The organism is Pedobacter humicola (assembly GCF_056490705.1).
This window is the reverse complement of the sequence record NZ_JBWJIG010000005.1, coordinates 1-115,343: the sequence shown is the minus strand read 5'-3', so window position 1 is coordinate 115,343 and position 115,343 is coordinate 1. Positions and strand designations below refer to the sequence as shown.

92 protein-coding genes and 3 tRNA genes (1 of these 95 running past the window's edge) are annotated in these 115,343 nt (G+C 39.7%); 51 read left to right on the top strand and 44 right to left on the bottom strand.

The window, feature by feature from the left end; translation table 11 throughout:
• The 5 genes from AC04Q1_RS10210 to ppsA all read right to left on the bottom strand — a co-directional run.
• A protein-coding gene (locus AC04Q1_RS10210) for a RagB/SusD family nutrient uptake outer membrane protein (RefSeq protein ID WP_478364255.1) crosses the window boundary here: on the bottom strand, positions 1 to 366 show its 5' portion. Its footprint begins 1,140 nt before the window's first position; 366 of the gene's 1,506 nt are visible here — the first part of the coding sequence; it begins with the start codon at positions 364 to 366; its stop codon lies beyond the left edge, outside the window.
• An 18-nt stretch (positions 367 to 384) separates the two neighbouring features.
• Positions 385 to 3,411: a SusC/RagA family TonB-linked outer membrane protein gene (locus AC04Q1_RS10205; protein ID WP_478364253.1), complete on the bottom strand. Its 3,027-nt coding sequence runs from the start codon at positions 3,409 to 3,411 to the stop codon at positions 385 to 387.
• A 119-nt stretch (positions 3,412 to 3,530) separates the two neighbouring features.
• Positions 3,531 to 3,824, bottom strand: coding sequence for a hypothetical protein (locus AC04Q1_RS10200; RefSeq protein ID WP_478364251.1), 294 nt, complete (start codon positions 3,822 to 3,824; stop codon positions 3,531 to 3,533).
• Positions 3,825 to 4,567: 743 nt separating this feature from the next.
• Entirely contained in the window at positions 4,568 to 6,706 is a 2,139-nt protein-coding gene (locus AC04Q1_RS10195) for a S9 family peptidase (protein ID WP_478364249.1), read from the bottom strand.
• 835 nt (positions 6,707 to 7,541) lie between these two features.
• Positions 7,542 to 10,196 (bottom strand): phosphoenolpyruvate synthase, encoded by a 2,655-nt coding sequence (ppsA, locus tag AC04Q1_RS10190; protein ID WP_478364247.1) that lies wholly within the window; start codon positions 10,194 to 10,196, stop codon positions 7,542 to 7,544.
• Between the two features lie 492 nt (positions 10,197 to 10,688).
• Between ppsA and AC04Q1_RS10185 the strand changes: the two genes are divergently transcribed.
• The 3 genes from AC04Q1_RS10185 (at position 10,689) to AC04Q1_RS10175 (ending at position 13,710) form a co-directional block, all read left to right on the top strand.
• The gene (locus tag AC04Q1_RS10185) at positions 10,689 to 12,068 is read left to right on the top strand and encodes a phosphatase PAP2 family protein (protein ID WP_478364245.1); all 1,380 of its coding nucleotides are present in this window, start codon (positions 10,689 to 10,691) and stop codon (positions 12,066 to 12,068) included.
• Between the two features lie 239 nt (positions 12,069 to 12,307).
• On the top strand, positions 12,308 to 13,156 hold the full coding sequence (locus AC04Q1_RS10180; RefSeq protein WP_478364243.1) for a hypothetical protein: 849 nt from the start codon (positions 12,308 to 12,310) through the stop codon (positions 13,154 to 13,156).
• Between the two features lie 8 nt (positions 13,157 to 13,164).
• Entirely contained in the window at positions 13,165 to 13,710 is a 546-nt protein-coding gene (locus AC04Q1_RS10175) for a hypothetical protein (protein ID WP_478364241.1), read from the top strand.
• Between the two features lie 19 nt (positions 13,711 to 13,729).
• Here AC04Q1_RS10175 and AC04Q1_RS10170 read toward each other — a convergent pair whose 3' ends face one another.
• Positions 13,730 to 14,482, bottom strand: a complete 753-nt coding sequence (locus AC04Q1_RS10170; protein ID WP_478364239.1) for a porin family protein — start codon at positions 14,480 to 14,482, stop codon at positions 13,730 to 13,732.
• Between the two features lie 8 nt (positions 14,483 to 14,490).
• Positions 14,491 to 15,546, bottom strand: coding sequence for a PCMD domain-containing protein (locus tag AC04Q1_RS10165; protein ID WP_478364237.1), 1,056 nt, complete (start codon positions 15,544 to 15,546; stop codon positions 14,491 to 14,493).
• Between the two features lie 252 nt (positions 15,547 to 15,798).
• On the opposite strand from AC04Q1_RS10165, the gene AC04Q1_RS10160 reads away from it, so the two are divergent.
• The 3 genes from AC04Q1_RS10160 (at position 15,799) to AC04Q1_RS10150 (ending at position 20,186) form a co-directional block, all read left to right on the top strand.
• A complete protein-coding gene (locus AC04Q1_RS10160) occupies positions 15,799 to 18,282 on the top strand; it encodes a mechanosensitive ion channel family protein (RefSeq protein ID WP_478364235.1) in 2,484 nt (827 codons plus the stop codon).
• Between the two features lie 131 nt (positions 18,283 to 18,413).
• Entirely contained in the window at positions 18,414 to 19,217 is an 804-nt protein-coding gene (locus AC04Q1_RS10155) for an SDR family oxidoreductase (RefSeq protein ID WP_478364233.1), read from the top strand.
• A gap of 60 nt (positions 19,218 to 19,277) precedes the next feature.
• Positions 19,278 to 20,186 carry a helix-turn-helix domain-containing protein gene (locus AC04Q1_RS10150; protein ID WP_478364231.1) on the top strand — a complete coding sequence of 303 codons (909 nt, stop codon included), beginning with the start codon at positions 19,278 to 19,280 and terminating at the stop codon, positions 20,184 to 20,186.
• A gap of 161 nt (positions 20,187 to 20,347) precedes the next feature.
• Here the strand turns inward: AC04Q1_RS10150 and AC04Q1_RS10145 are convergent, their stop codons facing one another.
• From AC04Q1_RS10145 to AC04Q1_RS10130, 4 genes are all read right to left on the bottom strand, one after another.
• Positions 20,348 to 21,247, bottom strand: a complete 900-nt coding sequence (locus tag AC04Q1_RS10145) for a PDDEXK nuclease domain-containing protein (RefSeq protein WP_478364651.1) — start codon at positions 21,245 to 21,247, stop codon at positions 20,348 to 20,350.
• Positions 21,248 to 21,522: 275 nt separating this feature from the next.
• A tRNA-Ser gene (locus AC04Q1_RS10140) sits at positions 21,523 to 21,610 on the bottom strand.
• An 88-nt stretch (positions 21,611 to 21,698) separates the two neighbouring features.
• Positions 21,699 to 23,129: a pyruvate kinase gene (pyk, locus tag AC04Q1_RS10135; protein ID WP_478364229.1), complete on the bottom strand. Its 1,431-nt coding sequence runs from the start codon at positions 23,127 to 23,129 to the stop codon at positions 21,699 to 21,701.
• A 148-nt stretch (positions 23,130 to 23,277) separates the two neighbouring features.
• The gene (locus AC04Q1_RS10130) at positions 23,278 to 23,697 is read right to left on the bottom strand and encodes an IPExxxVDY family protein (protein WP_478364227.1); all 420 of its coding nucleotides are present in this window, start codon (positions 23,695 to 23,697) and stop codon (positions 23,278 to 23,280) included.
• A gap of 158 nt (positions 23,698 to 23,855) precedes the next feature.
• Between AC04Q1_RS10130 and AC04Q1_RS10125 the strand changes: the two genes are divergently transcribed.
• The 5 genes from AC04Q1_RS10125 (at position 23,856) to AC04Q1_RS10105 (ending at position 28,287) form a co-directional block, all read left to right on the top strand.
• Positions 23,856 to 24,092, top strand: a complete 237-nt coding sequence (locus AC04Q1_RS10125; RefSeq protein ID WP_008508386.1) for an acyl carrier protein — start codon at positions 23,856 to 23,858, stop codon at positions 24,090 to 24,092.
• Positions 24,093 to 24,113: 21 nt separating this feature from the next.
• Positions 24,114 to 25,367: a beta-ketoacyl-ACP synthase II gene (gene fabF / locus AC04Q1_RS10120; RefSeq protein WP_131529614.1), complete on the top strand. Its 1,254-nt coding sequence runs from the start codon at positions 24,114 to 24,116 to the stop codon at positions 25,365 to 25,367.
• 93 nt (positions 25,368 to 25,460) lie between these two features.
• Positions 25,461 to 26,189 carry a ribonuclease III gene (gene rnc, locus AC04Q1_RS10115; RefSeq protein WP_478364225.1) on the top strand — a complete coding sequence of 243 codons (729 nt, stop codon included), beginning with the start codon at positions 25,461 to 25,463 and terminating at the stop codon, positions 26,187 to 26,189.
• Positions 26,190 to 26,238: 49 nt separating this feature from the next.
• The gene (locus AC04Q1_RS10110; protein WP_478364223.1) at positions 26,239 to 27,096 is read left to right on the top strand and encodes an AraC family transcriptional regulator; all 858 of its coding nucleotides are present in this window, start codon (positions 26,239 to 26,241) and stop codon (positions 27,094 to 27,096) included.
• A 75-nt stretch (positions 27,097 to 27,171) separates the two neighbouring features.
• Entirely contained in the window at positions 27,172 to 28,287 is a 1,116-nt protein-coding gene (locus tag AC04Q1_RS10105) for an FAD-dependent monooxygenase (RefSeq protein ID WP_478364221.1), read from the top strand.
• Positions 28,288 to 28,323: 36 nt separating this feature from the next.
• On the opposite strand, the gene AC04Q1_RS10100 is transcribed toward AC04Q1_RS10105, so the two are convergent.
• The 3 genes from AC04Q1_RS10100 to AC04Q1_RS10090 are packed head-to-tail and all read right to left on the bottom strand — an operon-like array spanning position 28,324 to position 30,463.
• Positions 28,324 to 29,034 carry a hypothetical protein gene (locus AC04Q1_RS10100; protein WP_478364219.1) on the bottom strand — a complete coding sequence of 237 codons (711 nt, stop codon included), beginning with the start codon at positions 29,032 to 29,034 and terminating at the stop codon, positions 28,324 to 28,326.
• Positions 29,031 to 29,756 (bottom strand): hypothetical protein, encoded by a 726-nt coding sequence (locus tag AC04Q1_RS10095; RefSeq protein ID WP_478364217.1) that lies wholly within the window; start codon positions 29,754 to 29,756, stop codon positions 29,031 to 29,033. Before AC04Q1_RS10095 ends, AC04Q1_RS10100 begins: the two co-directional genes overlap by 4 nt.
• Positions 29,753 to 30,463: a hypothetical protein gene (locus tag AC04Q1_RS10090; protein WP_478364215.1), complete on the bottom strand. Its 711-nt coding sequence runs from the start codon at positions 30,461 to 30,463 to the stop codon at positions 29,753 to 29,755. The genes AC04Q1_RS10095 and AC04Q1_RS10090 overlap by 4 nt, the downstream gene beginning before the upstream one ends.
• Before the next feature lie 70 nt (positions 30,464 to 30,533).
• On the opposite strand from AC04Q1_RS10090, the gene AC04Q1_RS10085 reads away from it, so the two are divergent.
• The 6 genes from AC04Q1_RS10085 (at position 30,534) to AC04Q1_RS10060 (ending at position 36,041) form a co-directional block, all read left to right on the top strand.
• Positions 30,534 to 31,262, top strand: a complete 729-nt coding sequence (locus AC04Q1_RS10085; RefSeq protein WP_478364213.1) for a lysophospholipid acyltransferase family protein — start codon at positions 30,534 to 30,536, stop codon at positions 31,260 to 31,262.
• A 365-nt stretch (positions 31,263 to 31,627) separates the two neighbouring features.
• A complete protein-coding gene (locus AC04Q1_RS10080; RefSeq protein WP_478364649.1) occupies positions 31,628 to 32,491 on the top strand; it encodes a YicC/YloC family endoribonuclease in 864 nt (287 codons plus the stop codon).
• A gap of 58 nt (positions 32,492 to 32,549) precedes the next feature.
• Entirely contained in the window at positions 32,550 to 33,116 is a 567-nt protein-coding gene (gene gmk / locus AC04Q1_RS10075; RefSeq protein WP_029275003.1) for a guanylate kinase, read from the top strand.
• A gap of 130 nt (positions 33,117 to 33,246) precedes the next feature.
• On the top strand, positions 33,247 to 33,819 hold the full coding sequence (gene nadD, locus AC04Q1_RS10070) for a nicotinate (nicotinamide) nucleotide adenylyltransferase (protein ID WP_478364211.1): 573 nt from the start codon (positions 33,247 to 33,249) through the stop codon (positions 33,817 to 33,819).
• Positions 33,820 to 33,918: 99 nt separating this feature from the next.
• Positions 33,919 to 35,619 (top strand): glycoside hydrolase family 3 protein, encoded by a 1,701-nt coding sequence (locus AC04Q1_RS10065; RefSeq protein ID WP_478364209.1) that lies wholly within the window; start codon positions 33,919 to 33,921, stop codon positions 35,617 to 35,619.
• A 212-nt stretch (positions 35,620 to 35,831) separates the two neighbouring features.
• Entirely contained in the window at positions 35,832 to 36,041 is a 210-nt protein-coding gene (locus AC04Q1_RS10060; RefSeq protein WP_187591990.1) for a hypothetical protein, read from the top strand.
• 88 nt (positions 36,042 to 36,129) lie between these two features.
• On the opposite strand, the gene AC04Q1_RS10055 is transcribed toward AC04Q1_RS10060, so the two are convergent.
• Positions 36,130 to 36,663, bottom strand: a complete 534-nt coding sequence (locus AC04Q1_RS10055; protein WP_478364207.1) for a thioredoxin family protein — start codon at positions 36,661 to 36,663, stop codon at positions 36,130 to 36,132.
• Positions 36,664 to 36,881: 218 nt separating this feature from the next.
• On the opposite strand from AC04Q1_RS10055, the gene AC04Q1_RS10050 reads away from it, so the two are divergent.
• The 4 genes from AC04Q1_RS10050 to AC04Q1_RS10035 all read left to right on the top strand — a co-directional run bounded on the left by AC04Q1_RS10050 (position 36,882) and on the right by AC04Q1_RS10035 (position 44,635).
• On the top strand, positions 36,882 to 37,541 hold the full coding sequence (locus tag AC04Q1_RS10050; RefSeq protein WP_478364205.1) for a TatD family hydrolase: 660 nt from the start codon (positions 36,882 to 36,884) through the stop codon (positions 37,539 to 37,541).
• 139 nt (positions 37,542 to 37,680) lie between these two features.
• A complete protein-coding gene (locus AC04Q1_RS10045) occupies positions 37,681 to 38,475 on the top strand; it encodes a tRNA threonylcarbamoyladenosine dehydratase (protein WP_478364203.1) in 795 nt (264 codons plus the stop codon).
• Between the two features lie 77 nt (positions 38,476 to 38,552).
• Complete coding sequence (locus tag AC04Q1_RS10040) at positions 38,553 to 41,771, top strand: UvrD-helicase domain-containing protein (RefSeq protein WP_478364201.1); 3,219 nt, start codon at positions 38,553 to 38,555, stop codon at positions 41,769 to 41,771.
• A gap of 2 nt (positions 41,772 to 41,773) precedes the next feature.
• Entirely contained in the window at positions 41,774 to 44,635 is a 2,862-nt protein-coding gene (locus tag AC04Q1_RS10035; protein ID WP_478364199.1) for a PD-(D/E)XK nuclease family protein, read from the top strand.
• 107 nt (positions 44,636 to 44,742) lie between these two features.
• Here the strand turns inward: AC04Q1_RS10035 and AC04Q1_RS10030 are convergent, their stop codons facing one another.
• The gene (locus AC04Q1_RS10030) at positions 44,743 to 45,864 is read right to left on the bottom strand and encodes an ATP-binding protein (protein WP_478364197.1); all 1,122 of its coding nucleotides are present in this window, start codon (positions 45,862 to 45,864) and stop codon (positions 44,743 to 44,745) included.
• 219 nt (positions 45,865 to 46,083) lie between these two features.
• Between AC04Q1_RS10030 and AC04Q1_RS10025 the strand changes: the two genes are divergently transcribed.
• From AC04Q1_RS10025 to AC04Q1_RS10000, 6 genes are all read left to right on the top strand, one after another.
• Positions 46,084 to 46,641: a GNAT family N-acetyltransferase gene (locus tag AC04Q1_RS10025; protein WP_478364195.1), complete on the top strand. Its 558-nt coding sequence runs from the start codon at positions 46,084 to 46,086 to the stop codon at positions 46,639 to 46,641.
• 268 nt (positions 46,642 to 46,909) lie between these two features.
• Positions 46,910 to 47,896, top strand: a complete 987-nt coding sequence (locus AC04Q1_RS10020; RefSeq protein ID WP_478364193.1) for a pyruvate dehydrogenase complex E1 component subunit beta — start codon at positions 46,910 to 46,912, stop codon at positions 47,894 to 47,896.
• Positions 47,897 to 48,109: 213 nt separating this feature from the next.
• Positions 48,110 to 48,685: a pentapeptide repeat-containing protein gene (locus AC04Q1_RS10015; protein ID WP_478364191.1), complete on the top strand. Its 576-nt coding sequence runs from the start codon at positions 48,110 to 48,112 to the stop codon at positions 48,683 to 48,685.
• 43 nt (positions 48,686 to 48,728) lie between these two features.
• Positions 48,729 to 49,103, top strand: a complete 375-nt coding sequence (locus AC04Q1_RS10010; protein WP_478364189.1) for an iron chaperone — start codon at positions 48,729 to 48,731, stop codon at positions 49,101 to 49,103.
• A gap of 76 nt (positions 49,104 to 49,179) precedes the next feature.
• Positions 49,180 to 49,365: a hypothetical protein gene (locus AC04Q1_RS10005; RefSeq protein ID WP_478364187.1), complete on the top strand. Its 186-nt coding sequence runs from the start codon at positions 49,180 to 49,182 to the stop codon at positions 49,363 to 49,365.
• Between the two features lie 877 nt (positions 49,366 to 50,242).
• Positions 50,243 to 52,534 carry a Tex family protein gene (locus AC04Q1_RS10000; protein WP_478364185.1) on the top strand — a complete coding sequence of 764 codons (2,292 nt, stop codon included), beginning with the start codon at positions 50,243 to 50,245 and terminating at the stop codon, positions 52,532 to 52,534.
• Between the two features lie 79 nt (positions 52,535 to 52,613).
• On the opposite strand, the gene AC04Q1_RS09995 is transcribed toward AC04Q1_RS10000, so the two are convergent.
• Together AC04Q1_RS09995 and AC04Q1_RS09990 are read right to left on the bottom strand one after the other, a co-directional pair.
• Entirely contained in the window at positions 52,614 to 53,087 is a 474-nt protein-coding gene (locus tag AC04Q1_RS09995) for a hypothetical protein (RefSeq protein ID WP_478364183.1), read from the bottom strand.
• A gap of 269 nt (positions 53,088 to 53,356) precedes the next feature.
• Complete coding sequence (locus AC04Q1_RS09990) at positions 53,357 to 54,436, bottom strand: mechanosensitive ion channel family protein (RefSeq protein ID WP_478364181.1); 1,080 nt, start codon at positions 54,434 to 54,436, stop codon at positions 53,357 to 53,359.
• 149 nt (positions 54,437 to 54,585) lie between these two features.
• On the opposite strand from AC04Q1_RS09990, the gene pnuC reads away from it, so the two are divergent.
• The 7 genes from pnuC (at position 54,586) to tsf (ending at position 59,894) form a co-directional block, all read left to right on the top strand.
• A complete protein-coding gene (gene pnuC, locus AC04Q1_RS09985; RefSeq protein WP_478364179.1) occupies positions 54,586 to 55,248 on the top strand; it encodes a nicotinamide riboside transporter PnuC in 663 nt (220 codons plus the stop codon).
• Positions 55,245 to 56,210: an AAA family ATPase gene (locus tag AC04Q1_RS09980; RefSeq protein ID WP_478364177.1), complete on the top strand. Its 966-nt coding sequence runs from the start codon at positions 55,245 to 55,247 to the stop codon at positions 56,208 to 56,210. Before pnuC ends, AC04Q1_RS09980 begins: the two co-directional genes overlap by 4 nt.
• A gap of 40 nt (positions 56,211 to 56,250) precedes the next feature.
• Positions 56,251 to 56,790, top strand: coding sequence for an ORF6N domain-containing protein (locus AC04Q1_RS09975; protein WP_478364175.1), 540 nt, complete (start codon positions 56,251 to 56,253; stop codon positions 56,788 to 56,790).
• A gap of 416 nt (positions 56,791 to 57,206) precedes the next feature.
• On the top strand, positions 57,207 to 57,650 hold the full coding sequence (gene rplM / locus AC04Q1_RS09970; RefSeq protein WP_010602007.1) for a 50S ribosomal protein L13: 444 nt from the start codon (positions 57,207 to 57,209) through the stop codon (positions 57,648 to 57,650).
• A 3-nt stretch (positions 57,651 to 57,653) separates the two neighbouring features.
• The gene (gene rpsI / locus AC04Q1_RS09965; RefSeq protein ID WP_029279076.1) at positions 57,654 to 58,040 is read left to right on the top strand and encodes a 30S ribosomal protein S9; all 387 of its coding nucleotides are present in this window, start codon (positions 57,654 to 57,656) and stop codon (positions 58,038 to 58,040) included.
• Positions 58,041 to 58,058: 18 nt separating this feature from the next.
• Positions 58,059 to 58,919: a 30S ribosomal protein S2 gene (gene rpsB / locus AC04Q1_RS09960; RefSeq protein WP_316846049.1), complete on the top strand. Its 861-nt coding sequence runs from the start codon at positions 58,059 to 58,061 to the stop codon at positions 58,917 to 58,919.
• A 129-nt stretch (positions 58,920 to 59,048) separates the two neighbouring features.
• Positions 59,049 to 59,894: a translation elongation factor Ts gene (gene tsf, locus AC04Q1_RS09955; RefSeq protein ID WP_478364172.1), complete on the top strand. Its 846-nt coding sequence runs from the start codon at positions 59,049 to 59,051 to the stop codon at positions 59,892 to 59,894.
• Between the two features lie 100 nt (positions 59,895 to 59,994).
• Here tsf and AC04Q1_RS09950 read toward each other — a convergent pair whose 3' ends face one another.
• Positions 59,995 to 61,200, bottom strand: coding sequence for a metallophosphoesterase (locus AC04Q1_RS09950; RefSeq protein WP_478364170.1), 1,206 nt, complete (start codon positions 61,198 to 61,200; stop codon positions 59,995 to 59,997).
• An 86-nt stretch (positions 61,201 to 61,286) separates the two neighbouring features.
• Here AC04Q1_RS09950 and nagA point away from each other — a divergent pair, with 86 nt between their 5' ends.
• The 5 genes from nagA (at position 61,287) to frr (ending at position 68,231) form a co-directional block, all read left to right on the top strand.
• Positions 61,287 to 62,378, top strand: a complete 1,092-nt coding sequence (gene nagA / locus AC04Q1_RS09945; RefSeq protein WP_478364168.1) for an N-acetylglucosamine-6-phosphate deacetylase — start codon at positions 61,287 to 61,289, stop codon at positions 62,376 to 62,378.
• A gap of 11 nt (positions 62,379 to 62,389) precedes the next feature.
• Positions 62,390 to 63,352 carry an MBL fold metallo-hydrolase gene (locus AC04Q1_RS09940; protein ID WP_478364166.1) on the top strand — a complete coding sequence of 321 codons (963 nt, stop codon included), beginning with the start codon at positions 62,390 to 62,392 and terminating at the stop codon, positions 63,350 to 63,352.
• Between the two features lie 131 nt (positions 63,353 to 63,483).
• Positions 63,484 to 66,753: a TonB-dependent receptor gene (locus AC04Q1_RS09935; protein ID WP_478364164.1), complete on the top strand. Its 3,270-nt coding sequence runs from the start codon at positions 63,484 to 63,486 to the stop codon at positions 66,751 to 66,753.
• A 170-nt stretch (positions 66,754 to 66,923) separates the two neighbouring features.
• Positions 66,924 to 67,628 (top strand): UMP kinase, encoded by a 705-nt coding sequence (gene pyrH, locus AC04Q1_RS09930; protein WP_478364162.1) that lies wholly within the window; start codon positions 66,924 to 66,926, stop codon positions 67,626 to 67,628.
• A gap of 39 nt (positions 67,629 to 67,667) precedes the next feature.
• Positions 67,668 to 68,231 carry a ribosome recycling factor gene (gene frr / locus AC04Q1_RS09925; RefSeq protein WP_478364160.1) on the top strand — a complete coding sequence of 188 codons (564 nt, stop codon included), beginning with the start codon at positions 67,668 to 67,670 and terminating at the stop codon, positions 68,229 to 68,231.
• 60 nt (positions 68,232 to 68,291) lie between these two features.
• Here the strand turns inward: frr and AC04Q1_RS09920 are convergent, their stop codons facing one another.
• Together AC04Q1_RS09920 and AC04Q1_RS09915 are read right to left on the bottom strand one after the other, a co-directional pair.
• On the bottom strand, positions 68,292 to 69,308 hold the full coding sequence (locus AC04Q1_RS09920; protein WP_478364158.1) for a LacI family DNA-binding transcriptional regulator: 1,017 nt from the start codon (positions 69,306 to 69,308) through the stop codon (positions 68,292 to 68,294).
• Between the two features lie 153 nt (positions 69,309 to 69,461).
• Positions 69,462 to 69,606, bottom strand: a tRNA-Asp gene (locus AC04Q1_RS09915).
• Between the two features lie 343 nt (positions 69,607 to 69,949).
• Between AC04Q1_RS09915 and AC04Q1_RS09910 the strand changes: the two genes are divergently transcribed.
• A complete protein-coding gene (locus AC04Q1_RS09910) occupies positions 69,950 to 70,426 on the top strand; it encodes an Lrp/AsnC ligand binding domain-containing protein (RefSeq protein ID WP_056848148.1) in 477 nt (158 codons plus the stop codon).
• Positions 70,427 to 70,944: 518 nt separating this feature from the next.
• Here AC04Q1_RS09910 and feoB read toward each other — a convergent pair.
• The 6 genes from feoB to gcvH form a co-directional block, all read right to left on the bottom strand.
• Entirely contained in the window at positions 70,945 to 73,059 is a 2,115-nt protein-coding gene (feoB, locus tag AC04Q1_RS09905; RefSeq protein WP_478364647.1) for a ferrous iron transport protein B, read from the bottom strand.
• Between the two features lie 5 nt (positions 73,060 to 73,064).
• Positions 73,065 to 73,280, bottom strand: coding sequence for a FeoA family protein (locus AC04Q1_RS09900; RefSeq protein ID WP_439461297.1), 216 nt, complete (start codon positions 73,278 to 73,280; stop codon positions 73,065 to 73,067).
• 96 nt (positions 73,281 to 73,376) lie between these two features.
• Complete coding sequence (locus tag AC04Q1_RS09895; protein WP_478364154.1) at positions 73,377 to 76,148, bottom strand: outer membrane beta-barrel protein; 2,772 nt, start codon at positions 76,146 to 76,148, stop codon at positions 73,377 to 73,379.
• Between the two features lie 237 nt (positions 76,149 to 76,385).
• A complete protein-coding gene (locus AC04Q1_RS09890) occupies positions 76,386 to 79,211 on the bottom strand; it encodes an outer membrane beta-barrel family protein (RefSeq protein ID WP_478364152.1) in 2,826 nt (941 codons plus the stop codon).
• Between the two features lie 259 nt (positions 79,212 to 79,470).
• A complete protein-coding gene (locus AC04Q1_RS09885; protein WP_478364150.1) occupies positions 79,471 to 79,872 on the bottom strand; it encodes a VanZ family protein in 402 nt (133 codons plus the stop codon).
• Positions 79,873 to 79,882: 10 nt separating this feature from the next.
• On the bottom strand, positions 79,883 to 80,263 hold the full coding sequence (gcvH, locus tag AC04Q1_RS09880; protein WP_478364148.1) for a glycine cleavage system protein GcvH: 381 nt from the start codon (positions 80,261 to 80,263) through the stop codon (positions 79,883 to 79,885).
• 1,260 nt (positions 80,264 to 81,523) lie between these two features.
• Between gcvH and AC04Q1_RS09875 the strand changes: the two genes are divergently transcribed.
• Positions 81,524 to 81,949: a hypothetical protein gene (locus AC04Q1_RS09875; protein ID WP_478364146.1), complete on the top strand. Its 426-nt coding sequence runs from the start codon at positions 81,524 to 81,526 to the stop codon at positions 81,947 to 81,949.
• A 100-nt stretch (positions 81,950 to 82,049) separates the two neighbouring features.
• On the opposite strand, the gene sov is transcribed toward AC04Q1_RS09875, so the two are convergent.
• The 16 genes from sov to AC04Q1_RS09795 form a co-directional block, all read right to left on the bottom strand.
• Positions 82,050 to 89,252, bottom strand: coding sequence for a T9SS outer membrane translocon Sov/SprA (gene sov, locus AC04Q1_RS09870; RefSeq protein WP_478364144.1), 7,203 nt, complete (start codon positions 89,250 to 89,252; stop codon positions 82,050 to 82,052).
• An 11-nt stretch (positions 89,253 to 89,263) separates the two neighbouring features.
• Complete coding sequence (gene ruvA / locus AC04Q1_RS09865; protein ID WP_478364142.1) at positions 89,264 to 89,848, bottom strand: Holliday junction branch migration protein RuvA; 585 nt, start codon at positions 89,846 to 89,848, stop codon at positions 89,264 to 89,266.
• A gap of 6 nt (positions 89,849 to 89,854) precedes the next feature.
• Positions 89,855 to 92,176 (bottom strand): NADP-dependent malic enzyme, encoded by a 2,322-nt coding sequence (locus AC04Q1_RS09860; RefSeq protein WP_478364140.1) that lies wholly within the window; start codon positions 92,174 to 92,176, stop codon positions 89,855 to 89,857.
• A 594-nt stretch (positions 92,177 to 92,770) separates the two neighbouring features.
• On the bottom strand, positions 92,771 to 94,174 hold the full coding sequence (locus AC04Q1_RS09855; protein ID WP_478364138.1) for a lytic transglycosylase domain-containing protein: 1,404 nt from the start codon (positions 94,172 to 94,174) through the stop codon (positions 92,771 to 92,773).
• Between the two features lie 121 nt (positions 94,175 to 94,295).
• Positions 94,296 to 95,714 (bottom strand): Asp-tRNA(Asn)/Glu-tRNA(Gln) amidotransferase subunit GatA, encoded by a 1,419-nt coding sequence (gene gatA, locus AC04Q1_RS09850; RefSeq protein ID WP_478364136.1) that lies wholly within the window; start codon positions 95,712 to 95,714, stop codon positions 94,296 to 94,298.
• An 18-nt stretch (positions 95,715 to 95,732) separates the two neighbouring features.
• Positions 95,733 to 95,933: a Sec-independent protein translocase subunit TatA/TatB gene (locus AC04Q1_RS09845; RefSeq protein ID WP_029287719.1), complete on the bottom strand. Its 201-nt coding sequence runs from the start codon at positions 95,931 to 95,933 to the stop codon at positions 95,733 to 95,735.
• A gap of 11 nt (positions 95,934 to 95,944) precedes the next feature.
• Positions 95,945 to 96,307, bottom strand: coding sequence for a Sec-independent protein translocase subunit TatA/TatB (locus tag AC04Q1_RS09840; protein ID WP_478364134.1), 363 nt, complete (start codon positions 96,305 to 96,307; stop codon positions 95,945 to 95,947).
• Positions 96,308 to 96,353: 46 nt separating this feature from the next.
• Positions 96,354 to 97,649, bottom strand: a complete 1,296-nt coding sequence (locus AC04Q1_RS09835) for a murein hydrolase activator EnvC family protein (protein WP_478364132.1) — start codon at positions 97,647 to 97,649, stop codon at positions 96,354 to 96,356.
• A gap of 179 nt (positions 97,650 to 97,828) precedes the next feature.
• On the bottom strand, positions 97,829 to 98,620 hold the full coding sequence (lolB1, locus tag AC04Q1_RS09830) for a lipoprotein insertase outer membrane protein LolB1 (RefSeq protein WP_478364130.1): 792 nt from the start codon (positions 98,618 to 98,620) through the stop codon (positions 97,829 to 97,831).
• Positions 98,598 to 100,295: a tetratricopeptide repeat protein gene (locus AC04Q1_RS09825; RefSeq protein WP_478364128.1), complete on the bottom strand. Its 1,698-nt coding sequence runs from the start codon at positions 100,293 to 100,295 to the stop codon at positions 98,598 to 98,600. Before AC04Q1_RS09825 ends, lolB1 begins: the two co-directional genes overlap by 23 nt.
• Positions 100,296 to 100,355: 60 nt before the next feature.
• Entirely contained in the window at positions 100,356 to 100,787 is a 432-nt protein-coding gene (dut, locus tag AC04Q1_RS09820) for a dUTP diphosphatase (protein ID WP_478364126.1), read from the bottom strand.
• Positions 100,788 to 100,848: 61 nt separating this feature from the next.
• A complete protein-coding gene (locus AC04Q1_RS09815; RefSeq protein ID WP_478364124.1) occupies positions 100,849 to 102,336 on the bottom strand; it encodes an oligosaccharide flippase family protein in 1,488 nt (495 codons plus the stop codon).
• Between the two features lie 67 nt (positions 102,337 to 102,403).
• The gene (locus tag AC04Q1_RS09810) at positions 102,404 to 102,718 is read right to left on the bottom strand and encodes an acylphosphatase (RefSeq protein WP_478364122.1); all 315 of its coding nucleotides are present in this window, start codon (positions 102,716 to 102,718) and stop codon (positions 102,404 to 102,406) included.
• A 51-nt stretch (positions 102,719 to 102,769) separates the two neighbouring features.
• Positions 102,770 to 103,726: an NAD(P)H-dependent flavin oxidoreductase gene (locus tag AC04Q1_RS09805; protein WP_478364120.1), complete on the bottom strand. Its 957-nt coding sequence runs from the start codon at positions 103,724 to 103,726 to the stop codon at positions 102,770 to 102,772.
• 208 nt (positions 103,727 to 103,934) lie between these two features.
• Positions 103,935 to 105,101 carry an amidohydrolase family protein gene (locus tag AC04Q1_RS09800; protein ID WP_478364118.1) on the bottom strand — a complete coding sequence of 389 codons (1,167 nt, stop codon included), beginning with the start codon at positions 105,099 to 105,101 and terminating at the stop codon, positions 103,935 to 103,937.
• Between the two features lie 109 nt (positions 105,102 to 105,210).
• Positions 105,211 to 105,283 (bottom strand) — tRNA-Thr (locus tag AC04Q1_RS09795).
• A 376-nt stretch (positions 105,284 to 105,659) separates the two neighbouring features.
• On the opposite strand from AC04Q1_RS09795, the gene AC04Q1_RS09790 reads away from it, so the two are divergent.
• From AC04Q1_RS09790 to AC04Q1_RS09775, 4 genes are all read left to right on the top strand, one after another.
• Positions 105,660 to 105,974, top strand: coding sequence for a hypothetical protein (locus AC04Q1_RS09790; protein WP_478364116.1), 315 nt, complete (start codon positions 105,660 to 105,662; stop codon positions 105,972 to 105,974).
• Positions 105,975 to 106,051: 77 nt separating this feature from the next.
• Entirely contained in the window at positions 106,052 to 106,363 is a 312-nt protein-coding gene (locus tag AC04Q1_RS09785) for a hypothetical protein (RefSeq protein WP_478364114.1), read from the top strand.
• Between the two features lie 79 nt (positions 106,364 to 106,442).
• A complete protein-coding gene (locus AC04Q1_RS09780; protein WP_057931901.1) occupies positions 106,443 to 106,757 on the top strand; it encodes a hypothetical protein in 315 nt (104 codons plus the stop codon).
• A 69-nt stretch (positions 106,758 to 106,826) separates the two neighbouring features.
• Positions 106,827 to 108,158 carry a sigma-54-dependent transcriptional regulator gene (locus AC04Q1_RS09775; RefSeq protein ID WP_478364112.1) on the top strand — a complete coding sequence of 444 codons (1,332 nt, stop codon included), beginning with the start codon at positions 106,827 to 106,829 and terminating at the stop codon, positions 108,156 to 108,158.
• A 73-nt stretch (positions 108,159 to 108,231) separates the two neighbouring features.
• On the opposite strand, the gene AC04Q1_RS09770 is transcribed toward AC04Q1_RS09775, so the two are convergent.
• A complete protein-coding gene (locus AC04Q1_RS09770; RefSeq protein WP_478364110.1) occupies positions 108,232 to 110,709 on the bottom strand; it encodes a hybrid sensor histidine kinase/response regulator in 2,478 nt (825 codons plus the stop codon).
• A gap of 138 nt (positions 110,710 to 110,847) precedes the next feature.
• On the opposite strand from AC04Q1_RS09770, the gene AC04Q1_RS09765 reads away from it, so the two are divergent.
• The 6 genes from AC04Q1_RS09765 to AC04Q1_RS09740 all read left to right on the top strand — a co-directional run bounded on the left by AC04Q1_RS09765 (position 110,848) and on the right by AC04Q1_RS09740 (position 115,241).
• Positions 110,848 to 111,537 carry a helix-turn-helix transcriptional regulator gene (locus AC04Q1_RS09765; RefSeq protein ID WP_478364108.1) on the top strand — a complete coding sequence of 230 codons (690 nt, stop codon included), beginning with the start codon at positions 110,848 to 110,850 and terminating at the stop codon, positions 111,535 to 111,537.
• Positions 111,538 to 111,610: 73 nt separating this feature from the next.
• Complete coding sequence (locus AC04Q1_RS09760; protein ID WP_478364106.1) at positions 111,611 to 112,171, top strand: DinB family protein; 561 nt, start codon at positions 111,611 to 111,613, stop codon at positions 112,169 to 112,171.
• A 121-nt stretch (positions 112,172 to 112,292) separates the two neighbouring features.
• Positions 112,293 to 112,814 carry an NADPH-dependent FMN reductase gene (locus tag AC04Q1_RS09755; RefSeq protein ID WP_478364104.1) on the top strand — a complete coding sequence of 174 codons (522 nt, stop codon included), beginning with the start codon at positions 112,293 to 112,295 and terminating at the stop codon, positions 112,812 to 112,814.
• 27 nt (positions 112,815 to 112,841) lie between these two features.
• Positions 112,842 to 113,816: a 23S rRNA pseudouridine(2604) synthase RluF gene (gene rluF / locus AC04Q1_RS09750; protein ID WP_478364102.1), complete on the top strand. Its 975-nt coding sequence runs from the start codon at positions 112,842 to 112,844 to the stop codon at positions 113,814 to 113,816.
• A 93-nt stretch (positions 113,817 to 113,909) separates the two neighbouring features.
• Positions 113,910 to 114,968, top strand: a complete 1,059-nt coding sequence (gene rlmN / locus AC04Q1_RS09745) for a dual-specificity RNA methyltransferase RlmN (RefSeq protein WP_478364100.1) — start codon at positions 113,910 to 113,912, stop codon at positions 114,966 to 114,968.
• Between the two features lie 144 nt (positions 114,969 to 115,112).
• Positions 115,113 to 115,241, top strand: a complete 129-nt coding sequence (locus AC04Q1_RS09740; RefSeq protein WP_478364098.1) for a hypothetical protein — start codon at positions 115,113 to 115,115, stop codon at positions 115,239 to 115,241.
• The last annotated feature ends 102 nt before the right edge of the window (positions 115,242 to 115,343 follow it).

The following is a 115,343-nucleotide window of genomic DNA, read 5'->3' as shown; positions in this document are numbered from 1 at the left end:
AGCATTTAAAACACTTGTAGCCACATAAGAGATGCTATTTAAGTCCCTGAAAACATCCGATATCCGGCTATGGTCCGGAGCCCATTTATGCAAATGCAGCGAACGCCAGGCACCATTATCGTCCCAATCGCCGGCACGTGTAGGCACGATAATTTCATCTGAGGTGACTTCCTGTAAGGCCGACCAGTTCCACGGGGCCTGGTAAGGGCCAATCATTGCAGCATAAGTAGCACCCAGTACCCCTGCAACATTACCTGATGTTACGGCACCACTGCCAACCTGGCCATTCAGGCCCTCATCTAACTTGGTACAGCCAGAAAAACTCATGGCAACCATCGCAAAAGCGAGAATATATTTATTTTTCATGTTGTTATAATTAAAAGCTTAAAGAGAAAAGTTAACACCAAAGTTGAAAGTTCTCGCCGTTGGATAGGCCGTATAATCTATACCTGCCGACGGAACCCCACTTATACCTTTGTTCACATTCACTTCCGGATCAAAACCTGTGTATTTGGTAATCACGAATAGATTTTGTCCGTTAACATACACATTTAGCGATTTTATTGATTTACCGATATCGCCAATGTTGTAACTAAGGGTTGCATTGGCCAGTTTTAGGTAATCGCCTTTTTCAATGTATCTTGATGATGCCGCAATTGGATTGGCAAGCGATTCGGTGATCGACTGGTTAACCAAAGCAGCAGAAATATTTCTTTGCGCACCTAAATTAGATATTGCCAATACCGAGTTGGCGGTATTGTTGTAAATATCCTGACCAAATGAACCGTTAAAGTTTGCGGTTAGCGAGAACTTTTTATATCTGAGATTAGTACTCAAGCCCAGTATCACTTTCGGATTTGGATTACCAACATAATAAGTGGTAAAACCATCATCAGTATAAATCGAAAATCCGTTTGCATCCAAGCCGTTATATTGGCGGGTAACCATAGCAAACAAGGGTAAACCATTCTGGATCACCTCGGTGGTTACACCACTTAAACCCTGCCCGTTTAACGAACCTGTTTTAATTATGCTGGTAATATTCTGCACTTTGTTGCTGATAAAAGTAGCATTACCTCCTAAACTCCATGTAAAGTTATCTTTATCGATCAGTATACCGTTTAAGGTTAGCTCTAATCCCTTATTGATAATCTGGCCTGGTAAATTTACCCAGGTAGGTACATTACCTCCAACTGCCGGAGAAAATGATATCTGTGGAAACAGCAAATCGTTGGTTGTTTTATTGAAGTAATCTATAGATCCTGTTAACCTGCTTTTAAAGATCCCAAAATCAATCCCAACATTGGTCTGTTTATCCGATTGCCATTTTAAATCGGGGTTTTCATTGTTGATTGGAGTTAAGATCGGTAAGCCGTTTGCGTTTCCAAAATCGTAACGGAGCTGCGCAGAACCCGATGGGAAATCCTGATTACCCGTCTTACCGTACCCTACACGTAATTTCAACTGATCCAGCCAGTTGGCATTGGCCATAAAACTTTCTTTCTTGATGTCCCATGCTGCGGCAAAAGAAGGGAAGTAACCATAGCGGTTCGATTTACCAAATTTGGTTGAACCATCGGCCCTGAAGGTAGCCGTTAAAATATACCGGTTGTCGTAATTAAAAATTGCCCTTGCAAAATAAGACTGTAGTTCTGTTGTAGGGTTGTTGAAGGTAGAAAAGGTACGGTTAGCGGGTGAGGTGGTTTGAAAAGCATCTGTATAATCGGCTGCTATCTCACCAAAGCCTGTTGCGGTATTGGTTGCACCCTTGTTGATAAAATTTGAATATTCATAACCCAGGATTGCGTTCAGGTTTAATTTGCTTACAATCTCTTTGTTGAAATTTAAAGTATTGGTAAATTGCTGGGTAATCAACTCATTGTTTGAGTAGCTGGCATATCCGCCCAGAAAAGTTCCCGATGGCTGAATCCCTTGCAGGTTTAAAGTACTTCTGGTAGAAGCTCTTCTGATACCGGTACTGTAATTTACACTGGCCAACATGCGGTACTCCAACCATGGCGTAATTTTATAATAGGGCGAAACACTTCCTAAAATGGTCGACACTTTCGATTTATCGCTGTTTGCGGCTAAGGCTGCCAAAGGATTGATCGTGGTAGAACCGTAATCGATAAATAAACTTCCATCCGGATTATAAAAAGACTGCGTAGGATTCCAAGATAGGGTTTGAGAAATCAAACTTCCCGTAAAACCGGCATCTGTGGTAATCGGCGCTACGCTTTCCAGATACTGATTGCTGATCATATTCACATCCAGTCCCAGCTTTTTACTTTCCAAAAATTTAAAATTACCATTAAACGCTGCACTGTATTTTTTAAAATCGGTTGTTCTAATAATACCCTGCTGGTTCTGGTAACCAAGTGAGGCACGGAAGGTATTGCCATTGGTACCGCCACTTACCCCAACGGAATAATTCTGGTTATATGCGGTGCGGGTAATGGCATCCAATGCATCCACACTGTTGCCGAAATCGCCAGTTGTGAGGTTGTATTTTTTCAATGCCGCGCGGTATTCATCGCCTGATAAAACATCTACTTTCTTGGCAATGTTGCTTACCCCTGCAGAAGCACTCAAATCTATTTTGGTTTCGCCCAATTTCCCCCTTTTGGTGGTTATCAAAACCACACCATAAGCGGCACGCGAACCATAAATTGCCGTAGCTGATGCATCCTTCAATATTTCCATCGATTCGATATCGGCCGGATTAATAAAGTTTAAAGGATTACCATCCGGAGCGGTACCGATACCTGCACTGGCCGACGGCCTGGCCGATCTTCCATCGAGGGCCACTCCATCCACTACATAGAGGGGCTGTCCGGTTCCGGTAATTGCAGAATTACCCCTGATCCGTACTGTAGAGGCACCTCCAGGCTGACCACTGTTGTTGATCATCTGCACACCGGCAACCTTACCTTGAATCAATTGATCGGGCGCATTTAGCGGTCCCTTGTTAAAATCTTTGGCCGATACCGTTGTTGCCGCACCCGTTAAATCATTTTTCCTTACGGATGCATAACCGATCACCACAACGGCATCAAGGTTATTGAGCGAACTTAAGGTAATGTTGAGCAGGGTTTGATTGTTGATACTCACCGTTTGTGCTTCGTAGCCCACAAAGCTTACCGTTAAACGGCTTGTTCCTGAGGGGGCTGTGATTTGGTATTTACCCTCTGCATCGCTCTGTGTTCGGGTATTGGTTCCGGTTACCTGAACGGTTGCACCTGCCAGAGGTGTCTTATCGCTATCGTATATCACACCTTTTACGGTGGTTTGGGCCAAGGCAGCTGTGCTGAATAAAAGCATCAGGAGGCTTAAACCGATCAGTTTTTTGATTGAATACAATTTCTGCTTTACGTGTAAAACAGAACAATTGTCTGGTAAAGTAATGTTCATAGTTGATTTATATTTAGGTTAGTAATGATTTTTCCGGGGGACGCAGGCGCTGATCTTATGGTGGTATGTATTTCATATTTCTTCTTTTATGTTTTAAATGATGATTGGTGCCTTACTATTTATTCCCCAAAACCTGCATTAAGCAAAACATCATGCCTTAACCCGAAATAATGATCTATTCCAGTCGGATTAAAAGCAATCCCACAGCAAACCGGAGATTGATTTACCAATTGATGAGAAAGACTAGGACTATAATATTGCTGTTGGGTTGTACTTTTCAAATGCGCTGGCCGAAAGCCATGGATAATATGAATTGCCGCAATTAATACCAAATGAATTGCTATTGCTGAGCCAAAATTTAATTTGACTATGGATAAAATGCCCTTGTTTTTTTCTTTTTGTGTAACTGTCATCTTTGGTTTGTCAAGTTTGTACAAATGGACCTGCCAGGGCTTCAGGCTTAATTATTCTCTGCTTTGTTCTCTATTTTTTCATCATTATAAATTGCTGGTTTCCCAGTTGGGATATTTTATTTTTATAAACCTATCAGATTTTTCACCAAGCTGGGATAAGCTGGCAAACAACGCTTTTCTTAAACATACAAAAATGCATGTTTACGTATACGCATAAAATTCAAAAAAGAGCGTTCTACACCTTTAAAAGCAATAAGCAACGCGCACAAAAAAATAAAATGGATGATTTACTTTATACCTTTTTACATCATAAAACAACACAATTAACTGGTAGTGAGTCTTATTGATATCTACTTAATATTTGGTCCTGTAACCATGAAATGTCTATTCGGAATGTTTAAATTCACACATATCATCATGTTTATCATACTAATATAAAATTATAAATCTTGAAAAAAAAATAAAAGTGTAAAAAGTACACGCAAACGTTTGCGAAAATTCCCGCATCCGGGCAGTTATTCGTTTAATTATTTAAATCGGTTAACCTGTGTTAAACACCAAACCATTTGCTTTTTTACCATCAGGGATATAGGCAGGAAGAACGTTAAACAGGCTATCAATCGAATGGAAACAATGCATTAATGTTGCTGATCAGGGATATTGATATCAATAATAAACCCCAAAAGTTTTTCCAACTTTTGGGGTTTATTTATTTTTTATTTAAAAATACAGCTTTTATCAAATTATCTTGCTGTAGCGCCTTTCATCGCGTAATCCTTAGGTGGTTCAGCACCTAAAAGATGTTGTACAAAGTAATCCCAGCGGCGGCGCATCATGTATGGCGAATAAGCTCCGTAACCATGTGCACTGTTTGGAAAAATAACCAGATCGAATGATTTATTTGCTTTTTCCAATGCTTCTACCACGAGCAGGGTGTTGTAAGGCGGTACATTATCATCCATCATGCCATGCACCAGCATCAGCTTACCCTTCAGGTTTTTAGCATAATTCTGGTTGGCCTGTGCTTCATAATCGGCATTTTCAACCAAACCATTGTAACGTTCGCCCCAATCGTCCTCGTAGTTTCTATTGTCGTGGTTTCCCGATTCCGAAATCCCTACTTTAAAGAAATCAGGGTAACGGAACATCGCCGCAGCAGTAGCAAATCCACCACCTGAGTGGCCCCAGATGCCTACCTTGTTGGTATCGATAGGATATTTTGCCGAAAGCTGCCTGATGGCCGCAATCTGATCGGGCAAAGTATTTTCGGCCATATTGCCATAACTCATATCGTGGAAGCTTTTAGAACGGTCGGGATTACTGGTGCCTTCTATTACCACCACAATAAAGCCCAGTTCGGCCAGCGCCTGGTTATCGCCACGCGAAGCGGAGAAAGCCCAGCTACCCACGCTGCCACCTTGAGGTCCTGGATAAATATAATCGATAACCGGATATTTCTGACTGGCATCCATTTTAGTTGGGGTAAACACCAGGCCGTAAATATCGGTTTTACCATCTTTCGCTTTAACCGAAACCGGAGCAGGTGCTTTCCAACCGGTAGCAGCCAAACGGGAAACGTCTGTTTTCTCTAAATTTGTAATCAGTTTGCCATCCAAACTTCTTAATACCGTAACCTGGGGAACGTCAGGCTGCGAATAGCTATCAATAAAGTATTTCTCTGAAGGGGATAAGGATACCACATGGTTTCCTTCTTCAGGGCTAAGGTTGCTAAGGTTTTTTCCGTCAAAACCAACCTTATAGAAGTGACCGAAATAAGGATTTCCTTTTTCGCGACCGTTCGCCATAAAATAGAGCGTCCGTGTTTTTTCATCAACCTTAAGTAAACGGGTCACCACCCAATCGCCCCTGGTGATCTGGTTTTTCACTTTTCCAGTAGTTGCATCGTACAGGTAGAGATGGCCCCAGTTATCCCTTTCCGAATACCAGATAATTTCTTTGGATGCCGGGAGGTAACGCCAGTTAATGGCACCCTGACCAGATTCGAACTGTGTTTTTACCGTTTCTTCGAAAACTTCCCTTACCACACCCGTTGTGGCATTGGCAATGCGGAATTTTTCATTTTTATGATCACGAGAAGTCGATAAAAAAGCCACTTCAGAACCATCGGCTTTCCAGTCAATATCATCAAAAGTACCACTGCTCGAAATATCATCGCTCAGGGTGGCACGGTGCTGATCGGCCGGGATGTTAAAGGAAATTACTTTAGGGTTTTCTACATCAATTACTACCCTCCTGATGGTGGCAATCTGTTTATCGCCAGGCAATGGATATTTCCAGGCTTTTAACGCAGGTGCCCCCACATTGGTGGTCACCAGGTACATGTCCTGCGAATTCCGCTGATCTTGTTGAAAAGTGGCTATTTTTTTCGAATCTGGCGACCAGCGCAAAATTGGGGCATCGCTATGTTTCCAACCTGCGTTATCGGTGGCATAACCGTAATCTTTAATTCCATCGGTAGTGAGTTGTGTTAACTTTCCGCTGGCGATATCCTTAACAAAAAGGTTATAATCTTTAATTAAAATGGATTTTTTCCCATCGGGAGATAAAACCTCGTTGCGGCCTCCACCACCGCGCCGTGATGGCATTGCACCGCCTTTGTAATCGGTAGTTAGTGTTTTGGTTTTCTTAACCGGGTCTACCAAATAAGTTTGTTCGTTACCATCGGTTTTGGTACTGTACCAAAATTTATCGCCCTCTAGCCAGTTCGGTTGTACACTGGCATGGTCGACGTACTTTGCAGTGTTGTAGCCCATGAAACTTTCTGCCCGCTCATAATCTTTCGCCGTTAGGGTTTTCTGCTGGGCATTTGCTGTAATGGCCAAAGTACAAGCCGTTACGGTAAGCCAATATTTATTCATCATGTTAGTTAATCTTGCGATAAAAATAATACTGTTTTAGGAAATAGACGGTATTAATCGTGATACAAATTTTAGGATGGATGGTTGGTGCAAGCATAACGGTATGGCGGAGCGCATAGCGCGAAGCGTACAGCATTGGATTTTCTGCTTGCACAAAAAACCCGGACCGCGACTTCTTACCCCATCTATCTTACATTTGCCAACTTCCATTTTAACCATCACGGGCACAAACAGAAGGCACAGCGTGTGCGGAGAGGAACTGGAAGTCATTTCATCTGCGTTATTTCCTATATCTGCGGGAGCACAGCACTAGCCTAGCGCCTCCTGCTGATTACACAGATTTACGCTGAGCCAATTCCATCATCCACTTAACCGCAAAGCACACAAATTGATGGCGCGGAGGACATCCCGCTGGGAGCCTGGTTTATACCGCTCGATTATGGACTTTCTGCTCCGGATTTGGTCAATCGCTTAAAAACGCCACGCTAAATCCTAAACTCAAAACTGGTTAGTCCACTCCACACCTTCAAATCAACGTTTCAAATTCCCGAAAAGTCAACTAAATCCTTCTCCTTTCTAGGTACCAAGTTAACCCCAGGTTAACCCTTTGCTTACCTATTCTCTACCTTTTCTTTACCTATTCCCTACCTTTTGCTTACCTATTCTTTACCTATTGCTTACCTAAAAGGTGAGCAATAGGTATATATACCATACAGAAAAAGTAAGGCTATGGTGATGTAAGCGTGTAGTTGGTTACCAGCGGAATAGCTGGTTAATCGGTTAACTGTTTAAACGGATTAATTAAAGCCACCTGATACGGGTGATCGATTGCTGACTTTTACAAAATCTCTATATAACCATCTGTTCCATTTACCCTGATCCGCTGCCCATCTTTGATCAACCTCGTTGCATTTTCCAGCCCAACTACTGCCGGCAGGCCATATTCGCGGGCGATAACAGCCCCATGGGTCATTAGGCCGCCAACTTCGGTTACCAGGCCTTTTATCGATACAAACAAAGGTGTCCAGCTGGGATCGGTAAATGTAGTGACCAGTATATCTCCTTCTCCGAGATCGGCATCCTGCATGTTCAGGATTACCCGTGCACGCCCCTCGATCACGCCCGAAGAAACGGCTAAACCTGCAATGGCACCAGCCGGAAGATCTTTGTGTTTGTATTTTCCGGTAATTATCTCTCCATCAGAAGTGATTACACGCGGTGGATTTAGTTTTTCATATAAGCAATGTTCTTCTTTCCGTTTACGGATAAGCGTTACATCAAGCTTTTTGGTGAGTACCACTTCCCTTAATTCATCAAAAGTAAGGTAATAAACATCATCCCTTTCTTCAATAACCCTAGCCCGCAGGAGCTTTTCTACTTCCTTTAACAAGGCTTGTTTATACACAAAAAAGCGGTTAACAATTCCGTACTTCGGGTATTCGCGATAACCCGCAAAATTGCGGAGCAGACCGATCATTTGTTTAGTCTCGATCGCTTTTTGCGCACCATCTGGTAAAAGCGCCAAAGCATCCAATAATTCACTCTCTTTTTTCGAGACTTCATTTAGCCCCTGTTCGAATTTCCGTTTGCCTGCATTGGCTTCAAAATTTTTGATATTACTGAGGATGATGGGAATCAAAATTGATGGTTTTTCACTCCATCGCGTATTTGTCAGATCAATTTCTCCGGCACAACGCATTCCATATTGATTCAGAAACGCTTCAATGGCCTTCCGGGTTTCCTTTCCCCCCTCCAGCTGAAGCAGTTCATCTAAAAAATTATCTGCTTTGATCTCTTGCAGATATTTAATCACTTCCGGGTAATGACGGATCACATCTGCAACGTCCAAAAGTGCCAAACCCATTTCTGAAGTGATATTGTTTGATACCGATTGGGAAAGTATATCGGCTACGTTTTTTTCACCCAACCACCCGCTTATATGATCATTGAGCCACGATGAGGCATTCATGGCGGCGATGATCACCCCCATGTGTTGTGAATCAAAAATCATTTTCTTGGATTGCCGGATGTCGTCCAGGATAAAATCAAATAGATCTGTACCTGATTTTGTTTGGATATTCCGTTTTAGCTCCGCTACAGATACCTCACTATCTTTTATCAGATTAGCAACAATTGCCGGATCGTCTCCAATTTGTGCCAGAATATCTGCAGCCGACAAACCTTTAGTGCTTTTAACCAGCACTGGCGTTTTTCCATCATCGGGCAGTAATTTGATGAAATCGCCCCGTTCTGTAATGGTTACCAGTGCGTCTTTGATCAGTGGGTCATGTTGTTCCATGGCTTCAAATAAATTCACCCTGCCACTAGTGGTAACCAAACTATCGGTCACATCAACAAATAACCTTCCGCCAGCCTCAAACATCGGCCTGGCAGCCCGTAATTGCCATAGAGATAAGCCCAATGGTTTCATGGGGTCAGTCATCATTTGCTGATGACCGACAGATATATAGACATGATTTCCCTGATCACTCCCTTCGGCCGTGCCCGGGCGTGTCGGGATTGGGTATAAGGTTGTGATTGGTCTGCTCTGAACGATATAAAATGCATATCCGTTTGCCGGGATGCTGTCTTCAACCAAACACCATTCGATATCCTGGGGGCTACCAAAATGCGCCTCAATTTTCCGCCCCAATTTTTCCAGCTGTAAAATCTGCCCGTCTGTAAGTGCTTGCCTGTTTTGCTCTGCAGTTGAAAGCCCTGCCGCTCTGGTACCGCCATCTTTTAAGGCATAAATGGCCAGTTTCTTCGCTGATATTTTCTGACCGGTAATCTTGCCATTACACACCTGATAATTATCGGCATTTACCAACCCCGAAACCATGGCTTCACCTAATCCAAAACTTGCATCGATAGATAAGATCTTCCGGTTTCCTGAAACCGGATCGGCTGTAAATAAAATCCCGGCAACCTGTGGAAATACCATTTGCTGCACCACTACAGCGAGCTGAACCTTTCGGTGATCAAAGCCATTTTGAATCCGGTAAGTTACAGCCCTATCAGTGAATAACGAGGCCCAGCATTTGCTGATGTGTTTTAAGATGGACGGTTTTCCAATCACGTTCAAAAAAGTATCCTGTTGACCTGCAAAAGAAGCCGTGGGCAGATCTTCAGCTGTAGCACTCGACCGTATAGCGAAGGCCTCCCGTTCAGCAAATCTGCGAAGATAACCGTCAATTTCCCCGGCAATATCTTCAGGAAAAGTAATGTTTTCTATGATCGTCAGTATTTCCTCACTAATCTTATTGATGCTTAGGCGATCTTCAACCTTAAGCGATATCAATTCGTCTAAAAGGCAGTTAAGCTCCTGATTATTTTCAGTCACCCTTTTATATGCTTCTGTAGTGATACAAAAGCCATCGGGCACTTGTATGCCATCAATCCTGGATAGTTCACCAAGATTAGCGCCTTTACCCCCTACAATTAAAATAGCCGACTTGTCGGTTTCCTCAAAACCAATTACCTGTGTACTCATATTATTTCTCTTTTTTATCTGGCAGATGTTCGATCGCTATCCATTACACTAAAGGTGTTTTTAAACTTTGTTTATCAGCACTTTTATCTTAATCTCCGCTGAAACGAAAGGCCAAAAATATAGGCTGTAAAACACGAAAACAACGTTTTTAAACTATATTTTTCTAAGCGCAATAATGTAGAAAGTATGAGCGTTATCCTTACAACAAACAGTTAATCACCAACATACAATTTCGCCCATATCAGAATAGCCCCGAAATGGGTTATCAATTGAGGCTCAATAAATCTATCAGACTTAAACATTCCCTACTCCCCCGAATTGTTAATGCCAAATTAATTCAGGCCACTCACAATCATCAGATCAGCATTTTTGATGATACAAAATAAGTTTGTATTTTAGGATTGAAATCCTATGTCATCAGTTGTTTCCTATAAGATCAATGTGTTGAGGGAAAGAAATGACAGATTCATTAACTATTCAAAAGCTATTAACATGAATCTCGATCTAAAATTATTCGTTCCCTCGTTATTGCTGTTTTTATTTTTTATTAAGGGTACCAGCGCACAAAACATTCTGCCTGTAGATAGCTTGGTATTAAAACGTAATTTCTGGAATTCAAAACCGGTTAGGGTTTCGGTAGTTCCGGCTATTCTTCTGGCTGGAAGCGCGGCAACCTGGGCGGCGAGAAAGGAAGTAAGAAGTTTCAGAAACCGTTACCTGCCAACCTTCCGTTATCATTACGACGATTATTTACAGTATGCGCCTGTGGTTGCCGTATTGGGGCTTAATGCAGCCGGTGTTAAAGGTAAAAACAAAATGGGCAGGGCTTTGGTTTCTTATGCCTTTTCGGCTGCAATCATGGGTACGGTGGTTAACACCATAAAATATACAGCAAAGGTTGAGCGCCCAGATGGAAGTTCTAGAAATTCTTTTCCTTCAGGACATACAGCAAACTCTTTTATGAATGCAACTTTCCTGCATAAAGAATATGGACAGTTCCGTTCACCATTGTACAGCATTGGTGCCTATACAGCGGCAACAGCTACTGCGGTAGGCCGGGAAATGAACAACCGCCATTGGATATCTGATGTGCTGGCGGGAGCAGGTATTGGTATCCTATCCACAGAAGTGGGATATATCATCGCGGATAAAATTTTTAAGGAACATGGCTTGCACATTAAGGTTGATCACAACCCTGTGCCGATACAATTAAAACCCAGTTTTATAGAGATGAGATTAGGTTATGCCCAGGCACTGGGAAAAGATCTAACCGATCAATCCCAGGATATTTTTGCCAGGAGAGGCTTTAACCTGGGTTTAGAGGGCGCTTACTTTTTCACCAAAAATGTAGGCATTGGCGGAGAGTTCGCTTTTTCAAGTTTTCCCATCAACGATGACAACCTGAACTTTAATGATCCCGATATCCCAACCGTTACGGACGGGCATTATACCCAGCCCATGGGCATTCGGTACCTTCATTTGGGCCCATACTTTAGTTTACCATTGGCCAGAAACTGGTTCATTACCGGAAAACTGGGCGCAGGCTCGTCTGTAGGCGCCCAAGGTGATATCATTCTGAGGATAAAGGAAGAGTACCAGGAAGACTTCGGTATAAAAGAACTCCCCTTCTTTAAATATAAGCCCAAAAATGCCTTCAGCTGGTCGGCCGGAGTAGGGATTCAAAAACAGATTAAGAGGAATATTGGAATAAAGGCATATGTAAGTTATTTTGATTCTGATAATAATTTCGAGTTTGATATTATAGATAAAATTGAGGACAACGGAACTTATGTGTATCGAAATTATAGCGCCGAAAAGGTGCGGTTCGATAATATTTCTTTTGGGCTCGCACTGACCGCTTTTTTATGGTAGCGAACGCCAGAAATGATTGAATTAAGTTTTATCATAAAAATATAGCCGCTACAGATCATTATTTTCATCAGGAGTTTAGTGTTTAAATTAAATTTTGTTTATTTTAGTTAAACATTACTGATCTAAACACTTGTACTAAATTTTACCTTTTGAAACACCTGCATTATACAGGTTTTGAACTTAAAATTTGCTATACATTTTTGGTTCAGTACCTGATTCGTCTACCTTAAAAAAACAATATGAAAAACATCTTCATTTTTATCTTTATTGCCCTTCTATCTGTAAGCGCAAAAAGTCAAACAAAAAGTCCGGTAGCCCTGGATATCCTACAAAAAACCAACGGAGAAACGCTTAAAGGGAAAATCATTAAAATTACCGATCAGGATGTTTCGTTTGTTTATTCGGGTGAGACTGCAGAATATGTAATCAAAAAATCAGACATTGCACAGATTACCCATTCAAGTGGCAGGGTAGAAACCTTTTCGCAGCAGACAGCACCTTCCGAAACCAGACAAAAAGATCAGGTATCGATGGTGGCCACACCAGCAGATCACCACAACAAGATTGCCATTCTTCCTTTTACCTTCGTGATGGACAATCAGCCAGGTGCCGATGCCATTGGATTAAAGGCACAACAGGATACCTATGGCATACTTTCGCAACACTCGGCAGGTTATACCATCGTCGACCCGCGTACCACCAATGCAGCTTTGATACAGGCAGGTGCAACACGCGATAAACTTATGGGATTTACCATGAAGAATTTATGTGATATCCTTGGTGTGGAGTATATTGTTGATGGAACGGTTACACAGGCCAAGGGTTATCAAACAAGCTCAACAAGTACTTATGGTAGCGCAGACGTTAAACGCACTGACGGGGACAAGGTAAGTAAGGTTTCGGGTTACGGTGGTGCCAACAGCATGGCTGTACAGCGCTATGATGTTAGTGTAAGTTTGCAAATTTATATGGATAACAACGCCAGCATTTACAACGAAAACCATAAAGCTTTTCTGAGCAATACTGACGGCTCTTACAGTGGCCCACTGGAATACCTGTTGAAAAGATGTCCGTTATACCGTAAATAAGCACTACCATGATATCAAAGTCCTTAAAATACAATGGCCTAATGCTGCTTTTTTTGTTTATCAGTTATCAATCCTGGTCTCAAAAAGGCGTAAATTTAATTCAGCCTTCCGTTCAGGTAAATATTCCTACGGGCAACCTTGCGGATAATGTAAACGTTGGTTATGGTGCGGCCCTGAAAGGCATGTTGGGCGTAGGCAAAGTGCCTCAACATTTAACCCTGGAAGCGGGCTACAATCGCTTTGGGGTAAAGAATTTGCCATCAGGCGTAGATGCCAGTTATTCATCCATCCCTGCATACTTTGGTTATCGGGCCAGATTAGGCGGATTAACCATCGAATCACAGGCAGGTGTGGCCTTTAATCACATAGAAGGTTCGGGGCCCTTAGGCACGGTGAGCAGCAATCAAACTTCATTTGGCTGGGCCCTAAGTGCCGGATATATTTATCGAAATGTAGAATTGGCTGTACGATACCAAAACTCCGAATCTGAAAATGATACCTATGTGATTAGATTTGTTGGGATCCGGCTGGCCTATAATTTTAGTCTAAAGTAGCCTATGATTTTAACTCCGGTTAAATCTTATAAAAAACACCAAAGCTGCCATATATATTATACATTTTGAAGGAAATCCCGGTAAAGGATGCCGGGAAAGCAGGGATCAGTCCCCACTGCAGATCGAATGAAGCGCCAAAATTTTGATAGATCAGTTTTTCGGTTCCTGCTGAAATGCCAAAATCAAACTTCCGTTGTTTATCATCGAAGTTGAAGGTAGCATAGTTGATCATAACCTTTTCGCCCAGGGAATTCCCTTTTCTTAAATAACCATCAGATACTGATCCGGAGAAACTTGGCCGTATTAAATAAGCAAAATATGCTCCTAATTTAAACTTCCAGTTGTGATTTGTGGTGTACGAAACATGGACCGGGAGTGAGAGGTAAACATTCCGAACATCGGTGGTATTGGTACCGGTAAAATCGCCTTCAATCGTTGAAGTATCCATCGATACAAGGGTATGGAAATATTGAACACTATCCGAAACTTTCATCGCCTTCCAATCCAATCTCACACCGGTACCTACTGCCCAGTGATCGGATAATGAATAGGATATTTGATAGGATACGTTTGGAGAAAAACCCGGTGAAAAACTTTTGATCTTGCGGATATTATCCGGGAAGGATACGGGGGCAAGACCACCGATGTTATAGCCGATGCCGAAAGTATGTGACAAGGTATTATGGTTAGGAGCTGCAGATTTGAGTTCCTGCCCGAAAGCATAGTCTGATGCACAAAAAAGGAAAAAGAAGAAAATAATTGGTTTTAGCATCACATCTGTTATTTAGGGATTACCGAAAGATTGTCGACCACCAGGCGACTGCCTAGGGCGCCCCTGTAATGATCGCCCTCTTTACTCGAAGAGGCAACAATAGCCATCATGAGGTTTTTTCCTGAAGCCTTCCACCCGGCCTTATACACGAATGGAATGTCAAATTTGGTAAAACCCGCCTTTGCTGTGCCATCCGAGAGTCTGGCAACTGCCACTACCCGGTCGGACGTATTGATGTTTGTGCCGTTCAAACGCTCGTTGCCTTCAAAAAGTACCGCATAAATGGAACATTCATCAACCCTACCCGGAATTATTTTTTCATTTTCGTCCTGAAAACTTGCCCCGGGTGTATACTTGTAATAGCCAACAAATTTATCAGGCAAACCAATATAGGGCTCGCCAAATTCTGTAGCCGCCAGGGGTTCGGCAAGTACATTTTCGCTATTGAAATCTCCAAGAAAAAGGGAGCCCGCGTACAAATATATGCCTACAATGGCCGAAAGTGTGGTGCCTTTAATTGTAACCATTTCGGCAGCCTTGGTCCCCTGATAACCATCGGTTGTGGAACGGGTGGGATAAGACGAAACCAATGGTGGTACGCCAGATAAGGCCACGCCCGGATTGCCCGACGACCAGATCGCAGTTCCATTACTTTCAACCGGGAACTCATATTTATCATTCGCGTTTTGTGCCCAGTTTTCGAATTCGAAACTCCAATCGCCAACATTGATCACTTCAACAGTGTATTTTTTGATATCATCACCCCTTTCGGAGGTTACTGTATATTCGACAGCACCTTTATTGAAGTGTATAGAATCACCTGAAGCGGGTATTACCTTTGCATTTTTCGAAATCACCAGGCTTGGGGCAATCCCTTTTTCAAAAGCTTCTTTGGTTAAAAACACCTGTATTTTTCTGTTGGCCTGATCAATATTGGTTTGCCCTGTTAACTGGCCCTGTGGTACCGTAAACGTTTCAATATCGGCCTCCGGGTTTAGGGGAGCATCTTTAATACAGGAAACCAGGCAGGCAGCCACGATCAGTAGCCCCAAATATCTTTTCATAGGCATTTATATTGATAGACATCCAATTATCAGCACATTACACTGCAAAATAGTTAAAAAATTGATAATAAAAATAGGTTACAGCCATCATTGACTTAATATTCCAGACAGTTGTACTGATGAATTCTGGTGAACCATGGAGGGATGACTCAATATCATCCTGCTACTGCAGTAAGGGGGATACCAATTTCCGTAATTATTGATAATCATATATTTTAACAATATATTTAAGCATAATTGTACGCTACCAGTATGAAAGGAAATATCATTGCCGTCTATTTTGTTATTTTAATTGGATTCTTTTGCAGTTCTGCCTTTGCACAATCAGCCGGCGACACCATAAAGAATAAAAATTCCGATAGTGTTAATATCGGCTACGTTGCGCGCATGCAGGCCTTCGCCAGGAAATCGGCAAAAGAAAGTGCCGACGACCTTAATGCAGATAAAGCGCTCATGGCGCAGAACAAAACTTTTGAAGACATTAAGCTCACTATACAAAAAGCAGGCATGTATATGCAAAATGGCCCGGATACGGCTATCTCTGCAAAACAGCTTAGCGAGATCGAGCGTAATTTTGTGGTGGCAGGAGATGGTGTGCTGATCAATCAGGGCAGTGCACAAACTTTCAGAAACTTAACGGCAACATCCAAAATTATTAACGAACTATTAAATAAAGCCAATGCAATTAAAACACGTCTGGATCTTTACCACAATAGCTTGATCAATTATAGATACGAATTAGATTCGTTGATCAGCAAACCTGAACTGTTTAAATTTTCAAACGACTCTACTACCTTATCCAAATATTTAAAGCACCTTTTGGTGCTCGCATATCAGGTTCAACCTACCGACAGTGCCTTAAAAAAGATGTCGGATAATGTGCAAAGCCAGCTAAACAATGCTAACCTTTTAATACTGAAACTGCAGACCAGCCTTCAGCAGATCAATCAGTTTAAGGTCAAAATGGCGAACAACGCATTTCAAAGAGACTTTGGCAATATTTGGGTTAAAAGAGAATATTCGAGGCCCCTTGAACAAATATTGGCACAGGCAAAAGCCAAGGGCTGGCTAAATGTGCTGTTTTACTTTCAAAACAACACATTTATTTTTCTTTTTCTCGTCGTTTTAGTCTGCGTGGCTTTCATCTATCTTCGGTCATTAAAGAGCATTTATATAGATGGCAATTTGCTTAATGAAAAATACAATGATCAACTGGTGCTCAGAAGTCCGGCTTTGTCGGCCCTTGTAATTGTGATCAACCTGTTCCAGTTTATTTTCCTCTCCCCGCCATTTGCCATTACTGCCATTTTTGCCTTCTTATCGGCCTGCTGCCTTTCGATCCTGTTCAGGGGGTTTATTACCAGGTATTGGATGAAGGTGTGGCTGGTATCGGTAGTACTTTTTGTTTTGGCTGCGGCCGATAATTTAATCCTGCAGGCATCAAGGGAAGAACGCTGGTTTATGCTGGTACTGTCGGCCATTGGCCTCTTGTTTGGAATAGCTGTTACGACAACAAACCGTAAGGCAGAATTAAGGGAAAAGTGGATCGTATATGCCATCGGTTTCATGGCTATTTTGGAAGGAATATCAATGATCGCGAATATATTTGGCAGGTATAACCTCGCCAAGACCCTGTTGATTAGCGGATATTTAAACGTTGTGGTTGCGATACTCTTTTTATGGACAGTTAGGCTGGTTAACGAAGGACTGTTTTTGGCATTTAATGTATATGTTCAGCAAGACAGGAAACTTTTTTATTTAAACCTGGATAAAGTAGGTAAAAGAGCCCCAACCTCTTTTTACGTCTTGCTTATCCTCGGCTGGATGATATTATTCGGCAGGAATTTTGCCTGGTTCGACTATATCGCCATTCCCATAAGTAATTTTTTCGCCGCCGATCGTACCATAGGTGATTATACCTTTACGATTAACCGGTTGTTATTGTTTATCGCGATTCTGGCCGTCTCGGTCATGATTTCAAAGATTGTATCATTTTTTGCATCTGACAATCACCTGGCGGCGACGAACGACGATAAGGGCGGGAAAAAAGGTGTGGGAAGCTGGTTGCTGATCATCAGGATTGTTATCTTAAGCCTGGGCTTTTTTCTGGCCATTGCGGCAGGCGGGATCCCTGTAGACCGTATCACTATTGTAATCGGCGCGCTAGGTGTGGGTATCGGTTTTGGACTTCAAACCCTGGTGAACAACCTGGTAAGCGGTTTAATTATTGCATTTGAAAAACCGGTTAATGTAGGAGATATTGTAGAAGTTGGCGGACAGAGTGGAACGATGAAATCCATCGGCTTTCGCAGTAGTGTGATTACGACATTAGATGGGGCTGATCTGGTGATGCCAAATGGCGACCTGCTCAACTCGCATCTCACCAACTGGACGTTGGGCGGGAACAGAAGACGCAGCTCGATAGTGGTAGGCATTTCATACAGCTCAGACCTAACGAAAGCCCGGGACCTCATTACAGAAATTATCCATAATGACGACCGGATCAGTAAGTCAAACGCTCCGCTTGTTCATTTTGAGCAATTCAACAATAGCGCAATTGATGTTAAAGTATATTTTTGGGCCAGGAAAATGAAGGATTCTGCAGCCATACGCAGCGATCTGATTTTAAAAATTACGACTGTGTTTGCCAATAACGGAATTGAAATACCTTTTCCTCAACAGGATATTTATCTGCATCAGGTAATCCCTAAATCTGGTGAAAACACCACAAATTAAGAGCGGTAGAACAGATTATTTATTCTAAACCAGGCATCCGTCCGTCATTTATACTACAAACAAACTCAATTCGGCTACGCAGGCATTTCTTATATACCCCAACTTTGTTTTATCAATTTAAAACAATCGAAATGCAAAAGACAATTTTTATTACAGGAGCTTCTACAGGTTTAGGGAAAGCTGCTGCTAAATTATTTCAAAATAGGGGCTGGAAAGTGATTGCAACCATGCGTAATCCGGAAAAGGAAACAGAATTAACCGCTTTAAGCGATGTTACGGTATTGCCCTTGGATGTGACCAACTTAGCCCAAATCCAATCTACTTCAAAAGCAGCCATTGAGCAGGGCGTAGATGTGGTATTCAATAATGCGGGGTATGGCTTAATCGGCCCTTTAGAAGCGCTTAGCGATGAGCAGATAGTAAAACAGATCAATACCAATCTACTGGGCATAATCCGTGTTACACAGGCTTTTATTCCTTATTTCAGAACAAAGAAAGAGGGCCTATTCATCAGTACCACTTCTATAGGCGGTTTAGTTGCTTTCCCTTTGGGTTCAACTTATCATGCGACCAAGTGGGCATTAGAAGGATGGAGTGAAAGTATGGCCTTTGAACTGAATACTTTTGGAGTAAACATTAAAACCGTATCACCCGGCGGAATCGCAACAGATTTCTCTGGCCGTTCCTTAGAACTGGCAAGCAACGCCGATTATGATCCGCTGGTACAATCGATGATGGCGGGTTTTGGTGATATGATGGAAACCGCTTCTTCTGCCGAACAGATTGCAGAAGTAGTGTACGAAGCTGCTACAGACGGCAAAAACAAACTGCGTTACGTGGCAGGCGAAGATGCCAAAGCGTTATATGCACAGCGCTTAGCAAAGGGCGATGAGGCATTCAGGGCCGAGTTTGCAAAAGTATTTTTAGGTAAATAATAATTTAGGGCAATCCAGATCAAATGTTTTGTGTTGCCCTAATATTTGTATTTTTATATAATGGAAAAGAAAACCCCGCTCCGAATTTCGACGATTTCCGAAATACATGCCCTGTTGCAGGTACCCAAACCAGTGCATCCGCTGATCAGCCTGGTAGACAATGCACTGATCGCCACCAATACCGATATGCTGGACCGCCCTTTTTTTCTCAACTTTTATAAAATATCCTATAAATATTCTACAACCGGCCGGATGGGTTACGGACAGGGTTACTACGATTTTAACGAGGGCGGCATGATGTTTACTTCACCCAATCAGTTGATTTCTGTAGATGACGAAGCTAAATATTACGGAGCTACACTACTTTTTCATCCCGACCTTATCCGAAACTACCCACTGGCAACAACCATCAGGAAATATGGTTTCTTTTCGTACGAAACCAATGAGGCTTTATTTCTTTCGGACAAGGAGAAGAAAATTATCCTAGGGCTTTTCGATAACATTAACGACGAGCTGAATACGTCTATTGATGATATCAGTCAGGATGTACTCGTATCTTACATTGAAGTACTGCTCAATTATAGCAACCGCTTTTACAAAAGGCAGTTTATTACGCGGAAGGTGGTTAACCATGATGTATTGACCAAAATAGAACACCTGTTGGAGGATTATTTTGCTGATGAAAAATCGTTGGTTAGCGGATTGCCCACCGTCGAATATCTTGCTGCCGGAGCGAACCTTTCTCCACGTTATTTAAGCGATATGCTCAGGGCTTTAACGGGGCAAAATACCCAACAGCTCATTCATGAGAAATTAGTTGAAAAGGCAAAGGAAAAATTATCGGCCACAGATTTATCGGTCAGTGAAATTGCATATCAGCTGGGTTTTGAGCATCCGCAGTCCTTTAGTAAATTCTTTAAAACCAAAACACATGTATCGCCTGGAGAGTTTAGGCATTCTTTTAATTAGAAAAGGATACAAGTAATTACATCAAAAGATTATCAAAATTTGGTAGCGGTTCTTTAAGATTGGGCATCAGGAAACTAAAATGGAATTTTAGAGTTTGTAAGAGCATTATCTAATCGAAGGATGTATAATTTTCCCACAGGCTTAACACGGCAAGATTAAGGTTATTTCAAGAATCTGTATCTTTCTATTCTTTTCTTAGCTTCGATTAAAATACTGTGTATCTTTTGTTCTAACTGTTTTTTTGGCGGCAGCTCTGTCCAGTATTCAGCTACAATAATACCATCTTTGTGCATTTCTAGCAATTCAATCTGTTCCCGACTACTTTCAGCACACAGTATAAGTCCTACAGGAGGCAATTCTCCTTCTTTCTTTTCATATCTATTCAACCACTTTAAATATAGTTCCATTTTGCCTTTATACTTAGCTTCAAATTTACCTAATTTCAATTCAATAGCGACTAGTCGTTTTAAGCTCCGATGATAAAATAAGAGGTCTAAATGAAAATCCTCCCCGTCTATTATCATCCGTTTCTGACGTTCCACAAAAGCAAATCCTTTACCTAACTCTAAAATAAAGAACTCCAATTCCTGAAGGATTGCCTGTTCCAGATCTTTTTCTAAGTAAGTGTTTCGTAAGCCTAAAAAGTCAAGAAAATATGGATCTTTGAAATTGTTATGGATACCTGGATGATCGCTTGTATTTTGAATATTAGCTATAGCAGTCCTTTCAAATCCTTTGTTAGTTATTTTCTTTCGCAATTCTCGGACACCTAAACTTTGTTCTGCCGCATAATTTGCATAAAAAAGCTTTGCCTCAGTGTCTTTAATCGGCAATAAAACTAGAATATGAGACCAACTTAATTGTCGTGACAGCGTAACGACAATTTCTTTATTACTAAATTGTTCAGCAAATTGTAACATTCTTCGAAGATTCTTTTCCTCAAAGTTCCTACCGTACTTCTCTATTAATTGTCGTGATAGCGTAGCGACAATTTGTTGTCCATAGTCTGCACGTCTGTTATTTAATATGCTATCATTAATCCTAGCACCGATTTGCCAAATTCGTCGTAAGTAACCGTTATCTAGCTTGCATTAGAATTTTCTTGTTCTATTTTATTGCATGGTTGTTATGCATCTCGCAATAATATGCTTTTAGAACCAATTGATTATCAAAAAGCATTCTCCATCCATTGTAGCGAACTGGGTTATTTCACAATCCCAATAAGGGAGTGACAGCAATTGAAACCCTCCATATGCTTATTTTTTCTATTGTCTATCTATTCATAAGCAAGGTTATAAACAAAAAAAAGCCCGACTAAAGTCGGGCTCCGGTTTACTGGCGGAGAGGGCGGGATTCGAACCCGCGGTACCTTGCAGTACACACGCTTTCCAAGCGTGCTCGATCGACCACTCTGACACCTCTCCTAAGTGAATTGCAAAAGTATATTTTTTCCTGATAAAAAAAATGCTCCCAGTTAAAATTGGGAGCATTTATTATTTATGAGGTTAGAAATTAATCTATAACCGTAATTTTTAGCATGTTGGTTTTGCCTTTTGCTTCCATCGGAATAGCAGCCGTGTTGATCACAATATCACCCTGTTTAACCAATTTCTTGCTTTTCAAGAATTCGTTTACTTCGATGATGGTGTTATCGGTACTTTCCCATTTATCGTAGTAGAAACCTCTTACGCCCCAAAGTAAGCTTACCGCATTTAATAATGCCCTGTTACTGGTAAAAATAAAGGTTAAAGCTTCCGGGCGGTGGCTCGAGATTTCAAAAGCAGTATAACCACTTAAAGTCATCGATACGATACCCACAGCGTTGGTTTGTTTCGCTAAGAAACAAGCCGAATCACAGATTGCATCACTTAAGAAAGATGGAGATTTTGGTTTTAAAAACTTATCAGGATTGAATGGATAATTGTTCTGCTCAATGTTCTGGATAATTTTTTGCATTGTTTCGATTACGATCAATGGAAATTCTCCAACTGAAGTTTCACCACTTAACATTACCGCATCAGCGCCATCCAAAACAGAGTTGGCCACATCATTCACCTCAGCACGTGTTGGGCGGGGGGTAGTGATCATACTCTCCAACATTTGTGTAGCTACAATTACAGGTTTAGAAGCGGCCCTACATTTAGCCACGATCATTTTTTGCAACAATGGAACTTCTTCCATCGGACATTCAACACCTAAATCGCCACGGGCAACCATGATACCATCCGTTACCGCAATAATCTCGTCGATATTCGCGATAGCCTCAGGTTTTTCAATTTTAGCAATTACGCGTGCAGTTTTGCCGCGCTCTGCAATAATTTTTTTAAGTTCGATAATATCTTCAGCTTTACGCACGAAAGATAAACCGATCCATTCTACGTCATTTTCTAAAACAAACTCTAAATTTTCGCGGTCTTCAGGAGTTAATGAAGGAATAGAAACTTTAGTGTTTGGCAGGTTTACACCTTTTCTTGAGGTTAAAATACCACCGTGAACGATCTCGCAAACTACCTCATCTTTTAAATTGGTAGAAATGACTTTCATTTGCAGTTTTCCATCATCCAAAAGGATAATTTCACCTGCCTGAACATCCTGGGGAAAGTTCTGGTAAGTAATATAAATGCGCTCTTCGTTGCCGATGCATTCGTTGGTGGTAATTACAGTGGTTTTACCATTGATCAGGTTGATTCCACCTTCTTTTACTAAACCAATACGGATTTTAGGACCTTGTAAATCGGCAAGGATACCTACATTATAATCGTATTTTTTGTTTAAATCGCGGATGGTATCCAATACCGCCTGGTGGTCTGCCTGCGATCCGTGCGAAAAGTTTAGCCGGCAAACATCTAAACCTGCATTAAACATACTATATAATACATCTGGTTTTGCTGACGCAGGCCCAAGCGTGGCAACAATTTTAGTTCTCGAATGAAAAGGTTTCATTTATTAATTGATTTTAGCAATGCAGTTTAAGAAAGCATAATTATTATCTAAAATAATCAAACTGCATTAAATTTTATATATTTTGTTCTTTTGTTCTTTGTTTGTAACCGTCAAATATAGTGTATTTAATACACCAAGTATATAATTTTTATATTACCAAATTCTCCTTACTCTTTAACTTGGTTGGATCTATTTTTGCAGCCACCTGTATATCAGGCAGTTTATTTAATCCGGTGATCAGATAATCCAGATCTTCCTTATCAATAAATTCTTTAATAATAATAAAAAAATCTACTTTGTTCATCTCCGGAATCAGGAAGCCATCGCTGCTTTTATTGCATATTAAGTAGTATTCCACCTCACCTTGCTCTACAAAAAAGTAATATTTAGAGAAACACCAGGCCGGTTCGTCGATATTAAAAAATATTTCGTGGTCATCTATTTTTTCAAATTGTGTGTTTAAGCGGGTATTAATTTTGTGGCAAAGCACATAGTCTTTTAAGGGTGCTGTGATCGCAATTAGTATAAAATCAAGGTCTAAGGTAAGTTTTAGGTAAGTTCTATTCAAAGCGAAATAAATTATTTACAGAACGAAATTAAAAAACTAATTCTATATTCGCTGTGTTATTGAGATACCAAAATTACGTATCGAAATAAAAACATTTGAAAATTGTAAGAATTTATTTTTCTTTGCACAGAATTATTTAACCATTAAATTATAAAATTATGTCTGATATTGCTTCAAGAGTTAAGGCTATTATCGTAGAAAAACTAGGTGTTGACGAAAGCGAAGTTACGCCAGAGGCTTCATTCACCAACGATTTAGGTGCAGATTCTTTAGATACCGTAGAGTTGATTATGGAATTTGAAAAAGAATTCAATGTAGCTATTCCTGATGATCAGGCTGAAACCATCGGTACAGTTGGCCAAGCGATTGCTTATTTGGAAAAAAACGTTAAATAGAATTACGCTTTTTCAGTATAAATGGAATTAAAAAGAGTAGTAGTAACAGGGTTGGGTGCGCTCACTCCTATAGGCAATAATGTTCCCGATTTTTGGGAAGGATTGACTAACGGGGTGAGTGGCGCTGCTCCTATTAAGGGTTTTGATACTGAAAAGTTTAAAACCAAATTCGCTTGTGAGGTAAAAAACTTTAATCCGGAAGATTTTTTGGAGAAAAAGGAAGCCCGCAAGCTAGATCCGTTTGTACAATATGCTCTTGTAGCAACAGATGAAGCTGTAAAGGATGGTGGTTTTGATTTTGAAAAATTAGATACCAACCGGATCGGAGTTATCTGGGGCGCGGGCATAGGTGGATTGAAAACTTTCCTGGACGAAATTTCGAATTTCGCCAAGGGAGATGGTACGCCAAGATACAATCCATTTTTTATCCCTAAAATGATTATTGATATTGCTCCAGGGCATATCTCGATCAAATACGGCTTACGTGGGCCAAATTTCGCAACAGTTTCAGCATGCGCTTCTTCTACCAACGCAATGATTGATGCATTTAACTATATCCGTTTGGGTATGGCCGATGTGATTATCAGCGGCGGTTCTGAAGCGATCATTAACGAAGCGGGTATGGGTGGTTTTAACGCCATGCATGCATTATCCACACGTAACGATGATCCGGCAACAGCATCACGCCCTTTTGATAAAGACCGTGATGGATTTGTGGCTGGTGAAGGTGCAGGAACCATTATTTTAGAAGAACTTGAACATGCGAAGGCAAGAGGTGCAAAAATTTATGCAGAACTTGTTGGCGGTGGAATGAGTGCCGATGCCAATCACATCACAGCACCACATCCAGAAGGTTTAGGTGCCAGAATGGTAATGACCAATGCACTAAAAGATGCTGGTTTAACAACTGCGGATATAGATTATATCAATGTTCATGGAACTTCTACACCACTGGGTGATATTAGTGAAACCAAAGCCATTGGTACATTATTTGGTGAAGATGCTTACCGTTTAAACATCAGTTCAACCAAATCGATGACCGGCCACCTTTTGGGTGCAGCCGGAGCTATTGAGGCTATTGCAGCAATTCTTTCTGTTAAAAATGATATTGTTCCTCCAACAATCAATCACTTTACAGATGATCCTGCATTTGACCCTAAATTGAATTTTACTTTTAATAAAGCACAAAAACGTACCGTAAGAGCAGCTTTAAGTAATACATTCGGTTTTGGCGGTCATAACGCTTCCGTTATTTTTAAGAAATACGAAGATTAATTAAACAGCCCTGCTATATAATTTTGTATGCTAATTAAAAATAGATAACTTAGTTCAATATGCTCATTAGCCGTTAATTGTGTTATTTATTTAATGCCGATATTAAAATTATATAAACTTTATCTCTCTCCCCAAAAGGAGTTTGTTAAAAAGCTGAGAAATATTTTAGGCTTTGTTCCAGGCAATGTTACGCTTTATCAAATGGCGTTCAGACATCGTTCTGTAGCAAAGGTTTTAAAAAATGGCAGCAGGAGCAGTAACGAACGCTTAGAATTTTTAGGCGACGCTGTTTTAGGTTCGGTAATAGCTGAATTACTTTTTAAACATTACCCTTACAAAGAAGAAGGTTTTTTGACTGAAATGCGCTCGAAGATTGTAAACCGGGCTAATTTAAACCAGTTGGCAAAGAAAATTGGTTTCGATAAACTCATTCAGTTCGATCAGCGCTCGGTGAGTATACAAACCAAACACAATTCGATGCTGGGTGATGCATTTGAAGCCATTGTGGGTGCCATTTATATGGATAAGGGCTACAACTTTACCAAAGAGTTTTTGTTGCGCCGAATTGTAAAACCACACATTGATATCCACACCCTGGAGCTTACTGAAACCAATTTCAAAAGTAAACTCATCGAATGGTGCCAGCGCCATGGTAAAGACGTGATGTTCGAACTTGCAGAGAACGGCGAAGGCGAAAGTGCCAAACTATTTACCATTAGTGCAGTAGTAGAAGGTGAAAAAGTAGGTACCGGAAGAGACTACAACAAGAAAAATGCCGAGAAACTAGCAGCAGAGAAGGCTTGCGAGGTGTTGAGTATATAAATTAGTTTTTATTGCCTATTGGTTCATTGGTTGAATTGATCATTAGATCATGCAAAAGAAACACCAATCTATTCCTGTCAATCATTTCGGAGGCGAATACCACAGCGGTATTTCCATCGAAAAAATATCTTTTGAAGATTTTCCCGATTTCGAAGGAGAAGAGCAATCTGAAAGACACGACCGACACTCCTTTCATTTACTTGAAAAGGGTAAAGTTACCATGGAAATCGATTTTCAAAAGTATGAAATCCAGTCGCCGGCAGTAGTTTACATGCACCCTGATCAGGTACATCGCATTCTAAAATTCGAAAATGTAAGTGTAAGCAGTTGGGCAATCAATAAAGTAAATCTAAATCCTGAATATCTACCCTTATTGGAAGACATTACACCGGCCAAACCCCTATTGCTGAGTGAAGAAACATTTTCCATCATTTCAGAAGCGGTATCACTTTCCATAAAATATGCTGGAAGGAAAACCGACAAACTCTATCATTCATTGTTAAAAGACAGCTGCAATGCAATGGTTGCATTAGTTGTATCGCTATATTCAGCACAATCTAAATCAACAGATAAACTTTTGCGCTTTGAGATAATTACAAAAAATTTCAAAGCAATATTGGAACGGAGTTATCGGACAGTAAAAAGTCCGGCAGATTATGCGCAACAATTAAATATCACCACAGCTTATTTAAATGAATGTGTAAAAAATACTACTGGATTTTCTGTTTCATACCATATACAGCAGCGTATAGTTTTGGAAGCAAAACGTTTGCTTTATCATTCAGACAAATCGGTAAAAGAGATTGCTTCATTTTTGGGCTATGACGATCATACCTATTTTTCCCGCCTTTTCTCTAAAGTTACCGGAACAACCGCACAGGCATTTCGCAACCAAAACCACGAATAGTCCAACACTTACCCTTTTGCATCATTGTGCAGCTTGAATAAGCGATGCAACTTTGCGCTATAAAATCAAATCGAAATGGAGCAAAATAAAAAAGTACTGATTTCAGGCGCAAGCTTTGCCGGACTCTCAACCGCTTATTGGATGAACAGGATGGGCTATAAAGTAACAGTGGTAGAAATTGGAAATTATCTTAAAATGGGTGGTTCGCCAGTTAATATAGAAGGTAATACCGTTGATATTGTTAAACGCATGGGCATTTTTGAACAGATAAAAGCCAATCGATTAAACATGGAGATGTGGGAATTTAAAAATGAAGACGATGTTACCGAAAGTGTCCGGATCTTAAAACAGCCAGAAGAAGAACCTTCAGATGATGAATTTGAAATCGAAAGGGACCTGCTGCTCCATATCTTATTTGATACCGTAAAAAATGACGTTGAATTTGTTTTCGGTGATAGCATCACAGCGTTAAATGAAACCTCAGACGGCGCATGGGTTAGCTTTAAAAATGGCCAGCAGCAGATGTTCGACATGGTGTTTGGTTGCGATGGCATACATTCAGTCGTGAGAAAACTCTGGTTTGGTCACGAAACGGAATATTTACATTTCCTTGGCGCCTATTTTTCAATCACTATTGTAAACAAATTGCTGATCAAACAAAAAACCATGCAAATGTACAATGTACCAGATAAACTGATGATGCTCAATGCATACAACAATAAAACCGACATTGTTCTTTCTTTCCGTTCGGAAACAGAAATCCCCTACCATTATCGTGATGAGAAACAACAAAGAAAGATTATTTCAGAGCAGTTTGCAGGCCAGGGCTGGAGAACAAAAGAACTATTAGAAGAAGTGCAGGCTTCGGAAACTTTTTACTTTGATAAATTTTGTCAGGTTAAAATGCCTTCATGGACAAAAGGCAAAGTAGCACTAGTTGGAGATGCAGGCTATTGTGCCTCACCTGCGGCAGGAAAAGGCGGATCGTTGGCAATAGATGGGGCAGCTGCATTAGCCGATGCCTTGCAACATCATAAAGGAGCGTTTGAATTGGCGTTCCGGGATTATAATAAGGATTTCCGGCCTTTTATCACGCAAGTTCAGGCAGATGCAAAAAGAATGCTCGAATCTCTTATCCTACGCACTAAAGAAGCCATTGGCAAAAGAAATACTGAGGGTTTTAGCTTTTAACACTTTCGCCTCAGGAGTGAAGACTCCCGACTAAGGCTATTTCCCCTTCCCTAGTGTATCTGTAAATTTCTTAGAAGATTCTTTAATGTATTTGATATAATCGTAGCTGTTCCAGTACTGCGCCTTGTCGAATTCAGGGCGACAGTTTAACATGTATTTTTCCAGGGTATCGCCCCTTAATTCGGTATTATTTTTAATGATACTCTGGTTAAAATACACGTCAATCTGTGATTGTTTGATTTCATTATCGGCATACCGGCCAAATCTTCGCGCATTTTTAGGGTCGGTACCGAACAAATTGTACAGTGCATTCAAGGGACTAAATATGGCTGACAGAACCGTTGTTTTACCACCATTATATACCCCCTTATTTTTAAATTCCTTTTTAATTTCGTCCAGATCCTGTTGTTTTGTGTTCCCTCTGATGGTTACATCGGCCAATGTGGTACTTCCCCGAACCAGATAAATCACCAGGTCTTTTTCGCTATTTACTACTACCCGTTGATCGATCAGATCTCTTTTGATCACCAGTAGCGTATCGCCAATTTTGGCTTTTAACTGGAACATACCAATATCATTACTGCCCACACCGATTCCGGTGCGCAGGTTGGTAATTTCCGACAGGGCAATCCTGATATTTGAACCTTTTTCGATCACCACACCTTTTACAATAAAATCCTGTGCCTTTGTAATGAAGCCGATGGAGGTAAGAACGAAGAGTATAACGGCAAATTTTAAATTTTTCATTGTGTATTATTAGTGTTTCTCAAAGTATCGGTATATTTCTTTGCCGATTCCTTGATGTATTTAACAGCATCGTAATTGCTCCAATTAAGGGTCATGCTGCGTGTTGGGTAATAATCGAGCAAAAATTGATCGAGGGCTTTCCCTGTTAAAGTTGTATTATTCGAAACAAGGGTTTTATTAAAAAATTTGTCGACTTCAGTTAAACTTAACTCCTTTTTGTAATAACGGTTAAAGTTACGGGCTCTCTTTGGTGTTTTGCCAAAAAGCTCGTAAAAAAATGTTAAGGGGCTACCACCAAAAGGACTAAGCAATACCAACGGGGGTTTACCTTCAAAAAACGAACCATTCCGTCTAAAATCTCTTTTTATCCCTTCCATTTCCTGCTTTTTCGTTTGACCTTTAACCGTAACCTCCTCGAGCATTGTGCTTCCTCTAACCAAATAGATCACCAGATCATCATCTGTTTTAACCACAACTTTTTGATCGGTCAGATTTCTTTTTTGGATCAGCAGGGTATCGCCCAGGCGGGCATTTAACTGAAACATTCCGATATCGTTACTTGTTGCCCCCATTTTACTGCGGATATTGGTAATACCAGCTAAGGCGATCCGTACATTCGACCCTTTTTCAATCACCACACCTTTCAGCAAAAAATCCTGAGCCTTGCTTTTTAAGCCTTGACTTAAAATAACGAGTAATAGAAAGAGTTTCAAATGATTCATGGCGTACTTAAAGTGTCTAAATATTGTTTAGCGGATTTTTTAATGTATCCAGCAGCATCGTAAATAGTCCAATCTTTAATCTGTTTATATTTCGGCCTGTAATCCAACATAAACTTATTCATTTGCGAAGCCGTTAATGTTGTATTATTTTTTACAATTCTAACGTTAAAAAACCGGTCTATCTCTAATTCTTCTGTTTCTTTAGCATAATAACGATCAAACCGCCGGGCATTTTTCCGCTCTGCACTAAACAGCTCCATTATGGCCGCCAGCGGGTAACGAACATAATAAAGCGGGTTTCTTTTATGACCATAAAAATAAGTCTTCTTATGGTGTTCCAACCTAACAGCAGATAAGTTTTGTTGTTTGTTTTCTGCTTTAATTGTTACATCTTCCAACAACATATCGGTTCTGAGTAGTTTGATCAGCAAATCCTGATCATTAATGAGCACCACTGTTATATGATCAAAGTGCCTTTTACTGATCACCAGGGTATCGCCAATTTTGGCCTTGATCTGAAAGAAACCCATATCATTACTGCCTACCGATTGTTTGTTACTGATATTGGTTACTACAGCCAATGCAATGCGGATCTGTGTTCCTTTTTCTAAAATAACACCTTTGACCGAAATCATTTGAGCAAGCGTTTTTTTTGGCAAAAAGAACAATAGCAATGAAAGTGATAGCGTGAATAAAAATGCTTTCATATCTATAAGATATTTTTTGTAAAATTAACATTTGTTACCCTTGCAAACTGTTAAAGAAACGTTAATCACCATGAGAAAGCTATTGGGCGGATTTTATCTATTGTATTCGGCAATTGTATTTTTCTTGCTTATGATTATCGTTTGCCCCTTTATTATCATTAGCACGGGTGCATTTAAGGAGAAAACGGGAAGAAAAATCGCCTTCTATTTTCTAAAATTCTGGGCATGGGGATTTAGCCTGTTTACTTTTTTGTGGTTTTCTGCAAAAGGCAAAAAAATTGACACTTCACGTGCTTACATCTACGTGGGCAATCACAGTTCATTTTTAGATGCTGTAGCCATTGTAATCTGTATCCCACAGGCTTTTAGTCCGCTAGGTAAGATAGAAATGCTTAAGATCCCAGTATTTAGCTGGATTTACAAACGTTTGGTCGTACTCATTGACCGCAGCAGCAGAGAAAGCCGCGACCGTTCTGTAGCCGAACTGAGAAAGGACCTGGCCGATGGTCAGTCTATTTTGATTTTTCCAGAAGGCACGATGAATACATCTGATCAGCCCTTAAATCCATTTTATGATGGCGCCTTTCGACTGGCCATAGAAACCCAAACGCCGATTTTACCCTTTGCCATACTGAACAGCAGAATGCATTTGCCAAGGACAGATCCACTTTTACTAAATCCAGGAATGATTAGAACCGTATTTGGGGAAGCCATTGAGGTTGAAGGATTGGTTGCAGAGGATTTGGAAGAACTGAAAGCAAAAACTTTTAAGGCTGTTTTGGGGATGTTGGAAAAGTAGCCTTCTTTATTCTCAGGAAATGAATGCCCCGGAGCTTTTGGATAAATCAGTCCTGCTGTCCGTTTTATTCCGATGAAGGATCGGAATGTTTACTTTCATCAGTTTAGAAATAGAGGTTCTTCACCATGTAGGCAACAGTCCCGCCAAAAGCAGCTTACTTTATTCCTAAACCCGATTGGAATGAAAAGCCCGCAGCGCAGCGAGGACTTGTAATCAAAAAGCGGGGCTGCAATTTCCAATGAAATAGGGAACGCTGGTTTTCTAAATGTAAAAGTATTTTAACCGACAGGCTACAAGTCTGACTCCCCGACCATTATTATTTCTCCTTTCGGCTTAAAACCCTATCTTTGCGCATGATAAAATCCATGACAGGATACGGCTTAGCAACAGCCGATTATGCAAATGCAAAGTATAGTGTCGAAATCAAATCGCTCAACAGTAAATTCCTGGAGCTGAATTTAAAATACCCTAAAGCTTTTTCTGATAAAGAGTTGATTCTGCGTAACATCTGCAGTAAAGATATCGAGCGCGGAAAGGTAAGTTTAAGCATCAATGTTGAACGCACCAATGGTGAAGTTACAGGTGCTACGATCAATACGGCATTATTAAGCCATTATTACAAACAACTGCTTGCTGTTAACGACGAATTAGGTGCCGGAAGCAGCAATTTATTGCAAACAGCGTTAACTTTCCCTGATGTGATCAGTTATAAGGAAGAAAGTGTTAGCGAAGATGAGTGGAACCATTTATTCCAGATTTTCACATCGGCTTTGGCCAATTTCAATAAGTTCAGGGAAGATGAAGGTTCGGTTTTAAAGGCTGATTTAGAGTTGAGGATTAAAAACATCCTTTCTTATTTTAAATCTGTTGAGGAGCTGGAACCTAAAAGAATTAATGCCATCCGCGATAAATTTACCCAGTTTCTGGATGATGCAGTAGGCAAGGTAAATATTGATCAGAACCGTTTCGAACAGGAATTGATCTACTATATCGATAAAATTGATATTACCGAGGAAAAAACACGTTTAAAAAGCCATTGTGATTATTTCTTGCAAACTTTAGCAAGCAAAGAAGCCAACGGAAAGAAAATGGGTTTCATTTCGCAGGAAATAGGCAGAGAAATTAATACCATGGGCGCTAAGGCAAACGATGCCCAAATGCAACAGTTTGTTGTAGGTATGAAAGAAGAATTAGAAAAGATAAAAGAACAGTTACTGAATGTGTTGTAGCGCTGGGCGGAAAGCGGTAAACGCTTAACGCCAGACACCAATCGCAAAATTTTTAAAAATGCAAGGCAAATTAATCATATTTTCAGCACCATCAGGAGCAGGTAAAACCACTATAGTACACCATTTATTAACAAAATTTCCTGAGCTGAGCTTTTCTATTTCCGCCACAACCCGCGAATTGAGAGGCGCTGAAACACATGAAAACGATTACTATTTTATTAGTAAAGAAGAGTTTTTACACAAAGTTGCCCGCCAGGAATTTGTGGAGTTTGAAGAAGTATATAACGGAACTTTTTATGGCACCTTACGCTCCGAAATCGAACGGATCTGGAACGATGGCAAACATGTAATTTTCGATATTGATGTAGAAGGCGGCATCCGTTTGAAAAGAAAATATGAAGAAGATGCTTTGGCTATTTTTGTTCAGCCACCATCGTTAGACGTTTTAAAGGAACGTTTAAGCGGCCGCGGAACAGATAGTCCGGAAAAATTACAGGAACGATTTATCAAGGCAGAAAAAGAACTGCTTTATGCCGATAAATTTGATGTCATCTTAAAAAATTACGATCTGGCAACGGCCTGTGCGGAAGCAGAGCAATTGGTGGGAGATTTTTTAAAGAAATAAATCCGTCATTGCGAACTGAAGTGATGGGAAAGAGCAAAAGTGTGAAGCAATCTTTTTTGACGGATTAGATTGCTTCGGCTCGATCAACCCAGCCTCGCAATGACGACAAATAGATAATGAAAACGACAACATGAAAACTGGTCTTTTCTTCGGTTCGTATAACCCCATCCATACCGGACATTTAATTATTGCCAACTATATGGCCAACCATACCGGGCTTAATGAAGTTTGGCTGGTAGTTTCGCCCCATAATCCGCTAAAGGATAAAAGTGGTTTAACAAATATGTACGATCGTTTGGAAATGGCTAAACTGGCTACCGAAAATGCGGAACATATCCGTGTGAGTGATATTGAATTTGCATTACCGCAACCATCCTATACCATTGATACTTTAACCCATCTCCACGAGAAATATCCTGAAAAAGAATTTGTGCTGATTATGGGCGCCGATAACCTGGTATCGTTTAAAAAATGGAAAAACTATGAGGTGCTTTTAAAAAACTACCAGATTTATGTTTACCCACGGCCGGGTTCGGATGTAAGCGGGTGGGAAAACCACCCTTCCATTACTTTCACCAAGACGCCATTGATGGAAATTTCTTCAACCTTTATCCGTAAAGCCATAAAGGAGAAAAAGAATGTTCAGTTTTTCCTGCCCGACAAGGTGATCGATTTTATCGACGGCAAAGGAATGTACAAATAACAGGCTTACAACATATGGTATTAAATCGATTAATGGATTGATTTTTGCTTAATTCGCCTTTTGATTATTAATTTAGCGGCAGCAGATACAACAAAACACGTGAGAAGAAACTTATTTATACTGATTGCCCTTTGCGGCACTGCATTTTCTGTAAGTGCACAACAAAAAACCTATCTAGAATTACTGGCCAATCAACCCAAATGGGTGGATTCGGTTTTTAATAAACTTAACCGTAGAGAACGTATTGCACAGATGTTCTTTGTGCGGGCACATACCAATCTGGGCAAAAAATATACCGATTCGGTTGGTCAGGTAATCAAAAAAGAACAACTCGGCGGCGTCATCTTTTTTCAGGGAGGTCCGGGCCGGCAGGTTTTGGCCACCAATGCCTATCAGAAATTAAGCCGGGTACCCTTAATTGTGGCCAACGACGGAGAGTGGGGTTTAGGCATGCGTTTAGACAGTACCATTGCCTATCCTTATCAAATGGCCTTAGGTGCAATCCAAAACAAAGAGCTATTGTATAAAATGGGGCTTGAAGTTGCCAAAGATTATAAACGTATGGGGATGCAGATGAATTTGGCACCAGATGCCGATATCAACAATAACCCCAAAAATCCGGTAATCAATTACCGCTCTTTTGGCGAAAACAAATACAATGTGGCTACAAAAGTTGCCGCTTATATGAAAGGTATGCAGGACGGCGGTTTATTAACCACATTGAAACACTTTCCCGGCCATGGTGATACCGATGTAGATTCGCACTACGACCTACCTCAGCTTACCTTCTCAGCTACCCGACTGGATACCCTGGAGATGTATCCCTTTAAAGAACTGATTAAACAAGGTGCATCAGGTGTAATGATTGCACACATGAATATTCCGGCATTAGATGCGACACCAAACTTACCCTCTACCCTTTCCAAGCCTATTGTTACCGGCATTCTAAAACAAAAATTAGGCTTTAAAGGGTTGATTATCTCAGATGCCATGGATATGAAAGGGGTGGTAAAATATTTTAAAGATGGTGAAGCCGATTTAATGGGCATTATTGCAGGGAACGATATTATTGAGCTTTCTGAAAACAGCGATAGGGCCATTAAATTGGTACGTAAAGCTGTGAGACAAGACCGTGTAAGCATGGCCGAAATTGATCAGAGTGTACGTAAAATATTAACAGCCAAATACTGGGCCGGTTTAGCCAAACGCGATACCATTGTAACCCAGGGCGTTGTTGCCGGTGTTAACCGCAATGCGAGTAATGCTTTGGTGCAGGAGCTGGCCAATGCATCGGTAACACTGTTAAAAGGCAAGGATTACATTAAACGGTTGATCCCGATCAGAAGAACAGCGATTATTAGTATTGGTGTACCTACGGTAACCACATTCCAAAAAGAGGTCTCGAAAGGTTATTATAATTCTGTTTATTATGTATTGGATAAAGATGCAACTGCAACACAGATTTCGAATATTGCCCGCGAAATCGGCGCATTCGATCAGGTGATTGTAGGTATACATGATAGCCGTGCAAGGCCGGCAAACAATATTCCCTTAAATGCAGGGGTAAAGAACTTTATTAAAGAATTATCAACTAAAAATGCGGTTTTTGCCTTGTTTGCAAATCCTTATAATCTCGCGGGATTATCGGGATTAGAAAACAGCAAAGGTTTGGTTGTTGCCTACCAAAAAGAAGATTATATGCAGATTTCTGCTGCTGCTGTAATTAATAATAGATTGGTGCCAACAGGAAAGTTACCAGTTGGTGTGGCGCCGTTTTATAAGTTTGGCGACGGACAATAGTTTTTAACCACCAGGGCGCAAAGCATTAATGTCGGATGATTAAATCATTCGACATTTTTTTTTACAACTTTTTTGCCACCAAAGCACGAAACAGATAGAATAACCCATTTCATTAAATATACAGATCGGTAATCGATTTTGCTTTAACTTTTACCTTTTTCTTAAAACAATTCCCTGCTCAAAACGATTATCTAATGATAAATTCTAATGTTATGATAGATCCAGAAGACGACAATTATTCAAACGATCCTAACGATGCTTTACGCCGGGAGGATGATGTAGAAAATATCAATGAAATTAGTGGCGATGATACCAGTATCGAACATGATAAAGATCTGCTGGAACAAGCCGACGAAGCATCCAGGGCTTCATATGAATTAAACCTCGATGATGAGGTAGATGAAGACGAGCTGGATGATTAACAAAAAAGCCGCCCCGATTTTTAGATCCGGACGGCTTTTGTTTTTTTAGGTTACTTGATTTTCACCTTAAACCTTTTGCCTTCAATTTCTATTTAGCTTTCGCTTTATACGTTTCTGGATTAACAGCTGTGGTAGTCCAACCTTTTAAAAAGGCGGTGATTTTCTTTACATCATGTCCGACCTTCTTTTTACCATTGGCAGCAACTTCTTCAGTCTCTAAGTAAGAAGAGTTTTCGATATGCAATACTTTCCCTTTACCATCTAAAATTAAAAATACAGGGAAACCAAAACGTTGAGGATAGCCTAAACCGGCCAAAACACTTTCATTTTTATTTTCAGGACTATAATTCACCAAAACGGTTTCAAAATTATCGTTAATGTATTTTTTCAAGGTTGCGGTGCTATCAACCAAATTGTGGAAAGCAATACACCAGCTGCACCAGTTTCCACCAACCTGTAGTAAAACATGCTTATTTTCTTTGGCTGCTTTTGCAACTGCCGAGGCAATTTCTGATTTAGCATCGGCCTGTGGGTTATAAATATGTACGCCTTCTTTTTTTGCCTGACTAAAAGCCGCGGTCGACATCAATACAGCCGTTAATAAAATGACTAATTTTTTCATGATTTTTTATGAATAATAATGATGCAAATGTAATAAAGTCTAGTAATAACATAGATTATTCGCAAATTCTTTACAGAGGGGAAACAGTCCATTCAATGGAAAACGTGATAGGTAAGATGAGTGATGGTCTATAGCATATTATTTTTTCATTCGCCGTCTCTTCACATCTTCAATTTCCCATATTACATCAGCCATCAAAGTATTATCTTTGCTTTGAAATGGATTTTTTAGACATACATACCCATAAAGTTGCGACTCAGCCTGGGGTGATCAGCATTCAAAGCCTATCGTTAACCAATGATGTCTTTTTAGCAATGCCTAAAACAAAGCCAATTTCGGTGGGTCTGCATCCATGGTTTGCTACAGTTGAACACCTGGAACTGCAAATGAAGTATTTAACAGTTGTGGCCAATCAGTCCAATGTTAAACAGATTGGTGAGTGTGGCTTGGATCGGCTGAGGGGAGAAGAGCTGGAAAATCAGATCCTAATACTGGAGAAACAGATCGAACTGGCAGAAAAACTCAATAAACCGTTGATTTTACATTGTGTTAAATGTTTTTCGGAGCTTATCGTCATTAAAGACCGTTTAAAAGTTAAAGTTCCGATGATCATTCATGGTTTTAATAAAAATGAGGCGCTCGGTCAACAATTACTGGATAAGGGATTTCTCCTATCTTTTGGTCTAGCCACTTTGAAGGAAAACTCTGGTGCCTCTAAGCTCATTCAAAGTACCAACAACTTTCTTCTGGAAACCGACGATGCTGATGTTTCGATAGAAGAAATTTACCAGGCGGCCGCCATTTTAAAAAAATGTACAGTTGATGAACTTAAAGCTCGTATTTTTACCGACTGGGAAAAATTAAATTTAAAGAGTTAGCCACGGAGGAACAGATACCACGGAATAATTTGACTCAGCGTCGGTCCGATTTTTCGGGCTAAAATAAAATTAGAAAATAGACTACAGACTAAAACATCGGTATTCATCCGTTTTATCTGTGGTAAAACAACAAATAATTATGTCTGATGTAACCTGGCTTTCGCGCTCTGCCCTACTTGTTGGAAACGAAGGAATAGAAAAACTCCAATCAAAACACGTTCTGGTGATTGGTTTAGGTGGCGTTGGCTCTTTTGCGGCCGAATTTATCTGCCGCTCTGGAATTGGCGAAATGACCATTGTTGATGGTGATGTAGTGGATCCGACCAACCGGAACAGGCAGCTACCTGCCTTAGCAACCAATCACGGCATGAGTAAAGCGGCAATCATGCAGGAGCGATTATTGGCGATCAATCCTGAATTAAAACTTCATGTGGTGAATACTTTTCTCACACCAGAGAAATGCAGGGAAATTTTAGATTCGAAATTCGATTATATCATGGATTGCATTGACAGTGTGATGCCAAAAATTACCTTACTCAGCACAGCTTTAGAAAAGAATATCCCGATTGTGAGTTCAATGGGTGCGGGGGGTAAAATGGATCCGACCAGATTAAGGATTACATTGCTTCCTGATACTTACCAGTGCGTATTTGCCAGTTATGTACGAAAAAGGCTGAATAAACTCGCCAACGCCAGCAAAATAAAAGCTGTTTTCTCAACAGAAGAAATGGATAAAAATTCCATGATCATGACTGACGGAAGTAATTTTAAACGGTCGGCCTATGGTACAGTTTCTTATTTACCCGCAGCATTTGGCGGCGCATGTGCATCGGTTGTGATCCGTGATTTGCTCGGACTCCCAATCGAAATGGCCGAACGCCCGGCAAGGATCAGTCATAAAACCCTGGCAAAAAAGAAGATCAAAAAGTCTTAGCTTAAAGCGGATTGTTGATATCATGATTTCGGGAAAATTTTAAATTGTTGTAAGTTTAAAATTCGAGAGATCATATTATGCCCCAACCCCTCAAAATTCTTCAGGCCTCCGCAGGTTCCGGTAAAACGTTCAGTCTTACTGCACATTACCTCACGCTGCTTTTTAGTGGCGAGAACAAATACCGTGAAATTTTAGCAGTAACCTTTACCAATAAGGCCACCGAAGAAATGAAGACCAGGATCCTGGAAGTGTTGCTTGGGCTGGCAAAGGGTAATCCATCTAAAAAAATTGAAGACTATAGGAAACTAATTTTACAGGCCTATCCGATATTAAGCGCTCAGGAATTACAGTTTAAAGCAGATAAAATATACCGTAAAATCCTGCACGATTACAGCCGCTTCTCAGTAAGCACCATTGACGGTTTTGTACAAAAAGTAATCCGTGGATTTGCTTTCGAACTGGGCCTCAATGCTGATTATAATTTAGAAATGAATTATGATAAGGTGAAAGACGATCTGGTAAATAAACTAGACGAAGCTTTAGACCACAACAAACAGCTATTACAATGGATTATTGATCTGGCCATCGAGCGCATCAGCGATAACAAAAGCTGGAATTATAAATTCGAACTTTATAATCTCATCGGCGAGATATTTTCTGAGCGCTTTCAGATTTTCGAAGATGCAGTAAGCGCACTTGGATTAGAAAACATAGATGAGTTGTTTAAAAAATACATCAGCCTTACCAAAGCAGAAATTAAAAATTTTGAAGAAGAGCTGGTGGCATTGGCAACCGAAGCAAATGAGGCCTTAAATGTAATCGGTGTAGAAACGGAGCATTTGAAAGGGAAATCCCGGAGTGCACTGGCTAAAATTATCTTGGTTGCAAGAGGCGATTTTTCTAAGATAGAACCACTTTTCAATTTAATTGATCAACCTGATGAATGGTTTCAAAAGAATATAAATTTTCATGAAGCTTATGATGTAGTAAATCCGCTCCTTCAGAAATTAAAAACACATTATTTAACACATTTACCCAATTACAGTCTGGCTATTGCCTTTAACAAAAACCTGTATTATTTAAGGTTGATGCAAGAAATTGCCATCTTATTAAAAGAATACCGGGCTGAAAATGATAATCTGCTTATCAGCGATGCACAAAAACTGATTTCCGGGATTACTGAAGATGCAGGCGATAATCCTTCTTTTATCTGGGAAAAAGTGGGTAACCGCTACCGCAATTTCCTATTCGATGAATTTCAGGATACTTCTACCAGCCAGTGGGGAAGTTTTAAATCATTACTCACAAATGCAATGGCTACGCCTGGCCAGGACCTGATCGATCACCTGATTGTTGGTGATACCAAACAATCGATTTACCGCTGGCGGAATGGCGACTGGAACATTTTACATAAACATGCTAAATTAGATGTAGGTGCAGAAAATGTGCTGGAAGAAAGTTTAGCAGAAAATTACCGGAGTGCCGAAAACATTATCACTTTCAATAATTTTCTTTACAAAGCGATTCCACTTACCCTTCAGAATGAGCTGAATGAAAACCTGGCCACCAAACCCGAAAGTATTTCTTCATGGTGGCAAGAACAGCACTATCAACAAATTATAACTGACATTTATAGCGGATCTACCCAGAACTTTGCCACCAACACCTTAAAAGGTGGTACCATAAAAATTAAAAAATTTGGTAAAGATCATGCGCCGAATGAAGCGCGTTTTACAGAAACTGTTTTCAGGGATATTGCCCTTGATGACATTGTTAATGAAATAATTCACCTGAAAAATGAACGAGGTTATGCATTAAAAGACATTGCTATCTTAGTCCGTTCTAACAGCGAGGCTTTATTAACTGTTAGAAAACTAATGGGGCATAACCTACCGGTTTTATCGGGTGAAGCATTATTGATTTCGAACAACTCTGCCATACAACTGATTATTAATACCTTAAAAGTGCTGATCGGTTTAGAAACACAAACAGCATTATACAAAGCCAACTGTATTGCGCTTTATCATTCTTTACAAGAGAAAGATATTGATGCCAATCACTATATAAACCTCAATTATAAACCTTTAAGTACGCTTACGGAGGTTTTACCCGTAGCTTTATGTGAGAACTGGCAAAGCTGGTTACAGCTCCCCCTGCCTGAGCTGGTAGAGATATTAATAGAAAGTTATGGGTTAAAAAACCTGACAGCCAACTTACCTTATTTACTGGCTTTTAGAGACCTGACTGCAGCTGCCGGAAAACTTGGTGAAAAAGGCATTATTTCATTTTTAACCTGGTGGGAAGAAGATGGTATAAAAAAATCACTGCCCTCGCCAGAAGGTGCGGATGCCATACAAATCATCACTATCCATAAATCAAAAGGCTTGGCTTTCAGGGCTGTTTTTGTTCCATTTTGCAACTGGGAGATTAAGGGCAAGCCCAATGGCACTTTCTGGGTATCTTCAGAAGAAACCGTGTATAAAGAACTTAAAGGCATTCCATTGAAATACAACGAGGCTCTGGCCGATTCGGCAATTGCCAAAGCATATTACGAAGAGCTGCTCTACAATAACATGGATGCCTTGAATATGCTTTATGTAGCCACTACACGCTCAAAAGATTATCTGTATATCGCTACAATGGCCAAAAAGGAATTGAAATTATCCAATATGGGCGATGTAATCAACTTCACTTTCGATGAGCAGTTTGATGAAAATGGCAGATATGAAATTGTAGAATATGTAAATGTTGAAGGTAAAACTGAAGAATCAAATCTCATCAATTTAACAAGTTATCCAACCACTACCCGGTTATCGGAGCTTTATATCCCTTCTGAAGACAAACATCTAAAACATTTGGTCAATATTGAAAAATCCGGAAGAAAAGGCTCCTTATTGCACGATATTTTGGCAAGCGCCGGTACTGAAAAAGAAGTTAATGACTATAGCACCAATTTGGTTCTCCAGGGCATTATCAAAGAAGAAGAAAAGCAGAAATTAATCGATTCGTCACTTGAAGTATTGAACAATCCCGAGCTTCAGAATATTTTAGGTAAAGCGGGCGAAAGTATTGTAGAGAAAAACATCATCGATGCCAATGGAAAACTGCACCGCCCGGATCGGGTGCTGATCAATGCCGGTGAGGTGATTATTCTGGATTACAAATTTACATTAGAAGAAAGCGACAAACATATCGAGCAGGTAAATAATTATAAAATATTGCTATCAGAAATGGGCTATCAAAATATCAAAACCTATCTTTTTTATGCGGTTAAAGGCAAATTGAAATTAGTATAAATATGCAGATTAAACCATTTTTACAGGAAGTTGCCGAAGATTTAGTGGCTAGATTTGGAAATCAGCTGGAAAATTGTGCCATTGTTTTTAACAACAAACGCCCGGCTGCTTATTTACAGAAGCATTTTGCCGATATTTTTGCTAAACCATTTTTCAGCCCTTCATTTTTTACCATACAAGAATTTTTTGCAAGCTCTACCAGTTATAAAATTGCCGATTTTTATCTGCAGTTTTTTACTTTACACCGCATTTATAACCAACTACTTGCAGAAGAGAAACTAGAAAATATTTCAAGCCATAAGTTTTTTCCATTGGCAAAGATCATTTTAAGCGATTTTAATCAAATTGATGCCGATCTGGTTGATGCAGAGAAATTATACCGGGATCTGGAAGACATTTCAGTGATCAACAAAGAATTCGATTATTTAAGTCCTGAGCAATATGAATTTCTTTCTCAGTTCTGGACATCTTATTCTGAAGGAAAACATAAAAAACAGCAGGAATTATTCATCAAGATGTGGCGCAGGATGCCCAAGCTTTACCATAAATTCCATTCGACACTTAAAGAACAAGGCTATTTAACCAATGGCTCGGTTTACCGATACCTGGCGGAGGATATTACCAATCACCAGGAATTTATTTCAAATTTTGATACGGGCAAAATCATTTTTGTCGGTTTTAATGCTTTAAGCAGTGCCGAGGCCAAAATATTTACCCTATTGCAGGAAGCCGATAGAGCATTGTTTTATTTTGATGCCGATACTTATTATTTAGATGATGCATCGCAGGAAGCAGGATTATTTTTACGGAAAAACATCAACTTACTTGGACTGAAAAATGAGTTTGCAGAACAGGAAAGTTTAATGAAATCAGCGGCACACCAGGTAAACGTTTTCAAAGTTCAGGGCCAATCCGCACAGGCCAAAATCCTGAACAATATTCTGGAAGAAGATTATACCCACTCAGAAACCGTTGGCAAAACCGTAGTCGTTTTAGCAGATGAAAGTTTGCTGATCCCAACTTTACAGACCATTCCAACTACATTTAACGGAAAAGAAATCGACCTTAACGTAACAATGGGTTTTGCTTTATCCACCTCTAGCATTTTTGGTCTGGTTGATCTTTGGCTGGGCAGTCAGCTGGAAATTTTACAACGCGATAAAGTAACCTATAAAAATGTGGAGGCTTTTTTAACGCACCCGTTAACAGGCTTAACCCAAAAAATGCGCGACAAGATTTTAACCGCGTTACTGGAAGAAAACGAAGTGGAGATCGATCATAAACGTTTACTGCGCCAAAGTGGATTGTTTGAAACCTTCTATAAAAAAATCGACGATCCGCAACACGTGGTAAGCAATTTACTCGATGTGCTCGATTTTGTTTTAACGCGATTGTCGAATGCGAAAACACTAAAGAAAATCGATGCGGAACTATTTGTAAAAACGATACAGGAATTAAACAGATTACACGATACTTTTAGCAACCACATTGGTAAAGAAGAAATCCCCTTTGTAATTTATCTGGTTCAGAAATCGCTGCAGGCCATTGCTGTTCCGCTTTCAGGCGATCCTTTAAACGGCATACAGATAATGGGACTGCTCGAAACCCGGAACTTAAACTTTGATAAGGTTGTAATTTTAGGCTTCAACGAAGGCATTATTCCAAAATCAACTATCGGTAACAGTTTTATCCCCGATTCAATACGCCGTGTTTATGGACTACCGGTACTCGAAAATCTCGATGCCATTTCTTCTTATATGGTATACCGTCTATTACAGCGGGCAAAGAATATCAATTTTGTCTATAATAGTTTAACTGATGAATCTACATCAGGAGAGGCCAGCAGGATCTTAAAGCAGCTGGAATATGAAAGTGGTTTCGATTTTAGCTATAATGAACTTGATCTCGAGGTAAAAACTGAAGCTTTTAAAGAAGTAAAGATCGAGAAAACCAATAATGCTTTTATTCAGGAAACACTTCAAAAATATCTGGATAAAAAAAAGGTACTTTCTCCATCCGCACTAACGCAATATATCTCCAACCCGATAGATTTCTTCTTCAATTACATCGCAGGTATAAAAGAGCCTAAAGAAGTAAGTGCCGTTGTTGAAGCGAATGAGATCGGTTCGATTTTGCACAAAGTGATGGAATATTTCTACGAGGATCTGAAATCGGCCGAAATTACGGCTGATCGGATTAAGGAAAAAAGGAAAGAGGTCCCAGCGATGATACTGAAGGCATTTAATGCTATAATGTTCAAAAACCCAGACAAGGTGATGGAATACAAAGGCATGCAAAAGGTAATTTTATCGATTGTAGATGCCTACGTGAACATCATTTTAAACCAGGATGAAGCACAAACACCTTTTACCATCATCAGTCTCGAACAAAAAGTAGAAGCCGAAATCAGTTTCCCCTTAAAAGGTAAAGAGGCCAGTGTTAAAATTTTTGGCTATATCGATCGCGTTGATGTAAAGGATGGCGTGACCAAAATCATCGATTACAAAACCGGAAGCGATAAGCTGACCTTTAAAGATATCCCTGAACTATTTAATTCTGATGGAAAACACATTAACAAAGCCCTCGTACAAACGCTATTGTACACTTACGCTTATGAGCAATTTTCGGGCAGAACTTTTGTTGAGCCAAATCTTTATGTCGTAAAAACGATGAGTGTAGACGGTGTTTGGTTTAAATCTGGCCGACAAAACCTGTCTGGCGCATATTTAGAAGAAATTAAACCGGAGTTTCTTGCTGAATTAAGAAAAAAATTAACCGAACTTTTCGAAGCCCCTTATTTTGTAGCCAGTGCAGTTGAGGATAACTATAAATACTCTATCTATAAAACCTTATTTGGGAAATAGGTAAAAGGCTAAAACCCCAAACAGAATCGCTTTTGTAATCGCCAGATTACTACAATGGGGCAGAAAAGTAGTTCAATAAAAAGGAGTTAGAAACTACAAAGACCCGTTTACAAGAACTCCCAGTAATTATCCCTGTTTATAACATGGGCGGTCTCAGGAATATATTTTTCCATGAAAGCATTAGGGAACTTTACTTTTATTTTAGGATTCCATTTCAGCTCAAAAGCTGTTATTTTGTTGTCCTGTTCCTCAATGTAATCTATTTCTGTTTTACTTACGGTTCTCCAAAAATAAGTATTGCCATAAAAACCACTATAGGCCAGGTTTTTTCTCCGTTCACTAATAATAAAATTCTCCCACAATGCACCGATATCATTGCGTTGAGCAATCGGCGCAAAATTATTGATAATGCTGTTTCTGATCCCGTTATCGTAAAAGTAGATTTTTCGGGAAGAGCTAATCTCATTTCTTAAATTTCTAGCCAAAGGATTTAAACGAAAAACCACAAATGATTTTTCTAGAAGATCTATGTAGTTGTTAACCGTTGCCTTATCAATGCCTACAATCTGAGCAAGTTCATTATAGGAAACCTCGTTTCCCACCTGCCAGGCGAGTGCCTGCAAAAGTTTTAGGAGTGCATCTGGTCGACGGATACCGCCTGCTTCTAAAATATCTTTATACAGATAACTTCCGGCAAGATTATTTAATATTTCTATTGCGTTTTCTGGATGATTAATTACGTCAGGATACATCCCTGTTATTAAAAATTCCTCTAAACGTGGGTGAATTTTGGCAAAGGAATATTGATCTGTCAGCTCCCGCCAAGATAAAGCATATAATCTGTACTCCCATTTACGACCTGTAAGAGGCTCATTAATCTGGCTTGCAATTTCCAGCGCTGAAGAACCAGATATAAAGAGCTGGATATCTTTTTTAGCGTCAATGATCATCTTGGCAGTCAAACCTATATTTTCAAGCCGCTGCGCCTCATCAACTACAACGATCTTAGCCTCACCGATAAAAGTATTGATAAAGGCTTGCGTTGGATTGTTCCATAACAACCTTACGCCAGGATCATCCCCATTTACGTAGAGATAGTCATTATTCAAGGAGCCAGCGATTTTATTAATCAAGGTAGTTTTACCTACCTGTCTTGGACCAAGTACAACTATTGCTTTTTTGAAATCAACTTTACTTTCTAAAGTTTGTTGCAGTGCTCTTTTAATCATAAGTTGCATCTATTCCCCAAATATAGCTATTTTTGGAGAATATAATCCCCAAATAAAGTTATATTCAGGGATTTGAAATCAAGAGTGATATAATTCAGACTAAAATTTGAATTCTAAATCATATATATTCTTCATTAAAAACAGAGAAGTCTTTAAATTTTCAGCGACAAAAATTATTTTTTTCATTTTGGTTTTTTGCCATTAAGCTTATCTTTAAAAATGCTAACCTTAAATTTCACAAAATTCCCTGTTCTGGAAACCGAACGTTTAATCCTACGTGAACATGATCTCGCTGACGCCGAAACGCTTTATGCCATGCGTACCAATGAAACGGTGATGAAATACATCGACAGGGAAAGGCCCAAAGATATTTTCGAAATCAAAGATTTTATCTCCCGTTTTAGAAACGGCTACGAAAATGGGGATAACCTGGCCTGGGTAATTGCCCTAAAAGAAAATCCTAACCAAATGATCGGTTCTGTAGGTTATTGGCGGACAGATTTTGCCAACCACAGAGCTGAAATCGGTTATATGCTCCATCCCGATTATTGGAGAAAGGGAATTATTTCTGAGGCTTTAAAAAGATCAATTGCTTTTGGTTTCGAAGAAGTGAATTTACACACTATCAGCGCCAATATCAATGTAGAAAATGATGCTTCAAGGCAGATGCTGATCAAACATGGTTTTGTAAAGGAAGCGCACTTTAAGCAAGACTATTACTTTAGAGGTCAGTTTCTCGATAGCGAAATTTATGGATTATTAAATCCGAATCATTAATTTTTAATCAATCGTTTCTAGTATAGGTAAAAGGGTATTCACTTTGGCGAAGATATTTCGGAAAAAGCATAAGCTTTGATACAATTAGCCTATCAAAAACACAATTACCCAATATTATTTCTTCTTTTAGGAAATAAACGAAAAACAACATCTAAAAATGGCTAAATAATTAGTCAGATTACCTATAATTATTACAAAACATAGGCATTATAGCCTTTGGTTTCAAAGCGATTAATAATTATATTTGCCACCGTTATTAAAATTTACAATGAGAGAAATCCAATTTAGAGAAGCACTACGCGAAGCCATGAGCGAAGAAATGCGTAAAGATGACCGCGTTTTTTTATTAGGTGAAGAAGTAGCAGAATATAACGGTGCGTACAAAGTAAGTCAGGGTATGCTTGATGAATTTGGTGCGAAACGCATTATCGATACCCCGATTGCCGAATTAGGTTTCGCAGGTATTGCAACTGGTGCTGCAACAGCAGGCCTTATTCCAATTGTGGAATTCATGACCTTTAACTTCTCATTAGTAGCAATCGATCAGATTATCAACGGTGCTGCTAAAATTTTATCCATGAGCGGTGGTCAGTTCTCATGCCCTATGGTTTTCCGTGGCCCTACAGGTAACGCAGGCCAATTAGGCGCACAGCACTCTCAAAACTTCGAAAACTGGTTTGCAAACACTCCAGGATTAAAAGTAGTAGTTCCTTCTACTCCTTATGATGCAAAAGGATTATTAAAACAATCAATTATAGATCAGGATCCGGTTATTTTCATGGAATCTGAAGTAATGTACGGTGATAAAGGCGATGTTCCTGCTGAAGAGTATTATATCGAGTTAGGAAAGGCAAACGTAACCAAAGAAGGTACTGATGTAACCATTGTAACTTTCGGTAAGATGCTAACTCGCGTTGTAAACCCTGCAGTTGAAGAATTAACTAAAGAAGGAATCAACGTTGAAGTGATCGATTTACGTACCGTACGTCCTATCGACTATGACACCATCATCGCCTCTGTTAAAAAAACAAACCGTTTGGTTGTGGTGGAAGAAGCCTGGCCTTTGGCATCCCTTTCCGGAGAAATTGCCTTTATGGTGCAAAAACATGCATTCGATTATTTAGATGCACCAGTTTTACGTATCACTTGTGCTGATGTTCCACTTCCATATTCACCAACTTTAATCGCAGCCAGCTTACCAAATGCGGAACGTGTAGTTAAAGCGGTAAAAGAAGTAATGTACGTTAAAAAATAAATTATTAGTCTGAGCATAGTCGAAGACCAAAACATATAAATCCTCCAAAGCAATTTGGGGGATTTTTTTATTCTCTCTACCAGAGGGGTGCCCAACGGGTCGGGTGTGCCTTATATTAACCTTGGCTTGTACAAGAAAGAAAACTCAGCCGCCTGCTCCAACCAAAAACCTCCCGATTATTTTTATATTCGTGTCATAAAGAATCCATATTGCATGTCTGATAATTACCTAGCCGACCAAACCTTCGAAAAAGCCGATTTCACCTTACGTGCACTCCCAAAAGCAGAATATGAAAATTGTAAATTCATCAATTGTAATTTTTCCAGTTCAGATTTAAGCGGCGTTAAGTTTTTAGATTGCGAATTTGTGACCTGCAATTTGAGTTTGGCAAGCCTGACCAAAACATCATTTATTGATGTAAACTTCCATGACTGTAAAATGCTGGGATTAAGATTCGATAATTGTAACGATTTCGGTTTGGCATTCAGTTTTAATAACTGCAAGCTGGATCATTCTTCTTTTTATAAATTAAAGCTAAAGAAAACGACTTTTAAAACTTCACAATTACATGAGGTCGATTTTTCAGAAAGCGACCTGGCCAATTCAATTTTCGATAACTGCGATTTACTAAATGCTACTTTCGACAGGACTATTATTGAAAAAGCAGATCTTAGAACCGCTTACAATTATTCCATAGATCCGGATAACAACAGGATGAAAAATGCAAGATTTTCAAAATCAGGTATCGCAGGTCTCTTACAGAAATACGATATTCAGATCAGCGAATAGGTATTTAAGATTTTTGTAAATTCAGCTTACAAAACCATTAGCTATGGAGCAGCCTAAACCCGAAAATATCGATCAATATATTGCCAATTTCCCTGTAGCAACACAAAAACTATTGCAGCAAATTCGCGGAACGATCCACAAGGCCGTACCAGATGCTAAAGAAGTAATCAGTTACGGCATGCCCGCTTTCAAACAGAACACTGTACTGGTTTACTTTGCCGGGTACGCCAAGCACATTGGCTTTTATCCAACCGGTTCAGGAATTGAAGCTTTTAAAGATGAATTTGCCAAGTGTAAATGGAGCAAGGGCGCTGTTCAGTTTCCTTTAGATGAACCCTTGCCCCTGGATCTTATTACAAGGATAACTAAGTTTAAAGCAGAACGCGATCTGGAAAAAACAAAGAAAAAGAAGGGATAAGTTTTTTTAAACGATTTATGGAAACAGGCTCATCAGGCATCTATTCTATAAACTATTTCTAAAAACCTCTTAATGGATGAAAAAGATACTTTTACTCCTCCTCACTTTTATCTCTACTAAATCATTTTGCCAGTGCGCAACAATTGTAGAAATTGGAACATTCTCTAAACCGTCAAAACTGATTGAAGTTGTTCCCAGTAACGAAATACTAAAAGTACATAGGGCAGATATTGAAAAAAATGTAGAGAATTTTACCCGATAGTTTGACTTTATACGGCGAACATCCATTTTTAGCCGGCATATTAAACTCCTACATCGGGCATAGGCCTTTCGTGATCTCCCCTGATATTTTCTGGTTGCTGATCAATCAGGGTTTGCCAACAACAAAATGATCAGCCATAAACGATTATGTGTGCAGCTACAGGAAAACCATACGCACTGCAAACGTGCTCCCGACTCCTTAATTAATAGTTAGGTTTCTCTTATCTCACAACTGGTACCGAAACAGCAGCTCTTATTCCAATTGATGATCAACGATAATTACCTATTGTGAGCTATATACTATCAGATTGAAATGATTATGATCATGGCAAGATTTACAGATCAACAATAGCAGTTCTATTGCAAAAATACAGTAGGATTTAAGGACAGCAATGTCTATTTTCTTCTGATCTTTTTAGGCTCGTTTTTATCAACCTGCCCAGTCTTCAGATAATTAGCATTGCTATTTTTGGCCTTTACCCACGCGTATCTACTGGCCACGCAATGTGGGCAAAAATATTTTCTAATAGGCAGGAAAAAAAGCAAATTTTTAATCACCCAAGGTCTTGGAATCTGGTAATGGTACTGCGTATTGCATTTCCAACATCGGAGAGTCGAATTTGACATTAATTTATATTTAGTTAGCTGGTCAGTCGAATAAAAAGGCAAATAGTATGCCAAAATAATAAAACCCCATAAACGGCTTATGATGAACACTTTTTTTAGCAGTCAATAAATCAATTGACCCAAAAGCCAAACAGAATTATTGTCCTAAATAATTTTCCGGAAAATTTACCCACAGGGTCTGGTGGAAAACTTCATCTTAAAAATCCTTAAATCCTGATTAGATTTGTTACTTTAATTTTACCCTTTAGAATATGTTAACCCACCATAAAATAATTGCAGCCGAATTAAAAGTTGCAGAAAAACAAGTCACCGCTACCATAAATCTATTAGATGAAGGCGCAACAGTACCCTTTATCTCACGTTACCGTAAAGAGGCAACAGGAAGTTTAGATGAGGTGGAGGTCGCCGCAATCCGGGACAGGGTTTTACAGTTACGCGATCTGGACAAACGCCGTGAAGCGATTTTAAAATCGATGACCGAACTTGGCAAATTAACACCAGAGCTGGAAAAAAAGATCAACGGGGCGGAAACCATTTCACTTTTAGAAGATATTTACCTGCCTTATAAACCGAAACGTAAAACACGTGCCTCGGTAGCAAAAGAGAAAGGACTAGAGCCCTTGGCATTGCAGATATTTGAGCAGAATGCTTTTGATCTGGATGCAATGGCTGAGAAGTTTATCGATGCTGAAAAAGGTGTAAATTCACTTGAAGAGGCTTTGGCAGGTGCAAGAGATATCATTGCCGAGATGATATCTGAAAATGTGGAAGCCCGTACCAAAATGCGCATCTACTTTCAGGAAAAGTCTGCCTTTAAATCCGAAGTAATTAAAGGGAAAGAAGAAGAAGGAATTAAATATAAAGATTACTTCGAATGGAACGAGCCTGTTAAAACAGCGGCATCACACCGTGTTTTAGCGATGCGCCGTGGCGAAAAGGAACTGATTTTAAGACTAGATGCCTTACCACCGGCTGAAGATGCTATTGCCATTTTAGAAAACCAGTTTGTTACAGGCATTAATGCCGCAGCTAAACAAGTGCAACAAGCATTAGAAGACGGTTACAAACGATTATTAGAGCCAGCAATGGAAACTGAGCTCAGGGTTTTAACCAAACAGAAAGCAGACGAAGAAGCAATTCGCGTTTTTGCCGAAAATGCCCGTCAGTTGCTGTTGGCAGCTCCAATGGGACAAAAAAATGTACTGGCCATCGATCCGGGTTTCCGTACGGGCTGCAAAGTGGTTTGTTTAGATAAACAAGGTCAGTTATTAGAAAATACAGCAATTTACCCGCATACCGGACAGGGAAATGTGAAAAATGCTGAATTTACCATTCAACAGCTTTGCGAGAAACATCATGTTGAAGCTATCGCGATCGGTAACGGTACAGCGGGAAGAGAAACGGAAGCTTTTGTGCGTGCCCTGAATTTACCTCATATTACCATTGTAATGGTAAATGAAAGTGGTGCTTCGATTTATTCGGCATCAGAAGTGGCAAGAGAGGAGTTTCCAACACAAGACATTACCGTACGTGGGGCAGTTTCAATCGGTCGCCGTTTAATGGATCCATTGGCAGAACTGGTAAAAATTGATCCAAAATCCATCGGTGTAGGACAATATCAGCACGATGTTGATCAGAATAAATTACAAGCAAGTTTGGATGACACCGTAATCAGTGCAGTAAATGCCGTTGGCGTAGAGTTAAATACCGCCTCTAAACAGATTCTGGCTTATGTTTCTGGTTTAGGCCCAACTCTGGCTCAAAATATTGTTGATTACAGAAATACACATGGCGCCTTTAAAAACCGCGAAAGCCTTAAGAAAGTACCGCGCCTGGGTGATAAGGCATATGAACAGGCTGCTGGTTTCCTGCGCATCCGCAATGCAGAAAATGTTTTGGACACTAGTGGCGTTCACCCTGAACGTTATGCCGTAGTAGATAAAATGGCAAAAGATCTGGGTACTACAGTTTCCGCATTAATGAGAGATACGCAACTGCAAAAACAGATCAAACCACAACAATATGTAACTGATGAAATCGGTTTACCGACCTTAACCGATATTTTAAAAGAATTGGCTAAACCTGGCCGCGATCCGCGTGAGCAGTTTGAAGCCTTTAGCTTTACCGACGGTGTAAACGAGATTTCTGATTTAAGAATTGGCATGAAACTTCCTGGAATTGTAACCAACATTACCAATTTCGGTGCCTTTGTTGATATAGGCGTACACCAGGATGGCTTGGTTCACACGAGTCAATTGGCAAACCGCTTTGTGGCCAACCCCAATGACGTGGTAAAAGTGCACCAGAAGGTTGAAGTTACGGTGATGGAAGTCGACGCAGCACGCAAAAGGATTTCGTTATCGATGAAAACTGAGGCTAGTCCGAAGTTGGAAGTCCGCAATCGGGAGCCCAAAGAACATAAACCCAAGCAAGAATACAAATCCAATAACAGCAAGCCGAATTTCAAACCCCGCAATGAGCCAAAAGATGCGGATGGCGACTTGCAGGAGAAACTGGCTAAGTTAAAAGGAATGTTTAAATAAAAAAGAAGCCCTTATCGCTCAGATGAGCGATAAGGGCTTTATAAAATGGCAAAGCAGCCAAGATTATTGAATAAATAGATTAGTAATCGTATTTGTGGGTATAATCAGTTGTAGAGGTAACGTTAAAATTTTGGTCATTTGTAACAACCTCTCCATTTACCTCGGCTTTAAAGCTAACTTTATAGGATGGATTCGTTGCGCCAGGATTTAAACACTGTTGACTTGTAGTCACTAACCTTAATGGAGTGGTACTTTCAATAATATAGGTTTTAGTATCACCTAAAAAATCATTTTTACCTAAAGAGATTGCCGTTTCATTGCTTTTGGTTACCCCGTTAACTTTCCAGATGGTTTTGGCATTATCCAATGTTGCGCCAACAAACACAAATGAAACATAATCCTGATCCTCTACACCATTTACAGTAATGGTAAACTTGAAGTTTTTACCATCAGTATCGGTAGGTGTTAAAGCATCATCTTTTTTACAAGAAAACAATAAGGTTAAGGCTAAGAAGGGAAGAATAGTGAAAATTACTTTTTTAAAATTTTTCATAAAATGAGATTAGATAAATGATTTTTTTTCGCTAAAAATCAATAACTATGCCATTTACAGATTGGGAAAAGCCATTTTAATGTACTAAAGTCAAATCAAAAAATACAATTTTCTGATTACCAGTTTTATAAAAATGAAATTTAATATTAAAAAATAACGGTGCAGATGTTTTCGAAGTTTCTACCATTATTTTGAAAATGCACAGATATTTAGACAGAAATAAAATTTAGAACCGGTTGATTCCGCTCATGTTATCGGTTGATATAAATTTAAATATCCTCAACCTTATTCTTAAACGCCACTCTTTTCTTCGGTAAGCTGTCCGGATAATTTATCTGGATAAACGAAATCATGGCTTCCCTTACATGGCAACGTAAATCGAAAGCACGGGAAGAGTTTGAAGCACTCATCAGAAAACGTATTTCAATCGTGCCATCTTTTGTACTATCGGTAACCTGTACTACATTTACGCGTTTATCCCAAAGCGGATCTGAATTAAGTAACCGGGTCAGTTCCTGCCGCATCGGTTCAATGGGGATGGTATAATCAAGGTATAAAAAAACTGTCCCGAGTAGGTCGGCAGAAACACGTGTCCAGTTTTGAAAGGGCTTTTCGATGAAATAAGTAATCGGCAGGATGAGCCGCCGCTGATCCCAGATATTCACCACCACATAGGTTAATGTGATCTCCTCAACCTTACCCCATTCACCTTCCACAATTAAAACATCATCGATCCTTATTGGCTGCGTAAAAGCAATCTGAAAACCAGCCAATAAATTCCCCAGTGATTTTTGCGCAGCAAACCCGATGATAATCCCGCCTATACCCACACCGGTAAGAAGACCTGCACCGATTTTACGCATACTCTCAAAACTCAGCAAAATAATAGCAGCAGTAATTAAAATAATGAGCGATACAATGAATTTGCGCACGAACTGCAGTTGCGTCCTGATTTTACGCTCTTTCAGATTGTTTTCTTTATTCAAGTCGTATTTCAGATAGAAATAATCCTCCAAAACATTGATTAAGCGAACTAATATTAAGGCGAAAGTGATGGTCAGGGCTATTTCTAATATTTTGGTTAAGGGCAGCCGGAATGCTGGCGACATTTCCATTAATGTTATAGAGAAATTAAGCAGCAACAATGGTATAAAAACAGCAACAGGTCTTCTTAAATGTTTAATGGTCGATTTTATAATGATAAAATCCCACCAACGTGAAAGTAGTATAAAGATTTTATGGATAATAAATTTGATTAGCAAACCAAACAATACGGCTACTAAACCGATTATCAGGTTCTTCAAAAACAAAGGAATGGGATAACCGGAAATCTGGTCGATATATTGCATAAAAGAAATTTGCTGGTTAAATAAATATGGCGATTAGCCATTAGGTATTCTTATAACAGCTATGTTTTTGGATTGTTTGACAACAGAAAACCAATAGCCGCAAATAAATTATTTACATTAGCATTTTGTAGATCTTCTAAAAGAAAGAGATGGATTTTTTCGATGCCCACAGTATATTTTTTACGGTTCTTGAATATAAAATGAGCTATCTGGAATTCTTCGCGGTAATTACAGGAATTATTTCAGTTGTGCTCTCCGCAAAAGCAAGTATCTGGAGCTGGCCAGCCGGTATTGTAAATGTATTCTTATCTGCTTTTTTATATTATCAGAACCAACTTTACCCCGATATGTTTTTGATGGTTTTCTTTTTTGTAACCAACATTATGGGCTGGTGGCGATGGGCTAATCCCAAACCTGGAGAAGAAGATAAAAACAAGGAACTCAAAATCAGTTTTATGCCGATAAAACAGTTTCTAATTTTATTGGCTGCAGGTATTGTTGGCACGTTAGTGTTGGGTATGTTAGCTAGCCAGCTCCATAATTGGCTCCCATTACTGTTCAACCTACCAAGCGCTTATCCTTTTGTTGATTCATTTATTTTTGTGATGAGTGTAATCACCACTTTTCTAATGATCCAGAAAAGGATAGAATGCTGGATTATCTGGTTAATCATCGATGTTGTGGCTACTTACCTATACTTTTTAAAGGGCATTAAATTTATGGGCGTAGAATATTTTGTTTTTACCATTATTGCCGCATTTGCTTTATGGCATTGGATAAAAGAATATAGAAGCTATTCTAAAACCGCATGAAAATAGGTTTGGTAATCGGTAAGTTCATGCCCATCCATAATGGACATGTTGCATTGATCAATTTTGCAGCTGCGCATTGCGATGAACTGATCGTATCGATGAGTTTCACTCCAGATGATAAGATTGATCCGGTTTTGCGTTTCGAATGGATAAAAGAGATTTTTAAAGATCAGCCGAATGTTAAACCCGCTATTATTGCTGATAATTTTGACGATGAAACTCTTCCTTTAAACGAACGAACCAATATCTGGGCGATCAGGATGCGCGAGGTTTATCCAAAAATCGACATTCTTTTTAGTTCTGAGTATTATGGAACTCCCTTCGCCTGTAACTTGCAGGCAGAACATATCCTGTTCGATGAACCAAGAATATTTGTTCCGGTTTCTGCTACACTGATTAGAAATAATCCGTTTCTATATTGGGAATTTATACCAGAAGTGGTCCGCCCTTATTTTGTAAAGAAGATATGTTTCTACGGCCCTGAAAGTACAGGAAAATCAACCATGGCAAAAAACATGGCTATGCATTATGGAACTGCTTTTGTACCTGAGGTTGCTCGAGAATTAATCACTTCCAATGATATCACTGTTGATGATATTATTAAAATCGGAACGGCACAAACACAAAGGGTAAAAGAAAAAACCAAAATCGCCCATAAAATTCTTTTTTGTGATACCGATTTAATTACCACCAAAATTTATTCACAATATTATTTAAACGAGGTTCCAAACATCCTTAACGATCTTGAAAATGAAATCAAGTACGATTTATATTTTCTACTGGATATTGATGTAGATTGGGTAGCAGATCACCTGCGCGATTTCGGAAATCGGCGCCTGGAAATGTTCGAACTTTTTAAGGCTGAACTTGAGAAACGTAACATTAGTCATATCATCATCAGTGGGAATTATACAGAAAGGGAAGAAAAAATCAAGAAAATTATAGATTCAATTTTGGTGTAAAAATCTATTTTTTGTATCTTCAATTTAAATCCAAAATGATATGACAGCTAAAGAAGCGCTTCCTATCATCCCTGACAATACTTTAATTAATAAAATTTACGAGCTAAGAGGCCTTAAGGTGATGCTCGATAGCGATCTGGCCGAGCTTTATGGCGTAGAAACCAAACGGCTCAATGAGCAAGTGGGCAGAAACTCTGATAGGTTTCCCGAAGATTTCATGTTCCAACTCACTAGCGAAGAATGGGAATCTTTGAGGTCGCAATTTGCGACCTCAAAAAAAGGAAGAGGCGGAAGGACCTATTTACCAAATGTTTTTACCGAACACGGCGTGCTTATGCTTTCTAGTGTATTACACAGCAAACAAGCCATTCAGGTAAATATTCAGATTGTTAGGGTTTTCTCCCGTATCCGTCAATTTATTATTGATAGCGGCGAACTCAAGCTCGAAATCGAAACCATCAAACAAAAAGTAAATAACCAGGATAAAAACATCGAACTGGTTTTTGCTTACCTGGATAGATTAATCGAGAAGCAAAATACGCCAAGAAAGAGAATGGGCTATAAGCCAGATGATCTGTGAACCTGCATTTAAGTATTTGTGCTCTTTACCTCTAACTGTTAATAATTTTACTCGTCCGATTTTAAAAAAGGGGATTGTAGCGATATCCTTTTAATAAATTGGCTCCGTTCACAATGCCAGGCTGAGGCTCGAAGAATCTGCAACCGATGAACAGATGCTTTGTACAGCAGCATTTAAAAGATTAAGTATTAAGCCAGATTGAAGCCAACCGAAGAAATACAGCTTCTGTTTTACAGACAGTTTAAAATCAACACCAAAAGTTTAGAGGTGAAATAAATTCAGCACGAGGATCACAAAAAAACAATATCATGAAAAATTTTCGCTCCAACTATTTGATAATAAAAGTATTCTATCTATCTTTGCAGTCCCAAATTTAATGGGAATAATAAATTGTTTAATAAATTAAATACAAGCAAGTGAATACGTTAAGTTACAAAACTGTCTCGGCCAATGCGAAAACTGTTAACAAACAGTGGATTGTTGTTGATGCGCAAGGCGAGATTTTGGGGCGCTTGTCATCGAAGATCGCTATGATCATCCGTGGTAAAAACAAGCCTGAGTACACCCCACACGTAGATTGCGGCGATAACGTAATTGTTATCAATGCAGACAAGGTTAAATTGACAGGAAACAAATTCAGCGAAAAGCAATATGTTTCTTATACTGGTTATCCAGGTGGTCAACGTTTTATTTCTCCTAAGGAGTTAATGGCGAAACACCCTCAACGTGTAATCGAGAAAGCGGTACGTGGTATGTTACCGAAAACTAAATTGGGTAAAAAACTTTACACCAATCTTTTTGTGTATGCAGGTGAAACTCACCCTCATGCAGCTCAATCTCCAAAAACCATTAAACTTTAAGAAATGTCAGTTACTAACACTTCAGGAAGAAGAAAAACAGCTGTTGCACGTATCTACTTAAAAGATGGTGCTGGCGCAATTACCGTTAACGGTAAAGATCACAAAGTATATTTCCCTACTTTACCTTTACAATATATCGTAAACCAAAGTTTAGAGGTTTCTGAACTGGTTGGCCGTTATGATATCACTGTAAATGTTCAAGGCGGTGGAGTAAAAGGACAAGCAGAAGCTGTTCGTTTAGCTATTGCTAAAGCGATTGTTGAACTAGATGCGGAGAAAAAACCTGCATTACGTGCTAAAGGCCTAATGACGCGTGATATGCGTATGGTTGAGCGTAAGAAACCAGGACGTGCTAAAGCTCGTAAGAAATTCCAATTCAGTAAACGTTAATCACAGGAGGCAAAGACAATGGCAAGAACAACTTATCAAGACTTATTGGATGCAGGTGTACACTTTGGTCACCTTACCCGTAAATGGAATCCAAAAATGGCTCCTTACATTTTCATGGAGCGTAATGGAATTCACATTATAGATTTAAATAAAACTTTAACCAAAACTGAAGAAGCTGCGGCTGCGATTAAACAAATCGTAAAATCAGGACGTAAAGTATTATTCGTTTCTACTAAGAAACAAGCTAAAGGAATCGTAGCTGAACAAGCTAAAAAAGTAAATATGCCTTTCGTAACCGAACGTTGGTTAGGTGGTATGTTAACCAACTTCGCTACTGTTCGCAAGTCAATCAAAAAGATGTCTAACATCGATAAAATGACTAAAGACGGTACTTATGCGATTTTATCTAAAAAAGAGCGTTTAATGATTCAACGTGAGCGTATTAAATTAGAATCACTTTTAGGTGGTATCGCTGATTTAAACCGTTTACCTGCAGCTTTATTCTTAATTGATGTTAAGAAAGAGCACATCGCAGTAACTGAAGCGTTAAAATTAAACATCCCAACTTTTGCGATGGTTGATACAAACTCTGATCCTTCTAACATTGATTTCCCTATCCCAGCGAATGATGATGCTACAAAATCAATTTCTTTAATTACTGATGTAATTATCAAAGCTATTGAAGAAGGTTTAGATGAGCGTAAACGCGAAAAAGATGATGAAGCTGAAAAAGAAGCAGTAGCAGCGAAAGTTGCAGCTGATGCTCCTGAAGCAAAAGAACCTAGAGCAGCTGGCGAGAAAAGACCAACTACTAAAAAGGTAACTGCCGAAGCAGAAGTTGAAGCGCCTTCATCAGAAGAAACTAAAACAGAAGAATAGTAATATTTTTTAATTGCAGGTTACTGGTTTCAGGTTTTAAGTTGGCTTAACATAAGTTTAACTTGGCGCTTGTAACTTGTAACCTGTAATTGTTATAACAAGATTGTAAACTTTAAAAAAGGAAATAAAATGTCTACAGTACAAATTACTGCCGCAGATGTAAATAAACTACGCCAACAAACTGGCGCTGGTATGATGGATTGCAAAAAAGCTTTAGTTGAAGCTAATGGCGATTTCGAAGCAGCAGTTGATTTATTGCGCAAAAAAGGTCAAAAAGTATCTGCCGCTCGTTCTGGTAATGCTACTTCTGAAGGTCTGGTATCAATCGCTGTTTCAGCCGATGGCACAAATGGTAAATTAGTGGCTTTAGCTTGCGAAACTGAACCAGTTTCTAAAGTTGAAGATTTCCGTAACCTGGCTCAGGCCGTTTTAGCTGCTGCAGTTGCCAACAATCCTGCTTCAGCTGAAGAATTATCAGCAATTACTTTAGAAGACGGACGTACAGTTGCCGAAACCATCACTGAATTAACAGGTAAAATCGGAGAGAAAATCGTTATTCAGGAGTACGCAAATATCTCTGGTGAGAAAATCGTTTCATATATCCATTCTAATGGTAAAATGGGTGTTTTAGTGGTATTTGAAGGAGTTAATGGCGTAGATATTACTGAAGCTGGTAAAGATGTTGCGATGCAAATTGCTGCAATGAACCCGGTTGCTGTTGATAAAGAAGGTGTTGATCCTGCTACGATTCAACGTGAAATTGAAATTGCGAAAGATGTAATCCGTGCTGAAGGCAAACCAGAAGAAATGGTTGAGAAAATCGCTGCTGGTAAATTGAACAAATTCTACAAAGACAGTACTTTATTAAACCAAGAGTTTGTTAAAGACGGTTCAATGGATGTTCGTAAATACTTAGATAATACTTCTAAAGGATTAACAGTATCTGCTTTCAAACGTGTACAATTAGGTGCATAAGCACTAAAAACATATTTTAAAAAGCTCCAAGAAAAATTGGGGCTTTTTTTATGTCTTTACTTTAGCCGAGGAGGTCAAGTTTTAAAAACTTGGTCTCCTTCTACTTCCTAAGTGCAGTATAGGCCCCTACTTCCTTTCCCGAATCATCAAGCATACTCACTATTACTTTATTTTTATCTGCTATTATTTTAGTGATCGTTCTTATGCCATCTTTTGGCCCACCCCCAATAATCAATGGATAATGATTTAAGTTCTTATCAGGCTGATGTACCATATATTTATGGGTATGGCCGCTTAATACCAGATCTACTTTTCCCTGGTTTAATAAAGGTTCGAACAATTCGGTACAATGTTTTGGTCCGTGGGCATCTCCCGAAAAACGCGGCGGAATATGCATCATGACGATCCGGAAAGGCGCCTTTTTAAATGCTTTGGAATTGATTTCTGATTTAAACCATTCTGCCTGCTGCCTCCTGTACTCATCGAAATTTACAATGCCCGCATAAACCGGATGTGCATCTTCTTTATCTTCACCAGTATCTAAAATTACAAAACGAACCGGCCCTAAAGTAAAAGCGGCATGGCCAACATGCATATAATACTGCGGAAATTCGCGTGCAAATTTACCACGCGTTTCGTGGTTACCCCTTACGTAAATAAAAGGTGTTTTCTTAGCAAAATTTTCTACACAAGGCTGAAGCATGTGATCAATAATCTGCGTTTCATCTGTTTGGTAATCGAATATGTCACCGTTAAAGAAGATAAAATCCTGTTTTTTTTCAGGAACCAAACCCAGCAAATGAGGGATTGATTCCGGGCGATCGTGTGTATCATTCAACATTAAAAATGAAATCTCTTCCTTAGCAAAATCTGCATTCACAAATTCTTCAACCGCACTGCTTACCGTTTCCCCATAGGTTAATTTATAAGGCCGAAAATCCTTAATCTCTTTAGAAACGATTTTATAATAATATTTTATCCCAGGTTTTAGATTCGAAAGTGTTACAGCATTCAGTTTACTATTGGCCTGCATCAAACCCAATTCGGCCTTCCCATAAGCTTTTTGGTTTAATTGATCGGCCTGCTCACCAAACTCCACCCAGCCAGCAGCATTTTTATTGGTCAGCCAAAGCACGGTCATCGAGTCATTAAAATTGGTCTGCAAATATGGACCAACCGTGATCTTAAATGCATCTTCCTTATCGGTTACTTCGGCTATTGCTGCCGATGGCGCTACCAGTGTTGCCGCACTTAAGGCTAGGCCGGCCTTTAAAAAACTTCTTCTACTTGGCTGATTTTCATTCATTTGGTTAAGATTTATCTTAGTACCAAATATATAGCGACAATATTTAACTTTGACCGTGTAAGCTTAAATTTACTCAAACGTTTGATATGCCTAAAGTAATTACCAATATATCCTATTTTCAGGATAACGATCTGAAAAAGAACCGAGACATCTTAATTGAAAGTGATACCATTTCAACTATTAAAGATTCAGATAGTCAAGAAATCAGTCATTCTTTACTAATTCCCGGATTTATTGACCTACAGATTTATGGGGCCGGAGAAAGGCTCTTCTCAGCTGATCCGACTGTCGAATCATTAACTATCATGGAAAACGATCTGCTAAAAAAAGGGACTACAGGATTTTTGGCCTGCATGGCAACAAATTCTCCAGAGGTTTTTAATGATTGTATCAAAGCCGCAAAAGAACATCGCTCAACAGCTAAAAATTGCCTGGGCTTACATTTAGAAGGGCCGTTTTTAAACCCAAAACGCTTAGGGGCACATGTGCCGGCATTTGTACGAAAAGCTTCTTTAGATGAAATTAAAAAACTGATCGATTTTGGAGATGGCGTAATTAAAATGATGACCATTGCACCCGAGCTTCAGGATGATGAAGTGATTGAATATTTGTTGAACAACGGAGTAGTTGTTTCATTGGGGCACAGCAATGCAACTTTTGATGAGGCCACAGCTGCTTATAATAAAGGCATTCAAACGACAACCCACCTATTTAATGCCATGAGCCCAATCCATCACCGTGAACCGGGTATTCCTACTGCCGTTTTCAGTCACGATAAAGCGATGGCAAGCATTATTGCTGATGGTCAACATTTAGACTTCGAGGTGGTTAAATTTGCACAGAAACTCTTAAAAGAGCGTTTATTTCTCATTACTGATGCAGTTACCGCCTGTTCTACCGGGCCGTATCAGCATGTTGAGAAGGGAAATAAATATGTAATGCCCGATGGCACGCTTTCCGGTTCGTCGCTCACCATGTTAGAAGCTGTTAAAAACTGTGTATCACATTGCGACATTAATTTGAATGAGGCGATCAAAATGGGCACACAATATCCGGCTAAATTAATTGGGATCGAAAATCTTACTGCAAGCATTGAAATTGGCCATAAAGCAAACTTATTGGTTATTGATGATGAACTGAATTTAAAAGAAGTAATCTTCAAAGGCGAAACGATATAATACGTATAGATATGTTCAAAAAAATCTTCCCCGCGTTGATTTGCATTTCAGTTTTCACCATTAATGGTTGGGCACAAGAAAAAAATACTTCTTTTACAGTTATTCCCCTTGGAGTTAAAGGCGGCGATGATGAGAGTAATTTATCTTCATACATGATTGCCCCAAAAGGTAGCGAAAAATATATCTGTTTAGACGCCGGCACCATAAACGCAGGTATTCAAAAGGCAATTGATCACAAATCGTTAAAAGGAATAAGTGAAGAAATTCAGCGTAAACAGATTAAGGGATATCTGATCTCACATGCACACTTAGATCATGTAGCAGGCCTGATTATCAACTCACCGGCAGATACTACAAAAAATATTTACGGCCTGCATTCTGTGATGAATATCTTAAGGGATAAATACTTTACCTGGGATGCATGGGCCAACTTTGCCAATGAGGGCGAAAAACCACAATTAAAAAAATATACTTATACCCCACTCACAGAAGGCATTCCTTATCCGCTTGAGGGAACAGAAATGAAAGTGAGGGCGTTTGAACTAAGCCATGGCAATCCATATAAAAGTACGGCATTTTTAGTCAGCCATCACGAAAGCTATGTTTTGTATCTGGGCGATACCGGAGCAGATGAAATTGAAAAATCAGATAAACTTGCCAGGTTATGGCATACCATAGCACCGATTATTAATGCAGGACAGCTAAAGGCAATTTTTTTGGAGGTTTCTTTCCCTAATGAGCAGCCTGATCAACAATTATTCGGACACCTTACACCAAAGCTTTTTTATCGTGAATTAGCCAAACTCGAAAGTTTAACCAATGAAAAAGCTTTTAAAAAGATATCTTTTATTGTAACCCACACCAAACCCCCACAGAAAACCGCCGAAAAAGTAAAAACACAATTAATTTCAGGCAAATCGAAAGATTTAAAGTTATTATTTCCTGAACAGGGCAAGCGTTTAACAATTAATTAATATAAATAGAACATTAGCAGCATTAAGCGCGTGTATTTTTGTGAAAATGTGAATAAAACATCATAATTTTAAGTACCATGAGGCGACAATAAATTATAATTGCTTTATCACTAACAAAAAAACATAAACTAATGAAAAAACTACTACTATTATTCTCATTTATGCTGGCAATAACCATTAGTGGTTTTGCGCAAGGCGTTACAACCGCATCATTTATTGGTACGGTTAAAGACCAGAAAGGGGTAATACCCGGTGCGACAGTTACTGCCGTGCACATTCCCTCAGGTACAAAATACGCAACAATTACCAGGGCCGATGGCCGGTACAACCTTCCTAACGTCCGTGTAGGTGGTCCATATACTGTTAAAATAAGCTATATCGGCTACAATGAACTGGTGAAAGAAAATCTGAGCACCACTATCGGAGAAGACCTAAGGGTTGATGCTTCATTAACCGAAACATCACAAAACTTAGCCGATGTTGTGGTAAAGGGAACCCAGGATAAAGTGATCAACTCATCCAGAACCGGAGCCAGGGAAACCATTACCCGACAGCAGATCGATAATTTGCCAACCATAAGCCGTTCATTATCCGATTTTACCAAATTAACCCCATCAGCAAATTCGACAACAGTCGGCGGTTTAAGTTTTGGCGGCAGAAGCGGTTCTTATAACAACCTAACGGTTGATGGTGCTTTGTTTAACAACTCGTTCGGATTATCTGGTAGTTTAGGCGGACAGGCCAACTCTCAACCAATATCACTGGATGCGATAGAGCAGATCCAGGTAGATATTGCGCCATATGATGTACGCCAGGGATCTTTTACAGGAGCGGGTATCAATACCATTGTAAAATCGGGAACAAATGACTTTAAGGGTTCGGCTTATTATTACACCAGAGGTACCGATTTAACAGGCTACTCAGCCGGAGTTACCAAAATACCAGTTGTCGACTTTAAGTACAACCAACGTGGTTTAAATATTGGCGGACCGATCATAAAAGACAAATTGTTTTTCTTTGTTTCAGGTGAACAAGAGCGGATCAGTACACCTGCTACCTCTTTTGTAGCTTCAAGACCAGGTTTATCAGGAGCCAATGTTTCGGCTGCAGATGCGGCAACCTTGGATAAACTATCAAACTATTTGATGAGCAAGTACAATTACGCTACAGGTCCATACGAGAATTATCCATACGAAACGAAAAGTGATAAAATAACCGCGAAAATCGATTGGAACATTAATGCCAACAATACTCTAAGCGCGAAGTATTTTTATTTAAAATCGAACAGGCAGGTGGTGGCCAGCGGATCGGGTATCCCTGCAGGCTTAAATGGTAGCCGTTCGCCTTCTTCAACCTCCATGCCTTACTTTGGATCGAGTTATACCATCAACAACAACTTTAATATTGGCATCGTAGAGTTAAATACCAGGATTGGCAACAGTATGTCGAACAAATTAACACTTGGCTATTCTGCCTTGAGAGATTTCAGAGCTTCAAACGGTGCTGAATTGCCAATGGTTGATATCGGCAATGGAAACGGTGGTATTTTAACCAGTTTCGGCTACGAGGTTTTTACCGCAAACAATATATTAAACTCAGATATCTACCAGTTTTCTGATGATTTTTCCATCTATGCCGGTAAACACGAAATCACTATTGGAACCAGCAACCAGCTAAATAAATTTTTGAATGGTTTTGCACCAAACTACAATGGCCTGTATTATTTCAGAACGGCCGACGATTTTATGAACAATGCACCTGCTGTAAGTTATTCTTACCGCAATTCTGCCCTGTCGGATGGTGCTTTCCCATTCGCGAAAATGTCGTCTTACAACTTGAGTTTATATGCACAGGACAAGTATCAGGTTAGCGATAATTTCAAGTTAACCTATGGCATACGGGCAGATTATACCTATTTCCCTACCAAATTAGATCCTAACCCCAACCTGGCAGCATTAACTTTCCAAAACGGTTTACAGGTAGATATTTCTAAATTCCCGAACAAAAAATTATTATTCTCGCCGCGAATAGGTTTCAATTATGACGTTTTTGGTGATAAAACCACACAATTGCGCGGTGGAACCGGAATCTTTACCGGCCAGGTCCCTTATGTTTGGATATCCAACCAGGCTTCAAATACCGGAACATTATTCAGTTCAGCTACCGTTTCAACAACTGGAGATCCGCGCCTGATTTTCAACCCGAATGTAAATGCCAACCGCCCGGCACCAGGCACGGTTAATGCCAATACTTCATACGAGGTAGATGCCACATCAAAAGATTTCAAATACCCTCAAATCTGGAGAACTAATGTTGCGGTTGACCAGAAACTACCAATGGGTATCATTGCAACCATAGAGGCCTCATTTACCAAAGATATCAATGCTGTAAATTTCTCGAATGCAGCATTGCCTAACAATGCTACAGGTTTGATTACAATCCCGGGCATTGAAGGACAACAACGCTATACCGTAAAATCTACACAGACGGGTACAACAGCGGCAAATCCGTCGATATCGCCGTTTATTTATATGCAGAATACCAAAAAAGGTTATTCTTATTTCATTACAGGTCAATTACAAAAATCATTTTTAAACGGATTTAACGCTAGCGCAGCCTATACTTACAGCCAGTCGCGATCGGTTAATGATGGTGGTTCTACAGCAAGCTCAATCTGGTCGCAGAGAGCCATTGCAGGCGATGCAAATTCAGATGTTTTAGCGAACACGAATTTTATTCAGCCGAACAGGGTTATTGCTTCATTGAGTTATAAAAGAGAATATTTTAAACATGCCGCAACTACAATCGGTTTAATTTTCGAGTCAGCCAATAATGGTGCATTCAGTTATGTTTCATCTGGCGATATCAATAACGATGGCGGCGCAAACGACCTGCTTTACATCCCGCAAAATCAAGGTGACATTACCTTGGTACCAGATTTTGTTGGCGATACGCGCACTTCAGCACAGATCTGGAATCAGTTAAATGCTTACATCAGCCAGGACAGTTACCTAAGCAAACACAGAGGTGAATTTGCCAAAAGGAATGGCGCGATCATGTCGTACTTTAAAAGAGCCGACTTACACATTGCACAGGATTTCTTTGTTGGTCCTAAAGGAAAAAGAAATACGCTTCAGTTTACTTTGGATATCATCAACTTGGGCAACATGTTAAATAGCGACTGGGGCCTATATCAAACACCAAATATCCCTTTATCTACTTATAACACGGCGGTATTGTTAGCGTATAAGGGTTTAGATCCGGTTTCAGGGAAAGCGACATATTCTTTTCCATACCAGGATAAGGCCAATTTAACACCATACACCACCACCTATAAAAACATTACTGATCAGATTTCACGCTGGCAGGCACAATTTGGTGTCCGTTACATTTTTAACTAAGTTATACTGGTATTATGGCTCGCCAGAGCGCAATAAAATGATATAAGAATAGGAGCAATATTTTAGGGTATTGCTCCTTTTTCTTAAAATCAGTATTTCTATTTAAATATTTACATCAATTGTTAAAAAGCATAGCCAGGTATTAAAAAATTGTTAATATTTTTGAGGTCATGAAATACAAACGCATCCTACTTAAGCTTAGCGGAGAATCGCTAATGGGCGACAAACAATACGGCATTGATAATGAACGCGTTAAGCAATATGCAGAAGATATCAAAGCTGTACACGATAAAGGTTTAGAAATCGCAATCGTAATTGGTGGAGGAAATATTTTTAGAGGCTTAAGTGCCGAAAAAAGTGGGATGGACAGGGCACAGGCCGATTATATGGGTATGTTGGCTACTGTAATCAATTCTATGGCCTTACAAGATGCTTTAGAAAAAGTGGGTATTAAAACACGCTTGCTTACTGCAATCAAAATGGAGCAAATCTGTGAGCCGTTTATCCGCAGAAGAGCAGTGCGTCACTTAGAAAAAGGCCGTGTGGTTATTTTTGGTGCCGGAACCGGAAATCCATATTTCACAACCGATTCTGCAGCAGCATTACGTGCTATCGAAATTAAAGCTGATGTGGTGTTAAAAGGAACACGGGTAGATGGAATTTATACTGCAGATCCTGAAAAAGATCCTTTAGCGACTAAATATTCCGAAATTTCATTCAGAGAAGTTTACGACAAAGGCCTAAATGTAATGGATATGACGGCTTTCACCCTTTGTGAGGAAAACCAGGTACCCATTATTGTGTTTGATATGAACAAACATGGTAATTTCATGAAAATCGCTAATGGCGAACCTATTGGAACGCTTGTTAAATAAGGAATAAAAATTATTATTTTTGTAGAAATACACACAATTATGAACGACCTCATACAATTACAATTACTGGATGCTCAATCTGCAATGGATAGAGCTATCGATCATTGTGAATCTGAATTAACAAAAATCAGAGCTGGTAAAGCATCAGCTGGAATGTTGGATGGAATCTATGTTGATTATTATGGTGCATCAACAGCATTATCACAGGTATCTGCCATTAATACCCCTGATGCCAGAACAATTGTAATCCAACCCTGGGAAAAATCGCTTTTAAGCCCGATCGAAAAGGCCATACAGGTAGCCAACATCGGCATCAATCCACAGAACGATGGTATCGTAATCCGCTTAGTGGTTCCTCCTTTAACAGAAGAACGTAGAAGAGACCTGGTAAAAAAGGTTAAGGAGGAAGCAGAAAGAGGACGCATTACGGTTCGAAACATCCGTAAAGATGCAAATACCAAAATTCAAAAATTAAAAGGTGAAGGTGTTTCTGATGATGAAATTAAAACAGGCGAAGGTGAAGTACAAAAATTGACCGATGCTTATATCATTAAGGTTGATAAACATGCTGAGGCTAAAGAAAAAGACATCATGACAGTTTAAGCTGTTATAAATATAATTTGAGGAGGGAATGGATTTAAATCTATTCCCTTTTTTATGGTATTATTTTTTCAGGCTCGACGCCCTTACGTTTAATAGTGTTGGAAGTGATACCTGTGTATTTTCAACAGGTTTTCCCGCTTTTTTTAATTTGTTCAATAAAATTTTCATAATGTTTTCCGCAATGGCTTCAAGCGGCTGTGCGATAGCGGTAACAGGCGGATCGCAGAATTCCAGAATTTCGAAATCATCGAAAGAAACAACTGCCAAATCTTTATGGATCCGAACACCTGATTTCCTGAAAGTTCTTAAACCATCCAAGCAGATATAGTTGGCTGCAAAAATTACGGCATCAAGCTGTTTTTCTTCTTTAAAAAACTTAGTCATTTCCTGAATGGATGCCGAGGAACTCACATAGTTGATTTTCTTCACAATTGCCGGCAGATGATGTTTTTCGACAGCAGTTTCGTAACCCGACAAGCGGTCTACCATTTGCTGCTGAACAGTATCTATGGTTACAAAACCAATTTTTTTATATCCATTGTTAATCAGGTGTTCAGTGGCTTCGAAAGTGCTGTTTTTGTTATCGATAATGACGTAATCGGTTTTTACATCCTGCACGTATCTATCAAACAAAACTACCGGTGCATCAGTTTGAATGAGTTTTTTTACCTCTTCTTCCAATCCCTCTGGTAAGGCCATAATATAACCGTCAACATGCCTGTCTTTAAAAATCTGCAATAATTCTATAGCTTTTTCAGTATCATTCCGCGTGCTGCTAAATAGAATTTTGTAGCCAAGGCTAGAAGCAATTTCATCAATTCGGCGGGCTATACCCGAGAAAAACGGCTCAGAAATATCATCTACCAGGAAACCTATAATTTTTGTTTTGCCCGTTCTTAAACTCGTGGCAAGGGCATTCGGCTGATAATTTAGTTCTGCAACAAGTTCTAAAACTTTTTTGGTAAGCGATTCGCTAATATTTTTTTCTCTGGCCTTTCCATTGATTACAAATGATACGGTAGTAATGGAAATATTTAATTGTTTAGCTATATCTTTTATGGAAACACGTTTCTTCATCACAGGCATTACACGGGTATAATATTAATTATTGCGGTAATATAACAATATATCTACAAAAATATAATCGTTTTTTGAAAACTAGCCCTAAAAAGAAAAAGAGCAACCTATCCAGGATTGCTCAATTAACTAACTTATTATTCATAAAAAATGCTGTTGGGGAAGGAGTCGAACCTTCAAGGGGTAGTTAGCTACAGTTCAAAAAATTAATTTGTGGTCAACCCAATAAACTGCGTTTGTCCCATTATTCCCCACCACCGAGACAAGGAGGCGTGTCTGCCAATTTCACCACCCAACATTATAGTCCTTAGTCCAAAGTCTGCAGTCGCAAGTCTAAAAAACTATTGACTCTTGACTTAGGACTAAAGTCGCTGTAGGGGAAGGAATCGAACCTTCAAGGAGTGGTTAGTACCGAAACCGGTATATTCCCATTATTCTCCGCCACCGAGACAAGGAGGTGTGTCTGCCTGTTTCACCACCCTACATTATGTTAAACAATTTTGAAAGAACGTTTCCTTTTTGTTAATTGCTTGATACAAATGTAAAGGATCAACCAATACCTTGCAAATATTTTAAACAATTAATTTTATTTTTATAATATTGATAAATATTCGTAAATTCGCTTATCATAATTCAAAAATATGCTTAAAAAAGACAATTCCAATTTAGAAATTGACAACCTGGACATCGATATATTAAAACAATTGATGCAGGATGCCACTAAGCCCTATACAGAAATTGCTAAGGATCTGATTGTTTCTGGCGGAACAATACATGTAAGGATGAAGAAATTGCAGGAAATGGGGATTATAAAGGGTTCGCACTTAATCATTGATCCACAGAAGGCTGGATATGATATATGCGCCTTTTTGGGTATCTACCTTGAAAAAGGAATCCAATACAAAGATGCGGTTGCCCAACTGAGCAAAATTAAGGAAGTGGTAGAATTACATTATACCACGGGTTCTTATAGCATGTTCGCCAAAATAATCTGTAGAGATACCAATCACTTGCGCCATGTGTTAAACGAAGAAATCCAGGCGGTAAATGGAATCCAGCGTACGGAGACATTAATCTCCCTAGAGGAGAGTATTAAGCGCCAGATTGAGCTGGGATAAGGGGGAGAAAGATCAAAGCAGAAAGACTAAAGGCGAAAGCCATAATCCGTGCAATCAAACCGAAGGAAAAAGAATTAAGCTAATTGTTTTTGAGGAACAGCTGAGCTTAAATGATCTGATATGCTTTATATGGTAAATAGCAATGGGCATTATATAACCTTGTTTATTTGAAAATTAACGCTCAGTATTACTTCGGGAACAACAGTCCCGTTATCCGCTATAGTCCCGATGCAAATTTGGTGTTGATCTATCGGTAAAGGATCGGGAGCTATCGCTGCTACCGGGTTTATGAGCATCGGCTCGCGCAGATCAGCACCCAGCCAATAATAGTGGCAGCTACTGGCCACCTAGACCCGATTGGAGTGAACGCGAACCCGATTTATCGGGTGAAGTAAAACGGAAGCAAACCCTGACCATTGTACAGGTACTGCTCTTCTAACCTCAATCATTTTGTGGAGAAAGCCCTTCGGCTACGCTCAGGATGACTTCATTAAAAAAAATTCTGTTGAGAAGCTATTCTATTTCAACAACTGATAGGCAACAAGCGCTGCAACGTAAGCCATGGCTGTCATGTATGCCAACTGGATAACGGGCCATTTCCAGCCTTTGGTTTCGCGGTAAACGATGGCTACCGTACTCATGCATTGCATGGCAAAAGCATAAAAAAGCATCAGTGAAATACCTGTAGCAAAGCTATAAACAGGTAAACCTGTACGGCTGTTTTTAGAGGCCGACATCCTCTGCCTGATGGTGCTGGTATCTTCATCACCACCATCAACACTATAAATGGTGGCCATGGTACCCACAAAGGCTTCGCGGGCAGCAAAAGAGGTAATTAAACCAATACCAATCTTCCAATCATAACCGAGTGGACGGATGGCGGGCTCAATCGCATGACCAAGAATACCTACATAAGAGTTTTCTAACTTTTCTGTAGCTACCAATGTTTTAATGTGGTCGGTATTTTTTGTGGTGTCGGCCAGCGCAGATTCGTATTTTTTATCAATACTTTCAAAACGTTTTCCCGGTCCAAATGAAGCCATTACCCAAAGAATAATGGAAATGGCGATAATTACTTTACCCGCTTCTAAAACAAAGGTTTTCGATTTCTCGTACATGGTGTAGAACACATTTTTCCACCTTGGCATGCGGTAAACCGGCAGCTCCATGATAAAATAAGATCTTTCTTTGGTTTTGATAATAAATTTCATTACCCAGGCCACCAATACCGCGGCTATAATACCAACTAAGTACATCACCATCAAAGCCAGGCCCTGGAGGTTAAAAATACCCAGGACATTTTTCGAAGGAATAATCAATGAAATAATTAGAATATATACCGGAAGTCTTGCCGAGCAGCTTACCAACGGTGTAACCATGATGGTAATCATTCTATCCTTCCAGTTTTCGATATTTCTGGCCGCCATAATAGAAGGAACTGCACAGGCTAAACCACCGATCATCGGCACTACCGATTTTCCGTTAAGGCCAACCTTACTCATGATTTTATCCATCATAAAGGTAACACGGGCCATATAACCTGTATCTTCTAAAATGGATATAAAGGCGAATAAAATCGCGATTTGCGGAATAAAGACAAAGATACCACCCAAACCTGCAATTACACCATCCAATACCAGATCGGTAAGCATACCAGCTGGTAAATATTCGTGACCAAGGCTGGTGATAAAACCAAAACCTGTTTCAATCCAATCCATCGGATAGGACGACCAGGCAAATATGGCATTAAAAATAACGAAGAGGATCAATAAGAAAATGGCAAATCCCCATATTTTATGGGTTAGGACAGCATCTAATTTATCGCTGAAAGAAAATTTCTTCTCAGTACCACTATCAACTACCACATCAGATAAGATGGTACTGAGGTGTTTGTATCTCGCAATGGTTTCGGCCGCCTGGATTTTTGAAGATTCGAAATGATGTGATTGCTCTATTTCCTCAATTTCGTCCTGCTCCTGTTTGGTAAAGAAAGTTAAATGCTCATGCTGGTGCAATACCTGCAGGGCATAATAATCGTTATCAGAGTTCAGTTTCGATTTGATGGCATTAATGGCCGAAGGAGCCAAAAAATTTACATCTACATCCTGAAATTGTGTGGCAATTTTATTCGTATTGGCGATGGCCTGTTTTAATTTATCAATCCCGATATTATTCCTTGCAGATATAGAAACCACCTGGATACCCAGTTTTTCGGCCAGCTTATCCAGATCAATCTCAATCCCCTGTTTGGTAGAAAGATCAATCATATTCAGGGCCAGGATCATGGGAATCCCCAAATCTGCAACCTGTGAATATAAAAGCATGTTGCGCTTCAAATTGGAAGCATCAGCAATGAGCACGATCACATCAGGATGGCTGTTGTTATTTTTATCGGCCAGCACCTGAAAAACAATGCTTTCGTCGGTACTTTTTGGATATAAGCTATACGTTCCAGGCAAATCGATAATCTCGGCTTCTTTACCCCCGGCAAGTTTCATAAAACCTGTTTTCTTATCAACGGTGATACCTGGAAAATTTCCTATTTTTTGATTTAACCCTGTTAAACGGTTAAATAAAGTAGATTTACCTGTATTGGGATTACCAACTAACGCAACTTTAATATCCAAACCCAGCTTATTTATTGAATAATGATCACATCAGCTTCGCTTTTACGCAAACAAAGCTGATAACCAGCAACACGGATCGCCATCGGGTCGCCCAGGGGAGCAAAGCGCTCGACCTCCACCATCTCGCCCGGTAAACAGCCCATCTCCATTAACTTTACAGACATATCTAAATCTGTAAAAGCTACAATTGTTCCTTTTTCTCCAACTTTGAGGTGCGACAGCTTCATGTGCTAAATTTGGCGCAAGTTAACCTTTCTTTAGATTTATTCCAAATAAGATAGCTGCATGAGGATATAAATTACATAGGATTACCTTAAAATGATCTAGTTTCGCTGTCTGCCGCCACCAAAGCCACCACCACCATTACCACTACGGTTTCTACCGCCCTCTTCACCTCCCCTGATCCTATTTTTACCGCCCATGCGGTTAAGGGAATAGGTAAATGAAAACATAAAATAACGCTGCAGCACATTGTAGCTTACATCCTGAATGGTGTTGTTATTGGCGGTACGGCTCACACCTTGGTTTTCGTTTAATAAATCGTTTACCGCAGCCTTAAAAGTTCCCCTGTTTTTGAAAAACTGTTTGCTGATGTACGAGTTTATTAAGGTAAAATGCGTATCAAACGCCTCTCCTCTGCCCGTATTCTGATTGTAATCGGCATCGATGGCCCAACGGATATTGCCTGGAAATAAATAGCTTACACTGATATTGGGACTAAAGGTGTAAAAACGCGTATTAGAATTTGGCTGAACAGAATAGGTTGCCCGGTTAATGGAACCGCTTACACCTGCTGTTAAATCGAGTTTATCTAAATTAGAAACCAAACGGTAACCATTGGTGATAGCCCAGCTATTGGTTATATTTTTTAAGGAGTTGGTAAAGTTTACATCCCGATCATAATTACCGCTCACATTGATGTGAAAATTCAGTTTATTCTCTGCCATGATCGGTAAACTCAATGAAGATGAGATCGACCCTGAATAAACGCCGCTAACATTTACCGGTGTAACGGCAAGTTTCCCCTGATCCTCACCACTCTGGATCAAACTGGTGCTGTTCGCAATCCGGTTAGATGTTTGGGTCAGATTTAAATTCACAAACAAGGATCTGTTCTTACCCACGGTAAAGGTATTGTAGGCTACACGGAGCGTATTGTTAAACTCTGGTTTCAGATCCGGGTTACCAACAGGGATACTTTGGGTATTGGTATTGTTCCTGATCGGCTGCAATTGCTGTATGGTTGGCTGATTGGTGCTCCCCCTATAATTAAACACCAAACGTTTACTATTGCTAAAATTATACCTGAACATGGCCGAAGGCGTGTAATTAAACACATTTTGCTTCAGTACAAATCCCTTGCTGATATTGTTATTAGTTCTATCGGTATTCTGTACGGCCATCCCTATATTCCAGTTGTATTTTTTAGCCATTTTATTAAAGCTGAAACCTGCAGAATTGGTAATAATGGTGTTTTCGTAAGCATTACTGAAAGTTTCATCCAATAAATCGTAGGCCAAGGTAACAGGATTGAAATTATAGGTGAAGCGGTCGGATGTATTGTGGTTATAACTGTTCTGGTAATTAAATTCCAGACTTAAGGTCTTATCCAATGGTTCGGTATATACCAATCGTGTATTCTGATTAATGGATTCGCTCTCCTGATCATTAAACTGATCGGTTGTTTTTTTGGTAGAAACCCCACCCTCTGTCCGGATTTCAGGATTGCTGTTGTAATTATCAGCATCGCTGTTGTTGATGTTGGTATTAAAGTTTAATGATAACGTTCTCCCCCTACGCATAAACTTTCTCCGCAATAAAATATTGTTGCTGATGGATGGAGCTGTACTGTGGTTTCTCAACGATTGTGTACCTGTAATCATATAGGTTTTATAATCACGGGTATAATCGCTGTTGTTTAAACTCTCGTTATCGGTATAACTTAAGTTTGGCTGTATCCTAAGTGAGGTTAACGAATCGATCTTGGTATCAACCATAAAGTTTAAACGGTGGTTTAAACGATCCGAACTATTGGTCTGGTTGTTATTAAAAATGGTGGTTACATCGCCCAATAAGTTTTGGGTTACGCTATTTCTCAGGATCAGGTTATCAGATTTATTCACAAAATAGCTCATGCTGATCTCGGTCTGATCGGCATATTCATCCGAAAAATTGAATCCACCGGCTTTGGTATCGGTAATTCCACCACGGCCACCATTACCGCCACCATTTCCTCCCCCCAGGCCACCGCCAAAATTCTGCTTGTTTACATTATTAAACTGGGCAATTACGCTCAAACGTTTATCCTGATTAAAATGATTGATGTTCGCATTCACATCATAACGGTCGTCAGAACCATAACCGCCTGTACTGTTCCCGAAATAGCCGTTTTTCTTATCTTTTCTGGTGGTGATATTAATGATTTTCGTTCTTGAGCCATCATCAATGCCGGTAAACTGGGCCTGATCCGAAAGTTCGTCAATGATCTGGATTTTATCGATCATATCGGCAGGAAGGTTTTTCGTAGCCAACAAGGGATCGTTCCCAAAAAATTCTTTACCATCGACCTTAACTTTGGTAATGGTTTCGCCCTGAGCTTTAACCGTCCCTGCTTTATCAACCTCTACTCCTGGTAGTTTTTTCAACAGATCTTCCACCACCGCGTTTTCTACTACCTTAAATGAACTTGCGTTAAACTCCAGTGTGTCTTTTTTCACTACAATTGGTGGTACCTCCGCTTTGATCTCCACAGTCTGAAGATCGATTGCACCGCCTTCTAAAACAATATCAGGCAAGATGATATCTGCTTTATCGGCAGTAATGGTAAAATCTTTAGTAGTATTCTTTAAGCCCAAAAATGCAGCATATAACCTGTAGGTGCCTGGCTTTAGGTTTTTCATCACGAACTTTCCATCTTCTGTGGTACTTACAGCGCCAACCATACTGGAGTCGGTTAAGTTTTTCACTGCGAGGGAAGCATAGTCGATAGGCTTTTTGTCTTTCGACTGGATTACCCTGCCGCTTACCGAACCCGTTTTCTGGGCGTAAACATAAAAAGACGATAAAATAAATAAGAGCGTAAAAATTCGTTTCATTCGGTTAGTGGGGTTTATATCATAGAGACTACCGGCCTTTCTAAAGGTTTATTTTAGTTAGGTAACATTTGAAATACATAAATGTCAGTTGTACATTTAATTATAACCAAAGTAACTAAAACACGAAAGTCCCGGTTTTAACCGGGACTTTCGTGTATGGAATAAATACTTATCCAGGAACAATCAATTTTAGCGTTCCATAAAACAAGGATTCTTCAATGCGTTCAGAAGGAAAGATTACATCCTCGTACGACCGCCGCCACCACCATTACCGCCTCCGCGTTGGCCTGGCATCTGCATATCCCCACTCATCGTTCTTCCCCCGATACGGGTTAGAGAATAGGTAAACGATAACATGTAATAACGTTTCAACACATTATAATTTACATCCTGAATAGAAGTACCTGTAGCGGTTCTGCTTACTCCGGTATTCTGGTTAAGTGCATCGTTTACAGAGAACTTAAATGTGCCTCTGTTTTTAAAGAACTGGCGGCTGATATAAGGATTAAGAATGGTATATTCCTGATTATACAGCTCGCCACCACCAAAATTCCTGAAATAATCGATGTCGATGGCTAACCTGATATTGGCTGGCAATACATAACTTACATCGAAGCTTGGATTAATCGTATAAAACTCTGTGTTGGCCGACTGTTGGGCCGAAAACGTAGAATTGGTATAGCTACCGGTTATACCGCCTGTTAAATCAAATTTATCAACATTTGTAACCAATTTATAACCATTGGAGATGGTATAGCTATTGGTGATATTTTTAACCGACGTAGTGCCACCCTGAGGAACAATGTAGTTTACGTTCCTGTTATAGGCGCCGTTCCCGGAAATATTAAGGGTTAACTTGCGCTCAGCCATTAAAGGTAGAGACCATGTTGCATTTGCATTACCTGCATACACACCATCAACGTTAACATAACTCACTTGTTGGATGCCGCTAGGCAGTTGAGCAACACTGTTGCCAATGCTATTAAAGGTTTGCGTCAAATTTAAACCTGCAAAGAAGAACCTGCCATTTTCAATATTAAAATTATTGAAATTAATCCTCAATTGATTATTAAATGAAGGTTTTAATGCCGGATTACCCACATAAATCGTTTGAGAGTTGGTATTATCCGGGATAGGTTGAATCTGATCGATACTTGGTTGTGTAGTTGACCCACGGTAGTTGATGAACAAACGCTTGCGGTTACTAAAGTTATACCTGAACTGTGCAGAAGGGGTAATATTGATAAAATTCTGGGTACGTTTTAAGCCCGTTGTTAAATTGGTATTTACCCTATTGGTTTGTTGCGCCGCCACACCAATATTCCAGTTGTACTTTTTCTCAGTTGTAGTTACACTTACCCCTGCCGCATTGGTTAAGGTACGGTTGTTATAAATATTTGAAAAGGTATTGTCAACAAGATCGTATTGCAAGGTTAAAGGATTGTAATTAAATACATCTCTTTGCGAATCGCTATTGGAGTAACCATTTTGATAATTAAACTCCACACTTAAAGTTTTATTTAAAGGTTCGGTATACACCACCCTGGTCGTGTTATTGATGGAGTGGCTGGTTGTATTGTTCAACTGGTTGGTTAACGAATCTCTCGTTGCTGCACCTGTAGTAATGGTTTCATCCCGATAGTTAAGGTTGGTGCCATCATTGTCGTTAATGCTGGTATTCACATTCAGTGAAAGGGTTCGGCCTCTGCGCTTGAAACTTTTTCTGACCAATAAATTATTACTAAATGCCGGGGTAGCCGCAGTTGTTGTATTACGCTGTAAACCGTCGGTTAAGGAAGTGATAAAATTACGGGTATACTTAGTAATACTGTTACCATCAGTTTCGGTATAGGTTACATTGGGCTGAATCTTGATCGATAAGGATGGATCGATTTTGGTATCCACCATAAAGTTGAAACGGTGGTTGATCCGATCTGTTGTATTATCTAAATCCTGATTGATATCGGTTGTGCCTGTGCCTAAAAGATTTTGGGTATGTGAATTCTGTATCAGTTCGGATGATGCTTTGTTAAAGAAATAGCTGGCCTGGAACTGGGTACCATCTTTATAGGTATCGGCAAAGTTTAAACCCGCTGCATTGGTATTGGTAATACCACCACCTCCGCTGGAGCTACCACCTCCACCACCGCCGAAACCACCACCACCACGACCACCGCCGCCACCACCAAAACCATTACCTACACCACCACCCTGGCCAAAATTTTGCTTGTTTACGTTGTTAAACTGACCAATGAAACTGATCTGCCTATCCTCATCAAATTTATTGACGTTCAAACTTGCATCATAACGATCATTAGAACCATATCCTGCTGTACTGTTTCCAAAATAGCCATGTTTCATGCCGCTTTTGGTGGTAATGTTCAGGATTTTATTTCTCGTTCCATCATCAATACCGGTAAACTGCGCCTGCTCGGAAAGCTCGTCGATAACCTGGATCTTATCTACCATGTCGGCAGGAAGGTTTTTCGTGGCCAATAAAGGATCGTTTCCAAAAAACTCTTTCCCATCAACCTTTACTTTGGTAATGGTTTCGCCCTGGGCCTTTACACTACCATCCTTGGCTACTTCTACCCCAGGCACTTTCTTTAACAGATCTTCTACCACAGCATTTTCACGCACTTTAATCGATTTGGCATCAAACTCTATAGTATCCTTTTTTACCACAATCGGAATGGTTGCCGTAACGTTAACGGTATTTAAATCAACCCCGTCATCACTCATGGCAATATCGCCGGCATTTACAGCGGCTTTAGCCACCTCTACATCTTTGGTTGCTGTTTTTAAACCTAAAAAGGCGGAGTAAATTCTATATTTCCCCGGAGCTATCGCTTTAAAACTAAAGCTTCCGTCAGGATTGGTTTGTCCGGAGGCCACAACACTCGAATCGTTTAAGCTCTTAATGGCTATTGTTGCAAAATCAACCGGCTTTTTATCTTTCGCGTTAATTACCTTACCGCTTATCGAGCCAGTATTCTGCGCCTGGGCGATATAACCACAAAATAGGAGCACAACAAATATTGCACTCTGAACGTATCTTTTCATCAAAAAAAATTAGATATTATAATATAAAACTAAGCTATCAGACTGTAGAAAAGCCCAAAGGTTTGTTAACGTGTGTTAAAAGCTTGGTAACATTTTAAATACAGCCCCTGGCAAGGCTGCCGGATCAGAAAAGAAAGGGCCTGAGCAGTGTTATTTCCGCTGCGAAGGATAACTTTTGTAATACACCTTAGGGCAATGACAATCTTTTTTAAAGATGCTGCATCCACTTAAACTTATGGCCACAATTACACAGATGATACTAGCTTTCCTTTTCATTGAAATTTAATTTATGAAGCAATACATAACTAAAAACAGCCATTGAGGCGCCGAGCATATCGCAACCAAAGTCCCACCATTCTGCCGAACGGTAGGTAAAAACTTTCCATTGCAACAGTTCGATTCCGCCACCAATGATTGCATTGATGAGCAAAATCTTAAAGATGGTTAATGTCCTGAAAGCGAAAGTATGCTGATACCTTATTTTCCCGTAGAAGAGCAATACCGACAAGACGAAGAAAAAACCCATGTGGGTCATCTTGTCAAAACCTTTAAAGAAAAAACCGCTTTTGCCAACAGAATCGGAAATTTCCATATTACAAAACACTAAAACAACTACGGTCCATAGAAGTGCCCATTTCTGCTGTTTTAGTGTTTCGTACAAAATATAATAATTAAGCGCCTACCAGTTCCTGGTAAGCTTCTGCTGTTAATAAACCTTCAACTTCAGCTACATCAGCTAAAGATACTTTTACCATCCAGCCTTTGCCATATGGATCTGAGTTCACTAATTCCGGATTGTCGTTTAATTCGGCATTCACTTCTAATACTGTTCCGGTAACCGGCATGTATAAATCAGAAACGGTTTTAACGGCCTCTACAGTACCGAAAACTTCTTCTTTTGCCACTTCACTGCCTACTGTGTTGATATCAACATAAACGATATCACCCAATTCGCGCTGAGCAAAATCGGTAACACCAATATAAGCTTCGTTACCTTCAACTTTAACCCACTCGTGGTCTTTCGTGTATTTTAATTCTGATGGAAAATTCATTAGTTGTAAATTATTGAATATAAGTTATGTATTTGTTGTTTTAACCGGCCTGCCCTTGTTCCAGGCATTTAGGGTTCCTGCCGTTTATGCTTCAAAAATACAATTAAGTTTAACATATCGCAATGCCTGGTGAATTAAGTTAAAAATATAACCAGTATCAGCATTCTTGCCCGAATAATGACGTCGGCTAATTGCGCGAGGAGTGCATGCGCATTGAAGTGGGGGTTAGTTCGAATAGGGCAATAGAACAAAAGCACTAACAAGACATTGATGCTGTTTCTGATTTACTTTACTTAACAAGGTTTGGAAGTTGGATTTCACTTCAGCATTTGGGAGTAACCAGTGAGCCTTAATTATTATGATCAAGCAAAAGTTAACCGGTTACAAAGTTTTTTTGATTATTCAGAACCACCGGCTAATCTGGCGGCTTTTCAAAAAGGCTGAAAAGACTATCCTCCCTGCTTTGAGGATTTCCTTCTTATGACGAATAAACCCAAGGCTCCTGTTGACAAAAGTAGTACGGGAATATAATCATCTATCGGACAGGGAATGTTTGTGAAATCATATAAAAAATTATCCAGACCACAGTCCGTCCCGATACAACATAATGTTGTCGGTACTCTTGCTGCGAAAATGGTGAACCGGGGACATATCGCAGTATTGGTTGTAAGCGTAGAAAAGGGCGCAGCATCGTATCTAAACTTAGCTGTGTTACCCAGTCCTGTTCCAAATCCATTTCTCTGATAATGAATTACCCCGGTTAAATTTTTACCACAACCCGTTAGCACTTGCGCCCTGGCAATTTGACAATAAGTTAAAAACAATACTAATAGCGGCAAGAGCCTAAAAACTTTGTAACTGTAAATTAAGATGACCATATTCTAATTTACATGGCAATGCCAGTATAACGACTGTTCATTATGTTCAATAATGAAATACACTAGTGTTCATCGCGTAAATCCTTCTAATTCTTATTTAAAATTCCAATAAAGTATTATCAATGTTGCCACATTTAGTTTTCGCGTATGACAAATGAGTTATATTTTAAACTTATTATCCATACGCTGCTTAGCATAACTTTCATTCTATTTTCACTGATCTTCGAAATATAAGATTCTTTGTTATGATGTATTTCGAATGATTTGACTTGCTAATAATGCAGGCTTTGCAAGATTATGAGGTGGCCAGATTCTTTTGACTATGAGATAACGACTGGTTCAGAAAAAATCTTTATATTCATTTCAAAATTTAACGCTCAATATGAAACCTATACTTGTTTACTCCTTAAAAGTATGCCTGGCCACCTTGCTGGTGTCAGCACCCCTTACCATGGCCATTTCATTTGCCTATATCGGATTGATTAGGCTCATCAGCCCACAGAATTACATGTTCAATTTTCGACTCTCCTTCAGTCATCTATTTATCTTTGTAGCTTTCCTTGCCACAGTGATCATATTTGAAAGCTATCTGGTCAAAAAAGTGGGCTATAAAAGATTAATCAACGATAGGCCTGTGGCCCACGCTATTGTGATTTTTATCTTATATCTGATTGCCAGCGGAAATATTTACCCAATGACCTTTGACCATTTATTATTCAGTTATGCCCCGATGTTCCTGATGGCACTTATATTCAGTATAGTGTTTTCTGACCGGCAGAATAAGCCTTTGTGGAATGGGGCCGGATGAAAACCAAAGCAGTGGCTTAAAGCTCTTAAAATACGAATAGATAAAAACAAAGAAGCCTCAGCTAATCATAACTGAGGCTTCTTTGTTTAATTGAAATTAATTAATTCAGCGTAAACCTTAAACTAAAGCCAAAATTACTGAATGACGTATTAAAAGTTTGTGAAGTATATGGTTTGGTTATATTCGAATCGTAAAACAACTTGATATTAAACTTCTGGTTTAACACATAATCTACACTTGGCCGCAGCGTAATATTTTTTGCTCCCGAAGAAACCTCCGCTTCAGTAACATCGGCACGGTAAATCACAGTTTTATTGTCACGGATGGCCACATCCAGTTTGAAATCCATGTTATTGTCCATCTTCAGGCTTTTAAACCATCCAAAAGGGAAACGGAATTTATTGGTACGGTAGCCCAGTCCTAGAACCATATTGTTTTCTGATAACTGTGCCAGCTGACTGTTTGATAAACTCAGGCCCAGCAACCTCGAACGGTTAAGTTCGAAAGAAGCAGTCAGGTTATTTTTAAACCTGGTATCTACGCCAACCAAAGGCGAAAAGTATTCGGAAATGGTTACCTGGGCAAACTGGTATTCGGGCAGGAAGTTGTTGTTCACATCCCTGCTGCTTACCCCACCGTTAGTTTCCTGATAACGTAACAGTGAATTAAATCCATTGATATTATAGGCAGAACGATAGCCATGCCGGATATCTACCGATGAAAATTTATCGGCAATGAAAGGTATCCTGGTTAAACCGCTATAGGTTAAACTCCAGTTTGGAAGCGGTATTTTAGGGAAGGCGTTCATTTTCGTTTTACCCGCATCTTTACCCGAATAGGCAGCCATAAAAGCAGAGATGATTACATCCTGACTTTCTTTGCTATAACCATCGGCAAAACCTCCGTTAAGACCTGATGAGTTCGGGTTTTGCGCCCCCAACCTTCTCGAAATAATAATCCGGTTGGCCATAAACTGGTTAAATAAACTGGAAACCGTGTTCGAATTACTTTCTTTAAAAGCTGTACCCAAAGCAATATATGAAACACTATAATCGCCGGTTGTAATGGCACTTAAATTTTCGAATGATGATACACTGGCAACATACCTAAAGTTGGTAGAAAAATTCCGCGTTTGTGCTTTATTGGCTTTAAGGGTGATCCGTAAATCCTTAAAAGGTTCAACTTGCCCGGTAAGCTGCAAATCTTCCCTGAGCGTATTTACGTACAACTGGTTTTGCAGGGTATCGGTGGTTAACCAGCCATTGTTCAGTGCCATCTCGCGGATGTCGCGCTGACTACCAAAAGCAAAGCCCAGGCCTGGTGCGCCAGTAGCATTGTCAATACCAAAATACTTGGTTGTTGGCAGGTAGCCCGGTAAGAAAATACCTTTTGTTTGTACAAAACTGGCGTTCACATTTTTCACACTCGTTAATATATTGATGAAAAATTTCTTCGCCCCGCTGCCTTCCTGATCGTTACCCGCATTCCGGATAAAGCCAAACTTATTGTAGAGTGTAGTCAGGTTTAAGGTTGGGTTAATCTGAGCGGTCCTGCTGTTCTGCACAGTATTACCCAAATTGATATTTGGATCACGCAAGGTAGAAAGGGGTTCGGTTTGCCAGTTGAAATTGGTACCATAACGGGTTTTTACCGTAACCCAGTTTAGCCCCGGTATTTTATCGATAGGTAGATTATAGGTTACATTTAAGTTGTGGTTATAATCGGTAGTACGGCCTAAACTTTTTAAATTTTGCCAAACGGTATCGCGTTTTAATCCTTCAATCCGGCCATCCGGTTCATCAATAATAGAATAGTTGGTGGCGTTAAAATCCAGTTGTAACGAACGGGTGAGGTTCCAGGCTATACCATAAACCCTGCTCATGGTAAAGTTTTTATTAAAAGTAGTACCATAACCACTTTGGTAAACCCCAATACTATTGTTCGGGTCGTTATTTCTTAACGTATTTTCGGAGTATAAACGGTCTACATCTATCCTGAAGTTGATCGCACTAGGGAAAATACTGAAGTTAAAATCTTTCAATAAGGCAAGCATATTGGATTTAATGATCTTTTCGAACGGCGCTATCGTTTTGGCTTCCTTCGAATAGCTGTATTGTAATGATGCCCTATAGGTGTTCTGGATACTGCTTTGATTGATAAAATCGCGGTGATTGTACTGTGTATAAGCATAACTTGCCGAAAAGTTTTCGATATCCCAAAGATGAACCGGTTTGCTGTTGTTTACGCGGTCTTTCCTGACGTTGGTAAAATTAATGCCCCTTCTAACAGTATAATCCTGCGCGAAATTTAAAATCGAATCTTTTTGTTCTTTCGTTGATTGGTTCAAAGCATTTTTCAGCTCGATATCCGGCGTTCGCGGATTGTACTGTGGCGTAGAAACCTGTTTAGAATAGCTCACAAACATCGGGATTTTTACCCCTGATTTTTGTGGCAGGAATTTCCCCAGTTCCATCGCAGAAGAAACATCCAACAATACATTATCGGCACGGTTTCTTTCGCTCACTTTCGAATCGATGGAACCAAAACCAACGGTAGATTTACTACCTGAGATATTAACATCTGCAAAATCTGCCAGTTTTAAATTTAATCTGCCCGTTGCTGCCCAACCGCCTTTTTCATCAAACTCGGTTAACCTCAATTCATTAAACCAAACCAAGGCATTTTTATCCTGACCATCATCCCTGATACCATCATCAGTAACCGCACGCAAAGGGTTTTTAATACCCACCATATACACCCTAACCTTACTCATATCGGGCTGTCCTTTTACAACAATGGTTCTCGCGCCATCAGTATAGGTAAAGGGAACATTGGTAGGCCAGGGCTGTCCGCTTGCCTGTTTAGCTACGTTACGGGCCAATTTGGCATTTTGGAAAAGCGTTAAATCGATATCCATTCTATTGGCTTCAGGCCAAATGGCATCCGGGTCGCTGGTGCCTGGGTTGGTCACCTTTAATGGCATTACGTATTCGTAATAATTATCCAGGTTATCTGTTCCGATCCTTAAAAAAGCCGAAACATCATTATCATTTAATAACTGATTATTAACAGCCTCGGCATGAACAAACATTTCCAAATGTTTGTAAGATCTAAAATCGCTATAGGCAGTTTTGAACGCCGCCCTGCCGTAACCATCCCTTAAATTTTTTACAGTAACCGATAGCGATTGTTCATTCAGCCTGGTATCGCCACGGTAATTGCTATAATCACGTTCACGCAAAATTCCCGGAGGGGTAACATATGGGATTGGCGAACGTTTACCGTTTTCTTCAATATTTACAGTAGATACTTCGATGGTCGAATTATCGGGCGTTAAGGCTGGTAAAGACGGGTCGACGATTACTTGGGCAGCAATGTTTGAGGCATTATATTCTCTCCATTCGCCACGGATCAACTGCAACTTTGCAAAACGCATGATAGCGGTATCAGCAAAGTTGGTCATAAACATCCTGAAAAAACGGATTGATTTAAAATCCTGGATTCCACCAACTTTATCCTGGTACTGTCCAATTGGTATCCTGAACTGGTACCAGGAAACAGCCTGTGTATTTCCATTGGCCAATTTCACCTGCGAGGTCACTTTATCGGTGATAAAATTCTGTCCAACGTTTAAATCTCCCGGACGGATCGAAACTTTATACTGAAAATATTCGTCGCTTTGGGTCATGTTGTTATCCCGGTTAATATCTTCTCCATCAGGCAACGAAGTAGAAGCGGAATTTTCAAGTCCTAATTCTTCTTGCGATTGCTGTGAGGTTTTAGAGTTTCCTTCCGTTCCGTTGTATTTTTCGTAACGTTTAAGAATACCCGCATTGATCTGATCTAAAGCCGGACCTCTGAAATAAGTGTAGTTATCTGATGCTGGATCGGCATCGAGTGCGGTTGATGCGGTGGCATTCAACTGCCCTTTAATCTGGGTAATGGCCGCAGCAAACTTTACTTTTTCATCAGCATCCGATAGTCCATCCAAACCCACATCCTGTGCACGGCGCGAACTGGCATTGTTATCAAAAGCCTGTACCACTGGTTGCAGTTTTGGTACACGGCCCCAAACGGTTTCATCATATTTACTTGGATCGTTTGTAGCTGGTAATCCATTTTCTAATGATTTCCTGCCGTCCTTAAGAATATCTTCTGAGATATTTCCCAGGTTGAAATACATATCCCCCCCGGTAGAATTCGGTTTGTAGATAAAAGGATCCATTACCCAAAACTCAATAAAGCCAACATTTAAGGCCTCAAAATCGTTGGTCTCGATTTTCCGCTGAAAACCTCCCCAATTATTTTTAGGCTGTAATAAACTTCCATCGGGTCTAAAATCAGTAGTACGGAAGTTATAAGGCCCCCTAACGGTTGGGTAATAGGCCACATCAAAAGTAGTAATGTTTAAAGCCTGTCCGGTTGCTGTTTCTTTAAACGGAAAAACTTCCTGCTCAATTACTTCCCTTACGTAGTGATTGGAAAGTTCTCCCCGGTTGCCCCTGATATTGGCCGGAGTGGTAGATGCCGCCGAATTGTAAAAAGTTGGATCGATGTTATAAAATGCAATTCTTGCCCGGTTATAACCATAAGATAAATCGTTCGACTTATCAGCCTCCGGGAATAGCTGTGGCGTACCCGATAACTGCCAGGCAATAGCACTTTTCAAATCGATTACCGACCTTGATGCTTCAAAATCATCTAAATAACTCACCCCGTTTTTACTGCCTGCAAAATTAAGTGCCCGAGGGTGACCAGGGATCAATTGCGCAAACTCCCCATAGAATGTGACGCTTGAAGGCGCTTTAGTCGAAATAAAAGGAAGTTTATCGACCAGTTTTGTTAAAAATCTTGAGGGCGAGCTATAGTTGATGTCTGCACCCCAAATGGTATTTGAAATGGGTTCTTCACCGATATTTACCTTTTGCGTTAAAGGTTTTTCGGTTAAGTTCATGATGGTACCACCAAGGTTCAGCTTATTGTTTACGCGATAATCTAAACGGGTTCCAAAAAGTGACCGTTGCTGCAGACCAAAAGTTTCACTGTTTTCTGTAGTAATCCTGATCGGTTGCCCGGATACCAACAATGCCTGGTTGATGATGCTCACACGACCGCCCTGATAATCGACGGTAAAATCTACCCCTTCAGTTAATGGCATTGTTCCTGCAAAAACCTTTACCGATCCTTCGGGAACATTGATCGCATTTAAACTAAATTCAGAAGAAATATCCGATTGGTAATTTACCTTAATGGTATACCTGTTCTGGTTTTGAAACAACTGTTTAGCGATGGTTTGTGTTGAGTCGTAAAGCGCGGTAAAAGTATATTTATTGATCAATGCCTGTTCGCTTGGTAAAAACTTCGCGGCCAGATCTTTACCAAATGGTTCAATTACCGGAAAAATAATCCTTCCATTTGCCGGGTCGATGGTAATATAACCCGAATTGGTATTGGTAACCAAAGATGTCTGACCATTACTCCCCACGCCGAACAAACTTGCCTGATTGGCATTGTTTGCAGTTGAATAAGCGCCAAAAGCATTATTTGAGGCTACGAAATCGAAAACCCCATCAGGCCTCCGCTCATTCTGTTGGTTCAAACGGTCAAATTCAGTTAAGGCAATCCATTGTTTATTAGCAGTGTTCTGTCCCTCGGTCATTACCGGATTATCCACACCTGTTTCATTATCAATGCGGTAAATATCCAGTTTAAAATTCTGGCTGCTGATCTGGTACCCTCCAATAGAATAAATATTTTTCATCATCAGATCCCATGTTGGCAGCTGGATCTTGGTGGTTTCGTTCTTTAGCAATTTTGCATACAGCACCTTAGGGTTTGCAGCATCAAAAGAAACATCGGTAGAAAACTCTCCCACCTGATATTCTACCCCGTTATAGGTATAGCGGTAAGCCACAGCCAAAACTTCATCGGCATTTAAGGGATTGTTCAATGAAACATAACCCAGTTGTGGCTGAAAGGTAAACTCACGTTCGGTCAATTTTCTGGCATACACCAGTTTGGCAAAGTTATCGGTATTACTGGTATTAGCCGGTGTGGTTTGAAAGAATGAAAGGATGGCATTAGAATTTGTCTGTCTTACCGCTCCGCCCTGATAGGCATTTAACTGTGAGATCAGGTTGTTCGATTGTTGTGGAAAACCAGTAGCGGTAGTTCCTGCGGGTAATCCGGAAGTTCCTCCCGTAATCAGATTGTTATTAAAAGGAACATTCTCTCCCAAATCAAGCAAACCCAATACATCCCTCGAATCGGTTGTATTTCCTGCTTTATTGGTAATCCAGACTTCAATTTTGGTAATCTGGATCGGCGAGGTAATGATGGGTGCGTTGGCCAGGTTTTTATTATAGTTGTTCCTAAAATATTGTGATAGAAAATAGTGTTTGTTGGCCTCATAACTATCGATATTTACCGTAGTGGTGTTTTGTTGTGCACCGTTGGTAATTTTAATTTCCCGTGATTGAGATTTCTGTTGCGTGTAAACACTGGTTACGTTTAAACGTCCGAATTTTAACTGTGTTTTAATACCAAACAGCGCCTGTGTTCCGGTAATTAATGAGGTATTCAAAGGTAAACTGACGTTACCCGCTTCAATTTTCTGGATAATATCATCCGGTCCGCCAGTATAATCCAGTTTGATCTGATTTTCAAAATCGAACTGTGCCTCGGTATTGTAATTACTTTTAATCTTCAATTTCGTTCCGATATTTCCCACCAGGTCCATCTGGATCCTCTGGTTAAAATCGAAATTGGTCTGCACCCTTTGTCTTTCGTTAAAAAGCGGGTTTTCATTTTTATTTACACGGCCCAAAAAAGTAAGTTCAGCTTCTCCACGCGGCTGAATATCAATGGTGGTTCCACCGAATAATTTTTCGAAAGCTTTGCTGTTCACCTGAATCTGGGGAATAATACCGGTACTGCGATAATCGCTTACTTCAGCATTCGAAATGCTGCGCCAGTTCCCCCGTTTGATCTCACTGTTTACCAGGCGCTGGTACTCATCAATGGTTAAATATTGGGTATTTAAAACAAAATTCTCTCCTATGAGTTCTTTAACTATATAACGTTTATTCTTGGCATCGTATTCTACAACGCGCTTTAAATTACTTGGAGATGGATAAAATGGATTAACAGCGGGACTAAGCCCTAAGCGTTCTTTTTCTTTTAAACCAAAATTATTTTTTGGCATAATCGTATCCGCTTTGCTTGGAACAACTTGAGAAAAAGTGTTTTGAGAAGCAATTAAAAAAAGAAGAATGAGAAACAGAAATGTAGATATTCTCTTCAAAGGCAGTAGGTCTATAAAGTTTTTAAAGCATGTTTAATTAATTGCTCTACCGAAAGTGTCCCCTCTGTCACTTTTAATATCTGGTCTATAGTTTTTTCGGCGGTTTGTTTGGCGAATCCGAGCATTACCAATGCTGATAACGCTTCATCTTTCACAGTATTGTGTTGAGGCATAGAAATTAACGAATCTACTCCTTCTTTTTTTAGTTTATCCTGTAGTTCTAAAACCAGACGTTGCGCAGTTTTTGCGCCCAAGCCCTTAATCCGCTGAATTAAAGGCAGATCTGCCTTAACAATTGCGGTCTGGATTTCTATAGGGGTAATGGAAGATAAAATCATCCTGCCCGTATTTGGTCCAATTCCTGATACCGATATCAGGTGTAAAAATAAACGGCGTTCGCCTTCATCAGCGAAGCCGTATAAAGTATGTGCATCTTCTTTCACATGCAACCAGGTGTATAGTTTACATCTTTCTGCATCGCCCAAAGCGCTGTAAGTATTTAAAGAAATGTTGATATGATAGCCTATACCTCCGGCTTCAACCACAACGTATGCTGGGTTTTTGAATGTCAATTTACCATCAATATAGGCGTACATGTAATGCTACTTTTTAGTTGTTTTTCCAAATATACCTTTTCGTTTTGATGTTGCAATTTCTTCTTTTGCTTGCACATCTACAACAGCAATGGTCACCATATTCACGATTTCGCGTACTGAACTACCTAATTGAACAATATGAACAGGTTTATTCAGTCCTAAGAGGATCGGACCAACCGCTTCAGCACCGCCCAGCTCTTGTAACAATTTGTATGCAATGTTTCCGGACTCGAGATTTGGGAACACTAAAGTGTTGGCCGGAGCATCTGCCAGCGTGCTAAACGGAAAGTTATCCTGTAACAATTCATTATTGATGGCAAAGTTTCCCTGCATTTCTCCGTCTACTACAATTTCTGGATGGTTTTTATGAAGCAAGTTTACCGTTTGCCTAACTTTATTTGGGGTTACCCCATCGTTCGAACCAAAGTTGGAATACGATAACAGGGCAATACGCGGTTTAATGTTAAACTGTTTCACCGATTTATCGATCAGTAGGGTGATGTCTACCAGCTCTTCGGCCGTTGGATCTACGTTAACAGTGGTATCGCCAAAGAAAACAGGGCCCTTTTTGGTCATCATCATGTACATACCTGCAACACGCTTTACACCTGGCTCTACACCTATTACCTGCAGGGCAGGTTTAATGGTGGCACCATAATTTTTGGTCAAACCCGAAATCATGGCATCGGCCTCACCAAATTCAACCATCGAGGCGCCGTAATAGTTACGGTCTCTCAATAATTTGGTCGCATCCCGCATAGATGATACCCCTTTGCGCTGGCGTTTTTTGAAGAGTGATTCGGCATATTGTTTGGTTTTTTCAGGGTTTTGCATCTGATCGATGATCTCTACCCCCTCCAGCTCCAAAGCATGCTCATCGATAATGGCCTGTATCTTTTCTCTGTTTCCTAAAAGTATAGGAATAGCGATATTTTCATCTTTTACAATCTGGGCGGCCTTTAAAATTTTGTAATTATCCGCCTCGGCAAATACCACCCGTTTAGGATCCATCTTCGCTTTGGTAGTTACTGCCCTCATGATGGCATCATCCAAGCCCAAACGTTTTCTCAATTCTTCATTGTAGGCATCCCAATCGGTGATGATTTTTCTGGCCACTCCACTTTCAATCGCAGCTTTTGCCACGGCTGTTGATACTTCGGTAATCAACCTGAAGTCAACGGGTTTTGGAATGATGTAATCGCGTCCGAATTTGAGGTTACGTGCATTGTAGGCTAGATTAACCGCTTCAGGAACCGATTTTTTAGCCAGTTCTGCAATTGCTCTTACCGCAGCGATTTTCATCTCTTCATTAATGCTGGTAGCCCTAACATCTAATGCCCCACGGAAAATATAAGGGAAACCCAGTACATTGTTCACCTGGTTGGGATAATCAGAACGTCCGGTAGCCATAATCAGGTCCTTACGGGTTTTGATGGCCAGTTCGTAGGCAATTTCAGGGTTTGGATTGGCCATGGCAAAAACAATCGGGTTTTTAGCCATCCCCACCAACATGTCTGGCGAAATTACGTTCGCCGCTGAAAGTCCGATAAAAACATCGGCACCCTTCATGGCTTCTCCGATATTGGAAATACCTTTTCTGGTAGTTGCAAAGCTCATGCGGATATCATCCAGATCGGTACGGTAGATATCAATTAGTCCATTGATATCGAACATCACCAGATTCTCTTTTTTAACCCCTAAACTGAGGTACATTTTAGAGCAGGAAACTGCCGCAGCTCCTGCACCGCTCACTACCACCTGAATTTTATCTATCTTCTTTTTCTGGATTTCGCAGGCATTTAGCAATGCTGCACCAGAAATAATGGCCGTTCCATGTTGATCATCGTGCATTACAGGAATATTCATCTCCTGTTTCAAACGACGTTCGATCTCGAAACATTCTGGTGCCTTGATATCTTCGAGGTTGATCCCCCCAAAAGTAGGCTCCAGGGCTTTAACGATCCTTACAAAATCATCTACATTCTGGGTATCCAGTTCTAAATCGAATACATCGATATCCGAAAATATTTTAAATAAAAGGCCTTTACCTTCCATTACGGGTTTACTGGCCTCAGGGCCAATATTGCCCAGGCCTAAAACCGCCGTTCCATTACTGATTACTGCAACTAAATTACCTTTTGCGGTATATTTATAAACATCATCTTTTTTGTTTGCTATTTTTAAACAAGGCTCTGCAACTCCTGGAGAGTATGCCAGGGTTAAATCCCTTTGCGATGTTGTTGGTTTAGTAGGTACTACTTGTATCTTTCCCGGACGGCCTTGCGAGTGGTAATCCAACGCATCTTGCTTTCTATTCGTATTACTCATTAAGTAACTTATTAGTGACCGGGCAAAGGTACAATTCTTTTTATGAGGCTTAAAATAAAAAGCCGTTCAAAAAAAGTTAAATCAGACCTATTGAGCAATGAACAGAAAAGCACTATTCGCTTATACCCTTCCCATAATGGGATCGGGAAACAAGCGGTAGCTTGATTTTAAACCGGGTACAATAATTAGTGCACCGCTATGAAAACCTAAGGGCTGAGACGGATCCCCTTCGGAGCCGCTTCGGATCCCAGACGGAGCTGTGACAATTGCACCCGAACAAAGCCCAAATGAGATCTGTAGCAATCACGTATAAATTGTTAATCTAACAGAAAGCAAGCATTGCTAAAAACTTAACAGTTTAAATAAAACAGATTAGAAATCCCACGGGAAGAAAATGGGGATAAAGATAATTGCTAATTTAATTCACTCGGACACCCGATACCTCAGGGCGAATAATGTTATCATCCTGTTAACAGCAGAAATTAAAACACAGAAAGTTGATTTCAGATCACCTCAAGTAATTTACAAATCAAAACGCGGATAAATGATGATTGTATGTGTACCGATCGGGGATATCACTTCATTATCATGAGCTTATCCCTTGCTGATCTTCAAAATCATACCCGCCTGCAAACCCGCTTTGGATAAACGGTTATCGCGTCTGATTGTTTGTACGGTAGCACCATCAAACTTTTCAGCAATTTCAGATAAAGTATCGCCTGTTTTAACTTTGTAGCTTAAAAATGATGATGGCGCCTTTAGCGGTGTGCGGTTTTTGGCATAGATTTTTAATCGTTGTCCCGGCACTACAGTTTTGCTTTTTAATCCATTCCAAACCCTCAGATCCTGCACTTCAACCCCATATTTATTGGCTACGGTTGTTAAATTCTGGCCTGCGGTAACTTTATGGTACACTACCGATGTGGTAGTTATGCTTTTGTTTTTCTTCTTTCTTAAATCCCTTACGTCATCAGTGCTGGCATTAACGACTTTCATGTTTCCTTCAACCTCCTGGTTGTTTAACACATCGTATATACCGGCATAGTCGATATCCCTTAACTTGGGCATCACAATACGCTTGGGTTCATCATCCGTGCCGTTTACAATCTTTTTCTTATACGAGGGGTTTAAGGCCATGATCGCTTCTTCTTCAATGTTCAGCACCTTAGCTAAGGTAGATAAAGAAACAAAACGGGTAGTTTGAACAGTATCGGTTTTTAAAAACATGTTCGACGCTTGAGCTGTAATCTGGTGTTTGCCAGAATAATTCATTACATAAACTGCTGCAATAAATGCAGGTACATAATTTCTCGTTTCTTTGGGTAAAAACTGTCTGATCACCCAAAAATCACGTGATCCTGCTTTGTCGATCGCCCGGTTTACATTGCCCTTACCGCAATTGTAAGCAGCAATGGCCAAAAGCCAATCGCCAAGCTCTTCAAATGCATCCCTAAAATAAGCTGCCGCAGCATAACTGGCCTGGATAGGATCTTTCCTTTCGTCAACAAAATTGTCCATCTTTAAACCATAGGCCTTGCCGGTTCCAAACATAAACTGCCAGATTCCTGTGGCACCAACCCTCGAAATCGCATGTGGATTCATCTGCGATTCTACAATGGTTAAATATTTTATTTCCTGTGGGATGTTATAATCCTTTAAGGCTTTATCGAAAATCGGAAAGTAGTAACTCGACAGGCCGATCATTTTTCCGAACATATCTTTACGCTTGGCATAAATATCGATATACTGTTGAACATATTCGTTGTAAGGAAGCGGAACTGTTTTCGCGATGGAATCGAGCCTGAGTTTGTAGATAAAATTCTGTCCCATGGTTAATGGGTTTTCAGAAACTGAAGGTACCGCTACGGTATCGGTATTGACAAAGATGTTGTTTTGTACCTTCGGAAGACTATCTAGTTTGAGGGTTTGCTGCGCAGAAGCGGAAGACATATATCCTAAGCAAGCACAAATTGAAGCAAAAAGTATTTTTTTAATCATGGGCTATTGGTTTATTCAGTACCATCATCCTGAACCTGATCCAGAATCTGTTGTCCAGATGCTGATCCCGAAACCTCGGGACAGCATGACGGTTACTGCACACAGCTCAACGAGCTAATGCCTATTTTAAAAAAGCCTGAGAAAAAGCTAAAAGCTGATTTTCCTCAAAATGTTTGGCTGTAAATTGAATACTTAACGGCAAATCTGCTTCATTATTGCCCAAAGGCAAAGCAATGGCCGGGTTTCCACTTAAGGATGGTAATACGGTAAAAATATCGGCCATGTACATCACCAGTGCATCCTGTACATTATCTCCGATTTTAAACGCAGCGGTAGGCGCTACAGGAGAAAGAATTAAATCGTAATCCTGAAATAAAGCATCCATTTTTTCCCTGATCAAACGGCGCACCTGTTGTGCTTTCTGATAGTAGGCATCGTAATATCCCGCACTCAATACAAAAGTACCTAAAAGGATACGGCGTTTTACTTCTTCGCCAAAACCTTCTGCCCGGGATAACTTATACAATTCGTTTAATGATTTGGCCTCCATGTTGCGGTGACCATAATGCACACCATCATAACGTGAAAGATTTGAAGAAGCCTCAGCAGTGGTTAAAATATAATAAGCCGGAACCAGATAATCTAAAAGGTCGAACGATACATATTCAACAGTATGTCCATCTGCTTTTAGTTTTTCAATCGATTTTAAAATCGCTGTTTTAATTTCAGGATCAAGTGCATCGCTTTCTATTGTTTCCTTTAAAACGGCTATTTTATGTTTTTTCGCTTCGTTTAAATGGGCTGGATAATCTGGAACGGTTAATGAAGAAACGGTCGAATCATAATCATCAGCACCCGCCAAGACCTGTAAAAGTATTGCAGCATCGGCTACTGATGAAGTGATCGGGCCAACCTGATCAAATGAGGAGGCATAAGCAATCACACCATACCTCGAAATACGTCCATAAGTAGGTTTTAGTCCAATCTGGCCACAAAAAGCTGCTGGCTGACGCACAGAACCACCAGTATCGGTACCTAAGGCAGATAAACACATGTCCGCCTGAACTGCAACAGCCGAACCACCGGAAGATCCTCCCGGAACAAGGTCTGGGTTAGCCGCATTTTTAACAGCCCCGTAAAATGAGGTCTCGTTAGAGCCGCCCATGGCAAATTCATCACAGTTTAAACGGCCGATAATAATGGCATCTTCCTGCAATAACCTTTCTACAACGGTAGAAGAATATGGTGATACAAAGCCTTCGAGCATTTTTGACGAAGCGGTAACGATATGGCCTTCGTAACAGATATTGTCTTTAATACCGATAACCATGCCTGCAAGCTTACCTGCGGTGCCTTCTTCTATCTTTTGCTGTATCGCTTTTGCTTGAGCTTCGGCCGACAAAAAAAACACCTCATTAAATGCGTTGAGGTGTTCATTTTTTTCAATTTGCTTAAAATAATAAGCCAATAAATCGGGTAAAGTTAATTGCTTTTGCGAAATAAGCGACTGTATCTCCTTAAGAGAGCTGTATTTCTTCAAAACTAAAAATTATTGCAATTAAACGGTTTTATCACGGTTAGATGGATCTACCTGTTCCCCATCAACACCATCTTTACCATCTTTAAATTCTTTAACACCTTTACCTAAACCTCTCATTAATTCAGGAATTTTTTTACCACCAAATAATAACAATACCACTACCGCAATAATGATAATTTCTGGTGTTCCAAGCATTGCTGCTATTGTTGTATTTAACATGATTTTTTTGTTTAAACTTTTTCTTTGTCAGTTACAATTTTTTCGTCAGTAGGCTTGCCCAGATCAATATTTGATTCACTTGCCTCAACCTTTTCATCAACAGGTGATTCTTCTGTTGGGTGGTGACGTTGACTATGGGTATTTACAGCTGTTTCTTCCGCTTCTTCTTTATCTAAGTCCATAGCATTAATATTCCTGTGAATTTCACGCTTCACACCATCAGAGGCATCTTTAAATTCTCTGATCCCTTTCCCTAGTCCCCTTGCCAGTTCAGGTAATTTTTTACCCCCGAATAACAATAGAACTACCACTAAAATGAGCACGATCTCCGATCCACCCATGTTTAAAAACTCTAATAACGTGCCTTGATACATCACTAATATAATTTATACAAATATATACATTTTAAAAACTATTCTTTTATTTACTGATCCAGGCTTCCGGATTCAATTTTGTTTGCCCCCTCATAATCTCAAAGTGCAATTCTGCAATATCACCTGAGTTTGCCAGTACGCCGATTGTTTGGCGGGTACTTACTTTATCACCTTTGCTTACACTGGCCGACTTCAGGTTTTGGTAAATGGTAAAATAATTACCGTGCATTAATATCACGACGTATTTTCCATAAATAAGACTTACCCCTAAAACCTCACCATCAAAAACGGCCCTAACTGCCGAGCCTTCAGAGGCTGTGATATTTACACCTTCATTATTCATCGAAGCCTGATCTACCTTATGTACACCGAAATGCTCGGTAATGGTTCCTGAAACAGGATAAGGCAATCTACCGCGGTTATTTTCAAATCCGGCCGCTAATTTGGCCGATCCGGCATCATTGGTAAGCAGCTCATTGGTACTTTTCTCTTTCGCTGCCGCAGGTGCTGCCGGGGCAGGCCTGTTTTCGGCTTTTGCTTTTGCTGCAGCTGCCCTGGCTTCTGCGGCCGCTTTAGCCGCTGCAATACGTGCTTCTTCAGCTGCTTTTCTTCTGGCCTCCTCAATTGCCCGCTGGATGGCCAAACGAATGGCTTTATCTATCTGTGCCTGTTGCTTTTTGCGGGTATTAATATCCTGTTTAAACTGCGATTCCTGCTTGCTGAGATTTTTTAAAACAACTGATTGTTCATTTTTATCTTTACCCAAACGCTCCCGTTCCCTTTCCTGTTCTTTTAACAGGTCGCTCTTTTCCCTGAGCGTTTTATCCAGCACTTTGATTTTCCCATTCAGGTCTTGTTGGGTATTCTCAATATAACCTGCCTGTTTTTTACGGTATTGGCTAAACTGTTGTAAATATTTTATCCGTTTATACGCCTGGTTAAAATCCTTGGCAGCAAAAATAAACATCATTTTATCGTACGAGTTCCTGTTCCGCTGTGCAAAACGGATCATTCCGGCATACTCTTTTTTAAGATCGCCTAACTGACCTTGCAACGTATGTACGGTATTTGTGTTCTGAGAGATTTGGTTATCCAGATTTTTTATTTCAGAATTGATGGTTCCAATTTTATCCTGACGCAACCTGATCTGTGCATTTATGGCATTGATCTGCTGTAGAGTAAGCTTTTTACCGCTGGCAGCTTTATTTAAATTCTTTTGAAGCTGCTCAATTTCGCGTTGTATAGCTTCTTTTTTCCTTCTGAGCTGGTTTTCAGTTTGTGCAACCGCCGAAAAGGTCAACACGCTTAAAAAAAGGATAAATAGGAGTTTTTGTAGCTTCATTAAGCCAAAAGTATAAAAATTTTATAGTAAAAAGTATTAAAATCGAGATACTAAAGTTATAATCGCTTATTACAGAACCGTCTTCACTTAATCTTCATATAATGCAAAGATTGCCAAACAGACCTTGCGGTACAGCAGGTCCCTTTGGCAAGCATTACAAATAATAAACTAATTAAATGTTATTTTACAACTGTAAACCTCTTTGGTACACTAAACGGAAAATCGACAGGAACATTGCCATCAATTTTTACAAACTGAAGATCGATATTTATCTTCTTCGCTTTAGATAGTGTTTTGATCTGTAATGCACTAGGGAATAAAGATTCATTTAATTTCTGATAATCGGTATAGGTCACTTTTAAAGCCTGGCCGTTTTTTACATCATTTAAATTTGTTTCCGCTACTTTGAAGAGGGTATTGAAAAGTAATTTATAATCCAGTTCAGATTTACTTCCAGAAACTACCCAAACACCATTTTCCTGTTTCACATCCGATTGCTGGGTTAAAAATTCGCCCATGGCATTACCAGTTAAAATAGCCTGTAAAGTATTAAAATTAACCTGTTTATTGGTAAAATTATAAATGTAGCTGAAAGGTTTTTTGAGGTATTCGCTTTTCATGCGGTTCATGATCTTGATACTGTCAGGCGTGATCAAAGCCCTTGCCACCTCTGCCATTCCGCCCAGGGCCGTAATGCTTACCCAAATGGTTTCCTTGTCTCTCATTTTGAAATTCATGGTTACATCGTTCGCATCGCCGGCAATATCCAAAGTGGCCTTGGCTTTTAATGATAGGGTATTAAATTTAAGTTGTTTGCTATTTAATAACGTTAAGGCTTCGGCTTTGGAGTTATCCGTTTTGGTTTCCACTTTGGTTGGCGGCGCCACTACTATTTCTTTTTTAGGCTTACATGCCGAAACAAAAACTACCGCCCCGCATAGGATTACGCTATTTAAAATACTTCTTTTCATTTATCTTTTTAATTAATACTTCTGATCCATTTCCAGCCTCTTTTGCCTTTTGCCATTGGATTAACGCGGCATCCTTTTCACCTTTCATAAAAAGAATATCACCATATCGCTCCAGGTAAACACCGTTTTTATTGCTATTGTTTTGCAAGGCTTTTTCGATCCACGTCTTTGCCAGATCGTACTTTTGTTGCTTAAACAAAATGAAAGCATAGGTATCGGTAACCGAAGGGTTATTTGGCATTCCATTGGCTGCTGTTTCGGCATATTTTGCCGCTTTTGTTAAATCATCATTTTTTAACGCCAAATAGTAAGCATAATTATTCATGATCAGATAATTATCAGGCTCTAATGAAATGGCTTTTTCGAAGGCTGTTTTAGCGGAGGCGAAATTATTCTGATTGATATAGATATCACCCTGAAGAGCATAAATCTGCGTCTGTAAACTTTTGTTCTCCACATCCAATTGTAGGGATGTTTTTAAATTGTTTTGAGCAGGTTCGTATTTTCCGGTTTTAAATAGGGCATAAGCCATGTAATAATATAAACTGGCCTGGTTAGGATAAATGGTTAAGGCCTCATCACCAATTTTTATGGCTTCATCATAATGTCCAAGCAAGGTATGGATATTAATTACCTGTTCCCAAACCACGTAAATTTGTTCGTTGAGTTTTAGCGCGGCCTGATACTGTACCAAAGCTTCTTTTAATTGATTCTGCTGATAAAGCACATCACCATAAAGCGCCAGTGCTTTCGCGTCGCTAGGATTTTTTTCGGCAACCAGTTTGCTCAGTTCGGTTACATTTTTAGCTACCACGGGCTGGCTGAGCTTTGGAAAAAGAGCCGCTATGATCTTCACTTTTTCAGTCAATGGCATTTCGGCACTTTCGAAAGCCAGTTTTAACGAGGAAAAGGCAGCATCATCATTTTTTTGACGGCGGTAAATATCGGCCAGGGCAAGGTTGACCTCAAAATTATTGGGTTCTAACTGTTGTGCTTTATTTAATACTTTTAACGCTTCGGGGTCATTTCCTTTTTGTAAAAGCAGGCCAGCAGCATAAAGGTAATTTTTTACATCGGCCTGGTTGCCTTCCAACAATTTTACAATATCACTTTCGGTAGCACTTCCATTCGCCTGAAAGCGTTTTTTTGCATTCACCAGGTCTCTCGATTCGCCAAATTTAGCCCCTATTTCATCGTAGGTCTTTTTTGCGGCATCCAGCTGATTGGCCAAAAACTGTGCGTTGGCTTTATCAAAATAATAGGCGTCGTTTTCCGGGTCGAGGCGGATCAACTGATTAAACACTTCAATCAGTTCGGGCATCTTATTGTTGCGCTTATATACTTCTCCCAGCAGGCGCCAGTACCATATGTTACCTGAATTTAATTTGATGGCCTGTTTGATGTTTTGTTCGGCTTCAGTAAGTTTATCCAGGCGGAGATTAGCATTGGCCAGCTCGAAATAAGCGGCATGGTTATTTGGATCTAATCCTACGATTTTGTTAAAATTGGTAGAGGCAACAGTATAATTTTCAGACATTTTCTCGCGCAGGCCAGCAAAAAACAATTGTTTTACCATATTGCTATCGCGGTTGGTAGCTGGGGTAACCGTTCCCTGGCCAAAAGCCTGGAAGCTAAGCAAAGTAGCCCCAATAAGAAAATGTACTTTGTTCTTCATATCATTTTATCCATCCAAAAATTAACTCCATACTAAGGACTTCTGGCTCAGGATTACAGACTATTTACCTGTATGTCCGTAACCGCCCTCACCACGTGCCGTTTCTCCCAATTCTTCAACAGCCTGCCAACTCACGGTTTCGTATTTGGCCACTACCATTTGCGCAATCCTATCCCCGTTAACAATTTTAAAATCCGTATCCGATAAATTTACCAATAAAACTTTTATTTCCCCACGGTAATCGGCATCAATTGTACCCGGTGAGTTTACTATGCTGATGCCATGTTTATAGGCCAGACCGCTTCTCGGCCTGATCTGCGCTTCGTAGCCGACTGGCAATTCGATAAATAACCCCGTTGGCACTAATAAACGCTGTAAAGGTTTTAATGTAATTTCTGCTGTTATTGCTGCCCTTAAATCCATACCAGCTGCATGTGCAGTTTCATATTGTGGAAGCGGATGTTCGGAGGTATTGATAATTTTTATTTCCATTTTTATTAAATGTGAGATTGGAGATATGAAATTTTAGACAAAATCAGCAACCTGAAAACTCTTATTTTTTTAAGATTCTCATTAAATCATTCTTTTCAAAATAGGCTATCCCAGCCACAAAAGCGACTAACATGGCATTGCCAATATATATGTTCCGCTTAAAGATAAAAAATGAAGAGAACACCAGTATAATTGAAATAATTAAATAGGCTAAAATCTTTTTGAGGTTATAAGGGATGGGATAGTATTTCTGCCCTAGGATGTATGAGATAATCATCATTGTTCCATAAGTCGCCATCGAAACCCAGGCAGAACCCATGTAACTGAATTTTGGAATCAATATAATATTGAAAACAATGGTGATCACTGCGCCCACTAATGATATATATAATCCGAACCTGGTTTGGTCGGATAACCTATACCAAATGGAAAGGTTCATATAAATCCCTAAACATACGTACCCGACCAACAAATAAGGTACTGCAGGCAAACCTACCCAATACTCGGCCAGGTGTTTAGCATCACGACTAATAAAATATTTAAGAATTTCGATATTTGCCGTAAGTGCAACAAAGAGGATGGAAAGGGCAATTACAAAATACTCCAGAATTTTGGCGTAGGTAACTTTTGCATTTTCGTTTTTGGCATAACTGAAGAAGAATGGTTCAGCACCTAGTCTGAAAGCCATGTTAAAAATACTCAGGAATATAGCCAGTTTACATACTGCTCCGTAAATGCCTACCTGTGCTTCAGTAGTATAACGGTCTAAAAGTATTTTATCCAGATTTTCATTAATGATGAAAGATAAATTTGCCACCAAAACAGGCCAGCTGTAAGAAAGCATCTTTTTAAACAGGTCTTTATCGAATTTAAACTGAACCTTTAAAAATTCTGGCACCAAAAGCAAAAAGGTAAGTCCGCTGGCGGCCAGGTTGGCGATAAATACATAACCGACCCATTTATCGCGGAACCAGCTTTGAAAAAAACTAGCTCCTGGCAGATCATGTTTGATAATCAGCGGGATACCATAAATAAAAAACAGGCTTAAGAGTACATAACTTAATATGTTCACAAATTTAATGATGCTATACCTAAACGGTTTCCCATCTGCCCTGATCCTTGCAAAGGGTATTACACATATGGCATCTGAAAAGAGCAACCAAAGAAAATACTGAACATATCTCTTTTGATCCTGATAGTGTGACATATTGCTGTTCAACAGCCATTTGGTGATCGGCTCGGTAAAAACCAAACCACTGATTAAAAATAGTGTAGATATAAAAGCAACGATCAAAAAAGAATTGTTGTAAACCTGCTGTTTTTTATCTTCATGTTTATTGAGGTACCGAAAAAAAGTGGTTTCCATTCCAAAGGCCAGTATGGCATTGATCATGGAAGCATAGGCATACATTTTGGTAAAAACACCCAGTGCGCTCGCACCATAACTTCGGGTAAATATTGGTGTTAGGATGAAATTGAGCAAGCGAGAGGCAATGGTACTGATACCATACACCATGGTTTGCCCAAGAAACTTTTTATATACAGACATTCGTTATAATCAAGGATAAAGTATCAGGTATCAAGAAAGGAAACTCATTATAGAGTCTTGCTACGTGTTACTTTCTTAAGATTTCAAAATTACGATAGTTTTTTATTTCGCCATCGCTTACCGCAACATTTTCTACCCGCGAACGGTCAGGCCCTTCGTGGCACCAGTTAACAAATTCTTCCAGAAAAATAGCTTCTCCCTCAGCTTCGATGTATACCGACCCATCTTTTTCATTCCGTACAAAACCGGTTACCATCATCTGGTTGGCAATAATTTTAGTGGTTTCCCTAAAGCCAACGCCCTGTACTTTACCCGTTACGATTATATTGAGGTGTTTCACTCCTAAATCCCCTGAAGGGGACTTTACATCTTTTTCGCTCATGTTAAACTTTTAATACTGCAAAGTTAGTAAAGCAATTGTGTATCGTGGTGTTTATAAGTCCAATTCATTTTGCAAACTGTTAAATCTTACCAATTCAGATTTGAAATCTGTCCATATCCCATCAAGGATTGCTTTTGCAGGTTTAATTTCATTAAGCATTGCCGAAATCTGGCCGATTTCGAGTTCTCCATTTTTCATATCGCCTTCAAACATACCTGCCTTTGCCCTTGCCCTGCCCAAAAGCGCTATCAGGCGGGCCCTGTCTGCTCCCTCAGCTTCCGCGACCGACACGGCATCAGCAAATTCGTTTTTCAATAATCTCACGGGAACCAGTTTTTTCATGGCCAGTTTGGTATCACCCTCAGCTGCCGAAATAATTTTATTTTTAAATGCCGGATGGGCAGATGATTCTTCAGCCACGGCAAAAGCCGAACCAATCTGAACAGCATCTGCCCCCAAAGCAAAAGCAGCCAGCATCGCTTTTCCGCTCCCAATGCCGCCAGCAGCAATCACCGGAATGGTAACCGCCTCCTTGATCATCGGGATTAAACACATGGTGGTGGTTTCTTCTCTACCGTTGTGTCCACCGGCTTCGAAACCTTCGGCAACAACAGCATCTACGCCGGCCTCCTGCGCCTTTAAAGCAAATTTTGTATTCGCAATTACATGGACAACGGTAATGCCTTTTGCTTTTAAAATACTGGTCCAGGTAGCAGGGTTTCCGGCAGAAGAAAATATGATTTTCACGCCTTCCTCAATTACTACATCAATAATTTCCTGAATATTTGGATAGAGCAAGGGGATATTCACGCCAAATGGCTGATCAGTAGCCAATTTGCATTTTTGGATATGTAGCCTTAAAACATCAGGATACATGGAACCTGCGCCAATAATCCCAAGGCCACCGGCATTAGAAACCGCTGAAGCCAATCTCCAGCCACTACACCACACCATCCCAGCCTGAATAATGGGATATTTAATATTGAAAAGTTTAGAGATTGGGTTCATAAGGAAAATATAATAATTTAACCTCAAAATATCTCTTTTTTAAGGTCAAGAGAAAAAATCACCTTAAAGAGCTAGAGATAAACAAGGTATACATTAAAAAAAAAGCTTGTTTAATGTATACCATATGATTTTCATGCTGCTTGATCATAAAAAATTTAGATTAACATTAAAATATGTAATTTTTAAGGTTATTAAGTTGTAACATTTTTTAAACTAACCGATGTACCTTATCGCTTTCAATCGCAAATTCGGAAGATAACTGAATCAGGTTCAATCCTGGCTTTTTACCTGGCTCTATTGTACCAAACTGCCCGTCAAGCGCCAAGAACTCAGCGCCGTTAAGAGTAGCCCAACTTAAAAGCTGCTCGAAACCTACCTGTTTGTGTTTCTGTAAAGTGATCATTTCTGATAAAATGTTGAGCTGATGGTTACTGGCCAGACTATCTGTTCCCAAAGTAATTTTGACACCTTCATTTATTAACAGATCAACATCAGGCAAAGCATTTTCTATGTATAAATTGGCCTGCGGACAAAGGCACCAGTACAGATCACTGTTGGTCTGTTTTGCAAATTCGATATCTGCTTTACTCGAAACCGTATTGTGCACCAGTAAACTTTTCTGCTCCTTAATATAAGGTAGCCAGCTTTGTAAGGATGTTTTTTTTGTGGGTTCAAAGAAAGAAATATCCAGTCCTAAAAATTGATATAGATTTAAAAATCCACCGGTTTTATTTTCGAAGAAAGCATTTTCATTGTCCGTTTCCTGGTTATGAATACTGATAAAAGTGTTGTCATTTTCAGCTTCTTCTCTTATGAGTTCAAATAACGGCTGAGATACTGAATAAGGTGCATGTGGCACAACAGACGCCGGCAAAGGAACAAAGGCCTGCTTAATTTCCTTAACATAATCCATAATGGCATCTGCCCGCTCAGGATTAAAGCCCATCGCCTCTATAAAAGTGTGGTAATATATTTTGCTATTTTCTTTTATTTCCTTTGAGGAGACCTGATTGGAAATATCGCCAACGGCCACTATTCCATTATCGGACATTTTTTGGTCAGCATGATACATGGCGGCTTTAATTTCTGCAGCATCACCCTGTCTGCTTTTAATAATGCTTTGTACAAATTCTACCAAACCCGTTTTTTCGGGGATTTGCCCCAACATATGGGAAAGCTCCAAATGGCAATGGGTGTTGATAAAACCCGGAACGATGGCCCCTTTATATTTGGCGATCTCTACATCAAGGTTAGCGGCTTCTTGTTCTGTTAATACTTTTTCAATTGTGCCATCTGGATACACGGCTACTACTCCATTGTTGATAGGAGGTGAAGAAACAGGAAATATCCAATCGGCTGAAAAATATTTTAGCATCCCGCAAATTAGCGCAATAAAGGAGCAAATAAAAATATTTTTCTGCGCCTGGTTTATTATGATGGGAAAATGATTTTGAAAGATTTTCTTAGAAATAGAAAAGAAAAAGAGCCTCCTATCGGAATCGAACCAATGACCTACTGATTACAAGTCAGTTGCTCTACCAGCTGAGCTAAGGAGGCTTTTTATCGGGCTGCAATGATAGAAAAAATCTTCTTTTTTTCAAAATTCAAATTACTTTTTTTGTACTGTCTGATATTTCAATCTGATCACCAATTAATGCTATAGGGTTACGAAGGAAATTTTAAAAATTCATCAGATGGTAACATCTGACGGTACGAGAACTATCAACGAGCGATTCACATTCTAAATTTCTTAAAAAATAACTGCAAATCTTGTAGTCATTCCCCCCAAAGTGTGGAGAAACTCTACAAGTTTAAAATTCTGGCACACCAAAAAACCACTGATAATCAATAATTTAAATAAAAAGTTGCGTTTGGCATCATTATGAAACATTAGCAAGTATTGTTACACAAATTAAATTTTAAAATATATACTATGAAAAAGTTCGTTTTAGCAGCAACAGTATTAGCATTAGCCGGATTCTCAGCAGTACAAGCAAGTGAAGTAAATACAATCAAAAATACTGCAATTGTTGCAGTTCAAGATAGTGCAGTAAAAACTCCGGTTAAATTGGAAGAATTGCCTGAGCCAGTAACCACCGCATTAAAATCTGATGCTTATAAAGGCTGGACCGCTACCGAAGCCTGGTCGGTTAAAGAAGGAGCAAAAGAGTACTATTTAATCAATGTTAAAAAAGAAGCAGAAACTGGTTCGGTTAAAATCGACAAAGACGGTAAACCAGTTCAATAATCTAAACATCATTAGCGCTCCATTAATTAACGAGTAATTAACGTAACGCAAGTTACAAATCATTAAAACATAACATCATGAAAAAGTTCATTTTAGCCGCTACATTAGCATTCGCAGGATTCACAGCAGTTCAAGCAAGTGAAGTAAATACAATGAAAAACGCTGCAATTGTTGCAGTTCAAGATAGTGCCGTAAAAACTCCGGTTAAACTGGAAGAATTACCTGAGCCAGTAACCACCGCATTAAAATCTGATGCTTACAAAGGTTGGACCGCTACTGAAGCCTGGTCGGTGAAAGAAGGTACAAAAGAGTACTATTTAATCAACGTTAAAAAAGAAGCAGAAACTGGTTCAGTTAAAATCGACAAAGACGGTAAGCCAGTTCAATAATCGCAAATAAATACGCCGTAAAGGCATAATCAATATAAGCGTGGCCTTCGGGCTACGCATAAACTAAAAAATAAATACCATGAAAAAATTAATTTTATCAGCTGCGTTCTTAGCTTTCGCAGGATTCTCAGCAGTACAGGCAAGTGAAGTAAATACCATCAAAAATGCTGCAATTGTTGCAGTTCAAGACAGTGCAGTAAAAACTCCGGTTAAACTGGAAGAGCTTCCTGCTCCGGTTACTACGGCATTAAAATCTGATGCTTATAAAGGATGGACCGCTACTGAAGCCTGGTCGGTTAAAGAAGGAACAAAGGAGTACTACCTAATCAATGTTAAAAAAGAAGCAGAAACTGGTTCGGTTAAAATTGATAAAGACGGTAAGCCAGTACAATAAAAACCCAATATTACATCTACCTATTACAAAGAAAGCCGGATTATGTCCGGCTTTTCTTATTTTTGTTAAATGGCAAGAATCCTGATTTTAGAAGACGATACCACATTTGCTCAATTACTTGAAGGTTTTTTAACGAAAAACAGTCATGAGGTTACCCTTGTAACCCATGTAAAGCAATCTTTTAAACTGATCGAGAATCACGAATTTGATCTGCTTTTAATCGATTACCGCCTTCCCGATGGAATAGGATTTGAGGTACTTACCCATGTTCGGGATTTAGGCCTTTCTATTCCGATCATTATCATGACGAGTTTTAATGACGTTCGTACCGCTGTAAAATCTATCCAGTTGGGCGCATTCGATTACATTACCAAACCGGTTAATCCTGATGAATTACTAATGGTGATCAAGAATTCTTTATCAAAAAAGGATTTAAAAAGTGTTGAACCTAAAGAAACGAACAGCGATTTTATAAAAGGTAAAAGTGCAATCGCCGATAAGTTATACGAACATATTAACCTGGTAGCGCCAACTGATATGTCGGTTATTATACAGGGTGAAAGCGGAACCGGAAAAGAATTTGCAGCCAGAACGCTCCACCAACAAAGCAAACGTGCCGATAAACCCTTTGTGGCAATTGATTGTGGTGCCCTATCAAAAGATTTGGCTGCAAGCGAATTATTCGGACATGTTAAGGGTGCTTTTACAGGTGCGTTAAATGATAAAAAAGGTCAGTTTGAAGTGGCAAATGGTGGCACATTATTTTTAGATGAGGTGGGCAACCTGAGCTACGAAGTGCAGATTAAATTGCTCAGGGCATTACAAGAACGGGTGATCCAGCCCCTTGGCAGTACTAAACAGATTCCTGTGAATGTTAGGATTATTACCGCAACTAATGACGATCTGACCAATAGCATGCAACAGGGCGAATTTAGAGAGGATTTGTACCATCGCTTAAACGAATTTAAAATACAACTCCCGCCCTTACGCAACAGAGGTGGGGATTTAGAATTGTTTATCAATCATTTTATTCAATTGTCAAACCGCGATTTACAGCGGAATGTGAAAAGTGTATCAGCTGATGCAAAAGCACTATTACTCAGTTATGATTGGCCGGGTAATCTACGCGAACTCAGTAATGTAATTAAACGAATGGTTTTATTGAGTCCGGGTGATGTTGCCCAGGTAGAAGCATTGCCAGATGAAATGATGATCTCCGTTCATCACCAAACGGCTCCGGGCAATTCCTCTGATCTGAAAGCCGTTAATGAGCAAAACGAAAAAGCACTGATTACTGAAACGCTGATCAAAGTAAGGCACAATAAATCAAAGGCAGCCAAGATTTTAAACATCGACCGTAAAACCCTTTATGCCAAAATGGAACGTTACGGGATTGAATAGGCGTTTAATTATCCGCCAAATTTGATCCTCATTTCACATCCTACATCTGAACTCATCCATTTTACATTTTTCCTTATTCTGCATTAGCATAATCCATTTCTGCCATAAATGAGATTAAAATATCCAATTTTTTGATTTGTAATAAAACATCGGATTTAATACCATCGGTTAAGCCTTTCTCCGCTATTTCTATTTCTAAAGTTCTAAAGGCATTCGCCAATGTTTTCGATCCCATCTGTGCAGTACGGCCAGCAAGGCGATGAACCAATAATCTGCTTTTATCCTGGTCGTTTTGGGCCAGGTGTTTTTTGAGTTCAGCGGCATCATCAATTGAATCCTGTTTAAAACGGTTCAGGATCTTTTCCAATAACTGCTGATCTCCGAAGGTCATCTTCTCGATAGAAGAGAAATCGAATTCGGGTTGATCTGTTAATATTTCTGTTTTGTCAAAAATCGATAAAATATCAACTGCCCTAAATGGTTTCATAATCAAGCCGTCAAAACCACCGCTTAATACCATTTCACGTTCTTCAGGTAAAACCTGTGCGGTAATGGCATAGAATTTAATATTTGCCGGGAGTTTCTTTTTCAATAAATGGCAAAGCTCAAAACCGGTCATTTCGGGCATGCGCATATCAACCAATACATATTTTAAATCGGGTTCGGGTTCTGTATGTAAAATATCGGCCACCTGCGTAAAACTTTGATATGGAATTTTATTTTTCTGAAAAATCATTCCACACAGATCAAGGATCAGTCTATCATCATCAATCACCCACACCGTTCCAGGGTTTACAATGGCATAATGTTCCAGATCCAAAGCGTCGTTAATCCGCTCGGTGGTATTTTCATATTTCATGTAGATATTAAATGTAGTTCCAATACCCGGTTTACTTTTAACATAAATCCGTCCGCCTTGTGTTTCAATCAGCGATTTAACAATAGGTAGCCCTAAACCCGTACCGGCTTGGTTGATAATATATTTCTCTGGTGATTCTATCTGTTCAAATTCATTAAAGATTTTAGGAACATCTTTTTCCTCAAAACCAATTCCGGTGTCTTTTATCGTAAAATGAAAGTGCAGATCATCTCCCTGTTTTTTATAGGAAGCTGACAATTTAATTTCCCCTTTTAGGGTAAACTTTACTGCGTTGCCCAGTAAATTGAAGAGGATCTGTTTCAACCTGAACACATCCCCTTTTACAAATTCCAGACCGGCCAGATCAAGTGCTGCATTTAACTGAAGTGATTTCTGCTCTGCCAATGGCCGCATTACCGATACCACTTCATCTAGAGCCTTTCTAATGTTGAAAACCTGATTGTTAAAACTAAATTCACCTGAAATAATCCGATTGTAATCCAAAACCTCGTTAACAATCTGAAGTAAATGGATCGAAGATTGGTAAATGGCATCCACATCTTTTTTACTTGGAACATCCTGTTGGGTAATTAATTCTGCATAGCCTAAAATAGACTGTAATGGCGTCCTGATTTCGTGGCTCATATTGGATAAGAACCGTTGTTTTGCTTTACCGTGGTATTCAGCCTCATCTTTGGCCAACTCCAAAGCCTTCCTGTACCTATTGCTTTTGGTAATATCGGCCAGAATTAAATAAAGAAGAATAACCGTTAACAAAAAGAAAATAATGATGATTGTGGTAATCTGTGTAATACCATCATTCACCACCTCTTTGGCCTGAATGCCATTTAAATCTACCTGCGCTACCGCCTCACCTTCAACCTCCCGCAAAATTTGCAGCATTTTAGCCGTTAAGGCATTACTCGCGTTTGATAAATCAGCCTCGCGCTTTAAAAATTTCTGGCTTTTCTGCCTTTGCTCCAGTTCGATATTTCTTAACGAACCGGTCATGCTTTTCATGATGCTATCTTCAGCCTTTGCATTTAAGGTATCACGTTTAACTTTAAACTCTTCGTTAATGATTTTATAAACGTCGGATTTTTTCTTGCCAAAAAGTTTACTTAAAAAACCCCTCGATTTTTGTTCTTCCTCAGGTGCAACCGTAGTAGTAGAGGTAGTGGTTTCAGTAGTCAATACCGCACTATCTGTTTGCCTGGTACGGGTTGCCACCAATTCGTTCAATTTCTGAACCTCCTCAGAAAAGGATTTGGTATTCACCAGCGTTTCCCTAACCTTCAGGTAATTCACAAACTGTTTATCCCGGTCTGAGAGTAAATTTTTAATCGATTTTATCCTTGCCAACTGAGCAGAATCACCCCTGTATAATTTACGCAGCGTATCCAAACTCGACCTTAACTTACGGGATTCTTTCAGAAAACTATAGGTACCCTGTTTATTAAAGGCTTCATCACGTTGCAGCTGATCTAACCTTGCTATCTTATGAGAAAGATCATTAACGATCCGCAAACGATCGTTTGGGGCCGAAATTTCTTCTACGGTATTCAACATCCGCGTAAAAGCAAACTTACTGATGCCCCACGCCAGGAGCAACGCAAAACAGGCAAACAGGAAACCTATAATTACTTTACTTTTTATTGCCCGGAAAAAACGCTTTTGAATAACAGCCGCCATTTATCTAGATTTTCTATAATATCAATATAATAACGGTTTAACCTCCAAAATTGATATCTATTATTATTTACAAATAACGTACCACAAGAAAATTGCATAAAAAACTTTAATTTTATAAGCGCCTTTAAAAACCCAAACATGAACCGTATCGACCGTCTTTTCGGAATTTTAACCCTACTTCAATCCAGAAAATACATTACTGCAGAAAAAATTGCGGAAAGGTTTAACATGAGTGTGCGTACTGTTTACCGGGACGTAAAGGCACTCTGCGAACAGGGCATACCCGTGAGTTTTGAGCAACATAAGGGCTACTATCTGGTTCAGGGGTATTTTCTACCCCCGGTTTCCTTTAATATGGATGAAGCCAATGCATTGTTACTGGTAGAAAGTTTAGTAAACGGTTTTGCCGATAATTCTATCCGCACCCATTATTCTGCGGCGTTAACAAAGGTAAAGGCGGTATTAAAAACAGGCCAGAAAGAGAAATTGGAAACACTAAACCAGCACATCCGGTTACAGATCCCGGAAAGGTTAAGTTTCAACTTTGAATACCTGTCGCTTATTCAACAGGCCATTTCAGAAAAGCACCTCATCGAACTCGAATATAAAAACAATAAGGAAGAGGTAAGCAAAAGGGAAGTGGAGCCCATCGGCCTCATTTTTTATGCTTTTAGCTGGCATTTGATTGCCTGGTGCCACTTCCGCAACCAGTACCGCGATTTTAACCTCATCAGAATTATCTGTCTCAAAAACTCTGGCATTCCTTTCAAAAAAACACAACACATGCCGTTAAGCGAGTACATGCATTTGTTGCCGGTAAATTATTAAAAATAATATTTTTCACACTGCCATAGGGTTGTCAGTGGGCTGTATTTTCTTTGTGTAAACAAACATCAAAATCATGAGTATAGCCGATTTATTACTGATGGACCTACACACCGCAGAAAAAACAAAACAGAAAAATATGAATATTATCGAATTATTATTAAAAGAGCTAGCAGCCGAATTTAATACCACAAAAAAATTCCTGGCTATTGTACCAGCAGATAAATTTGACTGGGCGCCACATGAAAAAAGTATGAAAATGAAATCACTGGCCGTTCACATTGCTGATCTGCCGAGTTGGGTATCACTGGCTTTAACAACCGATGGCCTGGATTTCGAAACAGCACCTTATACCGAACCTCCGGTAACAAATAGCGGTGACCTGGTTAAACTTTTGGAAGAAAATTATGCAAAAGGGAAAACAGAACTGGAAAAAGCTACAGAAAACGATTTAAACGGACGCTGGATATTAAGTATGGGCAAACAGGTATTGGCCGATTATTCTAAATACGAAACCATCCGCCACTCGCTTAGCCAAACCACTCACCACAGGGCACAGTTGGGCGTTTATCTAAGATTGTTAAATATTCCGATTCCAGGAAGCTACGGCCCAAGTGCCGATGATCAAAATTTTTAGTTTGTTTATAATTTTTCGGATGGGCTGTTGATTCCTGATGGTTTCAACAGCACCATTCGAAATGACGATTGGATTACCTGAGCTCCTTTCCTGTCTATGTTCACTTTGCTACTTTTAGCAAATGAAAAAAATACTCGCAATTTCTGGCAGTACTAAGTCCGCTTCAACCAACGGACTTTTTATCGCGGCAGTTACCGGGCTTTTGGGTAAGGATTTTGAGATAATCAATTTCCCATCCATTGCCGATATCCCACATTTCAATCCTGATTTAGATTTTGAAAATCCACCAAAGCAAGTTGTAAATCTTAGGTTAAAGATCCAACAGGCAGACGGCATTATTATCTCTACACCAGAATATGCGATGGGCTTGCCCGGCTCGCTAAAAAATTTACTCGATTGGACAGTTAGTTCGGCCTCCTTCTCAGGAAAACCAACCTTAGCACTTATTGCCTCAACACAGGGAGAAAAAGCCTACCAGTCTCTCATCGACATCTTAACGGTTATTGAAGCAAAGATAGCTGCCCAGCTTATCCCTTTCGCAAAAGCGAAGATCAATGATCAAGCCGTTATCACCGACAACGAAACCTTAGCCAAACTTAAAAGCACTGTTGATTCATTTGTTGCCACTATAGCGAATGGATAACACAATTTATTTCCGTAAAATTGCAGCATGAACAATAATTCTGCAACCCGTTTAAATAAATTCATCAGCGAAAGCGGATTATGTTCGCGCCGTGAAGCAGATCGTTATATCGAAAAGGGAACCGTTTTCATCAACGGAAAAAGAGCTAAGGTTGGCGACCAGGTTTTGGCAGGCGATAAAGTAATGGTAAACGGCCATAACATCGAACCAAAAGAAGAAAGTAATTTCATCCTTTTGGCCTTTAACAAACCTGTAGGGATCACCAGTACTACAGAAGGCAGCGTTCGTGATAATATTGTTGATTATGTAAACCATAGTGAAAGAATATTCCCTATTGGCCGTTTAGATAAAGATTCTTCAGGTCTGATTTTTTTGACCAACAATGGCGATATCGTTAACAAAATTTTAAGGGCAGGGAACAAACATGAAAAGGAATATGTAGTTACCGTAAACAAACCGCTTACTGAAGATTTCATTTTCGAAATGAGTAATGGCGTTCCGATTCTGGGTGTGAATACACGTAAATGTAAGGTACGCCAGATTAGTACATTTGTTTTTAATATCATCTTAATTCAAGGTTTAAACAGACAGATCCGCAGAATGTGCGAGCATTTTGGTTATGAGGTTACCAAACTTGAGCGTACACGCATCATGAATATCAATTTAAAAGGTATTCCAACAGGGGAATTTAGGGAACTTACGGAAGATGAGATGAAAAGCATTACCAAAAGTGTCGAAAATTCATCTTCTGAAGCCAAATCGAAACCCAAAAGTGCTGCGAAGAAAAAAGCAAATGCTTGGGAAGAAATTCCAGAGCTTAGGGAGGAGCAACCAAAGAAAGCTTTCAAACCAAAACCATCCGGGCTAAAATCGACAGGTAAGAAAAATACAAGCCATTCAGAAGCAAAACCAACTGGAAAAAGTAATACCGGTAACAGAAATTCCAGACCAGCTAAGGGTAAATCTTCAGCAAAACCAAATACAAGGGGCAGAGGAAGGTAAGTGCATAAGCAGATTGTAAAATTACAATCTGATTTATAGCCTTTTAGCATTAATCTTTCAGCTTAGCCCCTTTTTTAAGTACCTTTGCAACAAATGGTAACAGCAAAAAAAACCGATATCCGTGCGTTAGATCTTCCTCAATTGCAACAACATCTTGTAGCAATGCAACAACCTGCATTTAGGGCCAAGCAGATTTACCAGTGGCTTTGGGAAAAATCGGCTACCAGTTTCGAGCAGATGAGTAATCTTTCTAAAGATCTACGTAAAGCATTGGACGAAACTTTTGCTATCAATGCTGTTCAGGTCAACAATTCTCAGTTCAGTAACGATCATACCATTAAAAATACTTTTAGGTTAGCCGATGGCAATATCGTGGAAGGAGTACTCATTCCGCTTGAAGACCGTATGACGGCCTGTGTAAGTTCGCAGGTGGGCTGTAGTTTAACCTGCAAGTTCTGTGCAACTGGCTATATGGACCGTAAGCGTAACTTAAACGCTGATGAAATTTATGACCAGGTGGTACTGATTGATAAACAGGCAAAGCAAAATTATAATAATCCCCTTACCAATATCGTGTATATGGGCATGGGAGAGCCGCTGTTAAATTATGCCAATGTGATGAAGTCGATTGAACGTATAACCGCACCAGATGGCCTAAATATGAGCTATAAGCGCATTACTGTTTCCACTGCTGGTATTGCCAAAATGATCAAAAAACTTGGCGATGACGGTGCGAAATTTAATCTTGCTTTATCCCTTCACGCTGCCGACGACAAAAAGCGTAATGAAATCATGCCCATCAATGAGGCCAACTCATTAAAAGCATTGGCAGACGCACTTAAATACTATTTTGCGAAAACCAAAAATCCGGTAACCTACGAATACATTGTTTTCAATCATTTCAATGATGAAATTTCTGATGCAATGGATTTAGCCAAATTCTGCAAACACATTCCTTGTAAAGTAAACCTGATAGAATATAACCCAATTTCCTTTGCAGATTTCACAAACGCAGAAGGGGATAAGATTGATGCTTTTTCGAATTATTTAAAAAGTCAGGGCATTAATACCAATATTCGCCGTAGTAGAGGGAAAGATATCGATGCAGCTTGCGGGCAGTTAGCCGGTAAAGAAGAAGCGGCCAACGCTTAACCTTCCATTACATCTTCTTGTTCTTTAGGTCAAAGCTTTTTCAATGATCTTATTTTTTGAAGCGCAATACCTGTACGCTATAGGTTGGGTCCCGTCCTGCTGTACACTTAATCCTTTTGGGAAATCTATCTAATAAACAAATGCATGCTACCCAAAAGGGATACCGCTGCCATCAGGGCTATTGGCCGCAGTGGTGGAAAACAGAAGAGGGAAAATGCAAAATGGATGATGGAAACCTCTACGGAGACCGGCGCAATCTGCCGGGACAAATAATATGACGGAAGATGTTAAATGTAGGATGGATGACGTGGAACTGTGCCCCAGACTTATAAACGGCAAATTGCCGTAAACAAAGAAAACCCTTCAACATTGCTG

Coding starts and splice junctions, on each gene's coding strand:
- AC04Q1_RS09950 (WP_478364170.1), bottom strand. CDS start 61,200: ATGAATGAAAATCAGCCAAGTAGAAGAAGTTTTTTAAAGGCCGGCCTA.
- rpsI (WP_029279076.1), top strand. CDS start 57,654: ATGTCAGTTACTAACACTTCAGGAAGAAGAAAAACAGCTGTTGCACGT.
- AC04Q1_RS09805 (WP_478364120.1), bottom strand. CDS start 103,726: ATGAACCCAATCTCTAAACTTTTCAATATTAAATATCCCATTATTCAG.
- AC04Q1_RS09840 (WP_478364134.1), bottom strand. CDS start 96,307: ATGTATCAAGGCACGTTATTAGAGTTTTTAAACATGGGTGGATCGGAG.
- AC04Q1_RS09800 (WP_478364118.1), bottom strand. CDS start 105,101: ATGCTAAAATATTTTTCAGCCGATTGGATATTTCCTGTTTCTTCACCT.
- AC04Q1_RS09895 (WP_478364154.1), bottom strand. CDS start 76,148: ATGAAACGAATTTTTACGCTCTTATTTATTTTATCGTCTTTTTATGTT.
- dut (WP_478364126.1), bottom strand. CDS start 100,787: ATGGAAATAAAAATTATCAATACCTCCGAACATCCGCTTCCACAATAT.
- rpsB (WP_316846049.1), top strand. CDS start 58,059: ATGGCAAGAACAACTTATCAAGACTTATTGGATGCAGGTGTACACTTT.
- AC04Q1_RS09770 (WP_478364110.1), bottom strand. CDS start 110,709: ATGGCGGCTGTTATTCAAAAGCGTTTTTTCCGGGCAATAAAAAGTAAA.
- rluF (WP_478364102.1), top strand. CDS start 112,842: ATGAACAATAATTCTGCAACCCGTTTAAATAAATTCATCAGCGAAAGC.
- AC04Q1_RS10185 (WP_478364245.1), top strand. CDS start 10,689: ATGAATCTCGATCTAAAATTATTCGTTCCCTCGTTATTGCTGTTTTTA.
- rlmN (WP_478364100.1), top strand. CDS start 113,910: ATGGTAACAGCAAAAAAAACCGATATCCGTGCGTTAGATCTTCCTCAA.
- AC04Q1_RS10005 (WP_478364187.1), top strand. CDS start 49,180: ATGAAAAAGATACTTTTACTCCTCCTCACTTTTATCTCTACTAAATCA.
- ruvA (WP_478364142.1), bottom strand. CDS start 89,848: ATGTACGCCTATATTGATGGTAAATTGACATTCAAAAACCCAGCATAC.
- AC04Q1_RS10205 (WP_478364253.1), bottom strand. CDS start 3,411: ATGAACATTACTTTACCAGACAATTGTTCTGTTTTACACGTAAAGCAG.
- frr (WP_478364160.1), top strand. CDS start 67,668: ATGAACGACCTCATACAATTACAATTACTGGATGCTCAATCTGCAATG.
- AC04Q1_RS09825 (WP_478364128.1), bottom strand. CDS start 100,295: ATGAAGAACAAAGTACATTTTCTTATTGGGGCTACTTTGCTTAGCTTC.
- AC04Q1_RS09995 (WP_478364183.1), bottom strand. CDS start 53,087: ATGAAAAATTTTAAAAAAGTAATTTTCACTATTCTTCCCTTCTTAGCC.
- gmk (WP_029275003.1), top strand. CDS start 32,550: ATGCAAGGCAAATTAATCATATTTTCAGCACCATCAGGAGCAGGTAAA.
- AC04Q1_RS09760 (WP_478364106.1), top strand. CDS start 111,611: ATGAGTATAGCCGATTTATTACTGATGGACCTACACACCGCAGAAAAA.
- AC04Q1_RS09845 (WP_029287719.1), bottom strand. CDS start 95,933: ATGTTAAATACAACAATAGCAGCAATGCTTGGAACACCAGAAATTATC.
- AC04Q1_RS10105 (WP_478364221.1), top strand. CDS start 27,172: ATGGAGCAAAATAAAAAAGTACTGATTTCAGGCGCAAGCTTTGCCGGA.
- AC04Q1_RS09920 (WP_478364158.1), bottom strand. CDS start 69,308: ATGAAGAAACGTGTTTCCATAAAAGATATAGCTAAACAATTAAATATT.
- AC04Q1_RS10110 (WP_478364223.1), top strand. CDS start 26,239: ATGCAAAAGAAACACCAATCTATTCCTGTCAATCATTTCGGAGGCGAA.
- AC04Q1_RS09780 (WP_057931901.1), top strand. CDS start 106,443: ATGAAAAAATTAATTTTATCAGCTGCGTTCTTAGCTTTCGCAGGATTC.
- AC04Q1_RS10160 (WP_478364235.1), top strand. CDS start 15,799: ATGAAAGGAAATATCATTGCCGTCTATTTTGTTATTTTAATTGGATTC.
- AC04Q1_RS09935 (WP_478364164.1), top strand. CDS start 63,484: ATGAAAAAACTACTACTATTATTCTCATTTATGCTGGCAATAACCATT.
- AC04Q1_RS09775 (WP_478364112.1), top strand. CDS start 106,827: ATGGCAAGAATCCTGATTTTAGAAGACGATACCACATTTGCTCAATTA.
- AC04Q1_RS09835 (WP_478364132.1), bottom strand. CDS start 97,649: ATGAAGCTACAAAAACTCCTATTTATCCTTTTTTTAAGCGTGTTGACC.
- AC04Q1_RS10195 (WP_478364249.1), bottom strand. CDS start 6,706: ATGATGAATAAATATTGGCTTACCGTAACGGCTTGTACTTTGGCCATT.
- AC04Q1_RS10155 (WP_478364233.1), top strand. CDS start 18,414: ATGCAAAAGACAATTTTTATTACAGGAGCTTCTACAGGTTTAGGGAAA.
- AC04Q1_RS09740 (WP_478364098.1), top strand. CDS start 115,113: ATGCTACCCAAAAGGGATACCGCTGCCATCAGGGCTATTGGCCGCAGT.
- AC04Q1_RS10000 (WP_478364185.1), top strand. CDS start 50,243: ATGTTAACCCACCATAAAATAATTGCAGCCGAATTAAAAGTTGCAGAA.
- AC04Q1_RS09910 (WP_056848148.1), top strand. CDS start 69,950: ATGCTTAAAAAAGACAATTCCAATTTAGAAATTGACAACCTGGACATC.
- AC04Q1_RS10030 (WP_478364197.1), bottom strand. CDS start 45,864: ATGATTAAAAGAGCACTGCAACAAACTTTAGAAAGTAAAGTTGATTTC.
- gcvH (WP_478364148.1), bottom strand. CDS start 80,263: ATGAATTTTCCATCAGAATTAAAATACACGAAAGACCACGAGTGGGTT.
- AC04Q1_RS09765 (WP_478364108.1), top strand. CDS start 110,848: ATGAACCGTATCGACCGTCTTTTCGGAATTTTAACCCTACTTCAATCC.
- AC04Q1_RS09940 (WP_478364166.1), top strand. CDS start 62,390: ATGTTCAAAAAAATCTTCCCCGCGTTGATTTGCATTTCAGTTTTCACC.
- AC04Q1_RS09980 (WP_478364177.1), top strand. CDS start 55,245: ATGAAAATAGGTTTGGTAATCGGTAAGTTCATGCCCATCCATAATGGA.
- fabF (WP_131529614.1), top strand. CDS start 24,114: ATGGAATTAAAAAGAGTAGTAGTAACAGGGTTGGGTGCGCTCACTCCT.
- AC04Q1_RS09875 (WP_478364146.1), top strand. CDS start 81,524: ATGAAACCTATACTTGTTTACTCCTTAAAAGTATGCCTGGCCACCTTG.
- AC04Q1_RS09860 (WP_478364140.1), bottom strand. CDS start 92,176: ATGAGTAATACGAATAGAAAGCAAGATGCGTTGGATTACCACTCGCAA.
- lolB1 (WP_478364130.1), bottom strand. CDS start 98,620: ATGAAAAGAAGTATTTTAAATAGCGTAATCCTATGCGGGGCGGTAGTT.
- AC04Q1_RS10200 (WP_478364251.1), bottom strand. CDS start 3,824: ATGACAGTTACACAAAAAGAAAAAAACAAGGGCATTTTATCCATAGTC.
- pnuC (WP_478364179.1), top strand. CDS start 54,586: ATGGATTTTTTCGATGCCCACAGTATATTTTTTACGGTTCTTGAATAT.
- AC04Q1_RS10165 (WP_478364237.1), bottom strand. CDS start 15,546: ATGAAAAGATATTTGGGGCTACTGATCGTGGCTGCCTGCCTGGTTTCC.
- AC04Q1_RS10015 (WP_478364191.1), top strand. CDS start 48,110: ATGTCTGATAATTACCTAGCCGACCAAACCTTCGAAAAAGCCGATTTC.
- AC04Q1_RS09815 (WP_478364124.1), bottom strand. CDS start 102,336: ATGTCTGTATATAAAAAGTTTCTTGGGCAAACCATGGTGTATGGTATC.
- AC04Q1_RS09810 (WP_478364122.1), bottom strand. CDS start 102,718: ATGAGCGAAAAAGATGTAAAGTCCCCTTCAGGGGATTTAGGAGTGAAA.
- AC04Q1_RS10170 (WP_478364239.1), bottom strand. CDS start 14,482: ATGCTAAAACCAATTATTTTCTTCTTTTTCCTTTTTTGTGCATCAGAC.
- pyk (WP_478364229.1), bottom strand. CDS start 23,129: ATGAAACCTTTTCATTCGAGAACTAAAATTGTTGCCACGCTTGGGCCT.
- AC04Q1_RS10090 (WP_478364215.1), bottom strand. CDS start 30,463: ATGAAAGCATTTTTATTCACGCTATCACTTTCATTGCTATTGTTCTTT.
- nagA (WP_478364168.1), top strand. CDS start 61,287: ATGCCTAAAGTAATTACCAATATATCCTATTTTCAGGATAACGATCTG.
- AC04Q1_RS10180 (WP_478364243.1), top strand. CDS start 12,308: ATGAAAAACATCTTCATTTTTATCTTTATTGCCCTTCTATCTGTAAGC.
- nadD (WP_478364211.1), top strand. CDS start 33,247: ATGAAAACTGGTCTTTTCTTCGGTTCGTATAACCCCATCCATACCGGA.
- AC04Q1_RS10100 (WP_478364219.1), bottom strand. CDS start 29,034: ATGAAAAATTTAAAATTTGCCGTTATACTCTTCGTTCTTACCTCCATC.
- AC04Q1_RS10080 (WP_478364649.1), top strand. CDS start 31,628: ATGACAGGATACGGCTTAGCAACAGCCGATTATGCAAATGCAAAGTAT.
- AC04Q1_RS09890 (WP_478364152.1), bottom strand. CDS start 79,211: ATGAAAAGATACGTTCAGAGTGCAATATTTGTTGTGCTCCTATTTTGT.
- AC04Q1_RS10040 (WP_478364201.1), top strand. CDS start 38,553: ATGCCCCAACCCCTCAAAATTCTTCAGGCCTCCGCAGGTTCCGGTAAA.
- AC04Q1_RS10020 (WP_478364193.1), top strand. CDS start 46,910: ATGAGAGAAATCCAATTTAGAGAAGCACTACGCGAAGCCATGAGCGAA.
- tsf (WP_478364172.1), top strand. CDS start 59,049: ATGTCTACAGTACAAATTACTGCCGCAGATGTAAATAAACTACGCCAA.
- ppsA (WP_478364247.1), bottom strand. CDS start 10,196: ATGAGTACACAGGTAATTGGTTTTGAGGAAACCGACAAGTCGGCTATT.
- AC04Q1_RS09900 (WP_439461297.1), bottom strand. CDS start 73,280: ATGAAGCTGTCGCACCTCAAAGTTGGAGAAAAAGGAACAATTGTAGCT.
- AC04Q1_RS09785 (WP_478364114.1), top strand. CDS start 106,052: ATGAAAAAGTTCATTTTAGCCGCTACATTAGCATTCGCAGGATTCACA.
- AC04Q1_RS10055 (WP_478364207.1), bottom strand. CDS start 36,663: ATGAAAAAATTAGTCATTTTATTAACGGCTGTATTGATGTCGACCGCG.
- AC04Q1_RS10035 (WP_478364199.1), top strand. CDS start 41,774: ATGCAGATTAAACCATTTTTACAGGAAGTTGCCGAAGATTTAGTGGCT.
- AC04Q1_RS10025 (WP_478364195.1), top strand. CDS start 46,084: ATGCTAACCTTAAATTTCACAAAATTCCCTGTTCTGGAAACCGAACGT.
- AC04Q1_RS10085 (WP_478364213.1), top strand. CDS start 30,534: ATGAGAAAGCTATTGGGCGGATTTTATCTATTGTATTCGGCAATTGTA.
- AC04Q1_RS09990 (WP_478364181.1), bottom strand. CDS start 54,436: ATGCAATATATCGACCAGATTTCCGGTTATCCCATTCCTTTGTTTTTG.
- AC04Q1_RS10125 (WP_008508386.1), top strand. CDS start 23,856: ATGTCTGATATTGCTTCAAGAGTTAAGGCTATTATCGTAGAAAAACTA.
- AC04Q1_RS10045 (WP_478364203.1), top strand. CDS start 37,681: ATGTCTGATGTAACCTGGCTTTCGCGCTCTGCCCTACTTGTTGGAAAC.
- AC04Q1_RS10150 (WP_478364231.1), top strand. CDS start 19,278: ATGGAAAAGAAAACCCCGCTCCGAATTTCGACGATTTCCGAAATACAT.
- AC04Q1_RS10010 (WP_478364189.1), top strand. CDS start 48,729: ATGGAGCAGCCTAAACCCGAAAATATCGATCAATATATTGCCAATTTC.
- AC04Q1_RS09975 (WP_478364175.1), top strand. CDS start 56,251: ATGACAGCTAAAGAAGCGCTTCCTATCATCCCTGACAATACTTTAATT.
- AC04Q1_RS09790 (WP_478364116.1), top strand. CDS start 105,660: ATGAAAAAGTTCGTTTTAGCAGCAACAGTATTAGCATTAGCCGGATTC.
- rnc (WP_478364225.1), top strand. CDS start 25,461: ATGCCGATATTAAAATTATATAAACTTTATCTCTCTCCCCAAAAGGAG.
- pyrH (WP_478364162.1), top strand. CDS start 66,924: ATGAAATACAAACGCATCCTACTTAAGCTTAGCGGAGAATCGCTAATG.
- AC04Q1_RS09855 (WP_478364138.1), bottom strand. CDS start 94,174: ATGATTAAAAAAATACTTTTTGCTTCAATTTGTGCTTGCTTAGGATAT.
- AC04Q1_RS10060 (WP_187591990.1), top strand. CDS start 35,832: ATGATAGATCCAGAAGACGACAATTATTCAAACGATCCTAACGATGCT.
- AC04Q1_RS10175 (WP_478364241.1), top strand. CDS start 13,165: ATGATATCAAAGTCCTTAAAATACAATGGCCTAATGCTGCTTTTTTTG.
- AC04Q1_RS10050 (WP_478364205.1), top strand. CDS start 36,882: ATGGATTTTTTAGACATACATACCCATAAAGTTGCGACTCAGCCTGGG.
- AC04Q1_RS09755 (WP_478364104.1), top strand. CDS start 112,293: ATGAAAAAAATACTCGCAATTTCTGGCAGTACTAAGTCCGCTTCAACC.
- AC04Q1_RS10095 (WP_478364217.1), bottom strand. CDS start 29,756: ATGAATCATTTGAAACTCTTTCTATTACTCGTTATTTTAAGTCAAGGC.